The 110,152-nt window shown below is 72.3% G+C and carries 105 protein-coding genes (1 of these 105 only partly in view); 51 read left to right on the top strand and 54 right to left on the bottom strand.

Annotation, left to right across the window (positions count from 1 at the left end; genetic code table 11):
* Nucleotides 1-340 precede the first annotated feature (340 nt).
* Together DEI91_RS07640 and DEI91_RS07635 are read left to right on the top strand one after the other, a co-directional pair.
* Nucleotides 341-910: a manganese efflux pump MntP family protein gene (locus tag DEI91_RS07640; RefSeq protein WP_111051686.1), complete on the top strand. Its 570-nt coding sequence runs from the start codon at nucleotides 341-343 to the stop codon at nucleotides 908-910.
* 40 nt (nucleotides 911-950) lie between these two features.
* Nucleotides 951-1,508, top strand: coding sequence for a hypothetical protein (locus DEI91_RS07635; RefSeq protein ID WP_146244231.1), 558 nt, complete (start codon nucleotides 951-953; stop codon nucleotides 1,506-1,508).
* 57 nt (nucleotides 1,509-1,565) lie between these two features.
* Here the strand turns inward: DEI91_RS07635 and DEI91_RS07630 are convergent, their stop codons facing one another.
* From DEI91_RS07630 to DEI91_RS07620, 3 genes are read right to left on the bottom strand one after another with little or no spacing between them, the layout of a single operon-like run.
* Nucleotides 1,566-2,555 (bottom strand): XdhC family protein, encoded by a 990-nt coding sequence (locus tag DEI91_RS07630; RefSeq protein ID WP_111051684.1) that lies wholly within the window; start codon nucleotides 2,553-2,555, stop codon nucleotides 1,566-1,568.
* A complete protein-coding gene (locus DEI91_RS07625) occupies nucleotides 2,555-5,365 on the bottom strand; it encodes a molybdopterin cofactor-binding domain-containing protein (protein WP_111051683.1) in 2,811 nt (936 codons plus the stop codon). The genes DEI91_RS07630 and DEI91_RS07625 overlap by 1 nt, the downstream gene beginning before the upstream one ends.
* The gene (locus DEI91_RS07620) at nucleotides 5,362-6,186 is read right to left on the bottom strand and encodes a xanthine dehydrogenase family protein subunit M (RefSeq protein ID WP_111051682.1); all 825 of its coding nucleotides are present in this window, start codon (nucleotides 6,184-6,186) and stop codon (nucleotides 5,362-5,364) included. The genes DEI91_RS07625 and DEI91_RS07620 overlap by 4 nt, the downstream gene beginning before the upstream one ends.
* A 216-nt stretch (nucleotides 6,187-6,402) precedes the next feature.
* Between DEI91_RS07620 and uraD the strand changes: the two genes are divergently transcribed.
* From uraD to DEI91_RS07600, 4 genes are read left to right on the top strand one after another with little or no spacing between them, the layout of a single operon-like run.
* Nucleotides 6,403-6,921: a 2-oxo-4-hydroxy-4-carboxy-5-ureidoimidazoline decarboxylase gene (uraD, locus tag DEI91_RS07615; RefSeq protein WP_111051681.1), complete on the top strand. Its 519-nt coding sequence runs from the start codon at nucleotides 6,403-6,405 to the stop codon at nucleotides 6,919-6,921.
* Nucleotides 6,918-7,244 carry a hydroxyisourate hydrolase gene (uraH, locus tag DEI91_RS07610; RefSeq protein WP_111051680.1) on the top strand — a complete coding sequence of 109 codons (327 nt, stop codon included), beginning with the start codon at nucleotides 6,918-6,920 and terminating at the stop codon, nucleotides 7,242-7,244. Before uraD ends, uraH begins: the two co-directional genes overlap by 4 nt.
* An 8-nt stretch (nucleotides 7,245-7,252) precedes the next feature.
* Nucleotides 7,253-8,224, top strand: coding sequence for a factor-independent urate hydroxylase (gene pucL, locus DEI91_RS07605; RefSeq protein WP_111051679.1), 972 nt, complete (start codon nucleotides 7,253-7,255; stop codon nucleotides 8,222-8,224).
* Nucleotides 8,225-8,267: 43 nt separating this feature from the next.
* A complete protein-coding gene (locus tag DEI91_RS07600) occupies nucleotides 8,268-8,855 on the top strand; it encodes an NTP transferase domain-containing protein (protein ID WP_111051678.1) in 588 nt (195 codons plus the stop codon).
* Between the two features lie 112 nt (nucleotides 8,856-8,967).
* Here the strand turns inward: DEI91_RS07600 and DEI91_RS07595 are convergent, their stop codons facing one another.
* The 7 genes from DEI91_RS07595 to DEI91_RS07565 all read right to left on the bottom strand — a co-directional run bounded on the left by DEI91_RS07595 (nucleotide 8,968) and on the right by DEI91_RS07565 (nucleotide 16,095).
* Complete coding sequence (locus DEI91_RS07595) at nucleotides 8,968-10,062, bottom strand: alkene reductase (RefSeq protein WP_111051677.1); 1,095 nt, start codon at nucleotides 10,060-10,062, stop codon at nucleotides 8,968-8,970.
* 70 nt (nucleotides 10,063-10,132) lie between these two features.
* A complete protein-coding gene (locus tag DEI91_RS07590) occupies nucleotides 10,133-10,345 on the bottom strand; it encodes a hypothetical protein (protein ID WP_111051676.1) in 213 nt (70 codons plus the stop codon).
* Between the two features lie 28 nt (nucleotides 10,346-10,373).
* Nucleotides 10,374-10,838 carry a MarR family winged helix-turn-helix transcriptional regulator gene (locus tag DEI91_RS07585; RefSeq protein ID WP_111051733.1) on the bottom strand — a complete coding sequence of 155 codons (465 nt, stop codon included), beginning with the start codon at nucleotides 10,836-10,838 and terminating at the stop codon, nucleotides 10,374-10,376.
* A gap of 127 nt (nucleotides 10,839-10,965) precedes the next feature.
* Nucleotides 10,966-13,671, bottom strand: coding sequence for an MMPL family transporter (locus DEI91_RS07580; RefSeq protein ID WP_111051675.1), 2,706 nt, complete (start codon nucleotides 13,669-13,671; stop codon nucleotides 10,966-10,968).
* A gap of 87 nt (nucleotides 13,672-13,758) precedes the next feature.
* Entirely contained in the window at nucleotides 13,759-14,394 is a 636-nt protein-coding gene (locus DEI91_RS07575; RefSeq protein WP_181439519.1) for a TetR/AcrR family transcriptional regulator, read from the bottom strand.
* A 76-nt stretch (nucleotides 14,395-14,470) separates the two neighbouring features.
* Complete coding sequence (locus DEI91_RS07570) at nucleotides 14,471-14,767, bottom strand: hypothetical protein (RefSeq protein WP_111051673.1); 297 nt, start codon at nucleotides 14,765-14,767, stop codon at nucleotides 14,471-14,473.
* A gap of 146 nt (nucleotides 14,768-14,913) precedes the next feature.
* A complete protein-coding gene (locus DEI91_RS07565; RefSeq protein WP_111051672.1) occupies nucleotides 14,914-16,095 on the bottom strand; it encodes an epoxide hydrolase family protein in 1,182 nt (393 codons plus the stop codon).
* Nucleotides 16,096-16,178: 83 nt separating this feature from the next.
* Here DEI91_RS07565 and DEI91_RS07560 point away from each other — a divergent pair, with 83 nt between their 5' ends.
* From DEI91_RS07560 to bla, 4 genes are read left to right on the top strand one after another with little or no spacing between them, the layout of a single operon-like run.
* Nucleotides 16,179-16,769, top strand: a complete 591-nt coding sequence (locus DEI91_RS07560) for a MarR family winged helix-turn-helix transcriptional regulator (protein ID WP_111051671.1) — start codon at nucleotides 16,179-16,181, stop codon at nucleotides 16,767-16,769.
* Nucleotides 16,770-16,780: 11 nt separating this feature from the next.
* Nucleotides 16,781-17,692 carry an NmrA family NAD(P)-binding protein gene (locus DEI91_RS07555; RefSeq protein WP_111051670.1) on the top strand — a complete coding sequence of 304 codons (912 nt, stop codon included), beginning with the start codon at nucleotides 16,781-16,783 and terminating at the stop codon, nucleotides 17,690-17,692.
* Between the two features lie 47 nt (nucleotides 17,693-17,739).
* On the top strand, nucleotides 17,740-18,537 hold the full coding sequence (locus tag DEI91_RS07550) for an SDR family NAD(P)-dependent oxidoreductase (RefSeq protein WP_111051669.1): 798 nt from the start codon (nucleotides 17,740-17,742) through the stop codon (nucleotides 18,535-18,537).
* Complete coding sequence (bla, locus tag DEI91_RS07545) at nucleotides 18,534-19,517, top strand: class A beta-lactamase (protein ID WP_258374335.1); 984 nt, start codon at nucleotides 18,534-18,536, stop codon at nucleotides 19,515-19,517. Before DEI91_RS07550 ends, bla begins: the two co-directional genes overlap by 4 nt.
* 11 nt (nucleotides 19,518-19,528) lie before the next feature.
* Here the strand turns inward: bla and DEI91_RS07540 are convergent, their stop codons facing one another.
* The 5 genes from DEI91_RS07540 to DEI91_RS07520 form a co-directional block, all read right to left on the bottom strand.
* On the bottom strand, nucleotides 19,529-20,518 hold the full coding sequence (locus tag DEI91_RS07540; RefSeq protein WP_111051668.1) for an alpha/beta hydrolase: 990 nt from the start codon (nucleotides 20,516-20,518) through the stop codon (nucleotides 19,529-19,531).
* A gap of 154 nt (nucleotides 20,519-20,672) precedes the next feature.
* Nucleotides 20,673-21,689, bottom strand: a complete 1,017-nt coding sequence (locus tag DEI91_RS07535; RefSeq protein ID WP_111051667.1) for an ABC transporter substrate-binding protein — start codon at nucleotides 21,687-21,689, stop codon at nucleotides 20,673-20,675.
* Between the two features lie 54 nt (nucleotides 21,690-21,743).
* Nucleotides 21,744-22,595, bottom strand: coding sequence for an ABC transporter ATP-binding protein (locus DEI91_RS07530; protein ID WP_111051666.1), 852 nt, complete (start codon nucleotides 22,593-22,595; stop codon nucleotides 21,744-21,746).
* Nucleotides 22,592-23,686, bottom strand: a complete 1,095-nt coding sequence (locus tag DEI91_RS07525; RefSeq protein ID WP_258374334.1) for an iron ABC transporter permease — start codon at nucleotides 23,684-23,686, stop codon at nucleotides 22,592-22,594. Before DEI91_RS07525 ends, DEI91_RS07530 begins: the two co-directional genes overlap by 4 nt.
* Nucleotides 23,683-24,762 carry an iron ABC transporter permease gene (locus tag DEI91_RS07520; RefSeq protein WP_258374333.1) on the bottom strand — a complete coding sequence of 360 codons (1,080 nt, stop codon included), beginning with the start codon at nucleotides 24,760-24,762 and terminating at the stop codon, nucleotides 23,683-23,685. Before DEI91_RS07520 ends, DEI91_RS07525 begins: the two co-directional genes overlap by 4 nt.
* Nucleotides 24,763-24,790: 28 nt before the next feature.
* On the opposite strand from DEI91_RS07520, the gene DEI91_RS07515 reads away from it, so the two are divergent.
* The 3 genes from DEI91_RS07515 to DEI91_RS07505 are packed head-to-tail and all read left to right on the top strand — an operon-like array spanning nucleotide 24,791 to nucleotide 26,853.
* A complete protein-coding gene (locus tag DEI91_RS07515; RefSeq protein WP_111051664.1) occupies nucleotides 24,791-25,615 on the top strand; it encodes a siderophore-interacting protein in 825 nt (274 codons plus the stop codon).
* 47 nt (nucleotides 25,616-25,662) lie between these two features.
* The gene (locus DEI91_RS07510) at nucleotides 25,663-26,439 is read left to right on the top strand and encodes a hypothetical protein (RefSeq protein WP_111051663.1); all 777 of its coding nucleotides are present in this window, start codon (nucleotides 25,663-25,665) and stop codon (nucleotides 26,437-26,439) included.
* A 36-nt stretch (nucleotides 26,440-26,475) separates the two neighbouring features.
* Entirely contained in the window at nucleotides 26,476-26,853 is a 378-nt protein-coding gene (locus tag DEI91_RS07505) for a VOC family protein (RefSeq protein ID WP_111051662.1), read from the top strand.
* Nucleotides 26,854-26,948: 95 nt separating this feature from the next.
* Here DEI91_RS07505 and DEI91_RS07500 read toward each other — a convergent pair whose 3' ends face one another.
* Genes DEI91_RS07500 through DEI91_RS07490 form a run of 3 tightly spaced genes read right to left on the bottom strand, consistent with a single transcriptional unit; the run spans nucleotide 26,949 to nucleotide 30,246 of the window.
* On the bottom strand, nucleotides 26,949-27,863 hold the full coding sequence (locus tag DEI91_RS07500) for a carbohydrate ABC transporter permease (protein WP_111051661.1): 915 nt from the start codon (nucleotides 27,861-27,863) through the stop codon (nucleotides 26,949-26,951).
* Nucleotide 27,864: 1 nt separating this feature from the next.
* On the bottom strand, nucleotides 27,865-28,830 hold the full coding sequence (locus DEI91_RS07495) for a carbohydrate ABC transporter permease (protein WP_111051660.1): 966 nt from the start codon (nucleotides 28,828-28,830) through the stop codon (nucleotides 27,865-27,867).
* A 54-nt stretch (nucleotides 28,831-28,884) separates the two neighbouring features.
* Nucleotides 28,885-30,246 carry an extracellular solute-binding protein gene (locus DEI91_RS07490; protein ID WP_111051659.1) on the bottom strand — a complete coding sequence of 454 codons (1,362 nt, stop codon included), beginning with the start codon at nucleotides 30,244-30,246 and terminating at the stop codon, nucleotides 28,885-28,887.
* A gap of 234 nt (nucleotides 30,247-30,480) precedes the next feature.
* On the opposite strand from DEI91_RS07490, the gene DEI91_RS07485 reads away from it, so the two are divergent.
* Nucleotides 30,481-31,983 carry an alpha-N-arabinofuranosidase gene (locus DEI91_RS07485; protein ID WP_111051658.1) on the top strand — a complete coding sequence of 501 codons (1,503 nt, stop codon included), beginning with the start codon at nucleotides 30,481-30,483 and terminating at the stop codon, nucleotides 31,981-31,983.
* 495 nt (nucleotides 31,984-32,478) lie between these two features.
* On the opposite strand, the gene DEI91_RS07480 is transcribed toward DEI91_RS07485, so the two are convergent.
* The gene (locus DEI91_RS07480; protein ID WP_375537675.1) at nucleotides 32,479-33,516 is read right to left on the bottom strand and encodes a LacI family DNA-binding transcriptional regulator; all 1,038 of its coding nucleotides are present in this window, start codon (nucleotides 33,514-33,516) and stop codon (nucleotides 32,479-32,481) included.
* A gap of 212 nt (nucleotides 33,517-33,728) precedes the next feature.
* Between DEI91_RS07480 and DEI91_RS07475 the strand changes: the two genes are divergently transcribed.
* From DEI91_RS07475 to DEI91_RS07460, 4 genes are all read left to right on the top strand, one after another.
* Nucleotides 33,729-34,679 (top strand): carbohydrate ABC transporter permease, encoded by a 951-nt coding sequence (locus DEI91_RS07475; protein ID WP_111051656.1) that lies wholly within the window; start codon nucleotides 33,729-33,731, stop codon nucleotides 34,677-34,679.
* A complete protein-coding gene (locus DEI91_RS07470) occupies nucleotides 34,676-35,653 on the top strand; it encodes a carbohydrate ABC transporter permease (RefSeq protein ID WP_111051655.1) in 978 nt (325 codons plus the stop codon). Before DEI91_RS07475 ends, DEI91_RS07470 begins: the two co-directional genes overlap by 4 nt.
* 133 nt (nucleotides 35,654-35,786) lie before the next feature.
* Nucleotides 35,787-37,121, top strand: a complete 1,335-nt coding sequence (locus DEI91_RS07465; RefSeq protein WP_111051654.1) for a sugar ABC transporter substrate-binding protein — start codon at nucleotides 35,787-35,789, stop codon at nucleotides 37,119-37,121.
* A 78-nt stretch (nucleotides 37,122-37,199) separates the two neighbouring features.
* Entirely contained in the window at nucleotides 37,200-39,029 is a 1,830-nt protein-coding gene (locus DEI91_RS07460; protein WP_111051653.1) for a beta-galactosidase family protein, read from the top strand.
* Between the two features lie 68 nt (nucleotides 39,030-39,097).
* On the opposite strand, the gene DEI91_RS07455 is transcribed toward DEI91_RS07460, so the two are convergent.
* From DEI91_RS07455 to DEI91_RS07440, 3 genes are all read right to left on the bottom strand, one after another.
* Complete coding sequence (locus DEI91_RS07455; RefSeq protein WP_110911731.1) at nucleotides 39,098-39,403, bottom strand: hypothetical protein; 306 nt, start codon at nucleotides 39,401-39,403, stop codon at nucleotides 39,098-39,100.
* 259 nt (nucleotides 39,404-39,662) lie between these two features.
* The gene (locus DEI91_RS07445) at nucleotides 39,663-40,121 is read right to left on the bottom strand and encodes a hypothetical protein (protein ID WP_111051651.1); all 459 of its coding nucleotides are present in this window, start codon (nucleotides 40,119-40,121) and stop codon (nucleotides 39,663-39,665) included.
* Nucleotides 40,121-40,432, bottom strand: coding sequence for a biopolymer transporter Tol (locus DEI91_RS07440; RefSeq protein ID WP_111051650.1), 312 nt, complete (start codon nucleotides 40,430-40,432; stop codon nucleotides 40,121-40,123). The genes DEI91_RS07445 and DEI91_RS07440 overlap by 1 nt, the downstream gene beginning before the upstream one ends.
* 62 nt (nucleotides 40,433-40,494) lie before the next feature.
* On the opposite strand from DEI91_RS07440, the gene DEI91_RS07435 reads away from it, so the two are divergent.
* A complete protein-coding gene (locus tag DEI91_RS07435) occupies nucleotides 40,495-41,568 on the top strand; it encodes a spore photoproduct lyase family protein (RefSeq protein ID WP_258374332.1) in 1,074 nt (357 codons plus the stop codon).
* A gap of 24 nt (nucleotides 41,569-41,592) precedes the next feature.
* Nucleotides 41,593-41,997 carry a DUF6640 family protein gene (locus DEI91_RS07430; RefSeq protein WP_220032872.1) on the top strand — a complete coding sequence of 135 codons (405 nt, stop codon included), beginning with the start codon at nucleotides 41,593-41,595 and terminating at the stop codon, nucleotides 41,995-41,997.
* A gap of 208 nt (nucleotides 41,998-42,205) precedes the next feature.
* Here DEI91_RS07430 and DEI91_RS07425 read toward each other — a convergent pair whose 3' ends face one another.
* Together DEI91_RS07425 and DEI91_RS07420 are read right to left on the bottom strand one after the other, a co-directional pair.
* On the bottom strand, nucleotides 42,206-43,621 hold the full coding sequence (locus DEI91_RS07425; RefSeq protein ID WP_110901438.1) for an MFS transporter: 1,416 nt from the start codon (nucleotides 43,619-43,621) through the stop codon (nucleotides 42,206-42,208).
* Nucleotides 43,622-43,917: 296 nt separating this feature from the next.
* Entirely contained in the window at nucleotides 43,918-44,316 is a 399-nt protein-coding gene (locus tag DEI91_RS07420; RefSeq protein ID WP_111051649.1) for a DUF3253 domain-containing protein, read from the bottom strand.
* Between the two features lie 92 nt (nucleotides 44,317-44,408).
* On the opposite strand from DEI91_RS07420, the gene DEI91_RS07415 reads away from it, so the two are divergent.
* Nucleotides 44,409-45,773, top strand: a complete 1,365-nt coding sequence (locus DEI91_RS07415) for an alpha-amylase family glycosyl hydrolase (protein ID WP_111051648.1) — start codon at nucleotides 44,409-44,411, stop codon at nucleotides 45,771-45,773.
* 88 nt (nucleotides 45,774-45,861) lie between these two features.
* Here DEI91_RS07415 and mmsB read toward each other — a convergent pair whose 3' ends face one another.
* The 3 genes from mmsB to chvE form a co-directional block, all read right to left on the bottom strand.
* Nucleotides 45,862-47,043, bottom strand: coding sequence for a multiple monosaccharide ABC transporter permease (mmsB, locus tag DEI91_RS07410; protein ID WP_111051647.1), 1,182 nt, complete (start codon nucleotides 47,041-47,043; stop codon nucleotides 45,862-45,864).
* The gene (gene mmsA / locus DEI91_RS07405) at nucleotides 47,030-48,580 is read right to left on the bottom strand and encodes a multiple monosaccharide ABC transporter ATP-binding protein (protein ID WP_111051646.1); all 1,551 of its coding nucleotides are present in this window, start codon (nucleotides 48,578-48,580) and stop codon (nucleotides 47,030-47,032) included. The genes mmsB and mmsA overlap by 14 nt, the downstream gene beginning before the upstream one ends.
* 108 nt (nucleotides 48,581-48,688) lie before the next feature.
* Nucleotides 48,689-49,825 carry a multiple monosaccharide ABC transporter substrate-binding protein gene (gene chvE / locus DEI91_RS07400; protein ID WP_111051645.1) on the bottom strand — a complete coding sequence of 379 codons (1,137 nt, stop codon included), beginning with the start codon at nucleotides 49,823-49,825 and terminating at the stop codon, nucleotides 48,689-48,691.
* A 184-nt stretch (nucleotides 49,826-50,009) separates the two neighbouring features.
* Here chvE and DEI91_RS07395 point away from each other — a divergent pair, with 184 nt between their 5' ends.
* The 7 genes from DEI91_RS07395 (at nucleotide 50,010) to DEI91_RS07365 (ending at nucleotide 59,745) form a co-directional block, all read left to right on the top strand.
* Nucleotides 50,010-51,068, top strand: coding sequence for a substrate-binding domain-containing protein (locus tag DEI91_RS07395; protein ID WP_220038057.1), 1,059 nt, complete (start codon nucleotides 50,010-50,012; stop codon nucleotides 51,066-51,068).
* Between the two features lie 9 nt (nucleotides 51,069-51,077).
* On the top strand, nucleotides 51,078-52,973 hold the full coding sequence (locus DEI91_RS07390) for a glycoside hydrolase family 127 protein (RefSeq protein ID WP_111051643.1): 1,896 nt from the start codon (nucleotides 51,078-51,080) through the stop codon (nucleotides 52,971-52,973).
* A gap of 93 nt (nucleotides 52,974-53,066) precedes the next feature.
* On the top strand, nucleotides 53,067-54,767 hold the full coding sequence (locus DEI91_RS07385) for a xylulokinase (protein WP_111051642.1): 1,701 nt from the start codon (nucleotides 53,067-53,069) through the stop codon (nucleotides 54,765-54,767).
* Nucleotides 54,764-55,465, top strand: coding sequence for an L-ribulose-5-phosphate 4-epimerase (locus DEI91_RS07380; RefSeq protein WP_111051641.1), 702 nt, complete (start codon nucleotides 54,764-54,766; stop codon nucleotides 55,463-55,465). The genes DEI91_RS07385 and DEI91_RS07380 overlap by 4 nt, the downstream gene beginning before the upstream one ends.
* A complete protein-coding gene (gene araA / locus DEI91_RS07375) occupies nucleotides 55,462-56,985 on the top strand; it encodes an L-arabinose isomerase (RefSeq protein ID WP_111051640.1) in 1,524 nt (507 codons plus the stop codon). The genes DEI91_RS07380 and araA overlap by 4 nt, the downstream gene beginning before the upstream one ends.
* A gap of 20 nt (nucleotides 56,986-57,005) precedes the next feature.
* Nucleotides 57,006-58,286 (top strand): FAD-binding protein, encoded by a 1,281-nt coding sequence (locus tag DEI91_RS07370; protein ID WP_111051639.1) that lies wholly within the window; start codon nucleotides 57,006-57,008, stop codon nucleotides 58,284-58,286.
* A gap of 538 nt (nucleotides 58,287-58,824) precedes the next feature.
* The gene (locus DEI91_RS07365; RefSeq protein WP_111051638.1) at nucleotides 58,825-59,745 is read left to right on the top strand and encodes a cation-transporting ATPase; all 921 of its coding nucleotides are present in this window, start codon (nucleotides 58,825-58,827) and stop codon (nucleotides 59,743-59,745) included.
* A 65-nt stretch (nucleotides 59,746-59,810) separates the two neighbouring features.
* Here DEI91_RS07365 and DEI91_RS07360 read toward each other — a convergent pair whose 3' ends face one another.
* From DEI91_RS07360 to DEI91_RS07350, 4 genes are all read right to left on the bottom strand, one after another.
* Entirely contained in the window at nucleotides 59,811-61,139 is a 1,329-nt protein-coding gene (locus DEI91_RS07360; RefSeq protein WP_111051637.1) for a GNAT family N-acetyltransferase, read from the bottom strand.
* A gap of 33 nt (nucleotides 61,140-61,172) precedes the next feature.
* Nucleotides 61,173-62,324 (bottom strand): cryptochrome/photolyase family protein, encoded by a 1,152-nt coding sequence (locus DEI91_RS07355; protein ID WP_375537674.1) that lies wholly within the window; start codon nucleotides 62,322-62,324, stop codon nucleotides 61,173-61,175.
* A gap of 24 nt (nucleotides 62,325-62,348) precedes the next feature.
* A complete protein-coding gene (locus DEI91_RS16660) occupies nucleotides 62,349-62,705 on the bottom strand; it encodes a hypothetical protein (protein WP_258374330.1) in 357 nt (118 codons plus the stop codon).
* Between the two features lie 163 nt (nucleotides 62,706-62,868).
* Nucleotides 62,869-63,396, bottom strand: coding sequence for a hypothetical protein (locus DEI91_RS07350; RefSeq protein ID WP_111051636.1), 528 nt, complete (start codon nucleotides 63,394-63,396; stop codon nucleotides 62,869-62,871).
* 162 nt (nucleotides 63,397-63,558) lie between these two features.
* Here DEI91_RS07350 and DEI91_RS07345 point away from each other — a divergent pair, with 162 nt between their 5' ends.
* The gene (locus tag DEI91_RS07345; RefSeq protein ID WP_258374329.1) at nucleotides 63,559-65,196 is read left to right on the top strand and encodes a Mur ligase family protein; all 1,638 of its coding nucleotides are present in this window, start codon (nucleotides 63,559-63,561) and stop codon (nucleotides 65,194-65,196) included.
* Here the strand turns inward: DEI91_RS07345 and DEI91_RS07340 are convergent.
* The 4 genes from DEI91_RS07340 to DEI91_RS07325 all read right to left on the bottom strand — a co-directional run bounded on the left by DEI91_RS07340 (nucleotide 65,163) and on the right by DEI91_RS07325 (nucleotide 68,000).
* On the bottom strand, nucleotides 65,163-65,858 hold the full coding sequence (locus DEI91_RS07340) for a signal peptidase I (protein WP_111051729.1): 696 nt from the start codon (nucleotides 65,856-65,858) through the stop codon (nucleotides 65,163-65,165). The two genes, DEI91_RS07345 and DEI91_RS07340, sit on opposite strands and share 34 nt — an antisense overlap.
* Nucleotides 65,855-66,745 (bottom strand): hypothetical protein, encoded by an 891-nt coding sequence (locus tag DEI91_RS07335; protein ID WP_111051634.1) that lies wholly within the window; start codon nucleotides 66,743-66,745, stop codon nucleotides 65,855-65,857. Before DEI91_RS07335 ends, DEI91_RS07340 begins: the two co-directional genes overlap by 4 nt.
* Complete coding sequence (locus DEI91_RS07330; protein ID WP_111051633.1) at nucleotides 66,742-67,335, bottom strand: TasA family protein; 594 nt, start codon at nucleotides 67,333-67,335, stop codon at nucleotides 66,742-66,744. Before DEI91_RS07330 ends, DEI91_RS07335 begins: the two co-directional genes overlap by 4 nt.
* Before the next feature lie 104 nt (nucleotides 67,336-67,439).
* The gene (locus tag DEI91_RS07325; RefSeq protein ID WP_111051632.1) at nucleotides 67,440-68,000 is read right to left on the bottom strand and encodes an alternate-type signal peptide domain-containing protein; all 561 of its coding nucleotides are present in this window, start codon (nucleotides 67,998-68,000) and stop codon (nucleotides 67,440-67,442) included.
* A 314-nt stretch (nucleotides 68,001-68,314) separates the two neighbouring features.
* On the opposite strand from DEI91_RS07325, the gene pnuC reads away from it, so the two are divergent.
* Nucleotides 68,315-68,980 (top strand): nicotinamide riboside transporter PnuC, encoded by a 666-nt coding sequence (gene pnuC, locus DEI91_RS07320; protein ID WP_111051631.1) that lies wholly within the window; start codon nucleotides 68,315-68,317, stop codon nucleotides 68,978-68,980.
* A 39-nt stretch (nucleotides 68,981-69,019) separates the two neighbouring features.
* Here the strand turns inward: pnuC and DEI91_RS07315 are convergent, their stop codons facing one another.
* From DEI91_RS07315 to DEI91_RS07290, 6 genes are all read right to left on the bottom strand, one after another.
* Nucleotides 69,020-70,252, bottom strand: a complete 1,233-nt coding sequence (locus DEI91_RS07315; protein WP_111051630.1) for an ABC transporter permease — start codon at nucleotides 70,250-70,252, stop codon at nucleotides 69,020-69,022.
* Entirely contained in the window at nucleotides 70,249-71,169 is a 921-nt protein-coding gene (locus DEI91_RS07310; protein ID WP_111051728.1) for an ABC transporter ATP-binding protein, read from the bottom strand. Before DEI91_RS07310 ends, DEI91_RS07315 begins: the two co-directional genes overlap by 4 nt.
* 165 nt (nucleotides 71,170-71,334) lie before the next feature.
* The gene (locus tag DEI91_RS07305) at nucleotides 71,335-73,023 is read right to left on the bottom strand and encodes a glycoside hydrolase family 13 protein (protein ID WP_111051629.1); all 1,689 of its coding nucleotides are present in this window, start codon (nucleotides 73,021-73,023) and stop codon (nucleotides 71,335-71,337) included.
* A gap of 38 nt (nucleotides 73,024-73,061) precedes the next feature.
* Nucleotides 73,062-73,979 carry a carbohydrate ABC transporter permease gene (locus tag DEI91_RS07300; protein WP_181439518.1) on the bottom strand — a complete coding sequence of 306 codons (918 nt, stop codon included), beginning with the start codon at nucleotides 73,977-73,979 and terminating at the stop codon, nucleotides 73,062-73,064.
* Entirely contained in the window at nucleotides 73,979-74,911 is a 933-nt protein-coding gene (locus DEI91_RS07295) for a carbohydrate ABC transporter permease (protein WP_111051726.1), read from the bottom strand. The genes DEI91_RS07300 and DEI91_RS07295 overlap by 1 nt, the downstream gene beginning before the upstream one ends.
* An 11-nt stretch (nucleotides 74,912-74,922) precedes the next feature.
* Nucleotides 74,923-76,224, bottom strand: a complete 1,302-nt coding sequence (locus tag DEI91_RS07290; RefSeq protein WP_111051628.1) for an ABC transporter substrate-binding protein — start codon at nucleotides 76,222-76,224, stop codon at nucleotides 74,923-74,925.
* Nucleotides 76,225-76,355: 131 nt separating this feature from the next.
* Here DEI91_RS07290 and DEI91_RS07285 point away from each other — a divergent pair, with 131 nt between their 5' ends.
* Complete coding sequence (locus DEI91_RS07285) at nucleotides 76,356-77,561, top strand: ROK family protein (protein WP_111051627.1); 1,206 nt, start codon at nucleotides 76,356-76,358, stop codon at nucleotides 77,559-77,561.
* Between the two features lie 55 nt (nucleotides 77,562-77,616).
* Nucleotides 77,617-78,135 (top strand): hypothetical protein, encoded by a 519-nt coding sequence (locus DEI91_RS07280; RefSeq protein ID WP_146244230.1) that lies wholly within the window; start codon nucleotides 77,617-77,619, stop codon nucleotides 78,133-78,135.
* 111 nt (nucleotides 78,136-78,246) lie between these two features.
* Here the strand turns inward: DEI91_RS07280 and DEI91_RS07275 are convergent, their stop codons facing one another.
* Nucleotides 78,247-79,245 (bottom strand): low specificity L-threonine aldolase, encoded by a 999-nt coding sequence (locus tag DEI91_RS07275; RefSeq protein ID WP_258374327.1) that lies wholly within the window; start codon nucleotides 79,243-79,245, stop codon nucleotides 78,247-78,249.
* Between the two features lie 58 nt (nucleotides 79,246-79,303).
* Between DEI91_RS07275 and DEI91_RS07270 the strand changes: the two genes are divergently transcribed.
* Complete coding sequence (locus DEI91_RS07270) at nucleotides 79,304-80,215, top strand: metallophosphoesterase (protein WP_111051624.1); 912 nt, start codon at nucleotides 79,304-79,306, stop codon at nucleotides 80,213-80,215.
* Between the two features lie 232 nt (nucleotides 80,216-80,447).
* On the top strand, nucleotides 80,448-81,509 hold the full coding sequence (locus DEI91_RS07265) for an NADP-dependent oxidoreductase (protein WP_111051623.1): 1,062 nt from the start codon (nucleotides 80,448-80,450) through the stop codon (nucleotides 81,507-81,509).
* Nucleotides 81,510-81,579: 70 nt separating this feature from the next.
* Here DEI91_RS07265 and DEI91_RS07260 read toward each other — a convergent pair whose 3' ends face one another.
* The 6 genes from DEI91_RS07260 to DEI91_RS07235 form a co-directional block, all read right to left on the bottom strand.
* Entirely contained in the window at nucleotides 81,580-82,458 is an 879-nt protein-coding gene (locus DEI91_RS07260; protein ID WP_258374326.1) for an ABC transporter permease, read from the bottom strand.
* Nucleotides 82,445-83,434, bottom strand: a complete 990-nt coding sequence (locus DEI91_RS07255; RefSeq protein WP_258374325.1) for an ABC transporter ATP-binding protein — start codon at nucleotides 83,432-83,434, stop codon at nucleotides 82,445-82,447. The genes DEI91_RS07260 and DEI91_RS07255 overlap by 14 nt, the downstream gene beginning before the upstream one ends.
* On the bottom strand, nucleotides 83,431-84,492 hold the full coding sequence (locus DEI91_RS07250; RefSeq protein ID WP_111051622.1) for a DUF2092 domain-containing protein: 1,062 nt from the start codon (nucleotides 84,490-84,492) through the stop codon (nucleotides 83,431-83,433). Before DEI91_RS07250 ends, DEI91_RS07255 begins: the two co-directional genes overlap by 4 nt.
* A gap of 128 nt (nucleotides 84,493-84,620) precedes the next feature.
* Nucleotides 84,621-85,082, bottom strand: coding sequence for a ribose-5-phosphate isomerase (locus tag DEI91_RS07245; RefSeq protein ID WP_111051621.1), 462 nt, complete (start codon nucleotides 85,080-85,082; stop codon nucleotides 84,621-84,623).
* Nucleotides 85,079-86,851 (bottom strand): dihydroxyacetone kinase family protein, encoded by a 1,773-nt coding sequence (locus tag DEI91_RS07240; protein WP_111051620.1) that lies wholly within the window; start codon nucleotides 86,849-86,851, stop codon nucleotides 85,079-85,081. The genes DEI91_RS07245 and DEI91_RS07240 overlap by 4 nt, the downstream gene beginning before the upstream one ends.
* Nucleotides 86,852-86,903: 52 nt before the next feature.
* Nucleotides 86,904-88,226 carry an RbtT/DalT/CsbX family MFS transporter gene (locus tag DEI91_RS07235; RefSeq protein ID WP_111051619.1) on the bottom strand — a complete coding sequence of 441 codons (1,323 nt, stop codon included), beginning with the start codon at nucleotides 88,224-88,226 and terminating at the stop codon, nucleotides 86,904-86,906.
* Nucleotides 88,227-88,273: 47 nt separating this feature from the next.
* Here DEI91_RS07235 and DEI91_RS07230 point away from each other — a divergent pair, with 47 nt between their 5' ends.
* Nucleotides 88,274-89,128 (top strand): GolD/DthD family dehydrogenase, encoded by an 855-nt coding sequence (locus DEI91_RS07230; protein WP_111051618.1) that lies wholly within the window; start codon nucleotides 88,274-88,276, stop codon nucleotides 89,126-89,128.
* 73 nt (nucleotides 89,129-89,201) lie between these two features.
* Entirely contained in the window at nucleotides 89,202-90,212 is a 1,011-nt protein-coding gene (locus tag DEI91_RS07225) for a sugar-binding transcriptional regulator (RefSeq protein ID WP_111051723.1), read from the top strand.
* Between the two features lie 26 nt (nucleotides 90,213-90,238).
* Here the strand turns inward: DEI91_RS07225 and DEI91_RS07220 are convergent, their stop codons facing one another.
* Nucleotides 90,239-90,763, bottom strand: a complete 525-nt coding sequence (locus tag DEI91_RS07220) for a DinB family protein (RefSeq protein WP_111051617.1) — start codon at nucleotides 90,761-90,763, stop codon at nucleotides 90,239-90,241.
* 33 nt (nucleotides 90,764-90,796) lie between these two features.
* Complete coding sequence (locus tag DEI91_RS07215; RefSeq protein ID WP_111051616.1) at nucleotides 90,797-91,810, bottom strand: GTP-binding protein; 1,014 nt, start codon at nucleotides 91,808-91,810, stop codon at nucleotides 90,797-90,799.
* A 44-nt stretch (nucleotides 91,811-91,854) separates the two neighbouring features.
* Here DEI91_RS07215 and ykgO point away from each other — a divergent pair, with 44 nt between their 5' ends.
* On the top strand, nucleotides 91,855-91,977 hold the full coding sequence (gene ykgO, locus DEI91_RS07210; RefSeq protein WP_111051615.1) for a type B 50S ribosomal protein L36: 123 nt from the start codon (nucleotides 91,855-91,857) through the stop codon (nucleotides 91,975-91,977).
* 27 nt (nucleotides 91,978-92,004) lie between these two features.
* A complete protein-coding gene (locus tag DEI91_RS07205) occupies nucleotides 92,005-92,661 on the top strand; it encodes a histidine phosphatase family protein (RefSeq protein WP_111051614.1) in 657 nt (218 codons plus the stop codon).
* A 160-nt stretch (nucleotides 92,662-92,821) separates the two neighbouring features.
* Here DEI91_RS07205 and DEI91_RS07200 read toward each other — a convergent pair whose 3' ends face one another.
* The gene (locus DEI91_RS07200) at nucleotides 92,822-94,564 is read right to left on the bottom strand and encodes a glycerol-3-phosphate dehydrogenase/oxidase (protein ID WP_181439517.1); all 1,743 of its coding nucleotides are present in this window, start codon (nucleotides 94,562-94,564) and stop codon (nucleotides 92,822-92,824) included.
* Nucleotides 94,565-94,757: 193 nt separating this feature from the next.
* Between DEI91_RS07200 and DEI91_RS07195 the strand changes: the two genes are divergently transcribed.
* From DEI91_RS07195 to ald, 3 genes are all read left to right on the top strand, one after another.
* Complete coding sequence (locus tag DEI91_RS07195) at nucleotides 94,758-95,720, top strand: sugar-binding transcriptional regulator (RefSeq protein WP_111051722.1); 963 nt, start codon at nucleotides 94,758-94,760, stop codon at nucleotides 95,718-95,720.
* Between the two features lie 94 nt (nucleotides 95,721-95,814).
* Nucleotides 95,815-96,816, top strand: coding sequence for an AraC family transcriptional regulator (locus tag DEI91_RS16830; RefSeq protein ID WP_111051612.1), 1,002 nt, complete (start codon nucleotides 95,815-95,817; stop codon nucleotides 96,814-96,816).
* 216 nt (nucleotides 96,817-97,032) lie between these two features.
* Complete coding sequence (gene ald / locus DEI91_RS07185) at nucleotides 97,033-98,130, top strand: alanine dehydrogenase (RefSeq protein ID WP_111051721.1); 1,098 nt, start codon at nucleotides 97,033-97,035, stop codon at nucleotides 98,128-98,130.
* Between the two features lie 164 nt (nucleotides 98,131-98,294).
* On the opposite strand, the gene DEI91_RS07180 is transcribed toward ald, so the two are convergent.
* The gene (locus DEI91_RS07180; RefSeq protein ID WP_258374324.1) at nucleotides 98,295-99,083 is read right to left on the bottom strand and encodes a tryptophan-rich sensory protein; all 789 of its coding nucleotides are present in this window, start codon (nucleotides 99,081-99,083) and stop codon (nucleotides 98,295-98,297) included.
* A gap of 103 nt (nucleotides 99,084-99,186) precedes the next feature.
* Here DEI91_RS07180 and DEI91_RS07175 point away from each other — a divergent pair, with 103 nt between their 5' ends.
* The 6 genes from DEI91_RS07175 (at nucleotide 99,187) to sufU (ending at nucleotide 106,062) form a co-directional block, all read left to right on the top strand.
* Nucleotides 99,187-100,170: a magnesium and cobalt transport protein CorA gene (locus DEI91_RS07175; RefSeq protein ID WP_258374323.1), complete on the top strand. Its 984-nt coding sequence runs from the start codon at nucleotides 99,187-99,189 to the stop codon at nucleotides 100,168-100,170.
* A 36-nt stretch (nucleotides 100,171-100,206) separates the two neighbouring features.
* Complete coding sequence (locus DEI91_RS07170) at nucleotides 100,207-102,435, top strand: alpha-galactosidase (RefSeq protein WP_111051610.1); 2,229 nt, start codon at nucleotides 100,207-100,209, stop codon at nucleotides 102,433-102,435.
* 129 nt (nucleotides 102,436-102,564) lie between these two features.
* Nucleotides 102,565-103,848, top strand: a complete 1,284-nt coding sequence (locus DEI91_RS07165; RefSeq protein WP_111051609.1) for a chloride channel protein — start codon at nucleotides 102,565-102,567, stop codon at nucleotides 103,846-103,848.
* A 138-nt stretch (nucleotides 103,849-103,986) separates the two neighbouring features.
* A complete protein-coding gene (locus DEI91_RS07160) occupies nucleotides 103,987-104,199 on the top strand; it encodes an Rv0909 family putative TA system antitoxin (RefSeq protein ID WP_111051608.1) in 213 nt (70 codons plus the stop codon).
* A 97-nt stretch (nucleotides 104,200-104,296) separates the two neighbouring features.
* The gene (locus DEI91_RS07155) at nucleotides 104,297-105,616 is read left to right on the top strand and encodes a SufS family cysteine desulfurase (RefSeq protein ID WP_181439524.1); all 1,320 of its coding nucleotides are present in this window, start codon (nucleotides 104,297-104,299) and stop codon (nucleotides 105,614-105,616) included.
* Nucleotides 105,613-106,062 carry a Fe-S cluster assembly sulfur transfer protein SufU gene (sufU, locus tag DEI91_RS07150; RefSeq protein ID WP_111051606.1) on the top strand — a complete coding sequence of 150 codons (450 nt, stop codon included), beginning with the start codon at nucleotides 105,613-105,615 and terminating at the stop codon, nucleotides 106,060-106,062. Before DEI91_RS07155 ends, sufU begins: the two co-directional genes overlap by 4 nt.
* Before the next feature lie 57 nt (nucleotides 106,063-106,119).
* Here sufU and DEI91_RS07145 read toward each other — a convergent pair whose 3' ends face one another.
* Nucleotides 106,120-106,572 (bottom strand): MarR family winged helix-turn-helix transcriptional regulator, encoded by a 453-nt coding sequence (locus DEI91_RS07145; RefSeq protein WP_111051605.1) that lies wholly within the window; start codon nucleotides 106,570-106,572, stop codon nucleotides 106,120-106,122.
* Between the two features lie 62 nt (nucleotides 106,573-106,634).
* Here DEI91_RS07145 and DEI91_RS07140 point away from each other — a divergent pair, with 62 nt between their 5' ends.
* From DEI91_RS07140 to DEI91_RS07130, 3 genes are all read left to right on the top strand, one after another.
* Nucleotides 106,635-107,003, top strand: coding sequence for a VOC family protein (locus DEI91_RS07140; protein WP_111051604.1), 369 nt, complete (start codon nucleotides 106,635-106,637; stop codon nucleotides 107,001-107,003).
* An 87-nt stretch (nucleotides 107,004-107,090) separates the two neighbouring features.
* Nucleotides 107,091-108,491 carry an LLM class flavin-dependent oxidoreductase gene (locus DEI91_RS07135; protein ID WP_258374322.1) on the top strand — a complete coding sequence of 467 codons (1,401 nt, stop codon included), beginning with the start codon at nucleotides 107,091-107,093 and terminating at the stop codon, nucleotides 108,489-108,491.
* A gap of 67 nt (nucleotides 108,492-108,558) precedes the next feature.
* On the top strand, nucleotides 108,559-109,056 hold the full coding sequence (locus tag DEI91_RS07130; protein ID WP_111051603.1) for an N-acetyltransferase: 498 nt from the start codon (nucleotides 108,559-108,561) through the stop codon (nucleotides 109,054-109,056).
* A gap of 30 nt (nucleotides 109,057-109,086) precedes the next feature.
* On the opposite strand, the gene DEI91_RS07125 is transcribed toward DEI91_RS07130, so the two are convergent.
* Entirely contained in the window at nucleotides 109,087-109,878 is a 792-nt protein-coding gene (locus tag DEI91_RS07125) for an SGNH/GDSL hydrolase family protein (protein ID WP_111051602.1), read from the bottom strand.
* Nucleotides 109,879-110,042: 164 nt separating this feature from the next.
* Between DEI91_RS07125 and DEI91_RS07120 the strand changes: the two genes are divergently transcribed.
* Nucleotides 110,043-110,152, top strand: partial view of a VIT1/CCC1 transporter family protein gene (locus DEI91_RS07120; RefSeq protein WP_111051601.1) — the 5' portion only. 613 nt of this gene lie beyond the right edge of the window; the window shows 110 of its 723 coding nt (coding positions 1-110); it begins with the start codon at nucleotides 110,043-110,045; its stop codon lies off the right edge, out of view.

Raw genomic sequence — 110,152 nt, 5'->3', positions numbered from 1 at the left:
CGCGGTGGGTGACAGCGCGCCGAACACACCCCGCGAAGGGGTGGAGAACCAGCGGTGAGCTGCTGGTGAGCGCTGCGGGTGTTTCCCGGCTTGTGACAGTTGTTCGGCGCCGTTCCCGACATGGTTTGGGCGGGTTCGGCGTCGTTACCTTCCTGTTACATCTGCGTGTCGCCAGAGGCCGCGCCCGCCAGTCGACGCCGGGGTGCCCAACGGGTGGATTCGGTGCGGCGAATCCTCCTGATCAGGCCTTTCCGGTCCGGGAGCGTCGCCACGGCATGGCAGGATCGTCGAGTTCCGAGACGACGGCGTCTCCACCGTCCGTCTCGAGAGGCACCACCCCATGTCGTTCTGGGCCCTGTTCTTGATCGCGCTCGGCGTCTCCGCCGACGCCTTCGCCGTCGCGCTCGGCAAGGGCCTGCACATGAAGCGGTTCTCCGTGCGCCAGGCCGTGGTGATCGCACTCGTGTTCGGTGCCTTCCAGGCGCTCATGCCGCTGCTCGGCTGGCTGCTCGGCACGACGTTCGCGAGCGCGATCGCCGACGTCGACCACTGGGTCGCGTTCGGCCTGCTCGCGCTCGTCGGCGGGAAGATGCTGTGGGAGGCGTTCCACGGGCACGAGGACACCGACGAGGACACGGACCGGCTGCGCGTCCGGGAGCTGCTCGTCCTCGCGGTCGCCACGAGCATCGACGCGCTGGCGGTCGGCATCACGCTGGCGTTCCTGCCGGTGTCGATCGGGTGGGCGATGCTGCTCATCGGCGTCACGACCGCGGTGCTGAGCTACGTCGGGGTGGTCGTCGGGCGACGGGTCGGGGCGCGCTTCGGGAAACCGGCGGAGATCGCCGGCGGCGTGGTGCTCGTCCTGATCGGCGTGCAGATCGTGCTGGAGCACACCGGGGTCCTCGGCTGACGGGGTGCACCGCGACCGTGGTCCGTGGGACGATCTCGTCGTGCTCCTCGACGATGCCCCCGCCAGCGCGCTCCGCGACGGGACGGCGCGCGGTCCCGTCAGAGCCGGTCGCGTGCGCGTCCGCCGCGGGACCTCCGTGCTCGCGCTGGTCGTGGCAGGGGCGTCCCTCCTGACCGGGTGTGCGCCGGAGCCCGTCGACGAGGCCGCGCTGACGCGCTGGACAGCGGCGCACCAGACCGCCGAGGACGGCGACGAGGACGTGCTCGGCGTGCTCTCCGGGCAGGTCGCCGCGCGGGACCGTGCGAGGGACGTCGACGTCGGCGGTGGGGTCTCGATGACCTTCGCGCGTCACGCTCAGATCACGGCGGTCGATTTCTCGTGCTTCGGGGACGGCGCGATGACCGGGTTCGTCGTCACCAGGTCGGGCAGTTCGTCACGGTCCACGGGTGTGGACCCGGTGGCGTGCGCCGAGGGTGTGCACCGCGTCCGACTGCCGGCGACATGGCGGGCGGACGTCGACGAGGTCTCCTTCACCGTCGGGGACAGCACGCGGGACTCCGCCTGGTCGCTCACCGTCCGGGGTACCGGCGGGGCGTGACCCGGTCCGGCGGCAGACCGGTGGGACGAGCCTGTCGCGTCGACGGACGACGGCTGCTCACCGGACCTCCACCGCGCGCCGGTGGACGGGGCCGCTCCCGCCGACGAGTGGCCCGCCCGGGGCACCGCGGCGCACCGCCACCACCTCGGCCATGACCGCCAGGGCCACCTCCGCCGGCGTCTCCGCCCCGATGTCGAGCCCGATCGGGGAGCGCAGCCGCGCCGTGTCGGGCGTCCCGAGGTCGTGCAGCACCGCGAGACGCCGCTCGTGCGTCGCCCGGGACCCCATGGCGCCGACGTACCCCGCGCCGCGGCGGAGCGCGAGGTCGAGCACGTCGGCGTCGAACCGGTCGTCGTGGGACAGCAGGACCACGACGGTGTCCGGCCCGATCGCGGTGTCGGCCAGCACCCGGGGCGGCCACCCCACGATCCGCTGCTGCGCCGCCGGGAACCGCTGGTCGGTGAGGAACACCGGCCGCGGGTCGACGACGGTGACCGCGTAGCCGAGCATCGCCGCGGTGTTCGTCACGGCGACGGCGGCCTCGACGGCACCGACGACGATGCAGCGGGCACGTCCGCCGGCGTACTCGGTGAAGACCCGGGTCCGGCAGCCGTCCGACAGCGGGACCACCCGACCGAGCGACGCGGGCTCGAGGGACAGCGCGAGCGACGTCGGCGTCCCGGCAGCGGCGGCACGGAGCGCGTCGAGCACGTCGGTGTCGGTCGGCAGGACGCGGCGCACGAGGACCTCGACCCGGCCGCCGCACCGCAGCCCCGGCGCCCAGTCGGCGTCCGCGTCGGACGGGTCCTCGGCTCCGAAGCGCTCGAGCGCGGCGACGCCGGTCGTCAGGACCTCCTCCGCCGTCAGGTAGAGCGACCCCTCGACGCACCCGCCCGAGATCGTCCCGACGACCTCGCCACCGGGCAGGACGGCCATCGAGGTGCCGGTCCCGCTCGGTCCGCTGCCCTGCACGTCGACGGCGGTCGCGACGACGACGGGCTCGCCCGCGTCGAGCACGGCCAGGAGGCGCGGTGCCAGTTCGAACATCACGCACCTCCGACGACGGTCGCGTCGGTGAGCAGCGCCCACACCCGGTCCCGGGTCATCGGCAGGCGGTACGGCCGCACGTCGACCGCGTCTCGGACGGCGTTCGCGATCGCCGGGGCGACCGGGTTGTAGGGGGCCTCGCTCATCGACTTCGCCCCGAGCGGGCCGAGGGGGTCGTGCGTGTCGGCGAACAGCACTTCGGTGCGCGGCACGTCCGAGATCTTCGGCACCCGGTAGGACCGGAAGGCATCGGTGGTGACCCGTCCGGTGTCGTCGAGCACGACCTCTTCGTAGAGCGTCGAGCCGACCGCCTGCGCGGCACCGCCCTCGACCTGTCCCCGCAGCTGTTCCGGGTTGAGGACGGTCCCGGCGTCGACCGCCTGCACGCTCTGCAGGACCCGGACCTCGCCGGTGGGTCGGTGCACGGCGACCCGGACGCCGTGCACGGTGAACGCGAGCGACCGGGGCGTGCCGTCGTGGGTGCCGGAGGCGACGAGCGGCCCCTCGGCGAGGAGTTCGGCGTGCCCGACGAGTTCGTCCCCGACCCGCACACCCGCCGGCTCGACGGTGACCGCCGGTCCGAGCACACCCGAGGCGGTCCGCGGGGTCCGGGCCGACACGATCGCGAGGGCCCGTGCGGTCATGTCGTCGCGGAGCGCCTGCGCCGCCGCGGACAGGGCCCGCCCGGCGACGACGACGCCCGCGGAGCCGAACGCCCCGGTGTCGTACCGGGCTGCGTCGGTGTCGGACTGGTGCACGTCGACGCGGTCCGGGGTGGTTCCGAGCGCGGTGGCGACGAGCTGCGTGTGCACGGTGGTCGTGCCGTTGCCGAACTCGGCCGTGCCGACGCCGATGCGGTAGCGGCCGCCCGGCAACAGCTCGACCGTGGTGTGCGCGTGGTGTCCCCGCGGCGGCATGGTCGCGATGGCCGCGAGTGCGACGCCGGTGCCGAACGCCCAGTCCGGGGAGCCGTCGGGCCCGGGACCCGTCAGTACCGGCCCGTCCTCCCGCGGGACCTCGGGAAGGGGACCGGCCAGGGCCTGTTCCACGAGGTCGAGGCACTGGTCGAGCCCGTAACTGCCCTCCCACCGCAGGTCGGTCTCCTCGTGCGGATCGGTCACGACGAGCGGGTCCCCGGGCACGACGACGTTCCGCCGGCGGAGTTCGAGCGGGTCGATCCCGAGCTCGCGCGCCAACTCGTCCATCGCGGACTCGATCGCGAACACCACCTGCCCGAGGCCGTACCCGCGGAACGCCCCCGACGGCAAGTTGTTCGTGTACACCGACTCCGCGTCCACCCGCTTGGCCGGGCACCGGTACACCGCGACGGACTCGCTGACCGAGTGGAACATGACGCCGATGCCGTGGTTGCCGTACGCCCCGGTGTCCATCGTCTGGTCGACGTGCATCGCGGTCAGCCGACCGTCGGTGTCGGCGCCGAGGCGGACCCGCACGTGCATCGGGTGCCGCGTCGGCGCGATCGTGAACTCGTCGCGACGGCTGAACTCGTACTGCACGGTCCGGCCCGTGCGCAGCACGGCGAGCGTGACGAGGTCCTCGGTGAGCATCTCCTGCTTGCCGCCGAACCCGCCGCCGACGCGCTTCGCGACGACGCGCACCCGGGCCGGGTCGAGCGCGAAGACGCGCGCGATCTCGTCGCGGACCAGGAACGGGACCTGCGTGGCGGTCCGGAGCACGAGCCTCCCGTCCGGGTCCACCCACCCGCGGGTGGCGTGCGTCTCGAGGGCGGCGTGCGAGACCCGGCCGGTGCTCCAGGTGCCGTCGACGGTCGCCGCGCTGGCGGCGAGGGCACCGGTCACGTCGCCGGTCTCGCCGTGCAGGCTCGCCACGACGTTCCGTGCGGGCTCGGCGATCCGGTGCTCGGCCGACGTCTTGTCGCCGTGCAGGAGGGGTGCGCCCGGTCGGCGGGCGGCGTCGACGTCGTGCACGCTCGGCAGGACCTCGTAGTCGACCCGGACGAGGGCGCACGCCAGCTCGGCGGTCCGGACGCTGTCAGCCACGACCGCGGCGACCCGTTGTCCGCGGAACCGCAGCACGCGGTCGAGGACCCGGGTGTCGTCCGGGTCGTCGAGCCGCGACTCGTGCCGTCCGGTGGAGAACAGGACGCCGGGGTCGTCCCGGTACGTCAACACCGCGTGCACCCCGGGGAGCGCCTCGGCCGCGGTGGTGTCGATCGCGGTGATGCGGGCGTGCGGATGCGGGCTGCCGAGGACGGCGAGGTGCAGCAGGGCCTCGGTGGCCCGGACCGCGGGGGTGTCGGGGACGTCGAGCGTGTACTCCTCCTGCCCGGTGACGACGCGCATCGCGGCCGGCGCGACGACGGACGTGCCGACCGCTGCGCCGGGGGTCGCGCACGCGGTGTTCACGACACCGTCGAGCGCGTCCTCGATCGCCCGGTACCCGGTGCAGCGGCAGAGGTTGCCCTTGAGCTTCCGGTGCCGGTCGGCGTGGTCGTCGTCGGTGAGCGTGGACGCGGTGACGACGAACCCCGCCGTGCAGAACCCGCACTGGAACCCCGGAGCCTCCGCGAACGCGCGCTGCACCGGGTGCGGGCGCTCCGGGGTGCCGAGGCCCGCTGCCGTCGTGACCGTCCGGCCCTCCATCCGGTGCGCGGGGGTGATGCAGGAGTGCACCGGCACCCCGTCGACGAGCACCGAGCAGGCACCGCAGTCGCCGGCGTCGCACCCCTTCTTCACCGCCGTCACGCCGTGCTGCCGGAGGAGCGTCCGGAGGACCTGGCCGGGCTGCGGCGCGACCTCCATCGGGGTGCCGTCGACCTCGATCCTCATCGGGTCCCTCCCGCTGCGGCTTCGTCGCGGAGCTCGTGCGCAGAGCGGGTGCTGACCGAGCGGCGCCAGGCGGGGGACCCGTGCGGGTCGTCGTACCAGTGGTCGTCGGACCCGAGCGTGGCCGTGAGCGCGGCATCGAGTTCGTCGGCCGTCGGGACCCCGGCGAACCGGAACACGACCGGGCGCGGGGTCGCAGCCGTGACCACGAGCACGAGTCCCTGTTCGGACCACCGCGCGGTGACGAGCGACCCGGATCGGCCATGCGGGCTGAGCGACACGCGCCGGTGGCCGGTCGTCGCTCGGAGTGCCGCCTCCGGGACCTCGAAGGACCGGATGACCTCGTCGTGGCGCAGGTCGAGCGTGCGTACGCCGAGGACGAGTCGCTCGACGGGCACCCGCCGCTCCCCACCGCCCGGCGTCCACACCACCGCGGTGGCGTCGAGCGTGACGAGCAGCGCCGTCATCGCCCCCGCGGGCAGTCCGACGGCCACGTTCCCGCCGACGGTCGCGGCGTTCCACACCTTGAACGACGCGAGCAGGGCGTTCGCGCACTGCTCGACGAGCGGCCACGCGCGCCACGCGTCGTCGGGCCGCACGCGGAGCAGTGACGCGATCGTGCAGGTCGCGGCCACGGTCAGGGTGCCGGGCGTGCGCTCGACGTCGGGCCAGCCGAGCGTCGTCAGGTCGACGAGGCCGGTCAGGCCGGGCTGTTCCTCCGAGAACAGCCACGTGCCGCCGCCGAGCGGGCGGTCACCGGGGGAGAGAGCGAGGTCGTCGCGGTGCGACGGTGTCCGCACGGTGCGGACGGAGACGAGGTCCATGGACGGGTCCGATCAGGGCAGGGCGACGGGGGACGGTCAGCGCACCGACTCGTCGGCCGTGCGCGATCATGCCCCGGTTCCATGCCATGTCGGCAACGGTAGGGAACCGGTGTTTCAGCGTCGTTTCGGGGAGGGAACAGGCGTCGTCGGCCGGTGCGCGGGAGCCGTGACGTGCCCGACCCCTGCCCGAAACACGGGGGTGCCATCCTCCCGGACATGACCGTTCCGCTGTCCACCCCCGTCGGCGTCCACGTGTTCGACCGACTCGAGGACGCCGATGCCCGTGCGCTCGTGACGTCCTGGGCCGCCGTGCCCCGGTGGGTCGAGGCCGTGCTCGCCCGTCGCCCCTTCCGCACCGTCGAGGACCTCGCCGCCGCGGCGGACCGGCTCGCCCGCACCTGGACCGACGCCGAGGTCGAGGCCGCGCTCGCCGAGCACCCGCGCATCGGTGACCGTCCCGTCGGCGACGGAGCCGCGGCAGCAGCCTCCCGGCTCGAGCAGGCGGCGTCGGCCGACACCGACGACGCCACCGCTGCGGCCCTGCGGCAGGGCAACGCGGACTACGAAGCGCGGTTCGACCGGGTGTTCCTGGTGCGGGCGGCCGGCCGGACGGCGGACGAGGTGCTCGCCGAGCTCCGCCGACGACTCGGCAACGACGACGACACCGAACGCACCGAGGTCGCCGACCAGCTCCGGGAGATCGCACTCCTCCGACTCGCCAGGAGCGTCGCATGAGCCACCTCACCACCCACGTGCTCGACACCACCCACGGTCGGCCCGCAGCGGGCATCGCCGTCACGCTCGTCGACGCTGACGGGGCCCTCCTCGCCTCGGGCACCACCGACCCGGACGGCCGCATCGGAGCGCTCGGCCCGGACCGCCTGCCGCCGGGGGAGTGGACGCTGACGTTCGCCACCGGCGCCTACTGGGCCGGACTCGACCTGCCGGCGTTCCACCCACGCGTGGTCGTCGTGCTCACGGTGCCGGACGACCCCGTGCACCTGCACGTCCCCCTGCTGCTCAGTCCGTTCGCCCACTCCACCTACCGAGGGAGCTGACCCCGACCATGACCGACACGACCACGACCGGCACCACCACGACCGGCACCACCACCAGCACGTCCGTCCCGACGACCGTGCACCTCGGTGCGAACCAGTACGGCAAGGCCGAGGTCCGCCTGGTCCGGGTGACCCGCGACACCGATCGACACGAGATCGAGGACCTCACCGTCACCACCCAGTTGCGTGGCGCGGCGCTCGCCGACTCGTACACCGACGGCGACAACGCGAAGGTCGTCGCGACCGACACGCAGAAGAACACCGTGTACGCCTTCGCCCGCGAGCACGGCGTGCACAGCCCCGAGGAGTTCCTGCTCCGGCTCGGTCGGCACTTCACCACGGCCTTCGACTGGTACGACGGTGCGACCCTCTCCGCCGAGCAGCACACCTGGGAACGCATCACCGTCGCGGGGCGCGAGCACGACCACGCGTTCGTCCGCGCCGGGGCCGGCACCCGGACCGCGGTGGTCCAGGTCGACGGCGACGACGTGCACGTCATCGCCGGTGTGACCGACCTGACGGTGCTCAAGTCCACCGGCAGCGAGTTCCACGGCTTCCCGCGGGACGGCTACACGACCCTGGCCGAGACCGACGACCGGATCCTCGCGACCTCGGTGACGGCGCGTTGGCGGTACCTGCCGGACTCGGTCGCGGCGGGCATCGACCACGATGCCGTGTACGCCGGTGTGCTCGAGACCATGCTCGCGACCTTCGCGGAGCTGCACTCCCTCGCGCTGCAGCAGACGCTCTTCGCGATGGGCCGGGCCGCGATCGAGGCGTTCCCCGAGATCGCCGAGGTGCGTTTCTCGATGCCGAACAAGCACCACTTCCTCGTCGACCTCGCGCCGTTCGGGCTCGACAACCCGGGCGAGGTCTTCTTCGCCGCCGACCGCCCGTACGGCCTCATCTCCGGCTCGGTCGTCCGGGACGGCGTGGCCGAGGCGCCGGCCGCGTGGCTCGCCGTGCCCGGCTTCGCCTGAGACGTCGAGGACCGTGACACCACCGGCGAGGACGGACGGGCTCGTGGTCGGCGTCGTCCTCGCCGCGGGCGCGGGCACCCGTATGGGTCGTCCGAAGGCGCTGGTCCGGCGGCCGGACGGACGGCCCTGGCTCGGCGCCGCGGTCGGCACCCTTCTCGACGGCGGCTGCGACGAGGTGGTCGTCGTGCTCGGCGCGGCCGGCCGGGAGGCCCGTGCCCTGGTCCCACGCCGACCGACCGTCCGCAGCGTGGTGACCGCGGATTGGGCGCGCGGCCCCTCGGCCTCGCTCCGCGCCGGGCTCGCTGCCGTGGCGTCGGACCCGGCCGTCGCCGCGGTCCTCGTGTCGCTCGTCGACCTGCCCGACCTGCCCGCCGCCGCCGTGCGACGCGTCCTCGGGACCGGCGGCCGACGGACCGCGCTACGGCGGGCGACGCACGACGGTGTCCCGGGTCACCCCGTGCTCGTCGGGCGGTCCCACTGGGCTGCGCTCGGGGTGGCCCTGGCGACACCGGCCGACGACCGCGACCGTGGCGCCGGCCCCTGGCTCCGCGCGGTCGGCGCCGAGCCGGTGGAGTGCGGCGACCTCTGGGACGGGACGGACCGGGACCGGCCGGGGCCGGACGGTCGGTGACCCGCACCGGCGGCACGACCCGTGCCCGGACCTGCGCGGACCGGCCGCCGACCGGACGACGGGAGGCCCGGCACCCACCGGCACCGGGCCTCCCGTCAGGCGGAGGTACGGGCTACGCGACCGACGCGCGCACCTCGGCGAGGGTCGGGTAGTCGGTGTAGCCCTCGGCGCCCTGACCGTAGAAGAGTTCCGGCCGCGGCTCGTTGAGCTCGGCGTCCTGCTCCCAGCGCTCGGCGAGGTCCGGGTTCGCGATGGCCGGGCGGCCGACGGCGATGGCGTCGGCGATGTCCTCGTCCACGACCATGACCGCCTCGTCGCGGGTGGTCATCGCGCTGAAGCCGGAGTTGACGACGAAGGGCGCACCGGCGGTCCGGCGGATGTGCTGCACGAGGTCACCGGCCGGGTCGGCGTGCAGGACGTCGATGAAGGCGAGGCCGAGCGGTGCGAGACCCTCGGCGATCGCGGTGTAGACGGCGCGCACGTCCTCGGCGTCGTCCTCGACGACGCCCTGGATGCCGTGCTCGGGGGAGAGGCGGATGCCGGTGCGGTCTGCGCCGACGGCCTCGGCGACGGCCGCCGTGACCTCGACCGCGAAGCGCGCGCGGTTCTCCGGCGAACCGCCGTACTGGTCCGTCCGGGTGTTCGAGGAGGCGGACATGAACTCGTGCACCAGGTAGCCGTTCGCGCCGTGCACCTCGACGCCGTCGATGCCGGCGGCGATCGCGTTGCGGGCGGCCTGCGCGAAGCCCTGCACGGCCTCGGCGACCTCGTCGGTGGTGAGCTCGTGGGGCACCGGCATGTCGGCCTTCGAGCCGTCGGCCAGGTGCGTCTGCCCGGGGGCGGCGACCGCGCTCGGGCCGACGATGCGCGGGGTCTGCGCGATCGCGGGGTGCGAGACGCGGCCGCCGTGCATGAGCTGCATGACGATCGTGCCACCGCGCTCGTGCACGGCGTCGGCCACGCGGCGCCAGCCGGCGATCTGCTCCTCGGTCTCGATGCCGGGCTGCCCGGGGTAGGAACGGCCTTCCTGCACCGGCCAGGTGCCCTCGGTGATGATCATGCCGAGCGTCGCGCGCTGCGCGTAGTGCTCGACGAGCAGGTCGTTCGGGACGCCGTGCTCGCCCGCGCGGGTGCGCGTGAGCGGTGCCATGACGATGCGGTTGCTGAGTCGGAGGGCGCCGAGTGCGGCGGGTTCGAAGAGCTTCACGTCGGGCGGGAACCCGGCCGACGTGTTGCGTATTCCGACTTCGGCGGAGGCGGCGGCGGTCCGACGGGCGTCAGCGGCGCGGGCAGACGAGGGTGGAGGAGCGCACCTGGCCCTCCGGCCGGATCACGGTGTGCAGGGACAGCGGCTGGTGGCAGATCGGGCACGCGCGGTCGACCGTGCGGTCGTCGACGCCCTCGGGGTGTCCGGCACCGATCTGGGAGGGACCCATCTTGTCGATCAACGTCGTGTTCCAGCGCTCGTACCACTGCGCGAAGCGTCCCATGGTTGTTCCTTCGTTCGTGCCCTGATCGTTAGTGTACTCGTCGTTCGCCACCGGCGGCGTCGACGACCTCGAGGAGCGCCGCGAGCTCGTCCTTGAGTGCCTCGAGCCGTGCGACCGGCCATCCGAGCCGCGCGGCGACCGCGACGGGGACGGCCTCGGCACGGTCGCGGAGTGCTCGGCCCGCCGTGGTCAGCGTCACCGCGAGCTGGCGTTCGTCCGCGGCGCTGCGGGCCCGGCGGACGTACCCGGCTGCTTCGAGGCGCTTCAGGAGAGGGCTGAGGGTGGCCGACTCGAGACGGAGTTCGCCGGCGATCTCCCGGACCGACCGCGGATCCCGTTCCCAGAGGGCGAGCATGACGAGGTACTGCGGGTGCGTCAGTCCCATCGGCTCGAGCATCTCGCGGTAGAGCCCGACGACGCTGCGGCTCGTCGCGACGAGGGCGAAGCAGAGCTGTCGGTCGAGGGACAGCGGGTCGATCGGGGTGTCGTGCATGGTGCCACCGTACCCTTCGTGCACGAAGGGAATGACTTGACTCCTCGCATCGGTCATCGACGGGCCGCGACGCCGGGAGGCCCGGCACCGGTCTCGGGGACCGGTGCCGGGCCTCCAGGCCGTGGCGTCAGGCGCGGTGCGCCGGCGGGTGGCCGGAACCGTGCGTCGGGGCGTCCGGCTCGGCCGGAGCGGCATGCGACCCCTGGTGCGGGCCGGCGCCGTCGGTGCGACCCTCGGACCCGCCGCCGGGGTGCGCTCCCGGCTGGTCGCGCTCGAGCTTGGCGCCCTCGACGTCGACGTCCGGCAGGATCCGGTCGAGCCACTTCGGGATCCACCAGGCGCTCTTCCCGAGCAGGTGCATCACCGCGGGGATGAGGAGCATGCGGACGACGAAGGCGTCGAGGAGGACACCGAACGCCAGCCCGAAGCCGATCGGCTTGATGGTCGAGGACTCCGAGAAGATGAAGCCCGCGAACACCGAGATCATGATGATCGCGGCCGCCGTGACCACCGCGCGGCCGGCGTGCAGACCGCGCTGCACCGCGACCTTGGCGCTGGCGCCGTGGGCGTACGCCTCGCGCATGCCGGAGACCAGGAACAGCTGGTAGTCCATCGCGAGTCCGAACAGGATGCCGATCTCGATGATGGGCAGGAAGCTCAGGATCGGTGCCGGGTCGTGCACGCCGAACACGCTGCCGAGCCAGCCGAACTGGTAGATCGCGGTGAGGCCACCGAACGACGCGAGCACGGACAGGATGAAGCCCGCCGTCGCCGTGATCGGGACGAGGAACGACCGGAACACGATGATGAGGATGATGAGCGACAGGCCGACCACGACCGCCAGGTAGAGCGGCAGCACGTCGGCGAGCTTCTCGGAGACGTCGATGTTCGCACTGGCGTTGCCGGCGACGCCGAGCTCCACCTTGCCGTCGTCCGTCGAGACGCTCTGGGCGCGGAGGTCCTTGACGAGCTCCTCGGTCGAGACGCTGTCCGGGCCGCCGTTCGGCTTCACCTGGAAGGCGATGATCGTGCGGTCCTTCGACGCACCGATCGGGAGCACGGCGTCGACGTCGCTGTTCTCCGCGAGCGCCTGACCGATGGTGACCTCGGTCGCGGTGACGTCGTCTTCGCTGACCGCCTGCGGCAGGGTCGCGACGACGAGCAGCGGGCCGTTCTGGCCGGCACCGAACTCCTGCTCGAGGGTCTTGTACGCCTTGTACTGGCTGGACTCGACCGCCTCGGACGAGCCGGAGGGCAGGCCGAGTCGCATCTGCGTGGCGGGGAGGGCGATCGTGCCGAGGACGGCGACGCCCGCGACGAGGGTGATGACCGCACGCCAGGTCGACATCGGCTTGTTCGGCACCGGCACCGAGCCGGTGTGCCCGATCTGCTGACGCTCCTTCTTCCGGAGGATCCGGAAGCCGAGCAGCGAGAGCAGCGCCGGGGTGAACGAGGTGGCGATGAGGATCGCGAACAGGACCGCGACCGCGCCCACCGTGCCCATCAGCCCGAGGAACGGGATGCCGGTGATGTTCAGCGCGAGGAGCGCGACGATGACCGTCGTGCCGGCGAAGACCACGGCGTTGCCGGACGTGCCGTTCGCCAGGCCGATCGACTCGTGCACGCCCATGCCCTGCTTCAGCTGGGTCCGGTGTCGGTTGAGGATGAACAGCGAGTAGTCGATGCCGACGGCCAGGCCGAGCATCACCCCCAGGACCGGCGTGACCGAGATGAACTCGACCAGGTCCGAGAACGACAGCGACGCCAGGGTGGCGACGCCCACGCCGAGCACCGCGCTGAGGAGCGGGATGGCGGCACCGATGAGCGTGCGGAGCATGAGGAACAGCACGAGCGCGGCGATGACGACGCCGACGATCTCGCCCGGTCCGAGGATCGAGGGCACGCCCTGGGCGATGTCGTTGGACACGTACACGTCGACGCCGCTGATCGTCGCGGACTCGGCGCGGTCGGAGATCTCCTGCTTCGTGGTCTGCGGGACCTCGTACGTCGACTTCGTGAACTGCACCGTGCCGATGGCCGCGGAGTCGTCCGACGAGACGAAGCGGATGTCCTCCGACAGGTCGAGCAGGTCGGAACCCTGTTCGAGCTCACGCTCGCTGTCCTCGAGCTTCTGCGTGTTCTCGTCGATGGTCTTCTGCGCGTCGGCGAGCTGCTGCTCGCCCGCGGTGAGCTGCTGCTGCTGGGCGTCGATCTGCGCCTGCGCCTGCGCGAGCTGCTGCTGGCCGGCCTGTGCCTGCGCCTGGGCGGCGGGGCTCGCAGCCGCGGCGGCACCGGCGGCGCTGGCCTGGGCCTCCGCCTGGGCCTTCTGCGCGTCGAGCTGGGCCTGGGCGTCCGCGATCTGCTGCTTGCCGGACTCCAGCTGCTCCTCCTGGGCGTCGAGCTGCGCCTGACCGTCTTCGAGCTCCTTCCGCCCGTCGCTGATCTCCTTGCGCCCGTCGACGATCTTCTGCCGCTGGTCGTCGAGTCGCTGCTGCGTCGCGAAGCCGTCGGTCGTGCCCTTGACACCCGGCAGGTCCTCGAGGTCCGTCAGGAACGCCTGCACGTCGTCCCGCTGGGCGCTCGTGAAGGCCCCGCCGTCCTTCGTCTGGAAGACGATCGTCCCGTTGCCGCCGTTCGCACTCGGGAACTTGTCGGCGAGTTCGTCCTGCACCTGGCTGGTCTTCGTGCCGGGGATCGAGATCGCGGAGGAGATCGTGCCCGAGAACAGGCTGAAGGTGACACCGGCGATCGCCATGAGGACGATCCAGGCGATGATCACCGTCCAGTGTCGGCGGGCCGCGAAGCGACCGAGGCGGTAGAGGAGACCGGCCATGCTGGGCGCCGTTCCTTTCGTGGTGTGGGGTGGTTGGTCGGAGTGGGGTGCGCCGGTGGACCCCGGGGGAGTGGTCGGTGGAGCGGGTCAGGATTCGGGGAGGTAGCCGCTGCGGACGCTGTGCACGAGCCGCCCGAGCAGTGCGTCCCAGGCGGCCCGGGCGTCGTCGTCGAGCCGCGGTCCGGTGGTCGTGAGCCAGTGGTCGGCGATCACGACGATGCCGCTCATCAACGAGTCCACCAGCAGGGCGGTGTCCAGGGCATCAGCTGCGGGGTGGCGACGGGCGACCTCGCTGCGGAGGCGCCCCGTGACGCGCGCGAAGGCGGTCTGCGTCAGGGCGGTCGCCTTCGGGTCGTCACCCTCCGGCTCGCCGAGGATCCGGTGCAGGCGGACGATGGCGCTCGGCAGGTCGGTGCCGCGGGCGGCCGACTCGAGTTCGTCGAACATCGACGACCGTGAGCCGTCCCCGACCGGCGTGCTGGCGATCTCGGCGAGGAACCGGTCGATGATGACGGACAGTGCCTCCTCGCACACGGCCAGGCGCACCTCGTCGAGCGAGGCGAAGTGGTTGAACACGGTACGCCGGGCGACGTCGGCGCGTGCCGCGAGTTCGTCGACGCTGATCTCGCCGCCGCGGTCCTCGATGAGCTCGCGGGCAGCGCCGAGGATCGCCTCGCGGTGCCGTGCCTTGAGGGCTGTACGGCGATCGGGCGAGCGGGTCACGACGTCGACACTAGGTGCATCGATGCACTCGGTGCATCTTCGTCGGGCCGATCCTCAGGAACATCCCCCGATCGACTCAGCGCGGTGCGCGCCGGTGCCGTCCGTGTCGCTGCAGCAGTGCCACCCAGCGGGGGAGGCGGCGATCGCCGGCGACGACCGCCTCCGCGGTGCTGGACGGTGCGAACGCGAACCAGGGGCAGTTGGGGCAGACGTGCAGCCACTCGTGGACGGCGAGCCCGATGCCGTAGTACTGGTTCCGGGCGACGCGGAGCGGACGTGCGCACCGGGGACAGGACAGCTTGCCGCCGTCCCGGTCGATCGCGATCGATGGGGTGGTGTCTGCAGTGGTGCGTGCATCGTCGACAGCAGTCATGGCCCGAACCTCTCCGGTGTCCCGTCACGCTCCGTTGCGTGGCTGTGCGGAGAGGATACGACGCGTCCGGCCGCGTCGCACACCCGATCACCGCCGTGTCCGGTGGACGCGGAGCCGGGTGTGCGGCGCTGCCGGTGCGGGTGGTGTCAGCGGAGCTGGCGGAACGTCGCGCGGATGTCGGCGACGAGCAGTTCCGGCTGCTCGAGCAGGGCGAAGTGGCCGCCGCGGGCGACTTCGCTGAAGTGCACGAGGTGCGTGTACCGACGTTCGGCCCAGCGGCGGGAGCGTCGGACGTACTCGCCCGGCATGATGCTCAGCCCGACCGGCACGGTGAGCGGTGCCTCCACCGTGCCGGGGTTCGCCCACCCCGTCCGGTTCGCCTCCCAGTACATCCGCGCCGAGGAGGCCGCGGCGTTCGGGAGCCAGTAGAGCATCACGTCGTCGAGCACCTCGTCGCGGCTGAACAGCCGCTCGGCGTCGCCGTGTTCGTCGTGGGAGCCACCGACGTCCTGGAACATCGCGTAGATCCACGCGGCCAGGCCGACAGGGGAGTCACTGAGTGCGTAGCCGATGGTCTGGGGGCGTGTCGCCATCTGCTGCGAGTACGCGGACAGTTCCTGCCAGTAGTGGCCGCTCTCCTGGAGCATCGCCTGCTCCTCCGGGGAGGCGTTCCGGACTTCGTCGTCGGTCGGCATGAAGAGCGCCATGTTGAGGTGGATGCCGGCGAGTCCGATCCCCTCGGCCGCTTCGAGCGCGGCCAGCTCGGCGGTGACGGTCGCGCCGAGGTCGCCGCCCTGTGCGAGCCAATCCGTGTACCCGAGACGGTGCATCAGCACCGACCACGCACGTGCGGTGCGCGCCAGGTCCCAGCCCGGGGTGGTCGGCTTCCCCGAGAACCCGAACCCGGGCAGGCTCGGGATGACGAGGTGGAACGCGTCCTCCGGCGCGCCGCCGTGGGAGACCGGGTCCGTGAGCGGCCCGATCGCGTGCCGGAACTCGAGGACGGAGCCGGGCCAGCCGTGGGTGAGGAGCAACGGCCGCGCTCCCGGCTCGGCCGATCGGACGTGGAGGAAGTGCACGTCGAGCCCGTCGATCGTCGTCGTGTGCTGGCCCCATCCGTTCAGGAGCGTCTCGACCCGGCGCCAGTCGTAGTCGGTCGCCCAGTGCTCGACCAGGGCGCGGACCTTCTCGAGCCGCGGTCCCTGCGAGGTGTCCGACACGGTCTCGCGATCGGGCCACCGGGTGGCGAGCAGACGCTGCCGGAGTTCGTCGAGTTCCTCCTGCGGGACGTCGAGGGTGAAGGGGGTGATCGCTGCCGGGTCGCTCATGGTTGTCTCCTCGTCGAGGGTGTTCGTTCCGTCGTGGAGATGATCTTTGCACAAGACGATCTTCCTCGTGTACCGTCTGTTCCATGGATGATCGGGCAGCGAAGGCAGACCTCCCGGAGATCGACTGGGACGCGCAGGGCATCGAGACCGAGCTCGGTTGGGCCGTCCCCCTCGTCCTCCAGGAGTACGTCCGGCTCGGGAGCGTGGCGGTCGCGGACGTCCCCGGCGGTCCCCGCGGCTACCAGGTGCTCGTGGCGACCACGACGGAAGAGGCCTCCTCGCAGCTCCTGCTCGCGAACCGACTCGGCATCGACAAGACCCAGATGACCTACGTCATCGACGCGCTCGAGGCCGGCGGGTTCGTCGAACGCCGACCGGACCCGACCGACCGCCGTGTCCGTCAGGTGCACCCGACCGACGCCGGGCGCGCCCTGCTCAGCCGCACCCGCCGGACCCTCAGAGCTGCCGAGGAGGTCCTCATGCGCCACCTCGAGCCGGACGAACAGACCACGATGCGTCGGCTCCTGGCCCGCGTCGCGCTCGCCGCCGGCGCAGGGACAGCAGGAGCGCGCGGGGACGACCCAGCGTTCGAGCACCCCCTCGCCGTCCCGGAGCGATCCCGGCGGCGCACGCAGACCACCACCTCGTCGACCTCGTCGACCACCCCACAGTGAGGCCACTCCCCATGACCAGTACCGTCCTCGTCGCCGGCGCCACCGGCGACCTCGGCCAGCGCATCGTCCGCGAACTCGTGGAGCGCGACGTCCGCGTCCGGGTCCTCACCCGCCCCGGGAGCGGGACCGCCACCGACCTCTTCGGCGCCGACCCGCGCGTCGACGTGGTCGCCGCGGCGTACACGGACCACGCGGCCCTCATCGAGGCCGTGGCAGGGGTCGACGTCGTCGTCTCGGCCGTCAGCGGGACCCGTCCCGTGATCGTGGACGCGCAGCGCGCCCTGCTCGCGGCGACCGTCGCGGCCGACGTGCCGCGCTTCATCCCGTCGGACTACTCGGCCGACTACCGACGCATCACGCCCGGCACGAACCGCAACTTCGAACTCCGACGCGAGTTCGCCGCCGAGGTCGACGCCGCGCCCGTCCGCGCGACGTCGATCCTCACCGGCATGTTCACCGACCTGCTCACCGGCCAGGCGCCGATGATCCTGTTCGGGCGGCGCCGGGTCCTGTTCTGGTCCTCCGCCGACCAGGTCCTCGACTTCACCACGAAGGACGACGTCGCCCGCGTGGTGGCCCTCACCGCGTTGGACGACGACGCCCCGCGCGTCATCGAGACGGCGGGTGACCACATCTCGGCACGGGACGTCGCGCACATCATGAGCGAGTTGACCGGCACCGCCTTCCGCCTGCAGTGGGCCGGCACGACCGGGACGCTCTCCGCGATGAGCGCGGTCGGGAAGCGGCTGTCGGGGAACCCGGACGAGACGTTCCCGGCCTGGCAGGGGATGCAGTACTTCGTGAGCATGTTCAGCGGGGAGGCGCAGCTGCGGCACGTCGACGACGACCGCTACGGTCCGCACACCTGGACGACCGTCCGCGACGTGCTCCGGGCGCACGTCGAGGGCACCGACGCCCGGTGATGCGCGTGCCGTGACGACCCGGATCGCGGACCGTTAGCGTGGCGGCCATGACGCAGATCGAGTTGACCGGCCGGACCGCCCTCGTCACCGGCTCCACCCAGGGCATCGGACTCGCGATCGCGCTGGACCTGGCCCGAGCCGGGGCGTCGGTGGTCGTCAACGGACGCGGGGCCGACGGTGTGCAGCGGGCGATCGCTGCCGTGCGCGACGCGGTCCCCGATGCGCAGGTCGACGGTGTCGCCGCCGACCTGTCCACGGCGGACGGCGCGGCCGCGGTGCTCGACGCGCACCCGCACGTCGACGTGCTCGTCAACAACCTCGGGATCTTCGGCAGCCGCGACCCGTTCGCGATCACCGACGACGAATGGCGCCACTACTTCGAGGTGAACGTCCTCTCCGCGATCCGCCTGATCCGCTCCTACCTGCCCGCGATGACCGAGCACGGGTACGGGCGCGTGGTGTCCATCGCGAGCGACTCCGCCGTCGTCACCCCGGCCGAGATGATCCACTACGGCATGACGAAGACGGCACTGCTGGCCGTGACGCGGGGGTTCGCCAAGGCCGTCAAGGGCACGGGCGTCACCGTCAACACCGTGATCGCCGGACCGACCCACACCGCCGGTGTCGAGGACTTCGTCGCCGAGCTGGTCGGCACCGACCTGCCCTGGGACGAGGCGCAGCGCACGTTCATGCGGGAGCACCGGCCGCAGTCCCTCGTCGAGCGCCTGCTCGAACCGGAGGAGGTCGCCCACATGGTGACCTACCTCGCGTCGCCGCTGGCGTCCGCCACGACGGGTGGTGCGCTCCGCGCGGACGGCGGGTACGTCGACGCGATCCTGCCGTGACCGGGCGACGGGCCGGGCACACCCGGGTGGCAGCGCTCGCCGCGGTGGTGGCCCTGTCGCTCGGCCTCGCCGGGTGCCAGGACGCAGCTGCGACCGATGCGATGCACAGCCCGTCCGGGACGGCCGCCGCGACCTCCGGACAGCCGACGCCGACGCCGACGCTGACGTCGACTCCGACACGGATTCCGGAGCCGACGACGAACGCGGCCGCCGAGCGGGCCTTCGCGGCACTCGAGACCGAGCACGACGCCCGGCTCGGCGTCGTCGCGATCGACACCGGCAGCGGGGTCGGTGTCGCACACCGGGCGGACGAGCGGTTCGCGTTCGCCTCGGCGGCGAAGGTGTTCATCGCCGCGGCCGTGCTCGACGCCGCCGCACCGGACGACCTCGACGCCGTCGTGCCGATCGGCCAGGGCGACGTGCTCTCGTACGCGCCGGTCACCGGTCAGCACGTCGGCTCCGGCATGACGGTGCGCGAACTGCTCGCGGCGATGGTGCGCTCGAGTGACAACACGGCGGCGAACCTGCTCGTGGCCAGGGTCGGCGGGCCAGCTGCCGTGCAGCGGTGGCTCCGCGGCATCGGGGATGACGTGACCCGGGTCGACCGCGTGGAACCGGCCCTGAACGAGGCCGTGCCCGGTGACGAGCGGGACACGACCACTCCGGAGCAGTTCGCCGCCGACCTCCGCACGGTCCTGCTGGGCGGTGCCCTCGACCCCGACGACCGTGCGTTGCTCGTCGACCTGATGCGCGGGACGACGACGGGTGCGGGAACGATCCGCGCGGGCGTGCCCGAGGAGTGGACGGTCGCGGACAAGACCGGCACCGGGTCGTACGGCGTGCGGAACGACGTCGGGATCGTGACCCCGCCCGGGCGGGACCCGATCGTGCTCGTCGTGATGACGGGCCACGACACCGCGGACGCCGAGCCGGACGACGCGCTCGTCGCCGCTGCCACCCGCACCGCGCTGCGGAGCTGATCCCCGGTCGGTCAGCGGGGGAGCACCGCCGCCCACCGCTCGACGGCGTCGTAGGCGCGCTCGCGCACCGGCGCCGCCGAGAGCACGACGTCGTGCAGCGCGCCGTGCAGACGGCGGACCGTCACCTCGTCGCCGAGCGACGGTGCGCGTCTCGCGACGGCGTCGACGTTGAGGGCCACGTCGGCGTGGGACATGCCCTCGTTCCACCGCGGCTGCAGCATGCTCTTGTCGCTGAGCATGACGAGCACCGGGACCGTGAGGCCGAGCCCGTGCGCGACCCGCTCCTGCCCGGCGAACACCGCGGCGAGCCAGCCCGGGTGCAGCGGGAAGCCGCGTTCCGGTCGCCACCGCTGGTCGTACGTCCACGACCCCTCCGCCGAGCTCGACACCGTGCGGGTGTAGAAACCGGGGTCGACCGCCGGCATCGGCGCGAGGGGGTTCCGCTTCGCGCCCAGCTTGATGACCGGTGCGACGACCGCCCGCCCGATCGCGTCGGCCTGGAACTCGAGCCAGGGGCTGTTCAGGACGAGTCCGTCGACGAGCGCCGGGTGCCGCGCTGCCCAGAGCGCCAGGGTGAGCCCGCCCGTGGAGTGGCCCATCGGCACGAGCCGTCGGCGCTGCCCGGGGTGCTCCGCCCGGATCGCGTCGAGCGCTGCGGCGATGTCCTCGTCGTAGGTGGCCAGGTCGCCCACGTGCCCGGGCGTCTGGTGCGGCCGCAGGCTCCGCCCGTACTTCCGCAGGTCGAGGGCGTGGAAGCGGGCGCCGAGCCGTTCGACGCGCTCGGCGAGCTCGGTCTGGAAGAAGTAGTCCGACCACCCGTGCACGTACAGGACGTCGACGTCGTGCAGCGGACCGGCGTGGGGTCGGAGCCGGTCGGTCATCGTCCGCCGCCGACGGACCAGGGTGGCGACGACCGGGCCTTCGGCGTCCTCGCCGAGCGGGAGCTCGAGTCGCTCGTACGGCGGGCCGAGGACGTCCTCGTGCCACCCCGCGTCCGTCATGCCTCGTTCCTACCGCACGACGCTGCGCGACGACGGACGGGAGGTCCCCACCGGGCACGGCCGCGACGCCGCTGGCGCGTCGCCGCGGTACCGGCCGGCGTGGGCCCACCGCACCTTCTGGTGGAGGGCCTCCCGTCCGTGGTCGTGGGGCGGCTCAGGCGACCGGCTCGCTGTCGTCGAGCCAGCCGGCGAGCTTCGTCATGTAGTCGGCCTGCGAGGCGTAGTCCAGCGCCGGGAAGGTGAAGCTGTGCACCTGACCGGCCTCGAGGGCCGGGTCGTCGGCGAACGTCGGCTGCTTCTCGAGGTCGGCCACCTGGTAGCCCTGCTGCGACAGCAGGATGACGTCGGCCGAGATCTGGCCCGCGTTCTCCCAGCTGTAGATGCCCCAGTAGAAGCCCTTCGGCTCGGGCGTGACCAGGTCGACGCCGAAGTCGCTCCACATCTGCAGCGTGGGCTCGTCGGACGGGCGGGTGACGTAGGCGCCGTCGCCGTCGGCGTACATCGAGACGACGGAGACGCCGCTCTTCTCGGATGCGGTCCGGAGGGCCTCCTTCGCCGTGTCGAACTCCTTCTCGGCCGACTCGACGGCGGACTCCTGCGCACCGAGGTCCTCGGCGAGGTCGGCGATGTCCTCGATGACGTCGAGGCCCTTGCCGCCCCACTTCACCGTGGCGACCGGGGCGATCGCCTCGACCTGCTCCTGCTGCTCCTTGTCCTTGAAGCCGTAGGCCGGCTGCGAGGAGTCGAGCGTGCCCTTCGCGTCGGTCGGGTAGACCGAGGTCACGACGAGGTCCGGCTTCAGCGCGGCGAGCTGCTCGAGGTCGATGTCGCCGTACGCCGTGCCGAGCTGGGTGATGCCGTCCTGGTCGAGGTCGTCGAACCGGGCGTCCTTCGTCATCGGGAGCTGGCCGAAGGTGCCGACCGGGCGGAGGCCGTACTCGATGAACGAGATCGCGATGTCGTTCAGGACCACGACACGCTCCGGCATGTGGTCGACCTCCACCGTCGTGCCGGTGGCGTCCTCGTACGACCAGGCCCCGGAGGACGCCTTCGCGTCGTTGCCGGTGTCGTCGGAGGCACCGGTGCCCGAGCAGCCGGTGAGGATGAGGGCCGTCGCGGTGACGGCGGTCAGGAGGGCGGCACGAGCGGAGCCGCGGCGGGGAGTGTTCATTAGGTGAGCCTAACCTAACCAGCAGTTCGACACCAGTCCGCGTCACCCGCTGCGTCAGACGGTGTGGTCGTCCGCTTCCGGCACGACCATCGGGGCACCCGTCACCGGGTCCGGGACCACCCGCGCGTGCAGCCCGAACGCCCGCTCGAGCAGCGCGGGCGTGAGGACGTCGACCGGGGACCCGTCTGCGACGACCCCGCCGTCGTGGAGCACCACGAGCCGGTCGGAGTAGCGCGCGGCGAGCGTGAGGTCGTGCAACACCATGACGACCGTGGCGCCCTGCTCCCGGTTGATCCGACGCACCAGCCGCAGCACGTCGAGTTGATGGGCGAGGTCGAGGTAGGTGGTCGGCTCGTCGAGCAGGAGCGTGTCCGCCTGCTGGGCGAGGACGAGTGCGATCCAGGCGCGCTGTCGCTGCCCGCCGGACAGACTCGCCACGTCGCGGTGTGCGACCTCGGTCAGGCCGGTCGCCGCGATGGCGTCCTCCGCCACGGCGGCGTCCTCCGCGGTCCACGGTCGGGCCCAGGACTGGTGCGGGTTGCGGCCGCGCATCACCAGGTCGAGCACGCTCGTGCCGGCGGGCGCGAGGGGCGACTGGGGGAGGATCGCGAGCTTCCGCGCGACCGCCCGGTTCGCCTCCTTCCGGATCGGCGCACCGTCGAGCAGCACCTCGCCGGACTGCGGTTTGAGCACGCGGCCGAGCGCCTTGAGCAGCGTCGACTTGCCGCACCCGTTCGCGCCGAGGAACGTCGTGACGGTACTGCGCTCGACCGACAGGTCGAGGTCCCGGAGCACCGGGTGCTTGTCGTAGCCGACGGACAGGCCACGGGCCTCCAGGACGGGTCCGGCGTGCACGCGGTCCGGCATGGTCACGGCCGCGGGGGCCGGCGGGGTCGTCGTGGTCATCGGGACATCTCCTTGCGGTGACGGATGAGGAGCCAGATCAGGTACGGGGCGCCGATCACGGTGGTGACGATGCCGACGGGCACCTGCCAGGGGAACGCCGACCGGGCGAGCAGGTCCGCGCCGAGCACGAGGACCGCGCCGAGGGCCGCCGACAGCAGCAGCGGCGGCCGGTTCGTCCTGGCCAGGCGGAGCGCGATCTGCGGCACGACGAACGCGACGAACCCGACCGGGCCCGCGGCAGCGACCGCCGCGGCCGTGAGGACGACCGCCAGTCCGATGACGAGCAGCCGGTGCCGCTGCACGCCGAGGCCGACGCCGGTCGCGACCTCGTCGCCGAGCTGGCCGATCCCGAGCGCCGCCGAGGTGGCGAGCGCGATCGGGACGCCGACCGCGGCGATGACGAGGAGCGGCCACACGGTGGTCCACGACGTGCTCGACAGGCTGCCGACCAGCCACTGCGACGCCGCGGTGGCCTGGGTGATCTTCGCGCGGACGAGCAGGTAGCTCGTCACCGCGTCGAGGGTCGCGCTCACCCCGATGCCGACGAGGATCAGGCGGTGGCTCTGCACCCCGCCACGCCAGCCCAGGCCGTAGACGACCGTGGCGGCGGCGAGCGCCCCGATCGTGGCGGCGACGGGGATGCCGCCGCCGAGGACCAGGGCGCTCACCGAGTAGCTCCCGCCTCCGAGCACCACCGCGGCCACGGCGCCGACGCTCGCGCCCGAGGTCACGCCGATGATGTCCGGCGTCCCGAGCGGGTTGCGCGTGAAGGTCTGCGTCAGGGCTCCGGCGACGGCCAGGGTCACGCCGACGAGGGCGCCGGTCAGGACGCGGGGGAGGCGCAGGGTCGTCACGATGAACGACTCCGGCCCGGACTCGAGTCCGAGCAGTGCCCGCACGACCGTGTCCGGTGCGATGAAGGTCGAGCCGATCGCGACGCCGAGCACGACGAGCAGCAGGGCGGCGACCACGGCGACGACCGAGGCGGTGAGGACCCGCGGACGCCAGGCGAGCCCGACCGGCCCGATGCGGATGCCCTTCCGGGCCCCGGCCGGTGTCGCGGCAGGCGCGGTCGTGGTCGCCGCGCTCACAGGGACACCAGCGATCGACGGCGTGCGACGGCGACGAACACCGGTCCGCCGATGACGGCGAGCACGATCCCGACCTCGACCTCGGCGAACCCGCCCACGAGTCGGCCGACGACGTCGGCGAGCAGGACGAGTGCGGCGCCGAGCAGCGCCGAGGCGGGCAGGGTCCAGCGGTGCCCCGGGCCGACGACGGCCCGGGCGACGTGCGGGACGGTCAGCCCGACGAACGCGACCGGACCGGCGGCGGCCGTCGCGCCGGCGGCGAGGAGCGTGATGCCACCCAGTCCGACGAGCCGCGCGGTGAGCAGGTCCTCGCCGAGTCCCTTCGCGAGCTCCGACCCGAGACCGAGTGCGTCGAGGGCCCGGGTGTTCCAGATCGCGAGCACGAGTCCGACGGCCATGAACGGCCACGCGGCCTGCAGGACGTCGAGCTGTCGGCCGGACAGTGACCCGACGACCCAGAGCCGGTACGCGTCGAGGGACTCCTGGTCGGTGAGGACGATGAACGAGGTCAGGGCGCCGAGCAGCGCGGACACCGCGGCGCCGGCCAGGGCGAGGGGGACGGGGCTCGCGGTCCCGCTGCCGGCGACCGTGACGGAGAAGACGACGACGCTGGCGACCAGTGCGCCGATCAGGGCGAACCAGACCGAGGCGCCGGTGCTCGTGACACCGAAGACGTACACGCCGAGCACGACGGCGAGGCCGGCGCCGGCGGAGACGCCGAACAGTCCGGGGTCGGCGAGCGGGTTCCGCGTGTGCCCCTGCATGAGGAGCCCGGCGATCCCGAGCGCGGCGCCGACGCTCGCGCCGATGAGCGTGCGGGGGATGCGGGAGCCCCAGACGACGGCCTCGTCGGTGCCCGAGCCGCTGCGGGTGAGGCCGGCGAGCACCCGGTCCACGCCGATGTGGTTGCTGCCGAGGAGCATGCTCGCGACCGCTGCGCCCAGCACCAGCACCGCCAGCCCGAGCAGGACGCCGACCCGACGACGAGCCGTCCGCCGGTGGACGCCGGTGGCACCGACGACCGCTCCGGGAGGGGCAGCGGGCGCGGTTCGGACGGCGAGGGGAGGGGGTGGCACGGGAGCCATATTAGGTTAGCCTTCCCTCATGGCGAAGATCCCGAGGCTGATGCCCGAGAACCCGCGGCTGTTCCGGGCGCGGGTCGTCCGTACCGCACGGCACACCCCGTCGGTCCACCGCGTCACCATCGCGAGCGACGAGATCCGCGACTTCCCGTTCCTCGGCTTCGACCACTGGTTCCGCCTGTTCCTGCAGCGCCCCGAGCAGGACGCCTTCCGGATGCCCGAGCTCGACGGCGCCAAGTGGTGGCCGCAGTACCTCCGCATCCCCGAGGAGTCGCGACCGCACTGCGCCAACTACACCGTCGCCGGACACCGGCCGGAGCTCGGCGAGATGGACATCGACTTCGTCGTGCACACCGACCAGGACGGCGGACTCGAGGGCCGCGCGGCGATCTGGGCCTGCAGCGCCCGACCCGGTGACGAACTCGCCCTGCTCGACCAGGGCTGCATCTTCGACTGCCCCGACGACGCCAGCGAGGTCGTCATCGCGGCGGAGGAGACCGGCCTGCCCGCCGTCGTCGGCATCGCCCGGTCGCTCCCGCGCGACGCCGTCGGCCGCATCATCCAGGAGGTCCCGACAGCGCTCGACGTCCGCGACCTCGACGCGCCCGTCGGCGTCACCGTGACGTGGCTCGTGCGCGGCGACGCCACCGCGGTGCCCGGACGTGCGGCGCTCGCCGAACTCCAGCGGCACGTGCCCTGCGACGACCGCGGGTACGCCTTCGTCGTCGGGGAGTCCCGACTCGCCACCGAGGGCCGGCGCCACCTGCACCGCGCGGGGCTGCCGAAGTCGCGGATCACGTTCTCCGGGTTCTGGAAGCACGACGCCCGCATGCCCGTCCCGGTCTGAGGCCCTCCGCCGGACCGTGTCCACCGCCGGTGTGGCACGCTGTGCGCATGGGGGAACAGGGCACGGGACACGTCCGACGCGCGGGGACGGCGGTGGCGGCCGTCGCGGCGCTCCTGCTCGTGACCGGCTGCTCGATGCTGGCGGGCGGCAGCGTCCCGGACGCGGCTCCGACGGACGGCACGCCACGCCGGACCGCTGCGCCGAGCCCGTCCGCGACCCCCAGGCCCACCCCGACTGTCACGACGCCGCCCGTCGCGGAACTCGTCGGGGTCACGCTGGACGCGGGGGACGTCGGCGAGGGCGCGCCCGCGACCGTGTCCGGCACCGGCCCCGCCGACGTCGCCTTCCGGGTGCGCGGCGACTTCGCCGTCGTGATGGACCTCGACTGCTCGCGGTGCACCGGGACCGCGGCCGTCACGGCACCCGGTCGGATGTCGCCGTTCGGCGAGGCCTCGGCGCCGCTGACGGCGTCGTTCCTGACGGGGGTCATGCGGTCCGACCCGGACGAGCAGATGCTCATCGTGCAGGCGGACGGTCCCTGGTCGATGACGATGCGGAGCTGGAACGACCTACCGTCGGTGTCCGGGCCGCAGGCCGGCACGGGTCCCGCGGTCCTGTTCTTCTCGGACGACGTCTCGCACGTGCAGGTCGAGTACACGCCGGCCGACGCAGACGACCGGTTCGGCGCGCGGGTCTTCACGACCTCGGACGACACACAGCTCTTCGGGGACACCGAGGCGTTCTCCGACACGTTCGAGGCCGACCTGCCGGGCGTGGTCGCGATCGCGACGAACGGGTCGTGGCGCATCACCCCGACACCCTGATCCCGTCCGGGCGGAGGACGCGGGTACCCTCGCGCCATGAGCTGCCGACTGAGCGAACTGGTCCTCAACTGCGACGACCCCGAGGCGCTGTCGCGCTTCTGGTGCGCCGTCCTCGACTACGTCGAACTGGGGAAGGACGAGGACGGCATCGAGATCGGCCCGGTGTCCGGCTTCGGTGGGGCGACACCGACCATCATCCTGGCGAAGGTCCCGCACGCGACGACCCAGCCGCTGCGCCTGCACCTCGACGTCAACCCCGTCGACCGCGACCAGGACGCCGAACTCGAGCGGCTCCTCGCGCTCGGCGCCCGCCCGGCGGACGTCGGGCAGACCGGGGACGAGTCGTGGCACGTGCTGCAGGACCCGGAGGGCAACGAGTTCTGCCTCCTCCGGACGCGACTCGACCCCCTCTGACGCGACGGGTCGCCGGAGCGGCGACCGACGGACGGACGGACGGGAGGCACGGTGCCAGCTGGCACCGTGCCTCCCGTCCGTCAACCGGTCCGGACCTAGCCCTTCAGACCGGACCCCGTGACGCCCTCGACGATCTGTCGCTGGAAGACCAGGTACAGGACGATGAGCGGCAGCGCCGCGAGGAGCGCGCCCGCCTGGATGTCGGCGTACCGCTGACCGAAGCTGCCCTGGACCGTGGCGAGCCCGACCGGGATCGTCATGAGGTCCGGGTTCGACAGCACGAACAGGGGCAGCAGCAGGTTGTTCCACACCCCGACGAAGGTCAGGATCGTCACCGCGGCGATCACCGGACGCGACAGCGGCAGGATGACCGACCAGTAGACCTTCCAGATGCCGGCACCGTCGATGCGTGCCGCCTCCTCGAGCTCCTTCGGGATGCCGTCGAAGAACTGCTTGAAGATGAACACCGCGATCACCGCCGGGACCTGCGGGAAGATCACCGACCAGTAGGTGTTCAGCAGGCCGACCGCGTTGAGCTCCTGGAAGATCGGGATGATCAGGACCTGCGTCGGGATCATGATGCCCAGGATGATGAGCAGGAACGCCACGTTGCGGCCGCGGAACACGAGCCGGGACAGCGCGAAGGCCGCCATCGAGGCGAACAGCACCGTGAGCACCGCGGTGATGACGCTCGTGATGCCGCTGGCCAAGTACCAGTTCCAGATGTCCCCGGACTGGAACAGGGACGAGTACGAGTGCAGCGTCGGGTTCCAGTCGGACAGGATCGCGCCCGCACCGAGTGCGGCGACCCCGTTGTCCGACAGGGACGTCTTGAGCGCGAACAGGCTCGGGATGAGCCAGATGATCGCGAACACCGTGAGGACGACGCCCGACGCGATCGTGAAGCCCCTGCCGGAGACGCCGATCTTCGCGGCGCTCGTGGGGGCGGCCGAGGAGACGCCGGTGCGGAGCTTGGCGCGGCCGGTGGTGATGCTCTCGGTGGTGGTCATCTCAGGCCCCGATCTCACGCTTGGCGGCAGCGCGCTCGACGAGCTGCCGGATGACCGCGATCGCGACGATCACGATGAACAAGAGGACGGACGCTGCGGAGGCTGCGCCCAGCCGGTTGTCGGTGAAGCCGACGCCGGTGATGAGCTGCAGCGAGACCTGGGTCGAGATGCCCGGGCCGCCGTTCGTCATGAGGTACACCTGGTCGAAGATCTTCAGGCTCGCGATGATCTGCAGCAGGATGACCAGCGTCGTCGTGCGGCCGAGCAGCGGCAGCGTGATGGACTTGATCTGCTGCCAGTTCGAGGCGCCGTCGACCGCTGCCGCCTCGTACAGCTCACGCGGGATCTCCTGCAGGCCGGCCAGGTACAGCACGAAGTTGAAGCCGAGGGTCCACCAGACCGTGGCGATCGCGACGCCGATCATCGCGGTGTTCGGGCTGGAGAGCATGCCCGACCCCGGGGTCATGCCGAGTGCGGTCTGCAGGCTCGCCCAGAGGCCGGTGCTCGGCGTGAAGATGAACACCCAGATGAGCGAGATCGTCGCCGACGGCAGGATGAACGGCAGGAAGAACGCCAGGCGGAAGAACCACTGGCCCTTGTTCATCCGGTTCGTCAGCACCGCGAAGACGAACGCCAGGATCACCAGCGGCGGCGTCGTGTACAGGGTGAACTGCAGCGTGTGCCAGAGCGAGGACCAGAAGTCGCTGCGCCCGAGCATCTCGGCGTAGTTCGCGAACCCGGCGAAGCTCCCGAGTCCGGTCCGCACGGTCGAGGTGTTGAAGAAGCTCGTGACGATCATCCAGATCGTCGGTCCGAGCAGGAAGGCCGCGTAGAACAGGCCGAAGGGGGCGAGGAACAGCCATCCGCTGCGGCCCTGACCGCTGCTGATGCTGGTCCGGTAGGAGCGGCGCGGCCGAGGCGCGAGGGTCGCGTCCGTCGGCCGGTCGAGGACTGGTGCTGTGGTCACGTCATCGTGCCTTTCGCGCGGTGTTCACGTCGTTCGTGGTGTGCACGTGCCCGGTCACAGCGGGCTCGGGGTGTTGAGGTACGTCGCCAGCTGGCTCTTGATCGCGCTGAGGGCCTGTGCGGGGGACGAGCTGCCCTGCTGCACGAGGGCCAACTGGGCGCCCACGGTGCCCTCGAAGGTCGATCCGGACCCGCCGTACCAGGCAGCGTCGTCGAAGACCGCCGTCTCGGCAGCGGCCGCGTAGTTCGACTGCGGCGTGAGCTCCCGGTACGCGGTGCTCTCGAACGTCGGCATGTACGCGGGGACGTGCCCGCCCTCTGCCCATGTCAGGCTCTGCTCGAGCATCTGCTTGATGAAGAGCATGTGCTGCTTGCGCTGCTCGGGCGTGCGGTCCTTCTTCGGCAGGATGAAGGTGTGCGCGTCGGCCTGCGTGGCGGGCTTGTCGTAGAGCTGCGGGATCGGCGCCATGCCGAACTCGAGCCCCTTGATCGACTGGGCGGTGCTGATCTCCCACTCGCCCTGCATGAAGAAGCCGGCCTTGCCGTCGAACATGAGCGACTGCGCGGTGGCGTAGTCGAGGGCCTTGTTCATCCAGCCCTCCTTCACCCACTTCTGCGTGCGGCTCGTGACCTCGTTGTAGGCGTCCTCGTTGACGGTGAGCTTCGCGCCGCCGTCGCTGATGAACGGGGTGGCGCCCTCGATCTGGTTGTACATCGTCCAGAAGAAGCGCCACGGCGTGGCGGTCTCGGGGACGACGTTCGCGACGTTCAGCGCGTTGCCGCCGGTGACCTTCGACACCGCGGCGAGGGCACGCTCGAAGTTCTCCATCCCGTCCAGGTTCGTGAGCTGGTCGTCGCTGTCGAGCAGACCGGCCTTGCGGCAGACCTCGACGTTGTAGAACAGCACGAACGGGTGCGTGTCGAGGGGGATCGCGATGTTGTTGCCGTCGGTCTTCTGCGCCGTCCACGCCTTCTGGTTGAAGTCGCTCGCCTTGAGTCCGACGCTCGCCAGGTCGTCCGCGGTGATCGGGTCGAGCAGGTCGCCGTCCCAGAGCGGCTTCGCGCGGGTGAGGTGCGCGATCGCCACGTCCGGCGGCTTGTTGCCGACGGTGGCCAGAGTGACCTTCGAGTAGTACGGGTTGCCCCAGGCGAACGTGGTCGCCTGCAGGGCGGAGGAGCCGCCGTGCTGCTTCGCGTACCCGTCTTCCATGGCCTTCATGCGGACGCCGTCGCCACCGCCGAAGAGGTTCCAGAACACGAGCGTCTCGGGGGCGAGCGGGGTCCCGGCGAGACCGGCGGAGAGGGGGCTCGCGCAGGCGGCGAGCGGCAGCACGGTGGCGGCCGCGGCTCCGGCGGCGAGCAGGCTCCTGCGGGTGAACGCGGACCCGCGGGGTGGCGGGACTGGACGGTTCGGCATGGCATCACTCCATCGGGACGGGCCGAAGCGGGACGTCATCCGGGGGAGGAGTGCTGTCCCGTTCTCGGGGCGTCGGTGCCCCGTGAGCGCTCACATTAGCGCCGCGCCGACGGGTGCGCCAGCCCTTCCGTCCCGTGTCGACACCCGATAGCGTTTCCTTCAGGTGAGCGCTCACTTCCGTGACGCCGCGGAACACAACTGCTCGACGCACAGCCTGATCGAAGGAGATCACCCATGCCCCGCACACACCTCGTCCTCGATTCCGCGTTCACGGTGGGCCCGGTGCGGCGCCGACTGTTCGGCGGGTTCGTCGAGCACCTCGGGCGGCACGTCTACGACGGCATCCACGAGCCCGCGCACGAGTCCGCGGACGAGCACGGCTTCCGCAAGGACGTCATCGAGCTGGTGAAGGAGCTCGGCGTCACCACGATCCGCTACCCGGGCGGCAACTTCGTCTCCGGCTACAAGTGGGAGGACGGCGTCGGCCCTGTCGACCAGCGCCCTCGCCGCCTCGACCTGGCCTGGCACTCGACCGAGACGAACGAGGTCGGCCTGCACGAGTTCCAGCAGTGGCTCGACTCGGTCGGTTCCGAGCTGATGCTCGCGGTGAACCTCGGCACCCGCGGCACCGCCGAGGCGATCGAACTCCTCGAGTACGCGAACATCCCCGGTGGGACGGCCCTGTCCGAACAGCGCCGGGCGAACGGCAAGGACGAGCCGTTCGGCATCACGATGTGGTGCCTCGGCAACGAGATGGACGGACCGTGGCAGCTCGGCCACAAGAACGCCGAGGACTACGGCAAGCTCGCCGCGATGACCGCCAAGGCCATGCGGCAGATCCAGCCTGGTCTGGAACTGGTGGCGTGCGGGTCGTCGGGCGCCTCGATGCCCACGTTCGGCGAGTGGGAGCGCACCGTCCTCGAGCACGCCTACGAGGACGTCGACTACATCTCGGCCCACGCGTACTACGAGGAGGACGACGACCTCACCTCGTTCCTCGCGTCCGGCGCCAACATGGACCACTTCATCAAGACGGTCACCACCGCGGCGGACCACGTGCAGGCGCACAAGAAGTCCGACAAGCGCATCGACATCTCGTTCGACGAGTGGAACGTCTGGTCGATCACGAAGTGGGAGGAGAAGGCGAAGACCTTCACGCTCGAGGACTGGCCGGTCGCCCCGCGCCTGCTCGAGGACGTCTACACCGTCGCCGACGCCGTCGTGCTCGGCGGGCTGCTCATCTCGCTCCTCCGGCACGCCGACCGCGTCGCGTCCGCGTCGATCGCGCAGCTCGTCAACGTCATCGGCCCGATCATGACCGAGCCCGGTGGCGAGGCCTGGCGGCAGACCACGTTCTTCCCGTTCTCGGTCACCTCGCGTCTGGCCCACGGCACGTCGCTCAACGTCGTGGCCTCGGGTGACACCGTCGACGGCGGCAAGCACGGCACCGTCCCGGTCGTCGACTCCGCCGCCACGGTCGAGGACGGCAAGGCCGCGGTGTTCCTCGTCAACCGCCACCAGACCGAGAGCACCACGGTGACGATCGACCTCGCCGGCCTGTCCGTCGAAGGCGACGTGCACGCCGAGGGCATCTGGGACGACGACCTGCACGCCGTGAACGACCTGACGGACACCGCCCGCGTCGGCCTGAAGACGAACGAGTCCGTCCGCCGCGAGGGCGACACGATCACGATCGAGCTCCCGCCCGTCTCCTGGACGGCGATCTCGATCGGTTGAACGCCTCGGCGCACGCTGCACGCGGCGGGCGCCGAGTGAGCAGAGGACGCCGGGCCCCTCGGGGCCCGGCGTTCCTCGTGTCCGGGCTGGCCGCGCGGCCGCCGCCCGTCCGGCGAGGCTCGCCTGGGCGGACACGGCTCGGCGTCTGCGAGGCGGATTCGGTCCGCCGGGCCGAGCCTCGGCGCGGCCGCCGCGGCGGCGGTGGCGGGCCGGTGGTCGGACGGGAGGCGCGTGCCGGGCTGGCCCCGCGCCTCCCGTGCGGCGAGGCTCGCCTGGGCGGACACGGCTCGGCGTCTGCGAGGCGGATTCCGTCCGCCGGGCCGAGCCTCGGCGCGGCCGCCGCGGCGGCGGTGGCGGGCCGGGAGGCGCGTGCCGGGCGAGCCCCGCGCCTCCCGTGCGGCGAGGCTCGCCTGGGCGGACACGGCTCGGCGTCTGCGAGGCGGATTCCGTCCGCCGGGCCGAGCCTCGGCGCGGCCGCGGCGCGGCCGCCGGGGCTCAGCGCGCGGGCGGCGCCGCCGTGCTCGCGCGCTCGACGAGCCGCACCGGCACCAGGTCCGTCGCCGCCGTGACCGCTCCGCCCGCGATCTGGGTGAGCAGGGTGGCGACGGCGCGACGACCGACCTCGTCGAAGGACTGGTGCACGGTGGTGAGCGGTGGCCAGAACGAGTCGGACTCGGGGGAGTCGTCGAACCCCACCACGCTGAGCGTCGACGGCACCGGACGGCCGAGTTCGTGGCAGGCCCGGAGCACCCCGAGCGCGGTCTGGTCGTTCGCCGCGAACACCGCCGTGATCTCCGGGCGGGCCGCGATCGACAGCCCGGCGCGGTAGCCGGAGGAGGTGTTCCAGTCACCCTCGAACACCGGGGGGACCGGGCGTCCTGCCCCCGTCAGCGTCGCCGCCCACGCTGCCTGGCGCCGTGCGGCCGAGTACGACGACGCCGGACCGGAGACGTGCCAGACGGTCTCGTGCCCGAGGTCGAGCAGGTGTTGCGTGGCGAGCCGAGCGCCCTCGGCCTGGTCGGTGTCGATCGCCGGGTGGTCGGTGGTGCCGGTCGAGTCGACGACCACCATGGGCACGCCGTCGGGCAGGGCGACCTCGGCGGTGTCGATGACGTGCGACTCGATGATGATGACGACGCCGTCGACGGCCTGTTCGTGCAGGCGGGAGAACGCGCTGCGGACGCCCTCCTCGGTCCGGGACGCCATCGGCAGCAGCGTGATCGTGAAGTCGGCGGCGCCCGCGGCGTCGGCGATGGCCTCGAGCGTGCGCATGTTGCCGAACGACGCCAGCGTGAACATGATCACGCCGATGGTCCGGAAGCGCCCGGAGCGCAGCGCACGGGCGGCCCGGTTCGGGCGGTACCCGAGCTCGGCCATCGCCTGCTGGACGCGGGTCCGGGTCTCGGGGCTGACGTTGTCGAAGCCGCGGGCGACGCGGGAGACGGTCTGCATGGAGACGCCGGCGGCCTCCGCCACGGCGGAGAGCGACGGTGCCCGGCGGGGAGCGGCCGCGGGGTCGGTGGTGGTCGAGATGGTCACGCGCCCCCTTCGTACGGACGTCCGAGGTCGGCGTCCGTGCGCGACCGGTGCTGCGAACGCTAGTGCATGTTGACGTTGCCATGCTATGGTCGGGCCGTTCGATGTTGACGTCAACATCGGTCGGTCACCGTGGCACGGAGTCGTGCCAGCACAGCAGCCGGCCGGCGTCCGCACCGACGGCTCGCAGGACACGACGAAGGAGTCACATGAGCACGCTCACCGCGCGGAGCCCCGAGGCCGCGCCGCGACGGAGCGCGGGCACTGCTCCCGCTCCCCGTCGCCGCGGGAAGCCCCGCGGCCGCATGACCGGATGGCTCTTCGTCGGCCCGTTCGTCGCCGTCCTCGTCCTCATGCTCATCGTCCCGATCGGCTACGCGCTCTGGCTCAGCCTGTTCCGCGACCAGCTCATCGGTGGCAACCAGTTCGTCTGGTTCGCGAACTACGTCCAGCTCTTCCAGGACGCCAAGTTCTGGTCCGGGTTCGGTCGGGTCGCCATCTTCCTGGTCGTGCAGGTGCCGATCATGCTCGGTCTCGCCCTCGTCGCCGCCCTCGCGCTCGACAGCGCGCGCCTCTGGGGCACCGGGTTCTTCCGCATCGCGGTGTTCCTGCCGTACGCGGTCCCGGGCGTCGTCGCGGCGCTCATCTGGGGCTTCATCTACGGCAACCAGTTCGGCCTCACCGGTGCGGCGAACGACGCGCTCGGCATCGACCTGCTCCAGCCGTTCAGCCCGACCTGGGTCCTCACGTCGATCGGCAACGTGGTCACGTGGGAGTTCCTCGGCTACAACATGCTGATCTTCTACGCCGCCCTGCGGACCGTCCCCGGTGAGCTGTACGAGGCGGCCGAACTCGACGGTGCCGGCCCGATGCGCACGGTCTTCTCGATCAAGCTCCCGGCCCTCCGCGGTCCGATGGTCATCGCCACGATCTTCTCGATCATCGGCAGCTTCCAGCTCTTCAACGAGCCGAACCTGCTCAAGACGCTTGCCCCGAACGTCATCGGCAGCGCCTTCACCCCGAACATGTACGCCTACTCGCTGTCCTTCAGCGGGCAGCAGTTCAACTACTCCGCCACCGTCGCGATCGTCATGGGTGTCATCACCGCCGTCATCGCCTACGTCGTGCAGGTCCGCGGCACCCGACAGGAGAACCGATGAGCACGCTGCAGCAGCCCGCCGCCGGCCCGACCGCACCGGCCACGGTCACCGAGGCGACCACGACGCAGGGTGACCCGCGCGCGCGCCGGACCCGGGCCTCCCGGAAGGCGGCGCAGCCCGTCGACGGACGCAAGGTGAAGCGCTCCGGCCTGCTCACCGCGGTCATGGTCGTCTTCGTCGTCTACTCGTTCGCGCCGCTGTTCTACCTGCTCGTGAACAGCACGAAGACCCAGGCGTCGCTCCTGTCGACGTTCGGCCTCTGGTTCGGCGGCGACTTCCACCTCTGGCAGAACATCGTCGACACGCTCACCTACAACGACGGCATCTTCGTCCAGTGGCTCGGCAACACGCTGCTGTACGTGGTCGTCGGGGCCGGTGGCGCGACGCTGCTCGCGACCGTCGCCGGGTACGGCATGGCGAAGTTCCAGTTCCCGGGCCGTCGCGCGGTGTTCGCGATCGTCCTCGGCGCGATCGCCGTGCCGGGCACCGCCCTCGCCGTCCCGACGTTCCTGCTCTTCTCGCAGGTCGGCCTGACGAACACCCCGTGGGCGATCATCCTGCCGTCGCTCATCAGCCCGTTCGGCATGTACCTCATCTGGACGTACGCGGTCGAGGCGATCCCCACCGAACTCATCGAGGCCGCCCGCATGGACGGCGCCGGCGAGTTCCGGATCTTCTTCACCATCGCGCTGAAGCTCCTCGCCCCGGGCGTCGTCACGGTCCTGCTGTTCGCGGTCGTCGCCACCTGGAACAACTACTTCCTGCCGCTCATCATGCTGAGCGACCCGAAGTGGTACCCGCTGACCGTCGGCCTGAACCAGTGGAACGCGCAGGCCACCGGCTCCGGTGCCGAGCCGATCTACAACCTCGTCGTCACCGGTTCGCTCCTCACGATCATCCCGATCGTGGTCGCGTTCCTCTTCCTCCAGCGCTTCTGGCAGTCCGGCCTCGCGGCCGGCTCCGTCAAGGCCTGATCCCGCCACCCGGCCCCGTCCACACGACGGACCAGCCGGGAGGCCCGGCGCCACCCCGCCTCGGACCGCGCCGCCCCTCGCTCCACCCCCGCACCCCGCAGCAGTTCTCCACAACGAAGTGAAAGGCACCACCATGCAGAAGCGTCTCCGGCGCGGGCTCAGCGCCCTCGCCATCGGCGTCACCGCCGCCATGGCCCTCGCGGCCTGCGCGTCCGGCGGCTCCGGCTCAGGCGGCTCGTCCTCCGACATCTCGAAGGCACTCGACGAGGGCGGCACCCTGACCTACTGGTCGTGGACCCCGTCCGCGAAGGACCAGGTCGCCGCGTTCGAGAAGCAGTACCCGAAGGTGAAGGTCAAGCTCGTCAACGCCGGCACCGGAGCCGACCAGTACACGAAGCTGCAGAACACGGTGAAGGCCGGCTCGGGTGCGCCCGACGTCGCCCAGGTCGAGTACTACGCGCTGCCGCAGTTCGCCCTGTCCGAGTCGCTCCTCGACCTGAGCTCCTACGGCTTCGACGACCTCGAGGACAAGTTCGCCGCGAGCACGTGGAACTCGGTGTCGATGGACGGCAAGGTCTACGGTCTGCCGCAGGACTCCGGCCCGATGGCCATGTTCTACAACAAGAAGGTGTTCGACGAGTACGGCATCGAGGTGCCGAAGACGTGGGACGAGTACGTCGCGGCAGCGAAGAAGCTCCACGAAGCCGACCCCGAGAAGTACCTCGCCGCCGACTCCGGCGACGCGGGCTTCACCACGAGCATGATCGCCCAGGCCGGCGGTACCCCGTTCGCCACCGACGGGGACAAGGTGACGATCAACCTGCAGGACGAGGGCACGGAGAAGTGGACCCAGACCTGGGACCAGCTCGTCGAGCAGGGCCTCCTGGCGAAGACCGTCGGCTGGACCGACGACTGGTACAAGCAGCTCGGCAACGGCCAGATCGCCACGATGATCACCGGCGCCTGGATGCCCGGCAACCTCGAGGCCAGCGTCGCCGACGCAGCCGGTGACTGGCGCGTCGCCCCGATGCCGACCTACGACGGCGGGCCCGCACAGACCGCGAACAACGGCGGCAGCGCGCAGGTCGTCATGGAGCAGTCGAAGAACCCGGCGCTCGCGGCCGGCTTCCTCAAGTGGCTGAACTCGTCGGAGGAGTCCACGAAGGTCTTCATGGAGTCCGGCGGGTTCCCGTCGACCACCGCCGACCTCGAGTCCTCGGCGTTCCTCGAGGAGAAGCCGGAGTACTTCGGCGGCCAGCAGATCAACAAGGTGCTCGTCGACGCGTCGAAGTCCTCGGACAACGACTTCACCTACCTGCCGTACCAGGTGTACGCGAACAGCGTCTACGCCGACACCGTCGGGCAGTCGTACGAGAAGGGCACGTCGCTCGAGTCCGGTCTCAAGGCCTGGCAGGACGCGCTCGTGAAGTACGGCAAGGACCAGGGCTTCACGGTCTCCACCAAGTAGCAGCACCCCTCCGACGCGGCCGTGCGGGCATCCCGCACGGCCGCGTCCCCCTGCCGCCCCCTCCCAGAAAGGCGCGAGATGCGCTTCGCCATCGGCGACACCGACTTCCTGCTCGACGGGCAGCCGCACCGCGTGCTCTCCGGCGCGATCCACTACTTCCGCGTCCACCCCGACCTGTGGGCGGACCGGATCCGCAAGGCCAAGCTCATGGGCCTCAACACCGTCGAGACCTACGTCGCGTGGAACGCGCACGAGGCCACGCCGGGCTCGTTCGACTTCAGCGGCGGCCTCGACCTCGGCCGGTTCCTCGACCTCGTGGCCGCCGAGGGCATGCACGCCATCGTCCGTCCCGGCCCGTACATCTGCGCCGAGTGGACGAACGGCGGGCTACCGTTCTGGCTGTTCACCGACGGCACCGTCGGGATCCGCCGCGACGAGCCGCAGTTCCTCGCCGCCGTCGGTCGCTACCTCGACGCCCTGGCGCCGATCCTCGTGCCCCGGCAGATCGACGCCGGCGGACCGATCGTGCTCGTGCAGGTGGAGAACGAGTACGGCGCGTACGGCTCCGATCCCGTGTACCTCGAGAAGCTCGAGCGCATGCACCGGGACATCGGGCTCACCGTGCCGTTCACGAGCGTCGACCAGCCGATGGACTCGATGCTCGAGGACGGGTCGCTCCCGTCGCTGCACAAGACCGGGTCGTTCGGGTCCCGCTCCGCGTCTCGGCTCGAGCGGCTGCGGCAGGCACAGCCCACCGGCCCGCTGATGTGCTCCGAGTTCTGGGACGGCTGGTTCGACAGCTGGGGTGAGCACCACCACACCACGCCGGCCGCGGCCAGCGCGGAGGACCTCGACGTCCTGCTCGCTGCCGGCGGCTCCGTGAACATCTACATGTTCCACGGCGGGACCAACTTCGGCTTCACGAACGGTGCGAACGACAAGGGCGTGTACCGGCCCATCGCCACGTCCTACGACTACGACGCCCCGCTCGACGAGGCCGGCCGTCCGACCGACAAGTTCCACGCCTTCCGTCAGGTCATCGCGCGCTACGCGCCCGTCCCGGAGCTGCCCCCGACGATGCAGCCCGGCGGGTCCGGCCGGCTCGCGAGCGCGCTCGACGGCCTGGAGGCCCGACGCGCTCCCGCCGCGGACGTGGCCGTCCGCCTCGACCGCGTCGTACCGCTCGCCGGACTGCTGCCCACGATCACGTCCTGGACCACGCACGAGACGCCGCCGACCTTCGACGAACTGGGCGCCGCTTCCGGTTTCGTCCTGTACCGGACCGAGGTCGACCTGCCGGAGGGCGGCGTCCTCACGGTCGCGGAGGAGGTGCGCGACCGCGTGCTCGTCAGCCTCGCCGGACGTCCGGTCGGCGTCCTCGAGCGGGAGCACCACGACCGCGCCATCACGCTGCCGCCGGCCACGGGCCTCCTGGAACTGCTCGTGGAGGACCAGGGCCGGGTCGACTACGGCCCCCGGATCGGCGAGCCGAAGGGGCTCATCGGTGCGGTGCGCGTCGACGACGTCGTCCTCGCACGCTGGACGGTGTCGCCGCTCGCGCTCGACCCGCTGCCGGACACGGCCGTCGCGGCGCTCCGCGCGGCGCCGGCGTCCGCGGGGGAGACCATCGCCGGTCCGGCGTTCGGCTCCGGCTCGTTCGACCTCCCCGAGAGCGGGGCGGTGCTCGACCGGTACCTCGCCCTGGACGGGTTCCGGAAGGGCGTTGCGTGGGTCAACGGCTTCTGCCTCGGTCGGTACTGGTCGCGGGGACCCCAGGGCACCCTCGCCGTCCCCGGTCCGGTGCTCCGGGCCGGGCGGAACGAGGTCGTCGTCTTCGAGGTGCACGCCGCGGCCTCGCGCACGGTCTGCATGTGCGTCGAGCCGGAGCTCGGGCACACCGAGGCCTGACCGACCGAGTCCCGCGACGACGAACGGCCCCGGCGGATGTCCGGGGCCGTTCGATCGTGGTCGTGCGGTCAGCAGGTCGGTTCGGGCACGAGCACCGCGATCCGCCCGACGCGCACGAGCGGCACCCCACCGCGTTCACCCAGCCGCTCACCGGCGAACCGGACGAGCACGCCGGGCTCGGTCCGCTCGGCCTCGACGAGCGCGGCCGCCTGGGCCGGTGTGACCAGCAACTCCCACGGGCGGCGGACGCCCGCGCTGTCCTCGGAGCACAGCTCCAGCAGGACGCCGACCCGCGTCCCCGTCGGCCCCTCGGTGGTGGTCGTCCCGGTGCGCAGCCCCACCAGCGCGCCCGTGTGCGTGACGATCTCGTTCATGGTTCCCCCTCGTTCTCGGCGTCCTCGCCGCGATGAGCTTACGGCTGCGAGGATCTCTCGCACCTCATCCGGAAGGTGGGGAAACGGGACGCGTCGTCCGCCGTTCGGCTGACGGCAGCATCGGAGGCGGAGCCGGGCCCGCCGCCCGGGTCGCGCAACGTGCCGTCGGTCGGCCGCCGGAGTCGCACGACCTGCCGGATCGGCTGGCTCGGAGCGGCGGTCCATGCGACCTCGGCGAGCTCCTCGAGGTCACGTGCATTCAGAAGGCGCGCGCGCCTGCCCATCCGCGGACGCGCAGGAGCCCTTCGCGGCGCCAGATCCAGTACGGGGCGAACTTCGTGCCGTCGTCCTCCCGTGCCTTCGTCAGGAGCCAGATCTGCCGTCGGTGCTGCCGCCCGTCGTCGTCCACCCACTCGACGAAGCCGTCGTCGAGGACGGTCGTGATCTGCACTCGAGGCACGGACCAGCTCATGACGTACCCGTCGTACCGGAGCATCTGGTCCTCGAGGCGGACCGCGACGCGGTGGGCGCGGACGGTCATCCACAGACCGAGTCCGACGAACAGCGTCCCGAGGACCACGACGAACGCCCGCGCCGATGCCTCCGGAACGAAGGCAACCCCGATGAGGACCATGCCGACCACGATCTGCAGCGGGCCGACCGCTGCGGCGTTCGCGGTTCGTTCCCATCGCGGCGCCCGGATGACCTGGCCGGCCATCACCCGACCTCGTCGAGACCGTCGAGGTCCGCGAGGGCCTGCTCGGCCTGCGCGAGCCGCTCGGACTCCGGTCGGGTCCACCACTCCGGGCCGCGTTCCCCGAGGCCGTGCTTCGCGAGCCCGTTGCGGTGACGGGCAGCTGCGACCGCGTCCTCGTCGCCGGCCCGTCGCGCCTGCTTCACGGCGTTGCGACCACGGCCGAGGTGGGACCGGAGGCGTGCGGCGACGTCCTCGGGGAGCGTCGGGTCGGTCCGGCGCCAGCGCCGTCCGTCCACGACGAAGTAGTGGTCGTCCTCCACGCCGGCGGTCATGCCGTCGAGTCTGCACGAGCCACCCCCAGAGGTGTCGGTGGTGACCGGTAGAACGGTGGGTGATGACCGAGTCCCGCATGCGCCCCCTGCTCGACGTCAAGCGCATCTACGCCGAGGACGCCGCCCTCGAACTGCCACGCGGGCAGGAGATCGTCGGGCAGTGGCCGGACGCCGAGATCGTGCCGGTCGCGTCCCACTGGCAGATCCCCGAGGTGCACGGCGACGAGCGGAACGTCTCCCGCTGGGTGCGGATCAAGACCGAGGCGCTCGTCCTCGGCGTCAAGAAGTCGATCGTCACACGGCCGAACGGGCGCTCGGCGGACTTCATCGCCCCGTCGACCGCGAACGGCTGCGCGATGGCGTGCGCGTACTGCTACGTCCCCCGGCGCAAGGGCTACAGCAACCCGGTCACCGTCTTCGCCAACATCGAGCAGATCACCAAGCACCTCGCTCGCAACATCCAGAAGCAGGGACCGAAGACCGAGCCGAACCAGTGCGACCCCGACGCGTGGGTGTACGACATCGGTGAGAACAGCGACTGCTCGGTGGACGCCATGCTCAGCGACAACGTCCGCGACCTCTGCGACCTGTTCCGGATGACGCCGACCGCGAAGGCCTCGTTCGCGACGAAGTACGTCAACCGCGACCTGCTCGACTGGGACCCGATGGGGCGCACCCGCATCCGCTTCTCACTCATGCCGCACGAGACGGCGAAGGTGACGGACATCCGGACGTCACCGATCGCGGAACGACTGGCCGCCGTGAACGACTTCGTCGAGGCCGGGTACGAGGTGCACCTGAACTTCTCGCCCGTCATCCTGACGCCGACGTGGGAGACCGACTGGGCCGCCCTGCTGCGGGAGGTCGACGACGTGCTCTCGCCGGCAGCGAAGGCGCAGCTCGCGGCCGAGGTGATCTTCCTCACCCACAACGAGCAGCTGCACGAGGTGAACCTCGGCTGGCACCCGAAGGCCGAGGACCTGCTCTGGCGTCCGGATCTGCAGGAGCAGAAGCTGTCCCAGAACGGTGCCGTCAACATCCGGTACCGCGCGGCGATGAAGGCGCGGCACATCGAGCGCTTCCGCCAGCTCGTCGACGAGAACCTGCCCTCCTGCCGCATCCGCTACGCGTTCTGACCTGGTACCGGGCAGGCTGGCGTCATGACACTCTCTGCGCGCGAACTGGCCGGGCGGATCTGCATCGGCGTCGCTGCGGTCGCCGCCCCCGTGGGCGCCTTCGTCTTCGACTACAACGAGACCCACGTCAAGAACCCGGCTTGGCCGCCGCACGCCAAGTTCCACAACGCGCAGACGATGTCACTCGCGGTGGCGTTGGCCGGCCTCACCGTGTGGCGCCTGCGTCCCGCGGTGCGTGACGTCGGTCTCGCGAGCAGCATCGCCTCCACCTACTGGGTGACACAGGTGACGAGCCTCGCCTTCCCCGGCACGGCGCTGGCCGATCCCGGAGTGCAGTACCGCGACGTCAAGGGCGACCAGCGCGTCCCGATCATCGCCTGCCTCGCGCTCGTCGCCGTGGGGACACTGCTCGCCCGTCGGCGTCCCTGACCCGCACACGAGGCCGATGCAGCTCACCGATCCGCTCGCCACGCTGGTCGGGCCGACCCTGGCCGACGCCCTCCGTGTCCTCGCGCAGACCGACGTCGGCGGGAGGGGGCTCGCGGTCCGATGCTCGACATCGGCCCCTGCCGTCGCGGCGAAGGAGAGCTCAGCCCTCGGACGGTGGCGACCGAGAGCTGAGCTGACTTCCTCATCGTCAGGCGCTGCGCTGCTGCTCCCGCTCGAGCTTGCGTGCAGCGAGCGCGCGTTCGTCCTTGCCGACGAAGAAGAGCAGGACGATCGCGACCACGACGCAGCCGAGGATCAACGCGAACGTCACGTCCCACCCGAACGCGTGGACCGAGAGGCCCACACCGGTCGACGCCAGGGTGGCGCCCAGGACGTAGCCGAACAGGCCGGTGAACCCGGCGGCGGTGCCGGCGACGGAGCGCGGGCTGAGGTCGAGCGCCTGCAGCCCGATGAGCATGACCGGCCCGTAGATGAGGCCGCCGATGAGGACGAGCATCGCGAGCGAGACCCCGAGCGGGCCCTCCACCGGGGACAGCCAGTACACCGCGAGTGCGACACCGACGGCGGCCATGAACAGGATGCCGGTCGGCGACCGTCGCCCGCGGAACACCTTGTCGCTGATGTAGCCGCAGAGCAGCGTGCCCGGGATGCCGGCGAGTTCGAACAGTGAGAACCCGGCGATGCCTTCGCCGAGGCTGGCACCACGGACCTCGGCCAGGTAGACCGGCGCCCAGACGAGCACGCCGTAGCGGAGGGTGTAGACGAACACGTTGGCGAGTGCGAGCTTCACCATCGTGCCGTTCGTGAGGACGTAGCGGCGCAGGGTCGTCCAGGTGGACGCGCCGTCGTCAGCGGCATCGGTCTCGACCGGTGCCGGGTCGTTCCGGTACTCCTCGATGGGCGGCAGGCCCTCGGACTCCGGCGTGTCCCGGAGCAGCACGAAGGCCACCACGGCGATCACGAGGCAGACGATGGCGGGGAACCAGAAGACGCTCTGCCATCCGCCGAACCACGCGAGGCCGAGACCCGCGAGGCCGCCGGCCCCGGCGCCGCCGACGTTGTGCGCGACGTTCCAGATCGCCGTCTTGCTTCCGCGCTCCGACGTCGAGAACCAGTGCACGAGGGTACGCCCGCTGGGCGGCCACCCCATGCCCTGGAAGAACCCGTTGAAGATCATCACGACGGCGAAGAACGCGACGGACGCGCCGACCGCCGGGACGAAGGCGATGAACAGGTTCGCGATCGCGGACAGCACGAGCCCGATCGGCAGGAACCAGCGTGCGCTGCTGCGGTCGCTGACGATCGCGCTGAGGAACTTGCTGACGCCGTACGCGAGCAGCACGCCGTTCGTGATGACACCGAGGCCGACGGTGCTGAACCCGTTCTCGTCGCGCAGGATCGTCGCGACGAGCGGCACGTTGTTGCGGATGAGGTAGTAGGCGGCGTAGCCGATGAAGATGCCGATGAAGACCTGCAGTCGCAAGCGCGGGTAGCGCCGGGCGACCGTCGCCGCGTCGAGTCGGGCTGCCGGAGGTGGTGCAGCGAGGAAGGCGGTGAGGCCCTTGCGTGTCGCCACGTCGGTCTGTGTTCGAGGATGTGTCATTGGTCCTGATCCGTCGGGGGAGTGTCGGTCACTGGCGGGCGCAGCGTCACGCCCTCGCCCCTCGCCCCTCGACAGCAGCCAGCCGGATCGGAAGTGGTACTCACGTACGCAGTCCGGAGGCTGGAGGTGGTTGCACGCCGAGGAGTCGGAGACGCAGGCAACGATCGAGCTCGGATCGGCAGTGATCTCGATCTCGTTCACGACGCTCCCGCCGTGGGAACCCTACCTCTCCCTGAGCGGAAGGACAGGCTCGGCGCCGGCGTGCTCGACCCTTCTCCACCGGCGGCACCACCGCCTCAGCGCGGACGGCGGATCCGGATCGGGCCCTTCGCGGTCGACGGGTCGACGACGTTCCCGCCCTGGGTGATCTCGACCTCGCCCCGCGCGACCATCCGCCGGGCGGCGCGACGCGCGGGTTCCATGAGGTCGCGCCAGTCCTCGCCGCCGACGGCACGGGCGGCATCCGACGGGCAGATGCTCGAGGTCAGCGCGCGGGCGTCGAGCAGCGCGTCGATCGTGTGCTCGAGGGTCCGGTCGGTGTCGTCGAGCCCGTGGCGTCGGCACGCGTCGGAGCACCACTTGGTGTCCGGGCCGGCGGTGTCGGGCATGCGCCGACCGCAGGACGCGCACGTCCGTTCCGCGTGCGCGGCCTCGAGTCGGCGTGCGTCGTCCTCGGTCCGGATGGTTCGTCCCATGCCCCCATGATCGTCCCGGCCACCGACGCGCTTCCAGGCTGGCGGTACCCCGGTCCACGGTCCTGGCCAGGGCCGCCTGGCAGCATGCATGGATGGACACAGCAGCCGAGCCGGACCCCGCCGCCGCGACGAGGCCGAGCGAGCCCGCCTGGGTCGAGCACGTCATGTGGTGGCACGTCTACCCGCTCGGCTTCGTCGGCGCGGAGGTCCGGTCCGACACCACGGTCGACGCACGTCCCGTGGAGCACCGGCTCGGGCACCTGGAGGGCTGGCTCGACCACGTGGTGGACCTCGGCCTGAACGGACTGCTGCTCGGGCCGGTCTTCGCGAGTTCGTCGCACGGCTACGACACGGTCGACCACTTCCGGATCGACCCCCGACTCGGCGACGACGCGGACTTCGACCGCCTGGTGGCCGCTGCGCGCGAGCGGGGGATCCGCGTGCTGCTCGACGGCGTCTTCAACCACGTCGGCCGTGAGCACCCGGCGTTCCGCCAGCTCGAGACCGCGGGACCGGACGCCGACACCGCGGGCTTGTTCGCCGTTGACTGGTCGGGCTGGCAGCCGGGGCAGCCGGTACCGGTCGGGTCGTTCGAGGGGCACGACATCCTCGTCGCACTCGACCACGCGTCGCAGCAGACCGAGGACCTCGTCGTAGCGGTCATGACGCACTGGCTGGAGCGTGGCATCGACGGCTGGCGGCTCGACGCCGCCTACGCGGTGCCGCCGGCGTTCTGGGCCCGGGTGCTGCCGCGCGTGCGCGAGCGGTTCCCGGACGCCTGGTTCTCGGGCGAGGTCATCCACGGCGACACCGCGGCGATCGTCCGGGAGTCGACGATGGACTCGACCACCCAGTACGAGCTGTGGCAGGGCATCTGGCACGGCATCGCGGACCGGAACTGCTTCGAACTGGCGCACGCGATCGAGCGGCACGACGAGTTGCTCGCGACCTCCGCCCCGAGCACGTTCGTCGGCAACCACGACGTCACCCGGATCGCGAGCGCGGTGGGGGAGGGGTTCGTCGGTCACGCCGTCGCGGTGCTCTTCACCGTCGCCGGCACGCCGTCGGTGTACGCGGGCGACGAGTTCGGCTGGACCGGCGTCAAGGAGCAGCGCGAGGGCGGCGACGACGCCGTCCGCCCCGCCTTCCCGGCGACGCCGCCGGAGCCGAGCGGGACCGCTGCCGAGCTGGTGCACGCGCACCAGGCGCTCGTCGCCCTCCGGCGTCGGCACCCGTGGCTGCACCGCGCGCACACGGACGTGGTGCACCTGACGAACGAGACGCTGGTCCTCCGGACCGCGACCGACCGGGAGGCCGTGGTCACCGCCCTGAACCTCTCGCCTGAGCCGGTGGTGCTGCCCGCGGCCGACGCGACGCGCGTCGAGGCGGGCCGGGGCGACCTGTCGGAGGGTGGGCTGCGCCTCCCGGCCGGCGCCTGGGCGGTCCTGACCGCCTGAGCCGTCCGACCTGACGGCAACGCGAAAACGACAGATCTCCGTGGGACTTCCACGGAGATCTGTCGCTTTCGGGGAGGAACCGCGGGTGCTACTTCCGGGCCGAGGCGGCGCGACGCTTGTTGAAGACGTCGAACGCGACGGCGGCGAGGAGCACCAGACCCTTGATGAGCTGCTGGAACTCGGAACCGACACCGAGGATCGACATGCCGTTGTTGAGCAGACCGATGATGAGACCACCGACGATCGCGCCCGGGACCGTACCGATGCCACCGGTGACGGCAGCGCCACCGATGAACACGGCCGCGATGGCGTCGAGCTCGAAGCCGTTGCCCGCGCTCGGCGAGGCGAGGTTGAGCTGGCCGGTGAAGACGACGCCGGCGAGGGCCGAGATGACACCCATGTTGACGAAGAGCAGGAACGTGACGCGCTTCGTCTTGACGCCGGAGAGCTGTGCGGCCAGCGGGTTGCCACCGATCGCGTAGATGTGGCGACCGAAGACCGCGCTGCGCATGACCATCGAGTACGCGATGACCAGGACGCCGAGGATCACGAGGACGATCGGGGTGCCGTTGTAGCTGGCGAGCAGCAGCGCGATGAAGATGACCAGCGCGACCGTGAACGCCATCTTGGTGATGAACCACGCGAACGGCTCGTCCTCGAGCTGGTACTTGCGACGGGTCGCACGACCACGGAAGCCGGTGATGACGAGGATCGCGGCGGCGGCGAGGCCGAGGATCATCGTGAGCGGCTCGTAGCCCGAGGTGCCGAAGGACGGCAGGAAGCCGGAGCCGAGCGAGCGGAAACCGTCCGGGAAGGGCGAGATCTGCTGGTTCTGCAGGGCGATCTGCGCGGCACCGCGGAAGGCGAGCATGCCCGCCAGGGTCACGATGAATGCCGGGATCCCGAAGTAGGCGATCCAGAAGCCCTGCCACGCGCCGACCAGTGCGCCGAGGACGAGGCAGAGGACGACCGCGATCGGCCAGGGGATGCCCCACTGGGTGATCATGACGCCCGCCATGGCACCGGTGAACGCGACGACCGAACCGACGGAGAGGTCGATGTGGCCGGCGATGATCACCATCACCATGCCGATCGCGAGGATCAGGATGTAGCTGTTCTGGACGATCAGGTTCGAGACGTTGATCGGGGCCAGCGTGATGCCGTTCGTCGTCACCTGGAAGAAGATGACGATGACGATCAGCGCGATGAACAGGCCGATCTGTCGGAGCTGCCCGGTGAGGTAGCTGGCGGCGGACTTAAGCGCGTTCATTGACTGGGGTCTCCCGTTCCTGGGTCATGTACTGCATGAGGACTTCCGGCGACGCCTCGGAGCGCGGGACGTCGGCGGTGATGGTGCCCTCGGAGAGCGTGTAGATGCGGTCGCAGATGCCGAGCAGCTCGGGGAGTTCGGAGGAGATGACGATGATCCCCTTCCCCTGGTCCGCGAGCGCGTTGATGATCGTGTAGATCTCGTACTTCGCGCCGACGTCGATGCCGCGGGTCGGCTCGTCGAGGATGAGCACGTCCGGGTCGGAGTACATCCACTTCGACAGGACGACCTTCTGCTGGTTCCCGCCGGAGAGCTTGCCGGTCACCGCGTTCACGGTCGGCGCCTTGATGTTCATGTTCTTGAGGAACTGGCGCGCGACGGTCGTCTCCTCAGAGCCGTTCACGAAGCCCCACTTGGCGAGCTTGCCGAGTGCCGAGCCGGAGACGTTCCGCTTGATGTCGTCGATCAGGTTGAGGCCGTAGCGCTTCCGGTCCTCGGTCGCGTAGGCCAGGCCGTTGTCGATCGCGGCGGTGACCGTGTTCGTCTTGATCGGGGTGCCGCGCTTGTAGACGGTGCCGCTGATCCCGGTGCCGTACGAGTGCCCGAAGACGCTCATCGCCAGCTCGGTGCGGCCGGCGCCCATCAGCCCGGCGATCCCGACGATCTCGCCGGCGCGGACGGTGAGGTTCGCCTGGTGGATGATCTCGCGGGAGGCGTCGAGGGGGTGGTGGACGGTCCAGTCCTCGATGCGCAGGAGCTCTTCGCCGATCTTCGACTCGTGCTCCGGGTAGCGGGTGGAGAGATCGCGGCCGACCATGCCGCGGATGATGCGGTCCTCGGAGACCTCGCCGGCGTGCATGTCGAGGGTCTCGATGGTCTGGCCGTCACGGATGATCGTGACCTTGTCCGCGATCGCCTTGATCTCGTTGAGCTTGTGGCTGATGATGATCGCCGTCATGCCCTCGGCCTGCAGCGAGCGGATCAGGTCGAGCAGGTGCGCGGAGTCGTCGTCGTTCAGCGCTGCGGTGGGCTCGTCGAGGATGAGGAGCTTCACCTTCTTCGAGAGCGCCTTCGCGATCTCGACGAGCTGCTGCTTGCCGACGCCGATGTCCGTGATCTTCGTGATCGGGTTGTCCTTGAGCCCGACGCGCTTCAGGAGCGTCGCGGCCTCGAGGTTCGTCTTGTTCCAGTCGATGAAGCCGCCCTTGGAGCGCTCGTTCCCGAGGAAGATGTTCTCGGCGATCGACAGGTAGGGGCTCAGCGCGAGCTCCTGGTGGATGATGACGACGCCGGCGTCCTCGGAGTCGTTGATGTTCGAGAACGAGACCGGCTTGCCGTCGAGCAGGATCTCGCCCTCGAAGCTGCCGGCCGGGTAGACGCCGGACAGGACCTTCATGAGCGTGGACTTGCCCGCGCCGTTCTCACCGCAGATCGCGTGGACCTGGCCCCGTTCGACCTGGAGCGAGACGTTCTGCAGGGCCTTGACGCCGGGGAACGTCTTGGTGATGTCGCGCATCTCGAGGATGGTGTCCGCCACGGGACCGCCTTCCGTTGGGCGCCGGGACGGCGCGCGAGTGGGTGGGGACGGACGGGAGGCCCGGTGCCGGCCCGGCACCGGGCCTCCCGTCCGAGGGAGGGTTGCGACCTACTTGAGGTCGGCGTCCGTGTAGTACCCGGAGTCGACGAGGACCTTCTCGTAGTTGTCCTTGGTGACCACCGTCGGCTGGAACAGGAACGTCGGGACGACCTTGACCTTGTTGTCGTAGGTCTTGGTGTCGTTGACCTCGGGCTTCTTGCCCGAGAGCAGGTCCTGGGCCATCGACGCGGACTTGTCGGCCAGCTGGCGCGTGTCCTTATAGATGGTCGAGTACTGCTGGCCGGCGATGATCGACTTCACCGAGGCGGCCTCGGCGTCCTGGCCGGTGACGACCGGGAGCGGTCGGTCGGACGAACCGTAGCCGGCACCCTGGAGCGCCGAGATGATGCCGATCGAGATGCCGTCGTACGGGGAGAGCACGCCGTCGAGCTTGGTGCCGCCGGAGTACGACTTCGCCACGAGGTTCTGCATGCGGGCCTTGGCGAGCGCCGGGTCCCACTGCTGGGTCGCGGCCTGCGTGAAGCCGTCCTGGCCGGAGCCGATCGTCAGCGTGCCGTCCTCGAGGTACGGCTTGAGGGTGTCCATCGCGCCGTTGAAGAAGAACGTGGCGTTGTTGTCGTCGGGCGAGCCGGCGAACACCTCGATGTTGAAGGGGCCCTTCTCGTCGGTCTTCTTGCCGTCGGCGTCGACGAGTCCGAGGCCGGTGAGGAGCGAGGTCGCCTGGTCGACACCGACCTTGTAGTTGTCGAACGACACGTAGTAGTCGACGTTCTCGTTGCCGGTGAGCAGGCGGTCGTAGGAGATGACCTTGATGCCGGCGTCGGCCGCGGCGTCGAGCTGGTCGGACAGCGATCCACCGTCGATGGACGCGACGATGAGGACCTTCGCGCCCTTGGTGATCATGTTGCTGACCTGCTGGACCTGCTGCGGGATCTTGTTGTCCGCGTACTCGAGGTCGACCTTGTAGCCGGCCTTCTCGAGGCTGCTCTTGACGGCGTCGCCGTCCTTGATCCACCGCTCGGAGACCTTGGTCGGCATCGCGACGCCGACGAGGGCGCCCTTGTTGCCGTTGCTGTCGCCGCCGCTGTCAGAGCCGGTGGCACCGCGGCCGCCGGCAGAGCAGGCGGCCAGGGAGAGGGCGAGACCGAGAGCGGTGACGCTCGCGACGATCCTGCGCTTCTTCATCGAAGTACCTCTGTTCCTCTCGCGTCGACGTCGACGCGCTCGGGTGCGGGGCTGCTGTGTCCCGCTGGGGATGTGATGCTCCAAGTGAGCGCTCACATCATGTTGGTTCTGGTACACGGTGTCAACTCGTCGTGACCGTATCGGTATGCGCCGCCCCGGACGAACGCCGCGGTACGGTGACCGGGTGAGCACGACGACGACGCCGAACGGCAGGCCCCGCAAGGCCCCGACGATCTTCGACGTCGCCGAGCGCGCGGGCGTCTCGCACCAGACCGTGAGCCGCGTGATCAACGGGGACCCGACGGTCCGGGACGGCTTCCGGTCGCGGGTGACGACCGCGATCGGGGAGCTCGGCTACCGTCCGCGCGCCGCTGCCCGGGCCCTGGCCGGCGGACGGAGCCGGGCGCTCGGCCTGGTCAGTGCGGGGGACGCGCTGTACGGACCGTCGAGCACCGCGATCGGGTTCGAGCGGGCCGCGCGCACCGCCGGGTACCACGTGCTCCTCTCGACGCTGCCCGACGACCCCCGGCCGGTCGACCTGTCCGAGGCGCTCACGACACTGCTCGCCCAGGACGTCGCCGCCGTGGTCCTCGTCGCCGCCGACAACCGGGTGCTCGACGCCCTCGCCTCGCTGACCATGGCCGTGACGGTGCCCGTCGTGGTCGCGAACGCGGTCCAGCGGGACGCCGTGCCGACCGACCTGGTCGTGCCCGGGAGCGGCGGTGCCACCGTCTCCGCCGTCGCCATCGACCAGGCCGCCGGGACGACCATGGCGTTGCAGCACCTGTTCGACCGCGGACACCGGCGGATCGTGCACATCGCCGGCCCCGGCATCTCGCAGGAGGGCGAGGTGCGCCGTGCCACCTACGAGCGGACCATGCGCGCCCGCGGGCTCACCCCGGTCGTGCTCGACGGCGACTGGACCCCGGCGAGCGGGTTCGCGGCCGGGCGCTCGCTCGACGTCACGGCCGTCGACGCGGTCTTCGCGGGCAACGACCAGATGGCGCTCGGCGTGCTGCACGCCTTCGCGGAGGAGGGCCTGCGCGTCCCCGACGACGTCGCCGTCGTGGGCTTCGACGACATCCCGGAGGCGGCGCACTTCACCCCGCCGCTGACCACCGTGCGCCAGGACTTCCAGGCGATGGGGGAGCGCGTGCTCGCCTCGGCCCGGGCGCTGCTCGAGGGCGGCCAGCACGACGAGGCACTGCTGCAGCCGGAGCTGGTGGTGCGGCGCTCGGCGTAGCCTCGCGCCATGACGACGACGTCTCCCGCAACCGGCCCTGTCTCGCCCTCCACCTCGGCCCTGCGCCCCCTGCCGCACGGTGCCCTCCGCCTGGGTGCCGGGTACTGGGGAGCGTGGCAGGAGCGGAACGGGAGCGCCGTGCTCCGGCACTGCGAGGACTGGATCGAGCGGATCGGCTGGGCCGGCAACTTCGACGGTGCGGCCACCGGTGCGCCGTTCGAGCACGCGGGTATCGAGTTCGTCGACTCCGAGGTGTACAAGCTCCTCGAGGCCATGGCCTGGGAGCTCGGACGCACCGGGGACGCGGAGCTCCAGGTGCGGTACGAGCGGCTCGTCGACCGGGTCGCCGCCGCCCAGGACGATGACGGGTACCTGCACACCGCGTTCGGACGGCCGTGGCAGCGGCCCCGGTGGTCGGACCTCGAGTGGGGCCACGAGCTCTACTGCATGGGCCACCTCATCCAGGCGGCCGTCGCCCGGCTCCGGACGGCCGGCAGCGGGCGGTTGGTCGACGTGGCGGTCCGCGTCGCCGACCACCTGGTCGTGGTGTTCGGGGACGGCGGACGGGAGGCGGTGTGCGGCCACCCGGAGATCGAACCGGCCCTCGTCGAGCTCGGTCGGGCGACCGGCGACGTCCGGTACGTCCGGCTGGCCCAGCTCTTCATCGAACGACGCGGACACGGTCGGCTCGGGCCGATCGCCTTCGGTCCGGAGTACTTCCAGGACGACGTGCCGGTGCGGGAGGCCGACGTCTGGCGCGGGCACGCCGTCCGGGCGATGTACCTGGCGGCGGGAGCGGTCGACGTCGCGGTCGAGACCGGCGACGCGGATCTCGTCGCCGCAGTCGAACGGCAGTGGTCCAACACCGTGGCCACGCGCACCTACCTGACCGGTGCGATGGGCTCCCACCACCAGGACGAGGCGTTCGGGGCCGACTTCGAGCTGCCACCGGACCGCGAGTACGGCGAGACCTGCGCGGCGATCGCGTCGAACATGGTGTCGTGGCGTCTGCTGCTCGAGACGGGGGAGTCGAAGTACGCGGACCTCATCGAGCGCACGCTGTACAACGCCGTCATGGTGGCACCCCGCGCGGACGGTCGGGCGTTCTTCTACGCGAACACGATGCACCAGCGCGTCGAGGGCGCGGTGCCCCCGGAGGGCGACCTCAGCGACCGCGCCCTGTCGAGCCTCCGCGCGCCGTGGTTCGCGGTGTCGTGCTGCCCGACGAACCTCGCCCGGACCCTGGCCAGTGTCGAGTCGGTCTTCGCGACGATGACCGACGACGGCCTGCAGCTGCACCAGTACGGCGACCTCGACATCGAGCTGACCCTGCCCGGCGGCGCCCAGGTCGGTTTCCGGGTGCGCTCTGGGTGGCCGACCGACGGCACCGTCGTCGTCGAGGCGACCCGGGCGACCGGCATCCCGGTCGCGCTCCGGCTCCGCGTGCCCTCGTGGGCCGGCGAGGCCACACTCGAGACGCCGGACGGCTCCCGTCAGGTGGCCGGCGAGCAGACCGTGACCGTCGAGCGCGCGTTCGTCCCGGGGGATCGGGTCGTGCTCCGGGTGCCGGTGGCCGCACGGCTCACTGCTCCGGACCCGCGGATCGACGCGGTCCGCGGCACGCTCGCCGTCGAACGAGGCCCGCTCGTCTACGCCCTGGAGTCGACCGACCTCGGTCGGGACGTCGGGGAGGTCGTCCTCGTCGCGGACTCCGTGCCGGAGGACGACGGTCCGGACGACGTCCGGGTGTGGCTCCGGCCGCGGTCGGTGCGCGCCGACGGTGCGCTGCCGTACGGGGCGACGTCCGTGGACGACGGGGCAGCCGAACCCGTCCGGCTGGTGCCGTACGCGTCGTGGGGGAACCGGGGTCCGTCGACCATGCGCGTGTTCCTCCCGGTCGGGTAGGACGCCCCGCCGACACGGCCGACGAGTTGTCCGCGTGAGCGCTCACGCGCTACGGTGTGAGCGCTCACTCGACGGCGAGAGCAGGAGGCCCCCATGAGCGACGACCGGACCCGCGAGATCGCGGACGGCCGCACGACCCTCGGCATCGAACTCGGTTCGACCCGCATCAAGGCGTGCCTGGTGGGAGAGGACCTGACGGTCATCGCCTCCGGCTCGCACGAGTGGGAGAACGAGTACGTCGACGGCCGCTGGACCTACCCGCTGGCGGCGGTCGAGACCGGTGTCCGCGCCGCGTACGCCGCGCTGGTCGCCGACGTCCAGGAGCAGCACGGCTCCGTCCCGACGACGTTCCGCGCGGTCGGCGTCTCGGCCATGATGCACGGCTACCTGCCGTTCGACGCAGCGGGCGACCTCCTCGTCCCCTTCCGCACCTGGCGCAACACCTCGACGGGCCCTGCGGCCGCCGCGCTCAGCGACGCGCTCGGCTTCAACATCCCGCTCCGCTGGTCGGTCGCGCACCTGTACCAGGCCGTCCTCGACGACGAGCAGCACGTCGCGCACATCGACGGCGTCACGACGCTCGCCGGGTACGTGCACCGCCGCCTGACCGGCCGGGACGTCCTCGGTGTCGGTGACGCCTCCGGCATGTTCCCGATCGACCCGGCGACGCAGGACTACGACGCCGCGATGCTCGCGACCGCGCAGGACCTCATCGGCGTCGACGACCTCCGTGCCCTGCTGCCCGAGGTGCTCGTCGCCGGGCAGGACGCCGGCGCGCTGACCCCGGAGGGCGCTGCGTGGCTCGACGCCTCCGGCGCGCTGCAGCCCGGCGCCCCGCTCTGCCCGCCCGAGGGTGACGCCGGCACCGGGATGGTGGCCACGAACGCCGTCGCCCAGCGCACCGGCAACGTCAGCGTCGGCACGAGCATCTTCGCGATGGTCGTGCTCGAACAACCGCTGTCGACCCCGCACGAGGAGCTCGACGTCGTCACCACGCCCGCCGGTGACGCCGTCGCGATGGTGCACTGCAACAACGGTGCGAGCGAGATCGGCAGCTGGGCCCGGGTCTTCGGGCGGTTCGCCGAGGCCGCCGGCAGCCCGGTCGACGCCGACACCGTGTTCCGCACGCTCCTCGACGAGGCCGCCGCCGCCGACCCCGACGCGGGCGGGCTGCTCGCCGTGAACTACCTCGCGGGCGAGCCCGTCACCGGCGTTGCGGCCGGCCGACCGCTGCTCCTCCGTGCGCCCGACGCCCGGTTCACGCTCGGCAACCTCGTCCGCGCCGAGCTCATGGGTGCGTTCGCGACGCTCGCGATCGGCATGGAGGTCCTGCACGGCGAGCGCGTCACCGTCGACCGGATGACCGCGCACGGCGGGCTCTTCCGCACGCCCGGACTGCCGCAGCGCCAGCTCGCCGCCGCCCTCCGCGTGCCGGTCGCGCTCGAGGCCACCGCGAGCGAGGGCGGGGCATGGGGCATCGCCGTCCTCGCCGCCTACCTCGAGCACGCCGCCGACACGTCGCTCGCCGAGTACCTCGACACCACCGTCTTCGGGAGTGCTGCGGCGGACGTCGTCGACCCGGACGACCGCGACGTCGACGGCTTCACCGCCTCCCTCGACCGCTTCCGTGCCGCGCTCCCGATCCAGGCGATCGCGGCCACGGTGCCCGGCGCGACCACCCGGAGCGGCGAGCCGACGGTCGCAGGCGAGCCGGGCCTCCCGGCCGACACCGACACCGACACCGACGCCGACGCCGACACCGACCCCCAGCAGGAACAGGACGTGACCCGATGACCGACGACACCACCCGAGCGGCCGTGGCCGCAGCGCGCGAGCGTGTGGCCCGCCTGCACGGCGAGCTCGTCCGCTACGGCCTGGTGATCTGGACCGGCGGCAACGTCTCCGAGCGCGTGCCCGGCACCGACCTCTTCGTGATCAAGCCGAGCGGGGTCGTCAGCGAGGACCTCGCGCCCGAGAACCAGGTCGTCTGCACCCTCGACGGCGTGCCCGCCGACGGCTGGGACAACGCCCACGGCCCGTCGAGCGACACCGCCGCGCACGCCTACGTGTACCGGAACATGCCGGAGGTGAACGGCGTCGTGCACACCCACTCGACGTACGCCACCGCCTGGGCCGCCCGGGCCGAGGCGATCCCGTGCGTCATCACCGCGATGGCGGACGAGTTCGGCGGACCGATCCCGGTCGGCCCGTTCGCGATCATCGGCGACGACACCATCGGCCGCGGCATCGTCGAGACCCTGTCGGGACACCGCTCCCGTGCGGTGCTCATGCAGAACCACGGCGTCTTCACGATCGGCAAGGACGCGAAGGACGCCGTCAAGGCCGCGGTGATGTGCGAGGACGTCGCCCGCACCGTGCACATCGCGAAGCAGGGCGGCGAGCTCGTCCCGATCGCGCAGGACAACATCGACCGGTTGTTCGACCGGTACCAGAACGTCTACGGACAGAACCCCGAAGGAGCCATGCGATGACGCAGGTGGACCCCCAGACGACCCTCGACGGCTACGAGGTGTGGTTCCTCACCGGGTCGCAGGGCCTGTACGGCGAGGAGACCCTCCGCCAGGTCGAGGAGCAGAGCCGTGCCGTGCACGCCGAACTGGCGCCGCACGTGCCCGTCACGCTCGTGTGGAAGCCCGTGCTCAAGGACGCCGACGGCATCCGTCGCGCCCTCATCGAGGCGAGCGCCGATGACAAGGTGATCGGCGTCACGACCTGGATGCACACGTTCAGCCCGGCGAAGATGTGGATCAGCGGCCTCAACGCCCTGACCAAGCCGCTGCTGCACCTGCACACGCAGGCGAACGTCGCGCTGCCCTGGGCGGACATCGACTTCGACTTCATGAACCTCAACCAGGCAGCGCACGGTGACCGTGAGTTCGGGTACGCCCTGGCCCGCATGGGTGTCCGGCACGCCACCGCCGTCGGCCACGTGTCCGACCCGCGCGTGCAGCAGCGGGTGTCCGACTGGTCGCGCGCCGCGGCCGGTGCCGCCGCGATCCGCCAGCTCAAGCTCACCCGCTTCGGCGACAACATGCGGTACGTCGCCGTCACCGAGGGCGACAAGACCGAGGCCGAGATCGAGCTCGGCGTGCAGGTCAACACGTGGGGCGTCAACGACCTCGTCGCGGCCGTCGACACCGCGACCGCCGACACCGCGACGGTCGACGCGCTCGTCGCCGAGTACGACGCCGCCTACGACCTCGTCCCGGAGCTGCGGGACGGCGGCGAGCGTCGTCAGTCCCTCCGCGACGGCGCCGCGATCGAACTCGGCCTCCGTGCCCTCCTCACCGCGAACGGGTCCGCCGCGTTCACCACGAACTTCGAGGACCTCGGCACCCTCAAGCAGCTGCCCGGCCTCGCGGTCCAGCGGCTCATGGCCGACGGGTACGGCTTCGGCGCCGAGGGCGACTGGAAGACCGCCGTCCTCGTCCGCGCGATGAACGTCGCCGGCGCCGGGCTCCCCGGTGGTGCCTCGCTCATGGAGGACTACACGTACGACCTCACCCCGGGCGCGGAGAAGATCCTCGGCGCGCACATGCTCGAGGTCTCGCCGACCTTGACCGCGTCCACCCCGACGCTCGAGATCCACCCGCTCGGCATCGGCGGCAAGGACGACCCGGTGCGCCTGGTCTTCACGGCCGACGCCGGGCCCGCCGTGGTCGCCGCACTGTCGGACACCCGCGACGGCTTCCGCCTCACCGCGAACGTCGTCGAGGTCGTCGAGCCGACCGAGGCGCTGCCGAACCTGCCCGTCGGCCGTGCCGTCTGGGAGCCGCAGCCGTCCTTCCCGGTGTCCGCGGAGGCCTGGCTCACCGCCGGTGCCGCGCACCACACCGTGATGACGACCGCCGTCGGCATCCAGGTGGTCGAGGACCTCGCCACCATGATCGGCACCGAGTTCCTGGTCATCGACGAGCACACCACGCTGCGCGGCTTCCGCGACGAGGTCCGCACGCAGCAGACCTGGCACCGGCTCGACCGGGGCTTCTGAGTCGGGTCGGGAGGCCTAGCATGAGCGACGTGATCACCGACGACACCTCCGCAGCTGTCCGCACCAACTGGTCCGGGAACGTCACGTACTCGGCCAGTCGTCTGGCGGAGCCGACGACGGTGGCCGAGCTCCAGCAGCTGGTGGCGTCGACCCCGCGCCTGACGGCGCTCGGGTCGCGGCACTCGTTCAACACCATCGCCGACACCGACGCGGTGCAGGTGACGCTCACGGGCCTCCCGCCCGAACTCGACGTGGACGGCGAGCGGCGCGTGGCGCGCGTCGCCGCCGGTCTCACGCACGCGCAGGTGGCCGTCGGCCTGGAGGCCCGTGGCTGGGCGCTCGCGAACCTCGCCTCCCTGCCGCACATCTCGGTCGCCGGTGCCGTCGCGACGGGCACCCACGGCTCCGGCGTCGGCAACGCCTCGTTGGCGCAGTCGGTCGTCGGGGTCGAGATCGTCCGGGCCTCTGGCGAGATCGAGGTGGTCGGGGCGGACGACCCGCGGCTCGACGCGCACCGGGTGGCCCTCGGCGCGCTCGGTGTCGTCGTCGCGGTGCACCTCGCCATCGAACCGACCTACCGCGTCGCCCAGACCGTGCACACCGGCCTCGGCTGGGACGTCGTCGACGCGCAGTTCGAGCAGATCATGTCGGCCGGGTACAGCGTCAGCATGTTCACCGGGTACACCGCCGACGGCATCCGGCAGATCTGGACGAAGCGGCGTGAGGACCGGGACGACGCGGCCGTCGACCTCGCCGCACTCGGGGCCGTCGCCGGCGCCGAACCGATCCACCCCGTGCCGGGCAGCGAGACCGCGGGCGTCACCGAGCAGGGCGGCGTCCCCGGACCCTGGCACGAGCGCCTGCCGCACTTCCGGTCGTCGTTCACGCCGTCGGCCGGCGAGGAGATCCAGGCGGAGTACATGGTCGCCGCGACGGACGCAGTGCCGGCGATCCAGGCGCTCCGCGGCATCGGGGAGGCCATCGCGCCGGTGCTCTTCGTGTCCGAGATCCGACGCATCGCGGCCGACGACGCCTGGCTCGCGCCGAGCTCGGGACAGGACTCGGTCGCGTTCCACTTCACGTTCCGTCGGCAGACCGAGGACGTGGCCGTCGCGCTGCCCCTCATCGAGAACGCCCTCGCGCCGTTCGCTCCCCGCCCGCACTGGGGGAAGGTCACCGCGTCCACGCCGGAGCGCCTGCACCAGGTGTACCCGCAGCTCGGGGCGTTCGCGGCACTCGCGCGGGACCTCGACCCGCAGGGCCGGTTCCGCAACCCGTTCCTGGAGCGCGTGCTCGGCTAGCGCGCACGGCGCATCGGACCGGAGCGCCCCGCACCGCTGGATGCGGTGCGGGGCACCCGTGTCACTGGCCCGTGCGGCGCAGGTCGCGCAGGAACCGGGCGAGTGTCACGAGCAAGCTCGCGATCCCCAGCCACGGGACCTGACGCCTGGGCCGGCGCTCGGCGTCGTGCGACATGGAGGACCTCCTGGTGTCATCGCCGGCGGACACGAGGAGCGTCGGGCCAGGGGTGTGTCGCCGAGCGGGCTCGGCTACACTTGCTCCCGAGTGCTGAACTCGGGGAAGTGTGTGTTCCCCTGGCCCTCCACTCGGAGAGCGAACTGAAGCCCGGGACTGTTGCTGCAGTCCCGGGCTTCGCCGTTCGCCCTGAGCACGCTCCGGCGGTGGCGCGCTTGAGGTCCAGCCCACCGGCGTGATACACGTATTCCAGATCGACGTCGGTCCTTCGTCTGCGACACTCACAGGGGATGTCGGGGGAGTGCACCGTCCACGCACCGGCGTCGTGCTGTGCGCGCACATGTGAGGACGCAAAGGTCAGGCATGGCGAACCTGAACCGCATCCTCGGCATGGCCTCGAAGGTCATCGACAAGCAACTCCAGAAGCGATCCGGCCAGCAGCCCGGCTCCGGGAACCAGGGCGGTTCCCGGCAGTCCGGCGGCATGCAGCAGTACCGGCAGCCCGGACGGTCCGGTGGCACAGATTGGCGCGGGCTGGTCCGGACGGCCGCGGACAAGTTGACCGGCGACGATCGTGGCGGACACGACCCCGCGCGGCAGCCGCCGCAGCAGCAGCAGCCGTACGGACAGCAGCCGTACGGACAGCAGCCGTACGGACAGCAGCCGTACGGACAGCAGCCGCACGGACAGCCGCAGCAGAACGGTGGCCGACCCGGACGCACGCCGTCGACCGACGCCGACCGCGTGGCGATCGCCAAGTACGACTACCTGCTGAAGACGGCGGACCCCGAGCGTCTGGAGCAGGCGCACCACGACGCCTTCGCTCGCCTGACCCCGGAGCAGCGCCAGCAGGTCCTCCAGCGTCTCAACGCCGAGGTCCCGCAGCACGACCGGTCGACCGACGCGTCCCCGGCGGGCCTGGCGAGGGCCGCGACCCGGGGGGAGACGAGCCGGCCGGGGACGATGCGGAAGGTCCTCGCCGGCACCGCGATCGGTGGCGGAGCACTCGCGGTCGGCGGACTCGCGGTGGCGGTCGCGGGCGGCGCGGTCCTCAGCGCGGCAGCGGGACCGGTGCTCGCGCAGGCGGCGGACCTCGGCGTCGACTTCGAGGGCGTCGCGTCCAGCCTGGGCGACACCGTCGGCGGCGGGCTCGGTGATCTCGGCGGCAGCGTCGAGGGTGTCGCCGCCCAGGGCGAGCAGGCACTCGGCGGGCTCGGCGACCAGGTCGGGAACCTCGGCGAGGGCTTCCAGTGGCCCGGGATCGGCGACTTCTTCGACCGCTGAGCCGTCGACGGTCGTCGGGTGTCCTGGTCCGCAGTCGGCTCGCGCCACGACGGACCAGGGCGCCGTCAGAAGTACGTGACCCCGTGCGGCGTCCGTGGCGGCGTCAGCATCGCCCGGAGCAGGACCGGCGCCGCCTCGTCGGCGGCGCGCAGCAGTCCGGCCGCCGCCAGCGTCTGCGGCGACACCGACCCGATGAGCACCGCGCCGAGGTCGGCGACGTCCAGCGCGATGTCGGAGCCGGCCGCGTCGGCGTCGTCGGCCAGCCGGGTGACGGTGCCACGGGCCTCCCGGACGTCGAGCCGGTACGTGCCGGACGCATGGCCGAGCGCATCCGTGACGGCGAGCGTGAGCGATCCGTCGACCGCGTACGGGCGGGACTCGAGCACGGCGGCGACGTCCAGGACGCGGAGCCAGACGTGGTCCTCTTCGTGGTCGACGTCGAACGCGCGGTTGTCGGCGACGGCTGCGACGATCGGGTCGTCCAGACGCGAGCGGTCGTAGACGACCACGTCGTTCAGGTCGATCGAGAGCAGGAACTCCCACAGCGACAGGTAGGCCTCGTCGGTCACGTAGACCAGGTCGACGACCTCGACGCGCGTGTCCTCGCCGGTCTTGCCCTCGACGACCCGCCAGGTGACGTACCCGTCGACCTCGTCCGAGCCATCGGGGCGGTGCACGGCGGCGCGGACGTCCTTCGCCTTCTGACCGTCACGACCGATCTCGCCGAACACGATCGGCCACGTGCCGGTGTTGCGCACCATCGAGCCCGGCGTGCGGGCGTGGAACCGGTCGAACACGTCCCGGCCGACGCCGTCCGCCAGCCACCGCGTCGGGACCATCGTGACGACACCGGTGGTGGGGGCGAGGAAGGGGAGTGCCCGGGCCCGGCGGACGCGGACCGCGCGCTCGCGGATGGCGCAGCCGAACCCGAAGCGTCGGTAGATCGTGCCCTCGGACGCGGTCAGGGACGCCATCGCGTACCCCTCGGCGACACCCCGCTCGAGCGCGTGCGTCATCATCCGGCGGAGGACCCCGCGCCGACGCTCGGTCGGGCGGACGGTCACCGCGGACACCGCCTGCGTGTCGATCGCGGTCCCGTCGCCCCAGCTGAGGGCCTTCCGGAACCACGTGAAGGTCCCGGCGGGCCAGGTCTCGTCGACCGACCCCGGTGCGGGCTGCCGGACGTACACGCCGAGGAAGGTCTCCTGGTCGGCGACCATGTGGGCCACCATGCGGGCTGCCGCCTCGTCGGACTCGGTCGGCTCGTGGAACCCGAGGCCGACGGCGTCCATCCACGGCTTCGTCCTGCTGTCCGGAGCCCCCTGGTCGTCCGTCCCCGGGTGGAACTCCCGGAGCTCGTAGCGGTCGGCGGACGCGTCGTTGATCGAAGCCACGTCGCCGACCCTACCGGCGTCCGGCCGCCCTCGTCAGGGCATCCGGCGGGTGGCCTCCTGGGCGATGACCCGGTCGCGGTCCGGCATCGCGCGCATCTGCTGCAGCGGCCGCTGCATGCGCGGGTTCCGGCGGAGCTCCGGCTCGGCGCGGTCCAGGAAGGCCCAGTACCCGGCGGTGAACGGGCAGGCGACCGGCCCGAGGCGCACCGTCGGGTCGAACCGACATCCACCGCAGTGGTCGGTCATCCGGTCGATGTAGCGACCGCCCGCAGCGTAGGGCTTCGACGCGACGACGCCGCCGTCGGCGTGCTGGGACATCCCGATGACATTGGCCGGCATCACCCAGTCGGTGCCGTCGACGAACACGTCGGTGAACCAGGCGGTGAGCTCCACGGGGTCGTACCCGCGCTGGAGTGCCCAGTTGCCGAGGACCATGAGCCGCTGGATGTGGTGCAACCACCCGTGGTCGCGGAGGTCGTCGAGGGCGACGGTGAGACAGACCGCGTCCACCTCGGTCGCGTCCAGCTCCCGCCACCAGGCCGGGAGGCCCCTCCCGGCTCCGACGGCCGGCCCGCGCGCGGCGCGCTCCGGCTCCGGGGCGGACGGTCGCGCTCCGAGGGCTCCGGCGTCGCTGCCGTAGTCGTCCCCGAGCCACCAGTACAGGTGCCAGACGTAGTCGCGCCAGCCGGCGATCTGGCGGACGAACCCCTCGACGCTCGCCAGCGGGGCCGCACCCCGCTCGTGTGCCCGGAGCGCCGCGTCGATCGCGTCCCGGGGGTCGAGCACGCCGAGGTTGAGCGGCACGCTGAGCAGCGAGTGCGCCATCGTCCGGTCGTTCGTCAGCACGGCGTCCTCGTACGGGCCGAAGTCGCCGAGCCGGACCGCGACGAAGTCGTCGAGCGCGGCCTGCGCCTCGTCGGCCGTCACCGCGAACCGCCGTCGGTCGTCACGCCCGACGAAGCGCACGAGGCCGTCCCGCTCCCAGCGGTCCAGGTCGGCGCGGACCTCCTCGTCGACCTCGTCCTCGGTCGGCCACCACGGGCCCGGGAGCCCCAGGGTCGTGGCACCCCGGGGCGGTGGCTGTCGGTTCTGCGCGTCGAGGCTGAACGCGCCGCCGAGTGGCACGTCGCCGTCCATGAGCCAGCCCTCGCGCCGACGCACCCGCTCGTAGTGCGCCTCCATCAGGAACCGTCCGTCCCGGCTCGACGCTCACGCGGTGAACTCGTCCTCGTCCGTGACGAACCCCCGGCTCGGCAGCACCTCGATGACCGGGGACCGTCGCCGGACCAGCCCGCGCAGGACGCGTGACGGCGGGTCCACCACCTGCAGGCCCGCACGCCCGTCGAGTGCGTCCCGGAACCGGTCCACCCGGACGAGCTCGGCGCGGTCGCCGAGCTCGCGGACACGGTGTCGGAGGGCGCTCAGCCACAGGTGCGCCTTCGCCCGGTGCACGGGCCGCGCGGTGAACGACTCGAGGGCCTCGACGACCAGCATCGGTCCGCCGTCGTCGAAGAGCGGCCCGTACTGTCCGGGCAGGACCAGGCGGCGGCGAGGGGTGTCGGTCACCTCGCGGACGCTACGCGGGACACCCGACACCGGTCGCCCGCGTTCCCCTCGTCGGCCGCACCGGCGAACCGGTTCGTCGGGTCCGGTGCCGTCGGTCCGGTGCCGTCGGGTCGGTGCCGTCGGGTCGGTGCCGTCGGGTCGGTGCCGTCGGGTCAGGCGCCGGTCAGTCGGTCGCGCCGGGCGGCGGGTCGACGAGCAGCGCGACGCGGTCGTCGAGGTAGTCGGCGAGCGGCACGTCGGTACCGGCCGTCGCCGACCAGCGGACGCGGGGCGCGCCGTCCCGCACGAAGAGCGTGCCGCTGGCGTCGACCAGGGAGTCGTCGAGGGGGATCGGCGTCGCTCCGTGGTTCACGGTGTCACCGGGGGCGAAGTGCCCCTTGGCCGCGGCGGCCCGGTAGGCGCGACGGACCTCGGCGGACACCGACACGAACTGCGACCGGCCAGCCTCGGTCACCCGGGTGATGGACCCGGTCGCCCAGACCCGTCCTGCGGTCTCGGGCGACGACCCGAGCAGCAGCGCCCCGACGCGCCAGACCCGGCCGAGGGACCGGATGGTCGGGTCGCGCCGGATCCCGAGCACCGGCTTCGGCTCGACGTACTCCCCGAGCGCCTCGTCCCGGGTGCCGGCCGCGCCGAGGCGGTCTGCTGCTCCCGCGAGCAGCACGCGCGCCCGCTCCACCCCGTCCGTCACGCGCCAGAGCCTAGACGGCCCGGAGCCCGGACGACTCGGAGCCCGACGCCCGGTCGGGGTACGGCCGGCTGTGTCCCCGCTCGGTCTCCCGGGTGTTCACTGATGACCTGTCCTCGTCCCGAGCCGTCGCAGCCGACGTGCCACCGGCGACGGGACCCGGCGGTGAGCACCCTGGCCACCGCCACCACGACGTCCGTCGTACCGACGCCCGTCGACCCCGACGACCGCCGCCCGTGCGAGGAGGACACCGTGCCGCACGCCTTCGATCCCCAGCACCCCCGACCGGTCGCGCTCGGCGAGGTCGCCGCGGCGGCCGGAGCGGGACCACTGAGCGCTGCCGCCGCACAGACCGCCGTCACGGGCGTCGCGGTCGCCACCGAGGACCTCCGACCCGGATGGCTCTTCGTCGCGGTGCCCGGTCGTCGTGCCCACGGTTCGCGTCACGTCCACGCGGCCCGGGCTGCCGGAGCGGTTGCGGTCCTCACCGACGACGCCGGGGCGCGGGACGCTGCGCTCGCGGGGTTGCCGACCGTGGTCGTCCCGGATCCACGCGCGGTCCTCGGTGCGGTCGCACGGGTGGTCTCGGGCAGCGCCGACCCCGGCTTCCCGCTGTTCGGCGTCACCGGCACCAACGGCAAGACCACCACGGTGTCGGTCCTCGACGCGGTCATGCGGCGGCTCGGGTGGACGACCGCCATGACCTCCACCGCCGAACGCCGCATCGCCGACGAGGTCGTGGCGAGCCGGTTGACGACGCCGGAGGCCACGGAACTCCACGCGTTCCTCGCGCGCGCCCGCGAACGCCACGTCGAGGGGGCCGCGATCGAGGTCAGCGCGCAGGGACTGACCCGCCACCGGGTCGACGGCGTGTGGTTCGACGTCGCCGGCTTCACGAACCTCAGCCACGACCACCTCGACGACTACGCGGACATGGACGACTACCTCCGCGCCAAGGTGCAGCTGTTCCAGCCGGACCGGGCCGGACGCGGCGTCGTGTCCCTCGACTCGGCCGCCGGTCGGGCCGTGGTCCGGGCGAGCGGCATCCCGGTCGAGACGGTCACGAGCGACCCGGACACGGCGGCGGACTGGCGGGTGACGGTCCTGGAGCAGCGCCCCGACGGCACCCGCTTCCGGATCGACGGACCGGGCGTGCACGTGACGACCGCGGTCCCGCTGCTCGGACGGCACATGGCGGCGGACGTCGGGCTGGCGGTCGCGATGCTGCGTGCCGGTGGCCTCGGGGCAGACGAGCTGGTCGGTGCGGTCGACGGGACGCTCGACGTCGTCGTCCCGGGTCGCATGGCCGACGCGTCCGCCGCGACGGGCCCGCGTGTGTTCGTCGACTTCGCCCACACCCCGGACGCCTTCGCGAAGAGCCTCGCGGCGATCCGGGCCTTCACCGCCGGGCCGGTGGCGATCGTCCTCGGCGCGGACGGCGACCGCGACCCGAGCAAGCGCGGCCCGATGGGCGCCGTCGCGGCGACGATGGCGGACGTCGTCGTCGTCGCGGACCACCACCCGAGGTTCGAGGACCCGGACGTCATCCGGGCGGCGGTCCTCGACGGCGCGCGGCGGTCCGGAGGGACGGCGAGCGTCGTGGAACTGGCCGACCCGGCGCAGGCCGTCCGCCACGCCCTCGCCGCGGTGGGGGAGGACGGCGTCGTGTACTGGGCCGGTCCGGGCCTGACCGACTACCGGGACGTCCGCGGCGTGCACGTGCCGTACTCGTCCTTCCGGGACGCACAGGCCGCGCTCGCGGAGGCCGGTCACCCCGCCCGGGAGGCCGTCCCGGTGTCGTGACCGTCGCGGGCGACGTGGTCGCGGCCCGTCCGGCGTCGTTCCGCCCGCCGCCGCCGGCGCCGCATCGCGGACACCGTCCCGGTGGCGGTCATGACGAGGCCGTAGGCGAGCAGTGCGCCGGCGAGCGTCGGCAGCAACCACGTCCGTGACCCGTTGACCACCTGGTTGACCGCGCCGAGCCCCGGCACGCTGTACCAGACCTCGCCGCGGACCTGTGCCGGGATCACCGGGTCGGGATCGACCGCGGCGTTCGCGTCACCGCGGAACACGAACGTCCGGGTGCCGTCCGAGGACGCCCCGATCGCGACGACCCGGTGCGTGACCACCTCGGGTCGACCCGAGACGATCTGGTAGGTGACGACGTCCCCGACGCGGATGTCCTCGGGTGCCACCGGCCGGACGACCACGAGTGTCCCCGGCGGCAGGGTCGGCTCCATCGACTGCGTCAGGACGGAGAGCGGCACCGAGCCGGTGGCCTTCGGCAGCACGACGAGCACGACGGCCAGTGCCGCCACGAGCAGGACCAGGCCGGTGCTCAGCCCGAGTCCGACCGCGCGGAGGACCGCCGGCAGCCCGGTCGGGACGCGTCGGACGACGGGCCGGGCGGCGTGGCGGGGTCGTGCCGCGCCTCCCGACCGGGTGCCGCTGCTGATCGCGGTCATGCGCCGCACCGGATGGCGGGGCCGGCGTCCGGTTTCGTGAACAGGGTGACCGGGCCACTGCCGGCCACGTCGGTCGTGGGGCGTCCGTCGGCGTCCAGGGGACGGATGTCGACGACGACCGTGGTGGCGCCCCCGGCGCTCGGGGTGACCTGCTCGGGAGCGAGGGTGATCCGTCCGTAGCGGCCGGGCTGGGCGTCCCCGACCTGCCGGTCACCGACGAAGGCGGCGTACCGGGTGTCCTCAGGGCGACCTCCCTGCGCCCAGCGCAGTTCGACGTAGTTGTGGTCGGACGCCTCGTCCGCGCAGGTGAACGTCGGCAGGTCGGTCCCGGTGTTGAGGTAGAACCCGCCCCAGACGGTGTCCGACACCCAGGTCGCGTTCGACGTCGTCAGGACGACGTGGACGTCCGTCGTCGCGTTCGTCGGGGCACTCGCCGTGACGACCGAGCGGACGCACCACACCGCTGACGCTCCCGCAGGCAGCGGGGACCGCAGGCTCGGCAGGGCCGCCCAGGTACCGCGGACGGCGCCGGGGCCGACCGGGGCGTCGGCCGTGCAGTCGGCCGGGGCGGCGACGGGCCACGCCGCGACGTCGACGGCCTGTGCGAGCGGTGTGGAGCCGCCGGCGACGACCGTCCTGGTCGCGGTGGTCCCGGGGATGTTCCCCGCGTTCTCGAGCGTGACCGGGCGGGTGACCGAGCGGGAGGTCGTCGAGTAGGTCGTCGTGATCGCCTCGGTGCCCGAGATGGCGGCCGAGACCTTGCCGTTCGTGACGCTGGACCGGGTGCTCCCCGTCGCCGTCCAGAGCGCCCACGCCGCCGATGACGTGCTGCCGACGAGGACCCCGACGAGGACGAGGACGAGGAGGCCGCGGAGACGTCCCGTCACGGTGCGACCTGGGTGCCGGTCACCGTCACGGTGAAGTCGGTGACCGCGCCGGAGACGGACTGCGGGGCGTCGGCGTCGAGCACCATCTCGAGACAGGCGGTGGCCCGGACGCCCACCGGGAGCGTGTAGTAGCCGCTGCCGGTGTCGAAGGCAGCGGGACGGGCCGCGTACCCGCCGAGACCCGGACGGCAGTCGGAGGCCCGTGCGACGGGGGCGAGCCGGAGCGTGAGCTCGTCGAGGACGGCAGCGGCGGGGACGGACGCGTACGCGACCTCCGTGGTCGTCGTCGCCAACCGGACGGACAGCGGGACGGTGCCGGCGTTCCGGACGGAGAAGGTACCGGTCGTGCTCGTCCCCGGCGCCAGAGCTGCTGTGTTCATGGCCGTGAGGGAGCTGACGACGAGGCTGGCGGTGCCCGACCGGACCTGTGCACCGTCCGTGGTGGTGCTGCTGTTCCAGAGGGCGTAGGTGCTGCCACCGCCGGCGACCGCGATCGCGACCGCCCCGACGAGCACCAGCGCGACCGGCCACGCCCAGCGCCGCCGTCGCGGTGCGCGGTGGCGTCCCTGCGTCGGTCTGGTCGTCGTCATGGTCGTCCCCCTCGGACGTCGTGGTCCTCGTCGTGGTCCTGTGGTGGTCGGGACGACGGAGGGATCCGACCCCGTCGTCCGCGGGCGGTCAGGCGGTCAGCCGGTCAGGACCGCTCCGAGCCGATCGCGGTCTGCGTGAGCGTGAACGTGAGGGCGCCGACGTCGACGGTGCCGTCCTTGCCCGTCGTGGCCGACTCGGGCAGGGCGATGGTGAAGGTCACCGTGACCGTCGACGAGCCCGCGCCGGGCGAGACCGTGAAGACCGTGTCGTCGGCCGTCGGCGCGATCGCGGCGGTCGACGAGGTGACCGCGAGGGTCTTCTCGGTCGCGGCGACGAGCCCGGGGTCGCCGGTGATGCTCTGCTGCGCGTAGGTGAGTTCCGCGCTGAGGTCGTCGCCGGTGGCCTCGACCACGAGGGTCTGCGTGAAGCGGTAGGTGTTGCCGGGGACCATCAGCACCGATGCGGGGTCGATCGTGTCCGCGCGACCGTTCGTGATGTCCGTCCACGTCCCGTCGTCCGCGGCCTGCAGCGTGAGGGTGCCGGAGCTGACGGCCGTCGCGGCGGTGCTGGCGCTCGCGTTCCAGAGGGCGAAGGAGCCGGCTCCGCCGAGGAGGAGTGCGACGCCGGCGGCGCTCGCGATGGTGCCGGTCACGATCTTGTGCATGGTTGTTCCGTTCCTGCGCAGGGCAGCGCTGTTGGCGTCTTGGACTTCGGGAGAGCCCGACGGGACGGCTGTCACCGACCCCTGCGTGCAGGGGCCGCGGCTGACCGGTGCCGGAGGACGACCGGTGCCCAGGAGTGAGGGAAACTCGGACGCGGTCGTCCTGTCGCTGACGGTACCCGGTCCCCCATTGTGCGGACAGGCCGATGTCCGCTTGCCTCCTCCCCAGTTCGGGGGCGGTGCTCCCGCCGCGCGCGTCGGCCGTGGAATGCTCGTCAGGTGGTTGCAGTTGCATCGACCGGATCGAGGAGGGTCACATGGGCTTCGTGCGGTGGTTGTTCGAAGCGCACCTCGTCATCGGCGACCAGACGGTGCTGTGGCGCGAGGTGATCGGGAACGCGTTCGGTCTGCTCAGCGCCCTCGGTGGCATGCGGCGCCGGGTGTGGGCCTGGCCCGTCGGCATCGCCGGCAACGCCCTGCTGTTCACCGTCTTCATGGGGGCGCTGTTCGACACGCCCAACCCCGTCAACCTGCTCGGCCAGGCCGGCCGCCAGGTGATGTTCATCCTGGTGAGCGTCTACGGCTGGTACCGGTGGACGCACCGGTCGGACGACACCGCGAGGGTGCTCGAGCCGCACTGGGCGTCGTGGCGGTCCCGCGCGCTGCTCGTCCTCGGGTTGGTCGGCGGTACCGCGCTGCTGACCCCGGTGTTCCGCGCGCTCGGGTCCTACGAGCCGGTGTGGAGCGACGCCTGGATCTTCGTCGGGTCGCTCCTGGCCACCTACGGCATGGCGAAGGGGTGGGTGGAGTTCTGGCTCGTCTGGGTGGCCGTCGACCTGGTGGGCGTCCCGCTGCTGTTCTCGGCCGGCTACTACGCCTCGGGCCTCATGTACGTCGTCTACGGCGCGTTCACGCTGGCCGGCTTCTTCGTCTGGATGCAGCAGCGCCGCCGGCCGTCGGCGGCACCCGTCACCGTCGGCTGACCGACGGGGGCCCGTGGCCCGTCCACCACGGGCGGCCCGTCACCGGGAGCGCGGCACCGACCCCGTCCGGCGCCACGCGGCGATCTGCCGGAGCGTCACCTTCGAGCCGTACTGCGCGACCGAGTGCCGGAACAGGTACTCGGCGAACCAGAGCAGCAGCGCCGCGACGACGAACACCTCGACGACGCACACCACCGTCTCGAGGACCGAGAGCGACCCGACCGCGTTCCGCACCATCGCCGTGACCGGGGTGAACGTCGGGAAGTACGTGAAGAACGCGGCGACCGGCGACGACGGGGTCGTCGTGACGAAGAACGCGGCGTACAGCGGGATGATGACCGCGAACAGCGCCGCGGACTGCAGGGTCGAGGCGTCCTTGATCGTGGGGACCGCCGCGCCGACGGCGACGAACAGCGCAGAGGCCAGCAGCACCCCGCCGACCAGGAGCAGCGCCCCGGCGACCATACGCCACGGGTCGACCGCGAGGGGGCCGACCCGTCCGGCGACGAGCGGCAGCACCACGGCCAGTGACACCAACCCCGGCACCAGGAACACGCCGACCTGCACGAGTCCGACCAGCAGCATCGCGACGACCTTGCCGCGGATGAGGGTGCCGGCCGTGACGGTGGTGAGGATCATCTCGGAGATCCGGTTCTCCTTCTCCTCCACCACGACGGTCACCATCCGGGCGGCGAGCAGGACCACGAGCCCGAAGAACGCGGCGACGTAGAGCAGGGGCGGCACGACCGACAGCCAGCCCGGCGCGACGCGACCGTCGACGTAGGTCGTGACGTCGGTGGTCGGCGGCGACCGGAGGATGCGGACCGCCTCGGCGTCGTCCACGCCGGCGGCGACGCTCTGTCCGAGCACCCGTTCCGCGAGCGCCGCGTAGCCGTTGTTCGCGAACAGGCCGCGGTCGGCGCCCAGGACGGTGACCGCGGACCCGGACGGCTCCGCGGGGAACTCGATGAACGCGTCGAGGTGCCCGGAGCGCACGGCGGCGCGGTCGGCCGCCGGGTCCTCCGACGGCGACCCGCCCCACTTCGCCGCGATCCGCTCCGACACCAGTCCGGAGTGGTCGACGTAGTGGAACGGCGTCTTCGCCGCCGAGCCGCTCGAGACGGCCGAGTCGGTGCCCGCGGCCTGTCCGATCCCGACGAGCAGCGAGACCACGACGACGACGAGGGGGAGCGCGAGCGTGCCGATCCAGAACGCCGGCTTCTTGACCGCCCGGACGAACTCGAACCGGACGACGGTGCCCAGCCGGCTCACCGCGCCACTCCGACCGTAGCCGGACGGCCGCCGTCCGGGTCGGCGTCGGCCGTCGCGTCGTGACCGTACAGCTGCACGAAGATCTCCTCCAACGGGATGCGGCGCATCGCGAACGCCGTGACGTGCACGCCGGCGCCGACGAGCTCGGCGAGGATGTCGGAGCCGTCGGGGGCGGACGCAGCGGTGGGGACGAGATGGGCGACGTGCCCCTCGTGCCGGGCGAGCCGGTAGCGGTCCGACGGCGGCACGAGCCCGGTCAACCCGACCTCGGCGACCGCTCCGCCGAAGGCGTCCTGCACCTCGGGGACGGTGCCGTACGCGGCCGCGACGCCGTCCTTGAGGAGCAGGATCCGGTCGCACAGCCGTTCGACCTCGTCCATCTGGTGGGTGACGAGGACGACGGTCGCGCCGTCCGCCTTCCGCTCGGCGACCAGGTCGAGCAGCAGCCGCCGGTTCACCGGGTCGAGTCCCTTCGTCGGCTCGTCGAGGATGAGCAGGCGCGGACGGTCCATGATCGTGATGCCGAGCTGCACCTTCTGCTGCTGGCCGCCGGAGAGCCTGTCGATCCGCACCTTCGCCTTGTCGGCGAGTCCGACGCGCTCCAGGTACTCCGTCGACCACCGCGTCGCCGGTCCGCGCGGCATGCCGCGGAGGGCCGCGAAGTACGTCATCACGTCGATGACGGTCTCCTTGCGGTAGAGCCCGCGCTCCTCGGGCAGGTACCCGATGCCCCCGGTCGCCGGCCGGTACGGTTCGCCGTCGATCGTCAGCGTCCCGGACGTGGGGGTCGTGATGCCGAGCAGGGCGCGGATCGTCGTGGTCTTGCCCGAGCCGTTGCTGCCGAGCAGCCCGAACGTCTCGCCGGGGCCGACGCCGAACGTCAGGCCGTCGACGACGGTCCGCTCCCCGAACCGCATGACGAAGTCCCGCACGCTGATGGCTGCTCCGGCCACACGGCCCCCTCTCGACGTGCCGACCCTACCGAGGTCGGCTGTCGGAACCGGTCGCCGTCGGCGACCCCGGACGGACGGGAGGCCCGGTGCGCGACGTGCACCGGGCCTCCCGTCCGTCCCCGGGTCGCGTCAGGGCCGTAGCCAGGCGGTCCCCACGCCGGCGAGGACGCCGTCCGTCACCGGGGCGCTCGCGAGCAGCAGCTCGCCCTCGGGGAGCCGGTACGGCTCGTCGCCGAACACGGTGACGCTCGTCCACCCGTTCGGGCGGCGGAAGGCCAGGACGTCCTCGCGTCCGGTCTCGAGCCACTCCAGGTGCTCCTCGGACTGCAGCGCGCGGCGCAGCCGGAGTGCCGCGCGGTACAGGTTCAGGGTCGAGTCGGGGTCGGCGTCCTCGGCCTCGACGCTCGACGCCGCGAACCAGGCCGGCTGCGGCAGGTGCGCACCGCCCGGGCCGAACCCGAAGCTCTCGCCCGTCCGGGTCCACGGGATCGGGACGCGGCAGCCGTCACGACCGACGTCGACGCCCGGGTTGCGGAAGTACGCCGGGTCCTGGCGGTCGGCGTCCGGGACGTCGCCGACCTCGTGCAGGCCGAGCTCCTCGCCCTGGTACAGGTACGCGGAGCCGGGCAGCGCGAGCTCGAGCAGGGTCGCGGCGCGCGCCCGGCGCAGGCCGAGGTCGCGGTCCAGGTCCTCCTGTGACCCGCCGGCGAGCAGCCAGGCGCTGCCCTGCTTGTCGGTCGAGGGGGCGTGCTCGGCGTCGCCGCTGCGCGGGGGCAGCGCGTACCGGGTGGCGTGCCGGACGACGTCGTGGTTCGAGAACACCCAGGTGGTCGACGACCCGGACTGCTCCGCCAGACCGAGGTTGAACTCGATGACCGAGCGGAACTGCCCGGCGTCGAAGTCCGCCTCGAGCAGGTCGAAGTTGAAGGCCTGCCCGAGTCCCTCGGCGCTGGCGTAGCGGGCACGCCGGTCCGCCGGCACCCAGGCCTCGGCGACCGCGGTCCGGGCCGGTGTGTACTCCTCGAACACCCGGCGCCACTCGGCGTAGATCTCGTGCACCTCGTCGCGGTCCCAGAGCGGGTGCGTGCCGTCCTTCGGCATCGCGGAGACCTCGGCCCATGTCGGCAGGTCGCCGTCCGGCAGGTCCTTCGCCAGACCGTGCGCGACGTCGATGCGGAACCCGTCGACCCCGCGGTCGGACCAGAAGCGCAGCGTCCGCAGGAAGTCGTCGCGGACCTCCCGGTTCGACCAGTCCAGGTCCGGCTGCTCCTTCGCGAAGCTGTGCAGGTACCACTGGCCGTCGCCCACCGCGGTCCACGCCGGGCCGCCGAAGATCGACACCCAGTCGGCGGGGGCGTCCTGGCCGGACGGACCGGTGCCGTCGCGGAAGACGTACCGGGCCCGCGCGGGGGAGCCCTTCGGGGACGCGAGCGCCTCGCGGAACCACGCGTGCCGGTCGCTCGTGTGGTTCGGGACGACGTCGACGATCACGCGGATGCCGGCGCCGTGCAGTGCCGCCACCATCGCGTCGAAGTCGTCGAGCGTGCCGAGCCGGGGGTCGACGTCCCGGTAGTCGTCCACGTCGTAGCCGCCGTCGGCGAGGGCGGACGGGTAGAACGGGCTCAGCCAGACCGCCTCGACGCCGAGGGACGTCAGGTACGGCACCCGGTCGGTGACACCGCGCAGGTCGCCGATCCCGTCGCCGTCGGCGTCCGCGAAGGACCTGGGGTAGATCTGGTAGACGCTCGCCTGCCGCCACCAGGTCTCGTCGGTCGCGGGGGTCGTCGGCTGCACGGCCGGGTCGAGCACGTCGGTCATGGGGTTGCTTCCTTCGGTCGGGGTCGGGGAGGTGCCGGTCACTTGATGGCCCCCTGCGTCACACCGGCCATGACCCACCGCTGCGTGATGAGGTAGACGATGATCGCCGGGGCCATCGCCATCAGGTACGAGGCGAACGACACGTTGTAGTTGTTGCTGAACTGGGTCTGGAACATCTGCTGCAGCACCGGCAGGGTCTGCAGTGCCGGGTCGGAGGTGATCAGCGACGGCATCACGAAGTCGTTCCAGGACGCGAGGAACGCGAAGATGCCGACGGTGGCGCTCATCGGTGCCAGCAGCGGGAACACGAGTCGCCAGAACACCTGCCCCGTGCTCGCACCGTCGATGCGGGCACTCTCCTCCAGCTCGGCCGGGATCGATCGCAGGAACGCGGTGAAGAGGAGCACGCTGAAGGACAGCTGGAACATGACGTGCAGGATCGCGACGCCGATCGGGTTGTCGAGCCCGACCAGTCCGGTGAGCTTCACCTGCGACAGGGCGAGCACGGGGAACGGCAGGAACATCGCGGCGAGCAGGTAGAAGAACGACCACCGGAACAGGCGGCGGTCCCAGTTCCGGGCGATCGCGTACGCGGTGAACGAGGCGAGCAGGATCGTGCCGGCGACGGTGATCGCCGCGACGAGCACCGAGATGCCGAAGGCCCGCGGGAAGTCGGTCAGCTCCCAGGCCTGCGCGAACCCGTCGACGCTGAACGGGGCGGGGAGCGAGAACGCGTTGCCGTCGACCGCCTGCCCGGTGGTCTTGAACGCCATCGTCAGGGTGACGTAGAGCGGGACGAGCACGGACAGCGCGCAGAGGACGAGGACGATCGTGACCGGCCAGTTGGCGCGCTCGCGCCGACCCGCGCCGCGACCGCCGGCGGTCCGGTCGGCGTCCACGGACCGGATGCTGCCGGTCGCCGTCGTGCCCGGTCGGAGGGGTGCTTGCAGGGACATCAGAGCGCTGCCTTCCCGCGGGTGGCCCGCAGCTGGATCACGGCGATCACGACGGCGATCACGAAGAAGATCGTCGCGTTGGCCATCTGGTAGGCGTAGTCGCCGCCGTTGAAGCCCTTGAAGATCGACATCGCGACGCTGGTCGTCGAGGTGCCGGGGCCACCGTCGGTGAGGCCGACGATGATGTCGTACGAGTTCAGGAAGTTCTTGAAGCCGATGACGAGGTTGATGAGGATGTACCCGGCCGTCAGCGGCACGGTGATCGACAGGAGCTGGCGCCATCCGCCGGCACCGTCGAGCGATGCCGCCTCGTACACCTCGCCGGGGATCGACAGCACCCCGGCGATGTAGATGAGCAGGGTCGAGGGGATCGCCTGCCAGGCGGTGACGACGACGATCGCGATCCACGCCAGGTCCGGGTCCGCCAGGATGCTCTGCTCGAGCGGGGCGATCCCGAGCGTGGTCGCGAGCGCCGGCAGGCTGTTCGCGAACAGGAACGAGAACACGTAGGCGATGACGATGCCGGAGATGACCATCGGCAGCACGAACACCGCCCGCAGCGCGATCTTGCCGCGCACCTTCGAGGTCAGGGCGATCGCGAGCAGGAACGCCACCGCGTTGACGACGAGCACGGTGACGAGCGAGAACCCGATCGTGAACAGGTACGCCTGCAGGATCGCCGGGTCGGAGAACACCGCGACGTAGTTCGTGACGCCGATGAAGCGGAACTCGCCGAACCCGACGGAGTTCGTGAAGCTCAGCACGATGCCCATGACGGCGGGGAGCGTGATGGCGAGCGTGAACAGGACGAGGGTGGGCAGCAGGAACGCCAGGAACAGCGGATCGGTGCGCGGGCGTCGCCGGCGTCCGGCCGGGAGGCCCGTGGTCCGCGCGTGCGTGCGGCTCGCGGACGCCTTGGTGGTGAGGGTCATGGTCGTCTCCTTCACGCGGCCGAGCGGAGCGCCAGGCGCGCCCAGTCGGAGTCGAGGGTGCGGAGCTGTCGCTGTGGGTCGCCGCCGAACGCGATCGACTGCGCGTAGTTCGCGACGGGGATCTCGGCGGGGATGAGCTGCGAGGCGCCGAGGTAGAAGGCGGCGTCGTCGTAGTACGACTGCATGCCGCGCAGGGCCGGGTTCGACGCGGGCGGGGCGTCCTCGCGGACGCCGAACCCGTTGTTGTCCGCGTTGTACCGGTCGTTCACCGCCGGAGTCATGAGGAACGACAGGAACTCCCGTGCCGCCTCCTGCTTCCGGGACGCCTCCGGGATCCAGAGCGCCAGGTCGACGTTGACCCGTACCTTCCGGTCGGCGGGGTCCTCGGTCACGGGCAGTGGGAACGTCCCGAGGTCCATGTCGGGCGTGGTCTTGGCGATCTCGCCGAGCGCCCACGGCCCCTGCAGGTACATCGCCGCCTTCCCCTGCGCGAAGGCCAGGTTGCCGTCGCCGTACCCGCGGCTGACCGCCCCCGGCTGGTGCCACTCGCGCAGCTGCGCCATCCGCTCCATCGGGGCGGCGAAGTCCTCCGCGAACGACGGCGCCGAACCCGTGCCCACGCGGGTCCCTGCCGCGCGGAGTGCCGCGAACGTCGCCGGGGTGTCGATCATGCCGCCGATGCTGTAGTCGAACATGCCCTGCGCGATCGTCCAGTTGTCCTTGAACGTGCCGTACAGCGGCGTGATGTCGGCCTGCTGCAGACGCCGGCACAGGTCGGCGAACTCGGACCACGTCGTCGGGACGTCGAGCCCCTGCGCGGCGAACAGCGCTCGGTCGTAGATGACCGACGCGGCGGTCACGGAGTACGGCAGCGCGCTCTTCCGGCCCGGGTAGTCGGCGGTCTGCTCCATGAGCGGCCACAGGTCGGGGTTGATCGTGGCGGCCTCGGGCAGGTCCGAGAGGTCCGTGAGCGCCCCGTGCTCCACGAAGGGCACGACGGAGAAGTTGTAGTTCCAGCAGCCGAGGTCCGGCGGGCTGTTCCGCACGAAGTTCGCGGACATGCTCGACGTCGAGTCACGGACCACGCGGATCCGCGACTGCGTCCGGTGGAACTGCGCGATGAGTTCGTCGAAGTACCCGATCACCTCGGGTTTCGACACGTAGAAGCTGATCGTCTCGGGTCGTGCTCCGGCGGACCCGACCGGCGCACAGCCGGCGAGTGCGAGGCCGCTGGCGATGCCGCCCGCCCCGAGCAGGAACGACCGCCGGCTCAGCGCGGAAGCGCTGCCGACCCGTGTGGCGCGTGGTTGCACGTCGTCTCCGTTCGCCGGGACCGGCGCCCTCGCCGTCCCGGTGCACGAGCGGCTCCGATGCCGCCCGCTGAACTAAATATACGGACAATATCTACTCGCGCAAGCAATCCGGGCCGCGGTAGTCTCCCTCCATGCCGCAACGTCGAGGGTCTCCCCGTGCCTCCAGCGCGGAGACCGTGCTCGACCACGCGCTCGACGTCGGCGTCTTCACCGCGTCCGAGGCGATGGAGTCCACCGGCCTGACCCGCTCGACGGTGCTCGCCGCGTGCGAGGACCTCGTCGCCCGTGGCTGGCTGACGGAGCTCGACGACGCGCGCACCGCCGGCGAGTACCGCATCGGTCGACCCGCACGGCGCTACGAACTCGACCCGACGGCGGGACTCGTCGTCGGCGTCGACGCCGGACAGCACCGGGTCGCTGCGTTCGTCGCCGACCTCCGCGGCGCCGTGCTCGCGCGCGCGGAGACCGACCTCGGCACGCGGGGGCTCGACGTCGGGTTCCGGCTCGACGCGGTCGGGACCACCGTCGCCGCCGCGCTCGCCGCAGCCGCAGCGGACGCCGAACGGGTCCTCGTGACGACCGTCGGTGTGCCCGCACCGGTCGACGCCCGCGGCGCCTCACCGGACGACGGAGGCTTCTGGGTCCGCATGAACCCCGGCTTCGCCACGGTCGTCCCCGGCGCTCGGGTCGTCGTCGAGAACGACGCGAACCTCGCCGCCTTCGCGGAGCGGCCGTCCGCTCCGGAAGCGTCCTTCGCAGCGCTGCTCGCGGGGGAGCGGTTCGGTGCCGGCCTCGTCGTCGACGGTGTGCTGCTCCGCGGGTCCCGTGGCGGCGCGGGGGAGCTGCGCGCCCTCGAGCTCGTCGTGGGCGTCGGGTCCTCCGACGGTCTCGGCGCCGCCGCCCGGACCGCCGTCGCCGCTGCGGTGGAGGCCGGACGGATCGACCCGGACAGTCCCCTGGGCCGCGCCGTCGCGGGCGGTGGGGTCGACGCGGGTGCCGTGTTCCACGCTGCCGACGACGGCGACGCCGTGGCGCTCGAGGTCGTGGACCAGCTCGGGGACCTGCTCGCGCGGGTGTGTGTCCTGCTGGCGAGTCTGCTCGACATCGACCGCGTGGTGGTGGCCGGAGCGATCGCCGGGCACGCCGGGGCCGTCATCGACCGCGCCTCGGCCGTGCTCGGCAGCGGGCGGTTCGATCCGGTGCCGGAGATCGTCGCGTCGACGCTCGGGGCGGACGTCGTCGTCACCGGTGCCGTCGCGCTCGCGCTCGACACGGTCCGGGCGGACCCCCTGTCGTTCGAGCTGCGGCCGACGGACGCGTCGGTGGCCGTCGGCTGACGAGCCGCCCCGTCCCGACCGACGAGTGGCGCCCGGCGGTGGCACGATGGACGGCGTGGAGGACGAGCACGAGCGCGCGGTCGCGGTGCGCGCCGTCGCGTCGTACCGCCCGTCCCGGTCCCGCCGTCGGCCGGTGCGCGTCTGCCGGTACGACGCCTGGTGGCCGGACGGGCACATCACCCACGACGTGTCGTTCAGCCGGGCGACGGGCCGCCGGGCGCCTGCCGATCTCGAGACCCTCGTCCGCCAGGTGCAGGGAGCGTGCCCCCGGATCGGCGTCGGACGCTGGATCGACGAGCACGGTGCGGTGCTCGTCGGCCCGGCCGAGCCGTCTGTCCCGCCCGGAGCCGGAGCCGGGAGGCCCGTGCCCTGGCCGCCGTCGGGGCCCCCGGTGGTGGGACGGTCGCGGCGGGCTTCCGTCCGCCTCGGTCTCGGCACCGCCGGGGTCCTGCTGCTCGGCGGCGCCGTCGTGCTCGTCCGGGTGTCGCCCACCGACCCGCTCGGCGTCGTCGGCGTGCTCTGCGGGATCGTCGGTGTCGTGCTCGGACGGGCTGCGCTCCGTCGACGGCGCTGACGCTGACGCTGACGCCGGGGCCTGCCGTCGCTCCGGCCGCTGCGGACCGACGGCGTCGTCGGCGTCCGCGCACGGACACGGTCGCCGCGCTTCCCGCGGTCGCCCGCCGGGTCAGCGCGGCAGCGTGGCGAGCACCTCGGCGGCCCGTGCGGCGTCCTCCGCCGAGACGTCCAGGTGGGTGACGAGCCGCACCGTCGTCCGTCCGAGTCGCATGACCCGGACGCCCGCGGCCTCGGCGGCGGCGACGAAGGCGTCCGGGTCGGACACCTGCGCGAAGACGATGTTCGTGTCCACGGTCGCGGGGTCGACGTCGAGCGCCGCGGCGAGCACACGGGCGTTCGCGTGGTCCTCGGCCAGGCGGTCGACGTGCTCGTGCAGGGCGTACCGCGCGGCAGCGGCCAGCATGCCCGTCTGCCGCATGCCCCCGCCGTAGCGCTTCCGCCAGATCCGCGCGGCGGCGATCCGGTCCGCCGACCCGACGAGCACGGACCCGACGGGTGCGCCGAGGCCCTTCGACATGCAGACCGACACCGTGTCGAACCCGCTCGCCAGGTCGCGGAACGGGGTGCCCGACGCCACGTGGGCGTTCCACAGTCGGGCGCCGTCCAGGTGCAGGCCGATGCCGTGCTCGCGGGCGAACGCCTGCACGGCACGGACCTCGGCGACGGGCTGCACGGTGCCGCCGCCGAAGTTGTGGGTGTTCTCGACCGCGATCGCCGTCGTCGACACCGAGTACGCGCCGGCGTTCGGCTCCGCGATCTCCCGCACCGCGTCGGCGACCAGGCGGCCGCGCTCGGACGCCCAGGTCCGCGTCGTGATGCCGGAGAACACCGCGGCGGCACCGAGCTCGGCGCGGACGACGTGGGCCTGCACGTCGGCGAGCAGTTCCTCGCCGGGGCCGACGAGCAGGCGGAGCCCGAGCTGGTTCGCCATCGACCCGGACGGGGTGAAGAGGCCGGCCTCGTGCCCGAGGAGCGCGGCGACCTCCCGCTCGAGCGCGGTCGTCCCGGGGTCCTCGCCGAACACGTCGTCACCGACGTCGGCGTCGACCATGGCGCGGCGCATCGCCGGGGTGGGACGGGTGACGGTGTCGGAACGCAGGTCGATCACCGGACAACGGTAACCCGGAGACGGCCCTCGTCTGCACGGCCCGGCTACGGTGTGCGACATGCAGCCTCCCGCTCCCGGAACCCTCCGCGTCCTGCACCTGTCGGACACCCACCTGACCGGCGACGGCGCCCTGCACCAGGGCACCGTCGACACCCCGGCGGCGCTGACGGCCCTGCTCGACCACGTCGACGGGCTCGACGGCGTGGGGCTCGTCGTCGTCTCCGGCGACGTGTCCGAGGACGGGTCCCCGGAGTCGTACGCGACGGTCCGCGACCTGGTCGGCGGTTGGTCGGGGCGGCACGGTGCCGCGTTCGTGACCGTCCCCGGCAACCACGACCGGCGGGAGGGGTTCCGCAGGGTCCTGTTCGACGGACACGTCCTCGGCGAGGGCGGGCGTCCCCTGATGCACACGATGGAGCACCACGACCCCGCGGTCCCGGTGGCCGGGCAGTCCCTCGTCGCGGGGCGCCGGATCGTCACCGTCGACACGAGCGTCCCGGGCGCCGGGTACGGCGAACTGTCCGTGACCGCGGCGGACCACCTGCGGACCGCCCTCGCCGAGCCGGCACCCCACGGGTCCGTCGTCGTCCTGCACCACCCGCCGCTGCCCGCACCGACCTCGCTGCACGACGCGCTGAAGCTCCGCAACCCCGAGGACCTGGCCGCCGTCCTGCGGGGGACCGACGTCCGGGTGGTGCTCGGCGGCCACTACCACCACCACTTCGCCGGGTCGCTCGGCGGCGTCCCCGTCCTCGTCGCACCCGGGGTCGCGAACGACAACGACGTCGCCGGGCCGTACGACGAGGAGACCGCGCTCGTCGGCACCGGCGCCCTGGTGGTCGACCTGGCCGAGGACGGCTCGATCTGGTCGACCCCGGTCCGCGTGCCCCGTCCGGACGCCGACCGGCGGGCGCTGCACCTCGACGGGGCCACCGCGGCCCGCATCGCGGCCGCCTTCGGTCCGTCCTGACCGGCGGCACCGCCGGTCGCCGCCGCCGGGACCACTGGACGGCAGGCACGTGCCGGACCCGTCTCCCGTCCCGCGGCGGGCCGCCGCGACGTGGCCCCACCGGACGGGAGGCGCCTGCCGGGCCCGCACCGTGCCTCCCGTCCGTCCGGTCCCTGCGAGTCCTCCACATCCGCGGGCCCCGACAGGGGAGCGGCGAGTAGGACGGACGGACACGAGGTCCGAGGAGGAAGACATGCGAACCGGTAGCGCAGTGCAGTACGAACGGTACGGCGACTTCGACGTGGTCGAGGTCGTGCCGCAGGAACGCCCCACGCCCGGGCCCGGCGAGGTCCTCGTCGAGGTCATCGCCGCCGGTCTCAACCACATCGAGCGGTTCCTCCGCGAGGGCAAGCTCCAGGACCACGTCCACGTCGACTTCCCGGCACGCCAGGGCGTCGACCTCGCCGGCATCGTCCGCGCCCGCGGCGACGGGGTGAAGGACCTGCGCGTCGGCGACGAGGTCATGGGCCACGCGCCCGAGGGCGGCTCACACGCCACCTGGGTGGTCGTGCCCCGCGACGCCGTCGTCATCAAGCCGACCCACGTCGGGTGGGAGGTGGCCGGCGGCCTCTACCTGGCGGGGTGCACCGCCGTCGACGTCGTCCGGAAGCTCCGACTCGGCCCCGACGACACCGTCGTCATCAGTGCTGCCGCCGGCGGCGTCGGGCACATCCAGTGCCAGCTCGCCCGCGACGCCGGCGCGACCGTCATCGGGCTCGGCAGCCCGCGGAACCACGACTACCTGCGCCAGATCGGCATCCTGCCGGTCGCCTACGGGGACGGTGAGGAGGCCCGGATCACCGAGATCGCGGAGGGCCGGCCGGTCACCGCCTTCATCGACAACCACGGTGACGAGTCCGCGCGCACGCTCGCTGGCCGGCTCGGTGTGGACGAGAAGCGGTTCGTGTCGTCGGACGACCGGCGTGACGCCGAACTCCGGTTCCTCCGTGCCCCGGCGTCCGACCCGGAGGCGCGTGAGCTCATCACGTACCTCGTGAAGGCCGTCGAGGACCGCCGCGTGCAGGTCCTGATCTCCGGTTTCTACCCGTTCGAGTACATCGTCGACGCGTACGAGGACCTGGCGGAGATGCACTCCCGCGGCAAGGTCGTCGTCGGCATGCAGCCCGTCGAGACCGGCGCCCGGCAGGACTGGTACCGGTCCGAGAAGGCCCGCGACCTCCGCGACGTCTACGCGCACGAGAAGGCCGAGGGGACCCTCGAGAGCGGCTCGCCCGCGGCCCGCGGCGCCGACTGAGACGGCCAGTGCCGCGGCGCCCGCAGTGCCGCAGTGCCGGGGCTGCTGTGCCGCGGTGCTCGGTCCCGACCTAGCTCAGGACGTCCTTGCTGGCGAACCGGCCGTAGGCGAGTGCGCCGAAGACCGCCAGGTACCCGAGCTGGAGCAGCGCGTTGCTGCCGAACGAGTCGAACGAGATCGGGTCGCGCAACAGGTCGCCGAACCCGAGCCAGAGGTGCGAGAACAGGAACGGGTGCAGCCAGTCGAGCTGCGGGAGCTGGTCGAGCACCTGCGATGCCCCGGCCAGCACGACCGTCGCGGCCATCGCCCCGACCGGCACGTTCGTCAGCGTCGACGCGAACAGTCCGATCGCCACCAGGCCGAGCATCGACAGTGTCACGTACAGCGCGAGCAGCACCGCGCGGCCGGCGTACGACCACCCGTCCACCTGCGTTCCGGAGAGCAGCGTGACCGGCCCGACCGGGAACAGCGCGGCACCGATCGCGGCCCCGGCCAGGACGACGAGCAGGGTGGCGGCGAGGCAGAACGCGACGGCGCCGACGGTCTTCACGAGGATGAACCGCACCCGTCCCGTCGGGGCGACGAGCAGGTAGCGGAGCGTGCCGTGGCTCGCCTCGCCCGCGACGGTGTCACCGGCGACCACCCCGACCGTGAGGGGCAGGAAGAGCGGGATCGAGACGGTCAACGCCGTGAACGACACGAACAGACCGTTGTTCGTGATGTCCCCGAGGAACGCCGGGCCACCGTCGTCGCCGTCCGTGGTGAGCCGGACCGCGACCGCGATGAGGATCGGCACGAGGGCGAGCGCCCCGAGCATCGCCCAGGTCCGGCGACGGCGGAACACGAGCGCGAGTTCGGAGCCGAGCAGCGCGAACGGACGGGTGCGCCGTGCAACGCCCGGTGCCGGCGGAGTGGGGGCGGACCGGGCCGCCGTGTCACCCTGCGACATCGAACCCCTCCCCGGTCAGTGCGACGAACAGGTCCTCGAGCGTGCCGCCGCCGACCGCGATGCCGCGCACCCGTACCTCGGCACGGACGAGCTCGGCGGTGATGGTCTCCGGCTCGACCGCGGCGGTGAGGTCGGCGACCAGGACGTCCGAACCGCCGTCGCGCCGGGGCACGAGACCGAGTCGGGTGAGCACGACCCCGGCCTGACCGATGTCGGGGGTCCGGACGGTGACGGTCCGCGCGCCGGCGGCACGGAGGTCGTCCAGCGGGCCCTGCGCGACGATCGACCCGGTCCGCATCACGGCCGCGTGCGTGCAGACCTGTTCGATCTCGGCCAGCAGGTGACTCGACACGAACACCGTCGTGCCGTCGTCCGCCAGCGAACGGATGAGGTGCCGGACCTCCCGGGTGCCCTGCGGGTCGAGGCCGTTCGTCGGCTCGTCGAGCACGAGGAGCTCGCGCGGGGTGAGCAGCGCGTTCGCCAGTCCGAGGCGTTGCTTCATGCCGAGCGAGTACGCGTGCGCCTTCTTGTCGGCGGCGTGCGTCAGACCGACGCGGTCGAGTGCCCGTGCGACCCGGTCCTTCCGCGAGCGGGGATCGGAGGTCGGGTCGGCCGCGTCGAAGCGGGACAGGTTCGCCCGGCCGGACAGGTACGGGTAGAACGCCGGACCCTCGACGAGTGCGCCGACCCGGGGGAGCACCGCGTGCAGTCCGCGCGGCATCGACTCACCGAGCACCTCGATCGAGCCGCTCGTGGCGTTGGACAGGCCCAGGAGCATCCGGATCGTGGTGGTCTTGCCGGAGCCGTTCGGCCCGAGGAACCCGAACACCGAACCACGCGGCACCGCGAGGTCGATGCCGTCCACGGCGCGCTGCTTCCGGAACACCTTCCGGAGGCCGGTCGTGCGGATGGCCAGCTCGATCGGGGTGTCCGTGGTCTCCCGGTGCGCGGCCTCGGTGTCCGTCCCCGTCGTCACGTCGCGGCGGCGACCAGCGTCGCGACCGGCACCGCGCCGGCGAGGACACGGCCGTCGTCGGTCAGGTACACCGAGACGAGCGAGGTCTGCACCGCGCGACCGCCGTCGACCGCGGTCGTGAGCTGGTCGAGGAGCCCGGAGGCGTCCGAGCCGAGGTCGGCCTGGACGGTGGTCCCGGCGGGCAGGGTCACGACGGTGTCCCATCCGCTGCCGGTGACCGTCGCACCGCCGTCGTCCGCGGCGCCGTGTCCGCGAGCGCCGGGGTCGACGTCGGAGAGGTCCTTCGTGGTGACGTCCGCGCCGGTCGGCGGCGTGAAGTCGAACAGCCGCGCTGCCGGTGCGCCGTACTCAAGACTCGTGAAGCCGACCTGGAACGCGGGATCGGTCTTCCCCGCGGCGGTCACCGACGCACGCAGCGGCAGTCCGGTCTGCTGGTCGACGGCGATCTGCACCGCGCCGACGAGGGTGTCCGAGGACTTCGGGGTGAGCGTCAGGAGCCAGGCGTCGTGGCCGGCGACCGAGGTCGCGACCGGCTTCGACACCGCCGTCGTCGGCGTGATCGCGTCGATCGCCCGCTCGGCGAGGTCGGTCGGGGTGGTGGTGCCGGGACCCGGGGCCTGGGCGGTGCGGCTCGGCAGCGTGACCTTCGTCGCGGTGCGCTCCTCCGAGTCCCAGGTCCACACGGTGTCGCCGTTGCGGACGAGGTCCTGCTCGGCGAGCTGTTCGGTGACCTGCACCCGCTGCTTCGCGGCGCCGTCGACGTAGACGCGGGCGGTGTGCGACGCGGTGAGGAGACCGAGGGCGTCCGACGCGTCCCCTTCGAGCGACGAGCCCCCGGAGCCCGTGGGCAGTTCCGGCAGCCCGAGGTCGCTCGTCTGCGAGAGCTTCGCCGAGTACTGCGCGTCCGAGGACCCGGCGATGCTGGCGATGACCGCGGCGGCGGTCGGGTCCGCGCCCGCGACGGGCGTGGCGGCGGCGTTCGCCAGTGCCGGAGCGGCGACGGCCCCGGCGACGACGACGGGCGCGATGAGTGCCGGCAGCCAGACGGACTTCTTCATGGGGGTTCCCCTCGGTCGAGCATCGGACCCGCGGTGGTGCATCGGAGTCGGGAGCACGGTACGTCCGACAGCCGACAGAACGCTGTGCTCCGGCCGGGTCGGGCGACCGGAGCACAGCGTCCGTCCGGTCAGCCGACGGGCAGCTCGTACGACCGGATCGCCTCGACCTTCTCGGCGCTCGCCGATGCCGGGTCGAAGGTGTACCCGAGCCACTCACGCACCAGCCGCCGGGCGAGCTCGGTGCCGATGACCCGCTGCCCGAGGCAGAGCACCTGCGCGTCGTTGGACAGCACCGAGCGCTCGACGCTGAACGGGTCGTGTGCGGTCACGGCCCGGATCCCGGGGACCTTGTTCGCACTGATCGCCACCCCGAGGCCCGTGCCGCAGACGAGCAGCGCCCGGTCGGCGTCCCCGGCGGCGACGAGCCGCGCGGCTTCGACGGCGACGTGGGGGTAGGCGGTGTGTCCGTCGGCGTCGACACCCACGTCGACGACGGCTCGGACCCGGGGATCCGCCGCGAGGTCGGCGCGCAGCACCTCCTTGAGTGTGAAGCCGGCGTCGTCCGAGCCGGTCACGATGCGGAACGTCATGCGTGCACTCCTCCTGTGGTGGTGGCGGTCGTGGTGGTGGTGCCGTCGCGTCGTGCGGCGAGGACCTCGCCGACCCGGGTGAGGACCATGCCCATCGACACGGCTCCGGCGTCGGGGGTGCCGACGCTCTTCTCGGCGAGCGGCCTGGCTCGTCCGACGCGCGGCGACAGCGTGGCGGTGGCCGTGGCCTCGAGCCGGGCGACCTCGGCGGCTGCGGCCCAGGCCTCCGGGAGCGGGACGCCCGCGCGGACGTCGGTGTCGAGGGCGTCCACGAACGGCAGCAGGGCGTCGAGCAGCGTCTTGTCGCCGCGTCGTGCCCGTCCGAGCTGGATGATCGCGTCGGCGAAGGCGCGGGCTGCAGCGACCACGAGCGGCGGCGTGACCTCGTCGACGTCGTCGCCGAGCGCGGCACCGAAGGCCTCGAGTGCGGCACCCCAGAGCACGCCGGAGGTGCCGCCGGCCTCCGCCGCCCAGGCCTCCCCGGCGCGCCCGAGCAGGAACGCGACGCCGGCGTCCGCGTTCGTGGCGTCGACCACGCGGCGTGCCGCACCGACGCCCTTCACCATCCCGCGTCCGTGGTCTCCGTCGCCGGCCACGGCGTCGATGCGACCGAGCTCGTGCTCCTGCTCGCGGAGCAACCGGTCCATCGCAGCGACGACCGTGCGGACCGTCTCGGCGGCTTCCCGGGAGGCTCGGGTCGCGTCCGGCACGACCGTCGCGCCGGCAGCCGTCTCGGTCCCGACCGCGACCGGGACGAGGGCCGCGACGGGCGCGGCCACCTTGCGGTAGGCGGGCGCGTACGCGTCGGCCAGCCAGAGGCCTTCGAGGTCGTCGTCGAGCCACTGCAGGGTGAGCGAGCACCCGCCCATGTCCAGGCTCGTGACGAGTTCGCCGACCTCGGGCTCGACGACCTCGAGCCCGGCCTGCTCGAGCAGGGGCGCGATGCGTCCCCAGAGCAGGAACAGTTCCTCGTACTTCGTGTCGCCGAGGCCGTTCAGGACCGGGGCGACCCGACCGCCCGCCGCGACCCCGGTCGGACGCTCCGCGAGCAGCCGGTCGACGAGGAGCTGCGCGAGCTGCCGGGCCGGGACGAGCGGGACGTCGCGGATGCCCGGCTCGCCGTGGATCCCGAGTCCGAGCCCGAGGTGTCCCGCCGGTACCGTGAAGAGCGGCTCGACCGCGCCGGGCAGCGTGCACCCGGAGAAGGCGACCCCGATCGTCCGGGTGCGGTCGTTCGCGTGTCGGCCGACCCGTTCGACCTCGTCGAGCGGGGCCCCGGCTGCCGCTGCGGCACCCATGGCCTTGACGACGGCGAAGTCGCCCGCGATGCCGCGGCGTCGGTCGACCTCGTCCGCCGAGGCGACGTCGTCCGTGACCACGACGACCCGCGTGTCGACGCCGGCGGCGCGGAGCCGTTCGGCGGCGATCCCGAAGTTCATCGTGTCGCCGGCGTAGTTGCCGAAGCAGAGGACGACGCCGCGGCCCTGGTCGGCGGCCCGGGCCACGGAGTACACCTGGGCCGCGGACGGCGACGTGAAGACGTTCCCGACGACCGCGCCGGTCGCGAGCCCGGGGCCGACCAGGCCGCTGAAGGCGGGGTAGTGACCGGAGCCGCCGCCGATGACGACCGCGACCTGCGGGGCGGCGCCGGCCGTCGGCAGCGTCATGACGCCGCCGGTCACCCCACGGACGCGGTCGGCGTACAGGGCGAGCCAGCCGGCGAGCTGGTCCTCGGCGAACTCGTCCGGTTCGTCGCAGATCGTGGTCATGTGCGGTCCTCCTCGGGGGACGGGTGGATGGGAAGGGGTGGGGTCATGTCGGTCAGTGGGCCTCGCCGTGCTGCGGGACGTGGAGTCGACCGACCATGACGAACGCGCAGGCGTAGAGCCCGACGAACGTCCACGTGACGGCGGCGCCGCCGCCGCCGAGCGCGAACACGACGGCGACGACCCCGGTGCCGAGGAACGCGGCCCCGCCCGCGGCGGTCGTGTACATCGCCATCGCGGCGCCCCGGTGGCGCGGTTCCAGCGCGGGCATGATCGCGCCCATCGGGACGAAGCCCGCGAGCGAGCAGCCGAAGACACAGCCGGCGACGACGGAGGCGACGTAGCCCCAGTCGGAGCCGGCAGGGACGAGCTGTGGGACGTACCACCAGGCGAGCAGCCCGACCGCGGACCCGACGACGCCGAACCAGCGGACGGTGCGGACCCACCCGATGCGGTCGCCGACCCAGCCGAACAGGGCGTTCACGAGGATGTTCGTGGCGTACACGCAGACGGTCATGAGGAGCCAGCGCTGCTGCCCCCAGCCGCGCTCGTCGGCGATCACGGCCGGCAGGACGACGAACATGCCGAACTCCGGTGCGGTGTTGACGAGTCGGACGAGGAAGCCCATGAGCACGCGGGGCCGGGTCGCGGTCAGGCGGACGCCGCTCGTCACGACCCGCCAGGCGCTCTCGCCGGCCGGGGCGATGCGCTGGGTGCCGCTCGGCAGTCGGACGCCGAACCGCACGAGCGCCCATCCGGCGACGACGAGGGCGATCGAGGCGGTCATCGCGCCGGTCTCCCCGACGACCCCACCGCCGAGGACCGGGATCGTCCCGAGGGCGAACAGCGACCCGAGCGTGGGCAGCCCGCCGGTGAAGGCGACGTAGAACCACCCGACGGCGGCGCCACGGCGTTCGACGGGGGCGGTGACGTTCACCCAGACCAGGAACGCGAAGGCGGCGAGCGGGTGACCGAGTCCGCGGAGCGTGTACGCCACCGCGGTGAGCGGCACGCTGCCGAGGTGGAGGGCCCCGAGGAACAGGAGCTCGAAGACGACCCAGACGGCGACGCCGAGGGTCATCACCGGTCGTGGACCGAGCAGGTCGGCCAACGCGCCGGACAGGTAGCTGCCGACGAGCGTGGCGAGGCTCGCGCCGGTCACGATCGTGGCGACCGTGGCCGGCGGACTGCCGAGCACGGCGACCATGTGCGGGGTCACGAAGTTCGACTCGACACCGACCCCGGTCATCACGACCAGGACGCCGAGGAAGCCGAGGGCGAGGGGACGGGGGATCCCGAGCCGGTCGAGGCGACCGGGGGCGGGAGCGGTGGTGGGCGTGGGCGCAGTGCGCAGGAGTGGGTTCGTCGTCGTTGACATGGCTCTCTCGATCGCAGCGGTATCTGACATCGGGTATGTTACCCGTCATGTCCGCGATCGAGAACCACCACCCGTCCACCGGTCCCACGACGGACCCGGCAGCGCCGTCGGCCGACGTCGCCGCGTCGCTGCGTCCGGGGCCGGACCACGTCGACCACACGAACCCGTTCACGGACCGCGTGGCGGTCGTCACCGGTGGCGCGTCCGGCATCGGCAACGCCGTCGCCCGCGCGCTCGCCGGACGCGGAGCGCGGGTCGCCGTCCTCGACGTCCGTGCGGACGCGTCGACCGCGGCCGCGTCGGAGCTGCCCGGTCACGGTCACCTCGGGGTCGCGTGCGACGTCGCCGACCAGGGCTCGGTCGACACGGCCGTCGCCGAGGTCCTCGCCGTCGCCGGTCGCGTCGACGTCCTGGTCAACTGCGCGGGCATCGTCGCCCTGGCCCCGGCGGAGGACCTCGCGCCCGACGCGTGGGCCCGGACGCTCGAGGTCAACCTGACCGGCACGTACCGCGTGACGCAGGCGGTCGGCCGGCACATGCTCGCCGCGGGACACGGGCGGGTCGTGACCATCGCATCCCAGGCCGCGCACGTCGGGATCGACGGCCACGCCGCCTACTGCGCGTCGAAGGCCGGTCTGCTCGGTCTGACCCGCGTGCTCGCGCTCGAGTGGGGGCGCCGCGGCGTGACCGTCAACACCGTGTCCCCGACCGTCGTGCTCACCGCCCTCGGTCGGTCCGCCTGGGCGAACGAGGCGGGCCTGCGGCACCAGGACGAGATCCCGACCGGACGGTTCGCGACGCCGGACGAGATCGCCGCCGCCGTGCTCTTCCTGGCCGGTGAGTCGGCAGGGATGGTGAACGGCGCCGACCTCCGGGTCGACGGCGGCTTCACCATCCGCTAGGACGGTCGGCGCTACGATCGCGGTGTCGTCCCGGCACCCGGCCGACGGCACCACCCCGGGAGGCCCGCGCTCGATGTCCGGAACGAGTCCGTCCGACCCCGCGCCCACCGGCGGTCCGCCGACGGAGGCACCGGTCCCCGTCGGCGACGGCCCCCGCTCCCGGTTCCCGCTCGACACGGTGTACCAGGCCGCTCGGATGTACTACCTCGAGGACGCCACCCAGAACGAGATCGCGCACCGCCTGGGCGTCTCGCGCCCGACCGTCAGCCGCCTGGTGTCCGAGGCCCGCCGCGCCGGGCTCGTCCGGATCGAGGTCGTCGACCCGTTCCAGGACGAGACCGCCGTCCTGGCCGAGCGGCTGCGGGTCGTGCTCGGGCTCCAGGCGGTGTACCTCGCGGCCGTCACGCACACGGCGACGCTCGGCGTGGACCTCGCGGAGCCGGTCGCCGCGGCGGTCGAGGCCATGCACCTCGCCCCCGGGGACGCGGTCCTGGTGTCCTCCGGCAGCACGGTGCATGCCATCGCGCACAGCGTGGTGCCGCCCATGCCCGGTGTGCAGCTCGTGCCGACCGTCGGCGGCCAGGCCGACCCGAACCAGTGGTTCCAGACCAACGAGATCACCCGGGCGGCCGCGGAACGGTCGGGGGCGATCCCGACCTTCCTGTTCGCGCAGGCGCTCCCGTCGGAGGCGCTCCGGGCCTCCCTGGACGAGGACCCGGCGTTCCAGCACGTCGTCGGCCTCTGGGGGCGCGCGACGGGCGCGATCCTCGGCATCGGCGCGCCGGTCGCGACCCGTGACGCGATGGCGCGCGGGCTGCCCGTCGACGACGTGGTGTTCGACCGCGCGACCGGGGACGTGTGCCTGAACTTCACCGGTCCGGACGGCGAGGCGATCGAGTTCCCCGGCAGCGAGCGGATGGTCCGGACCTCGCGCGAGGTCCTCGCCGCGGTGCCGCACGCGGTCGGTGTCGCCGTCGGCGCCGTGAAGGTGCCCAGCATCATCAGCGCCGTGCGCGGGCGGCTCGTCAACGAACTGGTCACCGACGCGGCGACCGCGCGGGCACTGCTCGACGCGCTCGCCTGACGTCCGGTCGGGGCGGCCCGGTCCGCTCAGCTGGTCCGGCGCACGTCCCACAGGTGGTGGACGGGGTCGTGCGCGTAGTACACGGCGAGCGTGGCGACCGTGAAGCCGCTGCCGTCCGAGCGGCGCCCGGTCCGGTCGAGCTGGTCGTCGGACACCGCGCCGAAGGCCGCCACGGCGCGGTCGGCGGCGGCACGGAGCTCGCGGGCGACGGTCGCGGGGTCCTGCTCGCCGTACCGGTCGGCGACCGCGGTCGCGTCCTGGTCCCAGTTCGGGAAGAGCGGGTCGTCCTCGGCGAGCATCAGCTCGAGGCGTTCCGTCATCTTCCGGTGCACGTCACGGACGTGGGCGCCGTACTCGAGCGGCGACCAGGTCGACCCGTCCGGGCGCTCCCGCACGTCCGGGCGGTCCAGCTGCTCGGGCCAGCCGTCCGTGTTCGCGTCGATGATGCCCGGGACGTCCCCGATCGTCACCGCACTGCCGTCGAAGCCGCAGTCCGGGCACGCCGCATCGATGACCCAGGTCCAGTTCTTCGTGTCCGGTTCGATCGCCACGGCGAGACGCTAGCAGCCGCGGACGGCTCTGCGTCAGTCGCGGCCGAGGACGGGCCACACCGGGAACGGGTCGGCCCAGGACCGCCACAGGTCCGGTCCGGCGAGGAGCTCTGCCGGGGTGATGAGCGCGCCGTCGAGTGCCCGTGTGAGGCGCTCGGCGTGCAGGTCCTCGCCGACGAACCAGAGCGCCTGCCCGATCGGGGCGTCCTCGTCCCAGGACGGGTTCGCGGTCGGATCGAGCGCGAGCATCGCCCCGACGCTCGACCAGGAGCCGACGTGGTCGGGACGGGACGCGAGGCGGAAGAACCCCCGGGAGCGCAGCACCCGACCGTCCGGGCCGGCTGCCAGGTCGTGTGCCACGACGTCCGCCAGTCGGGACGGGTGGAACGGCAGCGGATCACGGTAGCGCAGCGCAGTGAGTCCGTCCGTGGCCGGACGGTCGACGTCGTCGGCTCCGGTGGACAGGGCGCGCATCCACCCGGCAGCACCGGCGAGCACCCGGGTCGCGCCGCTGTTCGACGCCGGGAGGTCGTCCGCGCTGTGCACCCGCTCGTCGGCGAGGACGACCGCCGACGGCGCACAGCGGTGGACGAGGGCGACCAGGGCCCGGCGCCGTGCCGGGGGCAGGCGGTCGGTGCGGTCGAGCACGATGACGGTCGCGTACTCGACCAGTGCCGCGAGCCGCTCGCCGGCGACGAACGCGTCGTCGACGCCGGACCAGAGCAGGTGCTCGGCCTCGTCGGCGCGGAGCACGGACACCACGTGACGGAGCACGCGGTCGTCGCCCCGCTCGGCCCGGGCCGCGTTCGCGAGCATCATCCCGACGGCGCGGGCGTCGCCGCCGACCGGCAGGGTGACGACGAGCGAGTGCCGCGCACCGGGGCCGCAGACGTCGGTGAGGCGCTCGGCCCGGTCCGCCACGGCTCGTGCTGCGACGGACGCGCTGCCGGCGGCGTGCATCCGGTGCCCGTCGGACAGTCGCGCGGCGATGCGTGCGGCGTCGACGTCGTGGAGGGCGGAGACGAGGGTGATCGGGACGACGGCCATGTGCAGTACGGTACATGAAAACCGTTATCAACAAGGAGGCGCACGTGCAGGTCCGCAACTCGCTCAAGGCACTGAAGAAGATCCCCGGTTCGCAGGTCGTGCGGCGCCGCGGGCGCGTGTACGTCATCAACAAGGAGAACCCGCGCTGGAACACCCGTCAGGGGTAGCCCGGACCGCGTCCGTAGGGTGAGGACATGCGACTCCTGCTCGTCCGCCACGGACAGACCCCCGCCAACGTGACCGGCCTGCTCGACGCCGAGGTGCCCGGACCCGGCCTGACCGACCTCGGGCAGGAGCAGGCCGACGCGCTACCGGGCGCCCTGGGCGACCGGGGCATCGAACGACTGTTCACCTCGTCGATGGTGCGGACGCAGCTCACCGCGGCCCCGCTCGCCCGGGCGCTCGACCTCGACCCCGTGGTGCTGCCGGGCCTCCGGGAGATCGAGGCCGGCGACCTGCAGGGCAAGCGCGACACGGTCTCCGTGCAGCAGTACCTCGCCGCGGCGTACGCCTGGGCGGCCGGCGACCGCGACGAGCGCATGCCCGGCGCGGAGGACGGTCACGCGTTCTTCGCGCGGTACGACGACGCCGTGCGACAGATCGAGGAGACCGGGGCCGACGTCGTCGCGGCGTTCAGCCACGGGGCGGCGATCCGGATCTGGGCCGCGGTCACCGCACGGAACGTGCCGAACGACCTGGGGCGGAACCGGCACCTCGAGAACACCGGCGTCGTGGAGCTCGAGGGCTCGACCGCTGACGGGTGGCGCCTCGTGGACTGGGCCGGCGAGCCGGTCGGCGGCGACGACCTCGCCGACCTGGGTGCGCAGGACCCGACCGGCGAGCGCTTCTGACGGCAGCGACGGCGAGACGCCGCCGGGACGACGAGACGCCGCGGGATCCGGCGGCGTCTCGGCGGTGAGGCGGCGTCTCAGCGCGGACGGGGTTGTCAGACGGACGGGAGGCACGGTGCCAGCTGGCACCGTGCCTCCCGTCCGTCGTGCGTCGCGTGGACTACGCGGGCTGCGCCGCCGTGTGCTGCGGGACGATGACGCGGTGCGACTCGCGCAGCACGTCGAGCGTGCGCTGGACCTCGTCAGCGCGCTCCTCGGCGGTCCAGCCGAGGGCGTCAGCCATCACGTCGGCGAGCTCGTCGAGCAGGTCGATCGTGACGCCACCGACGAACGCCAGGTTCGTGCGGCGGAGGACCACGTCGACCAGGTGCACGGCCTGCTCGTGCTCGGCGAAGTACCGGACCTCGGCGCGGGTGAGCGTGCCGTCCGACTCGAGCGGCTCGACCGGGCCGGTGACGAGTGCGTCGACGACCTCCGCGGCGCGGGTGCCGTAGCGGTCGAGCAGGCGGTCGACGGTCTCGGACGCCAGGCCGTCCCGGTGCGACTTGATCCACAGGGCACGCTGGCCGTCGGTGGTCGGGAAGTCCTTGCCACCGCCGATCGGCATGCCGGTCGTGTCGACCTTCCGAGGGACGCCGAGCTTCGTGGTGACGTCGGTGGACAGGTGTGCGGCGAGGGCGCGGAAGGTCGTCCACTTGCCGCCGACGAGCGACAGCACGGTGGTGTCCGGCAGGCCGGCGATCGCGGTGTCGACGATCCGGTAGTCGCGCGACACGAAGCCCGGGGCGGTGTCCTCGTGGCGGGGGAGCGGCCGGATGCCCGAGTAGCTGTAGACGATGTGGTCGCGCGTGACCTCGATCTGCGGGAAGACGTGCTTGACGAGCCCGAAGAAGTAGTCGATCTCCTCGTCGGTGGTGACGACCGGCTGCGACGGGTCAGCGTCGATGTCGGTCGTGCCGATGAGGACCCGGCCCTTGAGCGGGTAGATGAGCACGATGCGGCCGTCGTTGTTCTCGAAGAACAGCTCGCGACCCTTCGTCGCCTCGAGCAGCTCGGGGTTGTCGACGACGATGTGGGAGCCCTTCGTGCCGCCCATGTACTTCGTCTCGCCGCCGAACGCCTCGTTCGTCAGGTCGGTCCACGGACCGGACGCGTTCACGACGACGTCCGCGGTGAAGACGAACTCCTCGCCGGTCTCGCGGTCACGGAGCAGGACGCCGCCGTCACGGCTGCCGACGGCTTCGACGTAGTTCGTCGCACGGGCGGTCGCGTCGGCACCGGTGCCGGTGCCGGCGGCCAGACCGTCCTTGAGGACGTCGAGCGCCAGGCGCTCCGGCTCGTGGACCGAGGCGTCGTAGTACGTGCCCGTGTACTTGAGGTCGCGGTTGAGGGCCGGCATGTCCTCGAGCGCGGCCTTCTTGGTGCGGAAGACGTGCTTCGGGACCGAGCCGCCGTCGCGCGAGAAGGAGTCGTAGATCGTCATGCCGATCTTGATGAGCATCGCGCCGCGCTCCTTCGTGGAGCGCTGCTTGTGCGTGAGCATGCGCAGCGGCGCGTTCATGATGCCGGAGAACGTCGAGAAGACCGGCATCGTCGTCTGCAGCGGCTTGACGTAGTGCGGGGCGATGCGGATGAGGCCGTTGCGCTCCTGCACGCTCTCGCGCACGAGGCGGAACTCGCCGTTCTCGAGGTACCGGATGCCGCCGTGGATCATGTGGCTCGACGCGGCGGAGGCGCCGGAGCCGTAGTCGCTGCGCTCGACGAGGGCGACGTCGACGCCCTGCAGGGCGAGGTCGCGGAAGGTGGCGATGCCGTTGATGCCGCCACCGACGATGAGGACCTGTGCGTTCGGGCGTCCGGTGAGGGCGGTGACCGTGTTCCTGGGCTGCGTCTTCTTCGACATGGTCGTTCGCATCGCTTTCTGGGGTCGATTCCGTTGGTACTCCATCGATCGTGCGCTCGTCGGAACGTGTGGGCAACTTCCGTGCACGGACGTGCAGAACGCCCGTCGCGCCTCCCGTCGGAGCCGCCGGACGGCGGACGGGCGGGCCGGGCAGGGTTGCAGAGGGCGTGCACGTCCGTGCATGCTCGGTTCCATGAGCGACGCCGCGCAGCCCGTGCGCACCCAGCAGGCCCTGCGGGCCGCGCACCTCTACTACCTGCAGGACCTGACGATGGACGCCATCGCCGACGAACTCGGCACCTCGCGCTCGTCGGTGTCGCGACTGCTCAAGTACGCGCGGGACACCGGGCTCGTCGACATCCAGATCCGCTCGCCCCTCGACCAGGCGGCGGCGCTCAGCCGGAGCATCCGGGCCCGCTTCGGCGTGCACGCGCACGTCGTGCCGGTGCCGGACCACACGAGCGACGTGGACCGGCTCGAGCGGGTCGCCCTGTCCGCCGCCCGGATCCTGACGCAGTACATCGAGTCGAACATGGTCATCGGCATCTCGTGGGGCTCGACGGTCAGCGCGGTGAGCCGGTACCTCGTGCCGAAGACCACGCACGGTTCGACCGTCGTGCAGGTGAACGGCGCCGCGAACACCCGCACGACCGGCATCGTCTACGCGTCCGAGATCCTGCGGCGCTTCGGTGAGGCCTACGGCGCGCTCGTGCAGCAGTTCCCCGTACCGGCGTTCTTCGACGACCCGGCCACGAAGGCCGCGCTGTTCCGTGAACGCTCGATCCGGCGCGTGCTCGACCTGCACGAGCGGATGGACCTGGTCGTCTTCGGGGTCGGCGCCCCGCAGGCCCCGGTGCCGTCGCACGTGTACTCCGGTGGGTACCTCGACCCGGCCGACCAGGAGGAACTGCGCCAGGCCGGCGTCGTCGGTGACGTCTCGACCGTGTTCTACCGCGCGGACGGGTCGTGGAAGGACATCGGTGTGAACGCGCGAGCCGGGGCGCCCGACCTCGACACCGTGAAACGGGCTCCGCGTCGGATCTGCGTCGTCGCCGGGCGAGGGAAGGCCGCGTCGCTCCGCGGGGCGCTGGCCGCCGGACTCGTGACGGACCTCATCCTCGACGAGAGCGTCGGACAGGCGATCCTGCAGGGCTGACCAGACCCGGGGACGGCTGTCCCGGAGTACCTGCCCCCGGGTCTGGGGGAGGGCTGCCGGCTCGGATGTCGGAGGTGTCGCGTACGGTCGGAGCATGGTGCTCACTCCCGATGCCGGTCCCGCTGCGTCCGCTCCGCCCCTCGGCGTCGAGCGTGCCGACAGTCGGTCGTACCGGCGGTTGGCCGGGACGGACGTCGACCAGGCGATGGCGTTCTTCACCTCCGACTACGACCTCAAAGCGCCCGCGATCCGGCGGACCCACGCGGACACCGCCTGGGACTTCGCCGGTGTCACCGACGAACGGATGTCCCTCCGGACCTCCCGCTTCGGTGTCGACCTGCGCAGCCAGAGCCAGTCGGACGACTTCATCGTCGCGTGGCTCCGCAGCGGCAGCAGCACCATCACGTACAACGGCCGCTCCGTCGACCTCGAGCCCGCCGTCCCGGTGATCCTGCCGTCGGAGACGTACGACCTGCACCACCGCGACATCGGCCTGAACCTCGTGCACCTCGACCGACAGTTCGTCACGAGCCTGGTCGGCGACGACACGTTCTCGTTCGAGCCCCTCGAGCGCCCGGCCGTCGACGGCATGGGTGTCTGGCGGGACACCGTCCGGCGGCTCTCGTCGACGTGGTTGCAGGTGGACGCGCCGATGACCGCCACCGTGCGACGCGACATCGCCGACGCGTTCGCGAACGCGGCGCTCCGGGCGTTCCCCCGGCGCAGCACCTGGCGTGCCGCCGTGACCGGGTCCGGGCCGGAGCACCAGCGGCTGCGGCGCGCGCTCGACTACGTGCAGGCGCACGCCCGGGAACCCATCGGCACGCCGGAGATCGCCGCGGCCGCCGGGCTCAGCCCGCGCGGGTTGCAGCAGTCGCTCCGACGGCACCTGGACCAGACGCCCGGCGAACTGCTGCGCTCCGTCCGGCTCGACGGTGCCCTGGACGAGCTGCGCCGGGCCGAGCGGGACGAGACCTCGGTCGCGGACATCGCCCGCGGGTGGGGCTTCGGGCACCTCGGTCGGTTCTCGGCTGCGTACCGGTCCCGCTTCGGCGAGCTGCCGAGCGACACCCTGCGGACCCGCACGCGCCGCTGAGGCCGACCGTGCGCGACCGGCGGAGGTCTTCCGGCCGGTGCGTGGGTGGTCCGGCAGAGGCGCTCCGTTCGGCGGGAGCGCTCCGAGCGCGGGTCCTCCCGAACGTGGTGGCACCGAACCGTCGTCCGGCAACCGATCCTTCGGAGGGCGGGCGCATGCGACGAACCTGCGGCTGAATGAGCGGTGTCCAGTGCACTGCTCACGAAGGAGTCCGTCATGCGCATCGGCGTCCCCACCGAGACCAAGAACAACGAGTTCCGCGTCGCCGCCACCCCGGCAGGTGTCGCCGAGCTGGTGATGCACGGGCACGAGGTCCGCGTCCAGGCCGGAGCGGGCACGGGCTCGGCGTTCTCCGACGACGAGTACGCCGCCGCCGGCGCGGTGGTCGTCCCGGACGCCCTCTCGGCCTGGGACGCCGAGATGGTGCTCAAGGTGAAGGAGCCCGTGGCCGCCGAGTACCCGCTCCTCCGCGCGGGACAGGTGCTCTTCACGTACCTGCACCTCGCGGCCGACCGCGCGCTGACCTCGGCCCTGGTCGAGTCCGGCACCACCGCGATCGCCTACGAGACCGTGCAGCTGCCCGACCGATCGCTGCCGCTGCTGTCCCCGATGTCGGAGATCGCCGGACGGCTGTCGGCGCAGGTCGGCGCACACCACCTCATGCGCGCGAACGGTGGTCGCGGGCTCCTCCTCGGCGGCGTGCCCGGCACACCGAAGGGGCGCGTCGTGGTGATCGGTGGCGGTGTCGCCGGCGAGCACGCGGCGACGATCGCGCTCGGCATGGGCGCCGAGGTGACGGTCTTCGACATCAGCCTGCCGCGCCTCCGCGCCCTCGACGCCCGCTTCGACGGCCGCGTGACGACCCTCCGGTCGAGTCCGCTCGCGATCGCGCACGCCGTCGCCGACGCCGACCTGGTGATCGGGTCGGTGCTCATCCCGGGCGCCTCGGCGCCGAAGCTCGTCACGGACGCGATGGTCGCGGACATGCGTGCCGGGTCGGTCCTCGTCGACATCGCCATCGACCAGGGCGGGTGCTTCGAGGGGTCGCGGCCCACCACCCACGACGACCCGACGTTCGCCGTGCACGACGCCGTGTACTACTGCGTGGCGAACATGCCGGGCGCGGTGCCGCGGACGAGCACGATCGCGCTGACGAACGCGACGCTCCCGTACGCCGTGACGATCGCTGACCAGGGGTGGGAGCGGGCGCTCGGGTCCGACGCGGCACTCGCCCGCGGACTCAACGTGCACGCCGGAGCCGTGACGAACGAGGCCGTCGCGGCCGCGCACGGCATGGCGGTCGCGTCGCGCTGAGGGCAGCCGGCCCGGGTGCCCGGCAAGGCCCGGGTGCCCGATCCGGTCGGCCCGGCCCGGATGCCCCGGTCGCGCGCGTGCGTCCGTCGGACCGGCCCGGGAGGACTGCGACGACCCGTCGGTCGCACCCGCGGACGAGGAGCCCGCCGGCCCCGCCCGCGCGGCTACGCGGTCCGGAGTGCGGCCGATCCGGCGGTCCAGCCGGCACGGGCGCGCGCCACGAGGGTGACGACCAGCACCGCGGCGACGGCGACGACGGCGGCGACGGCGGTGGGCACCGAGACGAGCGGACCGTCGAGCCGCGCGACCGCGACCCACGCGAGACCCCAGCCGAGCGCCAGCGCCGGTGCGATGCGGCCGCGGCCCGTCAGCGCGAGGACGACCCCGACGACACCGGCGACCGCCGCGACCGCCACGCCCCACACGTCCTGGTCGAGGCCGAAGCCGCGGAAGCCCGCCGCCGTCAGGACCGCCGCCGTGTTGGCCGCCGTCGCGACGCAGACCCACCCGAGGTACAGCCCGAAGGTGCCGTCCGTGACGACCGCCTCGACCCGGCCGGACGGTGCGGTGCGACGGAGCACCACGAACGTCCACGCCAGCACGCCGAGCAGTGCGAGGATGACCGGCTCGCTCAGCCAGAGGAAGCCGAACTGGACGGACAGGATCCACGCCGCGTTGAGGAGCAGGGACAGGGTCGCGGGCACGGCGAGGCGGTCGTGCCGGGCCTGGTCGTCGCGACGAGGGAGGAACTGCCAGACGGCGAAGGCGACGAGGCCGACGTAGACGACGCTCCAGATGCCGAAGGCCGGGCCGGCGGGGGCGATCGCGGTGGCCGACGCAGACAGTGCTCCGTCGGCTGCCTCGGCGATCGGTGTGCCGCCCGCAGCGCCGGACCCGATGAACGAGCCCACCACGGCGACCACCGTGCTCACGGCGACCATGACCTTCCGCATCCAGCGCATCGTGCTCCCTCTCGTCAGCATGCTGATGACCAGGACGGTACGCCGTCCCGCCCGTGGTCGCGCAGCCGCTGCCCAGGGTGCGTACGGTGGTGCCGTGACCGTCGAGCTGAACACCGTGTACGTGGACCGGATCGCCCCGACGACGAGTCCCTCGCTCGACGAGAGCTTCTCGATGCTCGCGGAGCACGGCGCCTCGGCCTGCATCGTGCTCGACCGCCCGGACGCCGAGGAACTCGGGGACGTCGCGGTCGCCCTCGGCCTGCACGAGCTCGCGGTGGAGGACTCGGCGGAGGGGCACCAGCGCCCGAAGCTCGAGCGGTACGGGTCGACGCTCTTCGCGGTGCTCAAGCCCGCCGTGTACCGCGACGCTGCGGAGGAGGTCGAGTTCGGCGAGGTGCACGCGTTCGTCGGCGAGGACTTCTTCCTCGCGGTGGTGCAGGCCGACCCGCGGGGGACACGCGCCGTCCCGCGTGCCCTGCAGCGGATGAGCGGCAAGCCCGGACTGGTCACCGCCGGACCGCAGGCGCAGCTCTGGGCGCTCATGGACTCGATCGTCGACGACTACCGTCCGGTCATCGACGGGCTCGAGGAGGACATCAACCAGATCGAGGGGCAGCTGTTCTCCGGCGAGGCCGGCGTCTCCCGTCGCGTCTACGAGCTGTTCGGCGAGGTCGTCGACTTCCAGCGCGCCGCCCGTCCGCTCATCCGGATGATCGAGGACCTGCACCGCGGCGCCGAGAAGTACCACCTGCCCGTCGAACTCCAGCGGCGGTTCCGGGACGTCCTGGACCACGTCATCCGGGTCGTCGAACGGCTGGACACCTTCCGCCAGCTCCTGCAGAACGCACTGACGGTCGACTCGACCCTCGCGGCACAGAAGCAGAACGACGACACGAAGCGGATCTCCGGCTGGGCGGCGATCCTGTTCGCGCCGACGCTCATCGCCGCGGTCTACGGCATGAACTTCGAGCACATGCCCGAGCTGTCCTGGACGTGGGGGTACCCGCTGTCGATCGTGCTCATGGTCCTGTTCGCCGCGGTCCTGTACGCGGTGTTCAAGGTCAAGCGCTGGTTCTGAGGACCGCACCCCACCCGTCCCCACCGAGGAGAACCGATGTCGTCGCTCCCCACCGTCCCCGTCCACCTGAGCGCCGGGGGTGTGTCCCTCGTGCTCGACTGCTCGGCCGGCCGACTCCCCGCCGTCGTGCACTGGGGTGCCGCCCTCGGTGACCTGTCCGATGCCGAGCTGCTCGCGCTCGCCGCCGCCGACGTCCTCCCGCTGCAGCCGAGCACGCCCGACGTCGCCGTGCGCCTGAGCGTCCTCCCCGAACCGCACACCGGGTGGACGGGCCGACCCGGGATCGTCGGACACCGGGACGGCCGCGACTGGGCGCCCGCGTTCACGCTCACCGCCGTGGACGTCACCGACCTGCACGTGAGCGGCCGCGGACCGAGCACCACCGGCCAGGTCAGCGCGCCCGGCCGGGACGGCGCCTCCGGCCAGGACACCGACCCCGGTGCCGGGGTCGCCCCCGGTCGACGCCTCGTCGTGGATGCCGAGGACCGGATCGCCGGCCTGTCCGTCCGCATCGAGGTCGAGCTCCTCGTCTCCGGCCTGGTCCGGCTCCGCGCCGCGGTGACGAACACGGCACCGGGCACGTACACGGTCGACGACGTGACGGTCGCGCTGCCGGTCCCGGGGCGGGCCCGTGAGGTGCTCGACTTCGCCGGACGGTGGGGCAAGGAGCGCACCCCGCAGCGGCACGAGCTCGTCGTCGGCACGCACCAGCGCGAGGGACGCCGTGGTCGCACCGGTCCGGACGCCGCCACGGTCCTCAGCGTCGGGACCCGAGGGTTCGGGTTCGCGGCGGGCGAGGTCTGGGGCGTGCACGTCGGGTGGAGCGGGAACCACCGGCACCACGCCGAGCGCGTCGCCGACGGCCGCCAGGTGGTCGGCGGCGGGGAACTCCTGCTGCCCGGCGAGGTCCGGCTCGACCAGGGCGCGACGTACGCCGGACCGTGGGTGTACGGCGCGTACGGGGACGGGTCGGACGCGCAGGCCCACCGGTTCCACGACTGGCTCCGACAGCGCCCGCAGCACCCCGTCCGTCCCCGGCCGGTGACGATCAACGTGTGGGAGGCGGTCTACTTCGACCACGACCTGGCCCGCCTGACCGACCTGGCCGACCGAGCGGCCCGGATCGGCGTCGAGCGGTTCGTCCTCGACGACGGGTGGTTCCGCGGCCGCCGCGACGACCGGGCCGGGCTCGGTGACTGGTCCGTCGACGAGGACGTCTGGCCGGACGGGCTCGCCCCGCTGGTCGACCACGTCCGCGGGCTCGGCATGGAGTTCGGGTTGTGGTTCGAGCCGGAGATGGTGAACGAGGACAGCGACCTGGCCCGCGCGCACCCGGAGTGGATCATGCAGGCGGACGGCCGACTGCCGGTCCGTGCCCGGAACCAACAGGTGCTCGACCTGGCGATCCCCGCCGCGTACGACCACGTCCTCGAGCGGCTGACCGCCGTCATCGACGAGGTCGGGGTCGACTACGTCAAGTGGGACCACAACCGCGACCTGGTCGACGCCGGGACACGCGGTGCCGGTGCCGCCGTGCACGAGCAGACCCTCGCCGCGTACCGGCTGATGGCGGCGCTCAAGGACCGGTTCCCGGGGCTGGAGATCGAGTCGTGCTCGTCCGGTGGCAGCCGGGTCGACCTCGGCGTCATCGAGCACACCGACCGGGTCTGGACCTCGGACTGCATCGACCCGCTCGAACGGCAGCAGATGAACCGGTGGACCATGCAACTCCTGCCACCCGAGATGCTCGGGTCGCACATCGCGAGCGGCACGAACCACACGACGGGACGCCGGCACACGCTCGCCTTCCGCGCCGGCACCGCGCTGTACGGGCACCTCGGCATCGAGTGGGACCTCGCGACCGCGACCGCGGCCGAGGAACGCGAGCTCGCCGAGTGGGTGACGACCTACCGACAGTGCCGGGAGCTCCTGCACCACGGGGACCTGGTGCGTGTCGACCAGGCCGACGAGACGCAGCTCGTCTACGGCGCGGTGGCCCCGGACCGGCGGGAGGCGCTGTTCTTCCTCGCCGTGGTCGGCCGGTCCGAGGTCAGCCCGCGCGGTCGGATCACCCTGCGCGGCCTCGACCCGGACACCCGCTACCGCGTCGACCCGCTCGTCATCGGGGACGTTCCCGGACTCGAGCCCGCGCCCTGGGAGTCCGGCGACCGGGTGTTCACCGGCCGGTCGCTCGAGCTCGTCGGCGTCCAGGCGCCGATGACGTACCCGGAGACCGTCGTGCCGTACCGGGTCACCGCGGTCTGAGGACGCGGCACCGGCCGGGAGGCCCGGACCACCCCTCCCGGGACCGGTGCCCGACCCCGGGTGGCGGGCCGGGCCTCCCGGTCGACGCGTCGCAGGGCGCGCGGCCGCGCGCCCGCTACGCTTGCCGACATGCCACACAACGGTCTCGCCACTCCGGCCTGGGCGCTCAAGCTCGCCGTGGTCACGGGACTCGTCGGCATCGCCGGCGGGGTCGCCGGGATCGCCGTGTGGCTCGCGCTCCAGCTCATCCAGTTCGTCGCCTTCGGGTACACCTTCGGTGGGCACCGGGAGGCCGCCGACGCCCCCTCGGGGCTGAACCGGTTCCTGGCCGTGCTGGCCGCCGGCGTCCTCACCGCGGTCGCGTGGTGGGCGATCCGTCGCTGGGGTCGCCCGGTCGTCGGGGTCCCGGCCGCCGTGGCGGGCAGGCGGATGCCCTCGCTGGTCACCGTCGGCAACGCGGGCGTGCAGATCCTCGCGGTCGGCCTCGGTGCCTCGATCGGCAAGGAGGTCGCGCCGCGCGAACTCGGCGCGTGGGCCGCGCAACTCCTGACCGTCCGCGCCGGGTTGACGGCACGTGAGACGAAGGTCCTGGTGGCCTGTGGTGCCGCCGCCGGACTCGCCGCGGTCTACGACGTCCCGCTCGGCGGCGCGCTGTTCGCGGTCGAGGTGCTGCTCGGCGAACTCACGCTGGCGACCGCCCTGCCCGCGTTCGTGACGAGTGCCGTCGCGGCGTTCGTCGCCCGCCTCGTGATCCCGGACGAGGTGCTGTACCACGTGCCCGCGATGCAGCTCTCGCCGTCGCTGCTCGTCTGGGCGGTCGTCGTCGGGCCGCTGCTCGGGCTCGCCGGCGTCGGGTTCGTCCGGGCCACCAACCGGCTGCAGGCGATCGCTCCGACGGGGTGGAAGCTGCTCGTCGTGCTGCCCGTCGTCTTCGCGCTCGTCGGCCTCGTCGCGATCCCGTTCCCGGAGGTCATGGGCAACGGCCGCGCTCTCGGGCTCGCCGCGATGAACGCCGACCTCGACGGCCCGACGCTGCTCGGCATGGCACCCCTGCTCGCGCTCCTCGTCGTCGGACTGCTGAAGACCGTGACGACCGCGGCGACGATCGGGGCCGGCGCCGTGGGCGGGACGCTCACGCCCTCGATCGCGGTCGGCTCGGCACTCGGCGGCTTCCTCGGCGCCGCCTGGATGCTCCTCTGGCCGACCGACGGCGGCGCCCTGGCGACCTTCGCGTTCGTCGGCGCGGCCGCGTTCCTGGCCACGACCATGCGTGCACCGTTCACGGCCCTCGTGCTCGTCGTCGAGTTCACGCAGGAGGGCACCGACATCCTCATCCCCTCGCTGTTGGCGGTCAGCGGGGCCGTCGCCGTCGGGTACGTCCTCGCCCGTCGACGGAGCGCGCAGATGACCTGAGCGGCCCGGTCACCCGGCCGTCGACCGGTCCGCTGCTGGGCGTCCGGTGGACGACCCGGACCCGAGTCGCGCACGCTGGTTAGCATCGGCGCCAGGACGCGGGACACGAGGTCCCGCCCGAGACACGAGGAGCCGGTCATGGCAGGGTTCGACGACATCACCAAGAAGGCCCAGGCGCTGCTGCAGGACGGCAAGGTGCAGGACGCGCTGAAGAGCGAGAGGGCCGAGGGTGTCAGCGACAAGGTCTTCGACGGGGTCGCGGACGCCGTGAAGAAGGCCACCGGCGGGAAGTACGACGACAAGATCGACGCCGCCCGCGAGCAGGCCGACAAGCGCGTCGGGAACGAGTAGCCCGCGCGGTGCCGGCCCGACTGGACGTCGACGGGAAGAACGACCACCATTGACGGGTTGTCTCCCGGAGACGCACAGGAGGGCCAGCACCGTGACGATCGTTGCACCAGCGCCGACGGACGGCTCCGTCGAGCCGCTCACCGAGGACGAGGTCCTCCGCATCCGCGCGGACTTCCCGATCCTGCAGCAGGAGGTGAACGGGCAGCAGTTGGCGTACCTGGACTCCGGCGCGACCGCCGAACGGCCCGTACAGGTGCTGGACGCCGAACGGCGCTTCCTCGAGCAGGACAACGCGGCCGTGCACCGCGGCGCCCACACCCTCGCGGCGCTGAGCACCGACGCCTACGAGGACGCCCGCGCGACGGTCGCCCGCTTCATCGGAGCCGCGAGCCCGTCCGAGGTCGTCTGGACCGCGAACGCCACCGACGCGCTCAACCTCGTCGCGTACGGCATCCGCAACGCCAGCGCCGGCCGTGGCGGACCCGAGGCCGACCGCTTCCGCCTCGGCCCCGGCGACGAGGTCCTGGTGACCGAGGCCGAGCACCACGCGAACCTCGTGCCCTGGCAGGAGCTCGCGGCTGCGACCGGTGCCACCATGCGCTGGGTGCCGGTCGACGACGCCGGGTGCTGGACCGCTGAGGACGCCGTCGCACTCGTCACCGAGCGCACCCGGGTCGTCGCGTTCGCGCACGTGTCGAACGTCACCGGGATGATCGCCCCCGTCGCCGAGGTCGTCGCGGCGGCCCACGCCGTCGGGGCGCTCGTCGTGCTCGACGCCTGCCAGTCCGCGCCGCACCGGCCGCTCGACGTCCGCGCCCTCGACGTCGACTTCGCCGCGTTCTCCGGGCACAAGATGCTCGGCCCGAACGGCATCGGCGTGCTGTGGGGACGGCAGGACCTGCTCGACGCGCTCCCGCCGTTCCGCACCGGCGGTTCGATGATCACCACGGTGACGATGGAGCACACCGACTACATGCCGGCTCCCGAGCGGTTCGAGGCCGGCACGCAGCCCGTGTCGCAGGCCGTCGCGCTCGCCGAGGCCGTCCGCTACCTCGAGCGCATCGGGATGGACCGGGTGCAGGCGCACGAGGAGCACCTGGCGCAGCGGATGCTCACCGGTCTCGCCACCGTCCCCGGCGTCTCCGTCGTCGGGCCCGCGGCCGGTGTCCCGCGCAGTGGACTCGCGTCCTTCGTCGTCGACGGGGTGCACGCGCACGACGTGTCCCAGTACCTCGACGCGCAGGGCATCGCGGTCCGCTCCGGCCACCACTGCGCGCAGCCGCTCCACCGTCGCCTGGGGCTCACCGCGACGAGCCGCGCGAGCACGTACGTGTACACGACCGAGGAGGACGTCGACCGCTTCGTGACCGCGGTCGGCGGCATCCGCGGCTACTTCGGGGCGGAGGAGCCCGCGTGAGCGGCCTGGACGGGCTCTACCAGCAGGTGATCCTCGACCACGCGAAGGCCCGTCGTGGAGACGGTCCGATGCCGGACGCGGACGCCGAGCACTTCGAGCGCAACCCGACGTGCGGTGACGAGATCACCGTCCGGCTCCGACTCGAGTCCGGCACCGACCGGATCGCCGCCGTCGCCTGGCAGGGGGACGGCTGCTCGATCTCGATGGCGTCGGCTTCGGTGCTCACCGACATGGCCGTCGGCCGGACCGTCCCGGAGTTCCTGGCCCTGACCGAGGCGTTCCGCACGATGATGCGCTCCCGCGGTGTCGGGGAGCCGGACGAGGACGTGCTCGAGGACCTCGTCGCCTTCCAGGGCGTCTCGAAGTTCGTCATGCGGGTCAAGTGCGGGATGCTCGCATGGGTCGCCGCCGAGGCGGCGGCGCAGCAGGCGGTCGCGGCGCGCTGACCGGCGCGCCCACCGGACGGGAGGCGCGGTGCCAGCGGGTGCCGGGCCTCCCGTCCGTCAGTGCGCGGCACCGTCGCGCAGGGCGGCCACCATGCTCCGCAGCAGCCGCCTGGCCGCTGCCCGGTCGTCCTCGTCGAGGTCGGCGAGCATCCGGTCCTCCACCGAGCGGACGGCGGCCGTCGCGGCGGCGAGGTCCCGGCGTCCGCGGTCGGTCAGCTGTGCCGGCATGACCCGGCCGGAGCGGGCCTCGGACGGGCGCTCGACGACGCCGTCGCGCTCGAGGGTCTGCAGCAGGACGTTCATCGACTGCCGGGTCACGAACGTGCCGCGGGCGAGCTCGGAGTTCGACGACCCCGGCCGTTGCGCCAGGAGTTCCAGGCAGGAGTAGTGCGTCACGGTCATGCCGAGCGGGCGGAGCACGGCCTCCATCGCGGTCCGGAGCGCCGTCGCGGTCTCCTTGAGCAGGTACCCGATCGAGGTCGGGAGGTCGACGCCGTCCTGTTGACTCATGTCAGCAGTCTGACATATGGTGCTCGATGTCAGAAAACTGACATGAACAAGAAGGAGCACCCATGCCCGCCACCGGCCCCGACTTCCTCTCCCTGCAGGTCCGCGACCTCGATGCCTCACAGGCGTTCTACGAGCGGTACCTCGGCCTCGAGCGCTCGCCCGCCGGCCCGCCGCACGCGGTCGTCTTCACCACGACGCCGATCGCCTTCGCGCTGCGGGACGTCCTCCCCGGCACGGATCTCACGTCGGTCGACCAGCCCGGCCTCGGCGTCGCCCTGTGGTTGCACGCGACCGACGTCCAGGAGGTCCACGACGCCCTGCAGGCCGACGGGCACCGGATCGTGACGCCGCCGTTCGACGGCCCGTTCGGTCGGACCGTCACCTTCGCCGACCCGGACGGGTACCACGTCACCCTGCACGACCGCGCCTGACGTTCGCGCCCTCCGTCGGCACCCGGACCGCGTCACAGGGCGTCATCGTCCGTGACGCGCTCCGTGCGCCCGACGTACGGTCGCGTCGTGACCACGAACCGCGAGCCCCGGCAGATCCGCTTCAACGCGTTCGACATGAACTGCGTCGCGCACCAGTCCTCCGGGCTGTGGCGCCACCCGCGCGACCGATCCCGGCACTACAACGACCTGTCGTACTGGACGGACCTGGCGAAGATCCTCGAAGGCGGGGCGTTCGACGGCATCTTCATCGCCGACGTCCTCGGGACCTACGACGTCTACGGCGGGACGAACGAGGCCGCGCTCCGCACCGGGTCGCAGGTGCCCGTGAACGACCCCATCCTCCTCGTGTCCGCGATGGCCGCCGTCACCGAGCACCTGGGCTTCGGCATCACCGCGGGCACCGCCTACGAGCACCCGTACCCGTTCGCCCGACGCATGTCCACGCTCGACCACCTGACGAAGGGCCGTGTCGGCTGGAACGTCGTCACCGGGTACCTGCCGAGCGCCGCCCGCAACATGGGCCAGACGGACCAACTCGGCCACGACGACCGCTACGACGTCGCCGACGAGTACCTCGAGGTCCTCTACAAACTGTGGGAGGGCTCGTGGGAGGACGACGCCGTGGTCGAGGACCGCGAGACCGGTGTCTTCACCGACCCCGCGAAGGTGCACCCGATCGAGCACCACGGTGCGCACTTCGACGTGCCGGGCATCCACCTGTCCGAGCCGTCCGTGCAGCGCTCGCCCGTCATCTACCAGGCGGGCGCCTCGCCGCGCGGGATCCGCTTCGCCGCCGAGAACGCCGAGGTCGTGTTCGTCGGGGCGCCGACCCTGCCGCAGCTCGCCGCGACGGTGGGGAAGATCCGGGACGCCCTGGAGGCCGCTGGTCGCGACCGGTACGCCGCCAGGGTGTACACGTTGCTCACCGTCATCACGGACGAGACCGACGAGGCCGCGCAGGCGAAGTACCGCGACTACCTGTCGTACGCGTCCGAGGCGGGTGCGCTCGTGCTCAACTCCGGGTGGATGGGCGTCGACCTGTCGCAGTACGACCTGGACGAGCCGCTCGGCAACATCGAGTCGAACGCGATCCAGTCGGCCGCCGCGAACCTGTCCGCCGCGACCGGTGAGGACGGGACGACGTGGACGGTCCGGGACATCGCCCGGCAGACGGCGATCGGCGGGCTCGGTCCGGTCGAGGTCGGCAGCGGGGCGACGATCGCGCAGCGGCTCATCGACATCCAGGAGCAGACCGACGTCGACGGTTTCAACCTGGCGTACGCGGTGACGCCGGGCACGTGGCAGGACGTCATCGAGTTCGTCGTCCCGGAACTCCGGGCGCGCAACGCCTACCCCGACGGGTACGAGGAGGGGTCCCTGCGGCACAAGCTGCTCGGACGGGGCGACCGGTTGCCGGAGGAACACCGCGGAGCGTCGTTCCGGGTGCGGGTGCCGGCCACCGCGTGACCGGCGGGCCGGTGACGGCGTCCGCACGCGGCCGGCACACGCAGGAGCCCGGTCGTAGGGTGGTCCGGTGATCGAGTCCTCTGCAGCCGTGCGGGTCGCGACGGCGGAGGCCGGGACGGACACCGCGTGCATCGACCTGTGGGCCGCCGCCGTCGCCGCGCGCGACGGTCGTCCCCGGGACCCGGCGGTCCGAGCGCGAGCGGCCGCGAAGTTCGCCGCCGAGCGGGTCGCTCTCGTGGTCGCGCCCGGGGACTCCGACGACGGCGTCCGCGGCTTCGCACTCGTCACCGCGCCCGGGACCGGCGGGGGAGCGGGCCCGAACGACGCCGCCTACCTCAGCCTGCTCGCGGTCGCGCCCGCCGCACAGGGGAGCGGGCTCGGTCGTGCGCTCCTCGTCGCGGCCGTCGACGCTGCCCGGGACGCCGGGTACGAGCACTGCATGCTGCACGCGCTCGAGGACAACGCGCCGGCCGTGCGCCTCTACCGCAGCGCCGGGTTCCGCCCGGTCGGCGAGCCGTTCCCGCACGCCCTCAGCGGCCGCCCGACCCGGACCTTCGTGGTCTGACCGCGGCTGCCGGGCCGCGGCCCGCCCGGATCAGCGTCGTCGACCGCTCGGCGGCACGGGCGTCCAGTCCCCGTGGGACGCGACCCGTCCGTCACCGGAGGACCGGCCGGTCACGCGCCGCCGGACCCACGGCACGACGTGGTCCCGGTAGTACCGGAGCTCCTCGGTGACCGACGATCGCGTCGCGTCCGGGACGACCGGCACCGTCACGGTCGGTCCACCCGCGATCTCGTGCAGGGCCAGGTCGGCCACCCGCTGGTGTCCGAGCGGGTTCATGTGCAGCCGGTCCTCGGACCAGAACTCGGTACGCCGCAGGTGTGGGTCGCGGGACACGTCGACGTAGGGCAGGCCCCGCTCCTGCGCGAAGCCGGTCAGGGCCTCCGCCCAGGCGTCCCCGCGGGCGTTGATGAGCTTGCCGAGCGGCAGTCGGGCGCTCGGGTCGGCCGGGCTGAGGAGCGCCAGCCGGATCCCGCGGGCGGCGACCGCGTCCGCCGCGGTCGCGAGTCGACCGAGCAGCACGTCCACGTCGTAGCCCGGCCGGAGCATGTCGTTCCCGCCGCCGCAGAACGTGACGAGCGTCGGCGCCGGGTCGAGGGCGAGCGCGGCGTCGAGCTGCTCGTCCAGGACCCCGGCGAGCAGGCGACCGCGGATCGCGAGGTTCGCGTACGAGACCGGCGCCGACAGGTGGTCGGCGAGCCCGGAAGCCAGCCGTCCGGCCCAACCGGGGAAGGGGACGTCCCCGTCGTCGCCGACGCCCTCGGAGAAGCTGTCCCCGATGGCGACGTAGCGGACGGGGTCGGTGCGGGCGGGGACGGTGGACATGGTTCTCCTCGGAGACTGCCGGCGGCGGTGGAGCGTGCGGTCCGGTCCATCGTGCTCCTGCGGGCCGTCGGCCGGTGCGGCGCGGTCCTCCACGGCGGGAAACGCCCGGTCAGGGCAGCCTTCCCTTGCTGGTGCGATCGGCGCGCAGGTGCTTGGCTCTCCCCATGTCGACCGCAGCTGACCTCGCGCTCCCCGCGGGCGAGCACGACGATGCCACGAGCGCTGCCCGCCTCAACTGGTTGCGCGCCGGGCTCCTCGGCGCGAACGACGGCAT

Source organism: Curtobacterium sp. MCBD17_032, from assembly GCF_003234855.1.
GTDB lineage: Bacteria > Actinomycetota > Actinomycetes > Actinomycetales > Microbacteriaceae > Curtobacterium.
Note: the sequence above shows the minus strand (reverse complement) of the source record. Positions and strands in the feature narration are given on the sequence as shown.

Coding starts and splice junctions, on each gene's coding strand:
- DEI91_RS07640 (WP_111051686.1), top strand. CDS start 341: ATGTCGTTCTGGGCCCTGTTCTTGATCGCGCTCGGCGTCTCCGCCGAC.
- DEI91_RS07630 (WP_111051684.1), bottom strand. CDS start 2,555: ATGTTCGAACTGGCACCGCGCCTCCTGGCCGTGCTCGACGCGGGCGAG.
- DEI91_RS07625 (WP_111051683.1), bottom strand. CDS start 5,365: ATGAGGATCGAGGTCGACGGCACCCCGATGGAGGTCGCGCCGCAGCCC.
- DEI91_RS07620 (WP_111051682.1), bottom strand. CDS start 6,186: ATGGACCTCGTCTCCGTCCGCACCGTGCGGACACCGTCGCACCGCGAC.
- uraD (WP_111051681.1), top strand. CDS start 6,403: ATGACCGTTCCGCTGTCCACCCCCGTCGGCGTCCACGTGTTCGACCGA.
- uraH (WP_111051680.1), top strand. CDS start 6,918: ATGAGCCACCTCACCACCCACGTGCTCGACACCACCCACGGTCGGCCC.
- pucL (WP_111051679.1), top strand. CDS start 7,253: ATGACCGACACGACCACGACCGGCACCACCACGACCGGCACCACCACC.
- DEI91_RS07590 (WP_111051676.1), bottom strand. CDS start 10,345: ATGGGACGCTTCGCGCAGTGGTACGAGCGCTGGAACACGACGTTGATC.
- DEI91_RS07585 (WP_111051733.1), bottom strand. CDS start 10,838: ATGCACGACACCCCGATCGACCCGCTGTCCCTCGACCGACAGCTCTGC.
- DEI91_RS07580 (WP_111051675.1), bottom strand. CDS start 13,671: ATGGCCGGTCTCCTCTACCGCCTCGGTCGCTTCGCGGCCCGCCGACAC.
- DEI91_RS07570 (WP_111051673.1), bottom strand. CDS start 14,767: ATGACTGCTGTCGACGATGCACGCACCACTGCAGACACCACCCCATCG.
- DEI91_RS07565 (WP_111051672.1), bottom strand. CDS start 16,095: ATGAGCGACCCGGCAGCGATCACCCCCTTCACCCTCGACGTCCCGCAG.
- DEI91_RS07560 (WP_111051671.1), top strand. CDS start 16,179: ATGGATGATCGGGCAGCGAAGGCAGACCTCCCGGAGATCGACTGGGAC.
- DEI91_RS07555 (WP_111051670.1), top strand. CDS start 16,781: ATGACCAGTACCGTCCTCGTCGCCGGCGCCACCGGCGACCTCGGCCAG.
- DEI91_RS07550 (WP_111051669.1), top strand. CDS start 17,740: ATGACGCAGATCGAGTTGACCGGCCGGACCGCCCTCGTCACCGGCTCC.
- DEI91_RS07540 (WP_111051668.1), bottom strand. CDS start 20,518: ATGACGGACGCGGGGTGGCACGAGGACGTCCTCGGCCCGCCGTACGAG.
- DEI91_RS07535 (WP_111051667.1), bottom strand. CDS start 21,689: ATGAACACTCCCCGCCGCGGCTCCGCTCGTGCCGCCCTCCTGACCGCC.
- DEI91_RS07530 (WP_111051666.1), bottom strand. CDS start 22,595: ATGACCACGACGACCCCGCCGGCCCCCGCGGCCGTGACCATGCCGGAC.
- DEI91_RS07515 (WP_111051664.1), top strand. CDS start 24,791: ATGGCGAAGATCCCGAGGCTGATGCCCGAGAACCCGCGGCTGTTCCGG.
- DEI91_RS07510 (WP_111051663.1), top strand. CDS start 25,663: ATGGGGGAACAGGGCACGGGACACGTCCGACGCGCGGGGACGGCGGTG.
- DEI91_RS07505 (WP_111051662.1), top strand. CDS start 26,476: ATGAGCTGCCGACTGAGCGAACTGGTCCTCAACTGCGACGACCCCGAG.
- DEI91_RS07500 (WP_111051661.1), bottom strand. CDS start 27,863: ATGACCACCACCGAGAGCATCACCACCGGCCGCGCCAAGCTCCGCACC.
- DEI91_RS07490 (WP_111051659.1), bottom strand. CDS start 30,246: ATGCCGAACCGTCCAGTCCCGCCACCCCGCGGGTCCGCGTTCACCCGC.
- DEI91_RS07485 (WP_111051658.1), top strand. CDS start 30,481: ATGCCCCGCACACACCTCGTCCTCGATTCCGCGTTCACGGTGGGCCCG.
- DEI91_RS07475 (WP_111051656.1), top strand. CDS start 33,729: ATGAGCACGCTCACCGCGCGGAGCCCCGAGGCCGCGCCGCGACGGAGC.
- DEI91_RS07470 (WP_111051655.1), top strand. CDS start 34,676: ATGAGCACGCTGCAGCAGCCCGCCGCCGGCCCGACCGCACCGGCCACG.
- DEI91_RS07465 (WP_111051654.1), top strand. CDS start 35,787: ATGCAGAAGCGTCTCCGGCGCGGGCTCAGCGCCCTCGCCATCGGCGTC.
- DEI91_RS07460 (WP_111051653.1), top strand. CDS start 37,200: ATGCGCTTCGCCATCGGCGACACCGACTTCCTGCTCGACGGGCAGCCG.
- DEI91_RS07455 (WP_110911731.1), bottom strand. CDS start 39,403: ATGAACGAGATCGTCACGCACACGGGCGCGCTGGTGGGGCTGCGCACC.
- DEI91_RS07445 (WP_111051651.1), bottom strand. CDS start 40,121: ATGGCCGGCCAGGTCATCCGGGCGCCGCGATGGGAACGAACCGCGAAC.
- DEI91_RS07440 (WP_111051650.1), bottom strand. CDS start 40,432: ATGACCGCCGGCGTGGAGGACGACCACTACTTCGTCGTGGACGGACGG.
- DEI91_RS07435 (WP_258374332.1), top strand. CDS start 40,495: ATGACCGAGTCCCGCATGCGCCCCCTGCTCGACGTCAAGCGCATCTAC.
- DEI91_RS07430 (WP_220032872.1), top strand. CDS start 41,593: ATGACACTCTCTGCGCGCGAACTGGCCGGGCGGATCTGCATCGGCGTC.
- DEI91_RS07425 (WP_110901438.1), bottom strand. CDS start 43,621: ATGACACATCCTCGAACACAGACCGACGTGGCGACACGCAAGGGCCTC.
- DEI91_RS07420 (WP_111051649.1), bottom strand. CDS start 44,316: ATGGGACGAACCATCCGGACCGAGGACGACGCACGCCGACTCGAGGCC.
- DEI91_RS07415 (WP_111051648.1), top strand. CDS start 44,409: ATGGACACAGCAGCCGAGCCGGACCCCGCCGCCGCGACGAGGCCGAGC.
- mmsB (WP_111051647.1), bottom strand. CDS start 47,043: ATGAACGCGCTTAAGTCCGCCGCCAGCTACCTCACCGGGCAGCTCCGA.
- chvE (WP_111051645.1), bottom strand. CDS start 49,825: ATGAAGAAGCGCAGGATCGTCGCGAGCGTCACCGCTCTCGGTCTCGCC.
- DEI91_RS07390 (WP_111051643.1), top strand. CDS start 51,078: ATGACGACGACGTCTCCCGCAACCGGCCCTGTCTCGCCCTCCACCTCG.
- DEI91_RS07385 (WP_111051642.1), top strand. CDS start 53,067: ATGAGCGACGACCGGACCCGCGAGATCGCGGACGGCCGCACGACCCTC.
- DEI91_RS07380 (WP_111051641.1), top strand. CDS start 54,764: ATGACCGACGACACCACCCGAGCGGCCGTGGCCGCAGCGCGCGAGCGT.
- araA (WP_111051640.1), top strand. CDS start 55,462: ATGACGCAGGTGGACCCCCAGACGACCCTCGACGGCTACGAGGTGTGG.
- DEI91_RS07370 (WP_111051639.1), top strand. CDS start 57,006: ATGAGCGACGTGATCACCGACGACACCTCCGCAGCTGTCCGCACCAAC.
- DEI91_RS07365 (WP_111051638.1), top strand. CDS start 58,825: ATGGCGAACCTGAACCGCATCCTCGGCATGGCCTCGAAGGTCATCGAC.
- DEI91_RS07340 (WP_111051729.1), bottom strand. CDS start 65,858: ATGACCGCGATCAGCAGCGGCACCCGGTCGGGAGGCGCGGCACGACCC.
- DEI91_RS07330 (WP_111051633.1), bottom strand. CDS start 67,335: ATGACGACGACCAGACCGACGCAGGGACGCCACCGCGCACCGCGACGG.
- DEI91_RS07325 (WP_111051632.1), bottom strand. CDS start 68,000: ATGCACAAGATCGTGACCGGCACCATCGCGAGCGCCGCCGGCGTCGCA.
- pnuC (WP_111051631.1), top strand. CDS start 68,315: ATGGGCTTCGTGCGGTGGTTGTTCGAAGCGCACCTCGTCATCGGCGAC.
- DEI91_RS07310 (WP_111051728.1), bottom strand. CDS start 71,169: ATGCGGTTCGGGGAGCGGACCGTCGTCGACGGCCTGACGTTCGGCGTC.
- DEI91_RS07305 (WP_111051629.1), bottom strand. CDS start 73,023: ATGACCGACGTGCTCGACCCGGCCGTGCAGCCGACGACCCCCGCGACC.
- DEI91_RS07300 (WP_181439518.1), bottom strand. CDS start 73,979: ATGTCCCTGCAAGCACCCCTCCGACCGGGCACGACGGCGACCGGCAGC.
- DEI91_RS07295 (WP_111051726.1), bottom strand. CDS start 74,911: ATGACCCTCACCACCAAGGCGTCCGCGAGCCGCACGCACGCGCGGACC.
- DEI91_RS07285 (WP_111051627.1), top strand. CDS start 76,356: ATGCCGCAACGTCGAGGGTCTCCCCGTGCCTCCAGCGCGGAGACCGTG.
- DEI91_RS07270 (WP_111051624.1), top strand. CDS start 79,304: ATGCAGCCTCCCGCTCCCGGAACCCTCCGCGTCCTGCACCTGTCGGAC.
- DEI91_RS07265 (WP_111051623.1), top strand. CDS start 80,448: ATGCGAACCGGTAGCGCAGTGCAGTACGAACGGTACGGCGACTTCGAC.
- DEI91_RS07260 (WP_258374326.1), bottom strand. CDS start 82,458: ATGTCGCAGGGTGACACGGCGGCCCGGTCCGCCCCCACTCCGCCGGCA.
- DEI91_RS07250 (WP_111051622.1), bottom strand. CDS start 84,492: ATGAAGAAGTCCGTCTGGCTGCCGGCACTCATCGCGCCCGTCGTCGTC.
- DEI91_RS07245 (WP_111051621.1), bottom strand. CDS start 85,082: ATGACGTTCCGCATCGTGACCGGCTCGGACGACGCCGGCTTCACACTC.
- DEI91_RS07240 (WP_111051620.1), bottom strand. CDS start 86,851: ATGACCACGATCTGCGACGAACCGGACGAGTTCGCCGAGGACCAGCTC.
- DEI91_RS07235 (WP_111051619.1), bottom strand. CDS start 88,226: ATGTCAACGACGACGAACCCACTCCTGCGCACTGCGCCCACGCCCACC.
- DEI91_RS07230 (WP_111051618.1), top strand. CDS start 88,274: ATGTCCGCGATCGAGAACCACCACCCGTCCACCGGTCCCACGACGGAC.
- DEI91_RS07225 (WP_111051723.1), top strand. CDS start 89,202: ATGTCCGGAACGAGTCCGTCCGACCCCGCGCCCACCGGCGGTCCGCCG.
- DEI91_RS07215 (WP_111051616.1), bottom strand. CDS start 91,810: ATGGCCGTCGTCCCGATCACCCTCGTCTCCGCCCTCCACGACGTCGAC.
- DEI91_RS07205 (WP_111051614.1), top strand. CDS start 92,005: ATGCGACTCCTGCTCGTCCGCCACGGACAGACCCCCGCCAACGTGACC.
- DEI91_RS07200 (WP_181439517.1), bottom strand. CDS start 94,564: ATGTCGAAGAAGACGCAGCCCAGGAACACGGTCACCGCCCTCACCGGA.
- DEI91_RS07195 (WP_111051722.1), top strand. CDS start 94,758: ATGAGCGACGCCGCGCAGCCCGTGCGCACCCAGCAGGCCCTGCGGGCC.
- DEI91_RS16830 (WP_111051612.1), top strand. CDS start 95,815: ATGGTGCTCACTCCCGATGCCGGTCCCGCTGCGTCCGCTCCGCCCCTC.
- ald (WP_111051721.1), top strand. CDS start 97,033: ATGCGCATCGGCGTCCCCACCGAGACCAAGAACAACGAGTTCCGCGTC.
- DEI91_RS07180 (WP_258374324.1), bottom strand. CDS start 99,083: ATGCGGAAGGTCATGGTCGCCGTGAGCACGGTGGTCGCCGTGGTGGGC.
- DEI91_RS07170 (WP_111051610.1), top strand. CDS start 100,207: ATGTCGTCGCTCCCCACCGTCCCCGTCCACCTGAGCGCCGGGGGTGTG.
- DEI91_RS07165 (WP_111051609.1), top strand. CDS start 102,565: ATGCCACACAACGGTCTCGCCACTCCGGCCTGGGCGCTCAAGCTCGCC.
- DEI91_RS07160 (WP_111051608.1), top strand. CDS start 103,987: ATGGCAGGGTTCGACGACATCACCAAGAAGGCCCAGGCGCTGCTGCAG.
- DEI91_RS07145 (WP_111051605.1), bottom strand. CDS start 106,572: ATGAGTCAACAGGACGGCGTCGACCTCCCGACCTCGATCGGGTACCTG.
- DEI91_RS07140 (WP_111051604.1), top strand. CDS start 106,635: ATGCCCGCCACCGGCCCCGACTTCCTCTCCCTGCAGGTCCGCGACCTC.
- DEI91_RS07125 (WP_111051602.1), bottom strand. CDS start 109,878: ATGTCCACCGTCCCCGCCCGCACCGACCCCGTCCGCTACGTCGCCATC.